Genomic DNA, 115,343 nt, shown 5'->3' with positions numbered 1-115,343 from the left:
TCTCGGGATCGATGACCGAGGTCGACTCCCAGATCGTCGACACGTTCTCGTCGCTCGCCCAGGGACTCGACGGCGAACGCGTCGGGCTCTACCTGTTCGACAGCTCGGCGGTGCAGGCTTTCCCGTTGACGGACGACTACGACTTCGTGCGGGCGCAGCTCGAGCAGTACCGCGACTCGTTCGACACGATGGGCGAGAACGGCACCCGCTACTGGACGGGCACCGACCTCGGCGACGGGGCCTCCCTCATCGGTGACGGCCTCGCGTCGTGCGTGCTCGGGTTCGGCGACGACGACAGCACGCGACCCAAGTCGGTCGTGCTCGCCACCGACAACTACGTCAACGGCAAGGCGCTCCTCACCCTCACCGACGCAGCCGAGCTGGCGGGCGAGCGCGACGTCCGGGTGTACGCCGTGAACCCTGCCGACCACGGCACCGACGCCGTGGCCGACCAGGTCGCCGCCGAACTGCGCACGGCGGCCGAGTCGACGGATGGCGGTTACTACGCCCTCGACGACTCGACGACCGTGCCGCAGATCGTCGACGAGATCGACGCCCGCGAGGCGGGGCTCTTCACCGGCGCCCGACGACTCGTCGTGACCGACCATCCCCAGGCCCTCGCGATCGCCGCGCTGATCGTCGCGATGGGCGGGCTCGTCATGCTCTGGCGGGTACGACTGTGATCGCCGGTGCGCTGGTGTTCCAGCCCGTCCTGCCCTGGTGGCTGCTGATCGTGGCCGCCGTCGCCCTCGTCGGGTTCACCGGCTGGCGCGTCGTCGCCGAGCGGGCCCGACGACGAGCTCTGCTCACGTGGGTGCGTCGGCTGGTGATCGTCGCGCTGCTGCTCGTCGTCGCGGTCCGCCCGAGCCTGCCCGGCGGAACGGCCCAGGCATCGGTGGCCCAGCTCAACGTCTTCTTCGTGGTCGACACGACCTCGAGCATCGCCGCCGAGGACTGGGGTGACGGCCAGCGTCGTCTCGACGGGGTACGGTCCGACATCGCCGAGGTGACCTCGCAGCTGGCGGGCGCGCGGTTCTCGCTACTGTCCTTCGACAGCACCGCCGTGCTGCGGACGCCGCTGACCGACGACGCCTCCGCCGTGGTCGCCGCCGCGGACGCCATGAACCAAGAGGTCACCTACTACTCGAGCGGCAGTTCGATCAGCGAGGCGAACGACCTGCTCGCCGAGCGGCTGACCGAGGCGCGGGAGAGCGCGCCCGAACGGGCCAACGTCGTCTACTACCTCGGCGACGGCGAGCAGACGAGCGGCACCGAGCCCGAGAGCTTCGCCGCGTCCTCCGGCGACGTCGACGGTGGTGCGGTCTTCGGGTACGGCACCGAGCAAGGGGGCAAGATGCGCGTGTTCGACGGCTACGGCGACGAGTACTCGACCCAGGAGTACATCCAGGACCGCACACAGCCCGGCGATCCCGAGGCCGTCTCGACGATCGACGAGGACGCCCTCCGGCGCATCGCCGACCAGCTCGGCGTACCGTACGTGCACCGCACGGCCGACACGTCCGTGGACGCGGCCGTCGAGGACGCCCGCGACGGGGCCGTCGCATCCGACGAGGGGCGGGCCGACAGCCTGATCGACCTGTACTGGATCGCGGCGATCCCGGCGTTCCTGCTGCTGCTCCTCGACGTGGCCCTGGTGGCTCGGGCTTTGGGCGAGATCCGCACGACCCGGCCCGAGAGAGGCGTGCGCCCGTGACCGACACCCTCGTCCCCCCGCCCGTCGACGAGGTCCGTCGCACTCACGAGGCCGAGGCCGGGCCCGTCGTCGAGCAGTACCGCAAGCGCCTCCGGCGTCGGCTCGTGCTCTGGTCCGCACCGGTCGTGCTCGTCGTGTTGCTCGTGGCCCTCAAGCTGCTCAGCCTGCCCACGTTCGCCGCCTTGACGCAGTGGTCGTACGGCGACCGCGAGTTCGAGCGCAGCGCCTCCCTCGCCGAGCCGCTCGGCGTCGCCAACGTGATCGAGCCCTGGGTGCACCACTTCGACCGGGGCACGGCTTACGCGCAGATCGGCGTGCTCGACGTCGCCCGCGGCGAGTTCGTCACGGCCCTCGACCTCGCCCCCGACGACGCGACGATCTCGTGCGTCATCCGGGTCAACCTGGTGCTCACGATCGAGGCGCAGGGCGACGCCGCCCTGCTCGAACTCCGCTATGCCGACGCCCAGGCGTTGTACGAACTCGGGCAGAAGACCGTCGAGGAGGCGCCCGAGGGCTGCTTCCAGCCACCGGACGACCCCCAGCAGCCCGACACCTCCCAGCCGCTCGACGACGCCCAGCAGCGCCTCGACGAGAAGGGGCAGGAGGCCCAGGGGGGTCAGGGCGACGAGCAGCAGCCCGGAGGTGACGACGGCGGTGATCCCGGTGCCGGGGGAGACGAACCCGGTGACGGAGAGGGGCAGGCGGAGTCCGACGACCCCCTCGACCAGCTGCAGCAGCAGGGCGAGCAGAGCCAGCAGCAGCAGCAGCAGGACACCGACCGCGACCGCTACTACGAGCAGAACCCCGGCGACTACGGCGGCAAGCCGTGGTGACCCGGGAGCGCCCCTAAGCTGGACGGGTGTCCACACGTCTCTCCCAGCTCTTCGTCCGCACCCTCCGAGAAGACCCCTCCGACGCCGAGGTGACCAGTCACCGGCTGCTCGTCCGCGCCGGGTACATCCGGCGTCAGGCGCCGGGCGTCTTCGCCTGGCTGCCGCTCGGCCTGCGTGTCAAGGCCAAGATCGAAGCCGTCATCCGCGACGAGATGCACGCCGCAGGCGCTCAAGAGGTGCACTTCCCCGCCCTGCTGCCGCGTGAGCCCTACGAGGCGACGGGTCGCTGGACCGAGTACGGCGACGGCATGTTCCGGCTGAAGGACCGCAAGGACGCCGACTACCTGCTGGCCCCGACGCACGAAGAGGCTTTCACCCTGCTGGTGAAAGACCTCTACTCGTCCTACAAGGACCTCCCCCTGACGCTCTTCCAGATCCAGGACAAGTACCGAGACGAGGCCCGTCCCCGGGCCGGCCTGCTGCGTGGTCGTGAGTTCACCATGAAGGACGCCTACTCGTTCGACGCGTCCGACGCCGGGCTCGACGAGAGCTACCAGAAGCAGCGGGACGCCTACGAGCGCATCTTCACGCGTCTCGGCCTCGACTACATCATCGTCAAGGCCGACGCCGGGGCCATGGGCGGTTCGCGCAGCGAGGAGTTCCTCCACCCCACCGCCATCGGCGAGGACACCTTCGTCCGCTCGGCAGGCGGCTACACCGCCAACGTCGAGGCCTTCACGACGATCGTCCCCGAGACCGTCCCGCTCGAGGGGCTGGCCCCCGCCCGGCGCCTCGCACCGGCCGACACCCCGACCATCGACTCGCTGGTCGCCCAGCTCAACGCCGACGAGGCTCGAGACTCGGGTCCCTGGACTGCCGCCGACACGCTCAAGAACGTCGTCGTCGCGCTCAGTCACCTCGACGGCTCCCGTGAGCTCGTCGTCGTGGGCCTGCCCGGCGACCGCGAGGTCGACATGAAGCGGCTCGAGGTCGCCTTCGCCCCGGCCGAGGTCGAGGCCGCCGGCGACGCCGATTTCGTGAAGAACCCCGTCCTGGTCCGTGGTTACCTCGGCCCCCAGGTGCTCGGCGGCGAGTCCGACTCGGGTATCCGCTACTTCGTCGACCCCCGCGTGGTCGAGGGTTCGGCCTGGGTCACCGGGGCGAACGAGAAGGGCGTGCACGTGGCCGACCTCGTCATGGGCCGCGACTTCACCGCCGACGGCACCATCGAGGCCGCCCAGGTCCGCGAGGGCGACCCCGCCCCCGACGGCTCAGGCCCGATCGAGACGGCCCGCGGCATGGAGATCGGCCACGTCTTCCAGCTGGGTCGCAAGTACGCCGAGGCCCTCGGCCTCAAGGTGCTCGACGAGAACGGCAAGCAGGTCACGGTCACGATGGGTTCGTACGGCATCGGCGTCACGCGCATCCTCGCGGTCATCGCCGAGGCGAACAACGACTCCAAGGGCCTCATCTGGCCCGCCAACGTCGCCCCGTTCGACGTCCACGTCGTGGCGACCGGCAAGGACCCCGTGGTCTACGAGGTCGCCGAGAAGCTCACCGCCGACCTCGAGGCCCACCGGCTCGACGTCCTCTACGACGACCGTCCCAAGGTGTCGCCTGGTGTGAAATTCGGTGACGCCGAACTCCTCGGCGTGCCGCAGATCGTCGTCGTCGGCCGCTCGGCCGGCGACGGCGTCGTCGAGCTCTGGGACCGCCGCACGGGCGAGCGCACCCCGGTCCCCGTGGCCGAGGCCGTCGCGACCCTGACGGCTCCGCGGACGTCCTGACGGCCCGCACCGCGCCTCCTCGACCCGGCCGGGACCACCCCGAGGAGGCGCGGTGCCGCCCCCGGCGGACGGTCCGCCGGGCACCCCGCTCTCGGGTACCGTAGAGGGATGCTGCGCGCGCCATCGTGCGTGCAGCCTGCAGATCTGAATAGTGGAGGCCCTCAGTGGACATCGACCTGAGCGTGCTGCGTCTCATGGAGCGCGAGCGTGAAATCCCCTTCGACGAACTCGTGCGCATCATCGAGCAGGCCATCCTGACGGCCTACCTCAAGCACACGAACCAGCCCGAGAGTCGCATCCCGGTCGCTCGCGTCGAACTCGACCGCAAGACCGGGCACGTCTCGGTGTACGCCATCGAGCGCGACGACGAGGGCGAGGTCGTGGGCGAGTCCGTCGACAGCCCGAGCGACTTCGGCCGCATCGCCGCCTTCGCGGCCAAGCAGGTCATCAACCAGCGGCTGCGCGACATCGGCGACGACAAGGTGCTCGGCCAGTTCAAGGGCCGAGAAGGCGACATCGTCGCGGGCGTCATCCAGCAGGGGCCGAACCCCCGCATGATCCACGTCGATCTCGGCACGGTCGAGGCGATCCTTCCGCCGGAAGAGCAGGTGCCCGGCGAGAAGTACACCCACGGGTCGCGCATCCGTGTGTACGTCACGGGTGTCAGCAAGGGCACCAAGGGGCCGCAGATCACGGTCTCCCGCACCCACCCCTCGCTCGTGCGCAAGCTCTTCGCCCTCGAGGTGCCCGAGATCGCCAGCGGCGTCGTCGAGATCGTCTCGCTGGCCCGTGAGGCCGGGCACCGCACCAAGATGGCCGTCCGAGCCACCGAGCCCGGCGTCAACGCCAAGGGTGCCTGCATCGGCGAGATGGGGCAGCGCGTGCGCGCCGTCACCACCGAGCTGAACGACGAGAAGATCGACATCGTCGACTACTCGAGCGATCTGCCCGCCTTCGTCGCCAGCGCGCTGTCGCCCGCGAAGGTCTCGTCGGCTTTCGTGATCGACGCGTCGACCAAGGCCGTGCGGGCCCTCGTGCCCGACTACCAGCTGTCGCTCGCGATCGGCAAAGAGGGGCAGAACGCCCGTCTCGCGGCCAAGCTCACGGGTGCGCGGATCGACATCCAACCCGACAGCATCCTCGAGGACGACTGATCGCTCGCACGCGACCACGAGACGACCTGGGCGACCGGCGCACCACGCCGTTCGCCCTCGGCGTCTCCCGTCCGACGACCCGAGGGGGTAAGGTGGAACCCGTCAGAACGTGCATCGGTACTCGAGCGCGCGCTCCACGATCCTCACTTGTGCGGGTCGTCGCCCGAAACGGACGGCTCGTGGTCGACCCGACCGCGACCCTTCCCGGGCGGGGTGCGTGGTTGACGCCGTCGATCGACGCGTTCGAGTCGGCAGTGAAGCGCAGGGCCTTCCGCCGTGCACTCCGCCTCGACTCCGAACCCGACGTCGACGAACTCCGCGCCCACCTCGCGCGGATCACGACTTCACGACCCATCGCCACGACAGAACAGGCTGAACGGCACATGGACAACTAATGAGCAACCACTAATGAGCGGCTCGAAATGAGACCCGTCCAGAACTGAAGGCTCTTCCCGTCTCGGGAAGGGCCCGAGACAGGAGAACTGTGGCTAAACCACGCGTACACGAGATCGCCAGCGAGCTGGGGATCGACAGCAAGACAGCACTAGAGAAGCTCAAAGAGATGGGCGAGTTCGTCAAAGGACCGTCGTCCAGCGTCGAGCCTCCCGTCGCCCGCAAGCTGCGCCAGGCATTCGCCGGTGCCGCCAAGCCCGCGACCCCCGCTGCCAAGGCCCCCGCGGCCGGTGGCGCGACGCAGAGCGCGAGCTCCGCACCCAAGCCCGGCGGACCCCGCCCGGCAGCCCCCAAGCCTCCCGTGGCCGAGCCGGCTCCCGCGCCCGTCGCGGCGGCCGAGCCCGACGTCGACGCGGCACCCGCACCCGTCGCACCCCTGACGGTGGCCGAGCGCCAGGCCCAGGCCGAGGCGCAGCGTGCGGCTGCGGCCGCAGCCGCCAAGGACGGTGCAGAGGCTCCGGCCGACGACGCCGCCAAGCCCGGTGCCGCAGGCCCCAAGCCCGGAGGCCCCCGCCCCGGTGCTCCGCGTCCCGGCAACAACCCCTTCGCCAGCAACCAGGGCATGGGCCGCCCCAGTGCGCCCCGTCCCGGTGGGTCCGGCGCCGCCAGCAGCATGCCCCGTCCCGGTGGGGCGGCCGGCCCGCGCCCGCAGGCCCCGCGTCCCGGTGCGCCCCGTCCGGGCGCTCCGCGTCCCGGCGTCGGTGCCGGCCCCCGTCCCAACGGCTTCGGCCAGCGTCCCGCCGGCGGCGGCGCAGGTCGTCCCGGTGGTGCCGGTGGTGGCTTCCAGCGTCCCGGTGCCGGCGCCGGTGCGCCCGGTGCAGCGGGTGGTTTCCGACCTGGCTTCAGCGGCCCCCGCCCCTCCGGCGGTGGCGGTCGCGGCCGTGGACCCGGTGGCGGTACCGCCGGTGCGTTCGGTCGTGGTGGCGGCAAGAGCAAGGCACGCAAGTCGAAGCGGACGAAGAGGGCCGAGTTCGAGATGCGCTCGGCCCCGTCGTTGGGTGGCGTCAGCGTCCCCCGCGGCGACGGCAGCACGATCGTCCGCCTGCGTCGTGGCGCGTCCATCAGCGACTTCGCCGACAAGATCGACGCGAGCCCCGGCAACCTGGTGACCGTCCTCTTCCACCTCGGTGAGATGGCCACGGCGACCGAGTCTCTCGACGAGGCCACGTTCCAGGTGCTCGGCGAAGAGCTGGGCTACAACATCCAGGTCGTCTCGCCCGAGGACGAAGACAAAGAGCTCCTCGAGGGCTTCGACATCGACCTCGAGCAAGAGCTCGAGGACGAGGACGAGTCCGTCCTGCAGATCCGTCCCCCGGTCGTCACGGTCATGGGCCACGTCGACCACGGAAAGACGCGCCTGCTGGACGCGATCCGCAACGCGAACGTCGTCGCCGGCGAGGCCGGTGGCATCACGCAGCACATCGGTGCGTACCAGGTGTGGGCTCCGCACGAGGGTGTCGAACGCGCCATCACCTTCATCGACACGCCCGGTCACGAGGCGTTCACCGCCATGCGTGCCCGTGGTGCGCAGGTGACCGACATCGCGATCCTCGTGGTCGCGGCGGACGACGGCATCATGCCGCAGACGGTCGAGGCGTTGAACCACGCCCAGGCGGCAGGCGTTCCGATCGTGGTCGCGGTCAACAAGATCGACAAAGAGGGTGCGAACCCGGCCAAGGTGCGTCAGCAGCTGACCGAGTACGGCCTCGTCGCCGAGGAATACGGCGGAGACGTCATGTTCGTCGACGTGTCGGCCCGTGACAACAAGAACATCGACGCCCTCCTCGAGGCCGTCCTGCTCACGGCCGACGCCGGTCTCGACCTGCGTGCGAACCCCGACAAGGACGCCCGAGGCGTCGCGATCGAGGCCCGCCTCGACAAGGGTCGCGGTGCCGTCGCGACGGTGCTCATCCAGTCGGGCACGCTGCGCGTCGGAGACGCCATCGTCGCCGGCACGGCCTACGGTCGCGTCCGCGCCATGGTCGACGAGAACGGCGACTCGGTCGACGAGGCCTACCCGAGCCGGCCCGTGCTGGTCCAGGGTCTGTCGAGCGTTCCGCGAGCCGGCGACACCTTCCTCGTCACCGAGGAGGACCGCACGGCGCGTCAGATCGCCGAGAAGCGTGAAGCCGTCGAGCGCAACGCGTCGCTGGCCAAGGCCCGCAAGCGCATCTCGCTCGAGGACTTCACCCGTGCTCTCGAAGAGGGCAAGGTCGAGGCGCTCAACATCATCATCAAGGGTGACGTGTCGGGTGCCGTCGAGGCGCTCGAGGAGTCCCTGCTCAAGATCGAGGTGGACGACAGCGTGCAGCTGCGCATCATCCACCGCGGCGTGGGTGCGGTCACCGAGAGCGACGTCAACCTGGCGACGGTCGACAACGCCGTCATCATCGGGTTCAACGTCCGTCCCGACACGAAGGCTCGGGAGCGCGCAGCTCGCGAGGGTGTCGACGTGCGGTTCTACTCGGTCATCTACGCGGCGCTCGAGGACATCGAGAACTCGCTCAAGGGCATGCTCAAGCCCGAGTTCGAGGAGAAGCAGTCCGGTGTCGCCGAGATCCGCGAGATCTTCCGCTCGTCGAAGGTCGGCAACATCGCCGGTGTCATCGTGCGATCGGGAACGATCACCCGTAACGCCCGGGCCCGTGTCATCCGCGAGGGTGTCGTCGTGGGCGACAACCTGGCGATCGACTCGCTGCGTCGCTTCAAGGACGACGTCACCGAGGTGCGGACGGACTTCGAGGCCGGCATCGGCCTCGGCAAGTTCAACGACATCCAGATCGGCGACGAGATCGAGACCATCGAGATGGTCGAGAAGCCCCGAGGCTGACCCGGCGTCATCGCAGTACACGAGGCCCCGCTCCGACTACGGTCGGGGCGGGGCCTCACCCCTCTCGCCATGGCGGCGAGCAGCACGAACAGGAGTGAACAATGGTTGACGCGCAACGCGCCCGCAAGATGGCCGACCGCATCCACGAGATCGTCGCGCGGCGTCTCGAACGAGGCATCAAGGACCCTCGCCTCGGGTTCGTCACGATCACCGACGTGAAGGTGACCGGCGACCTGCAGCACGCTTCGGTCTTCTACACGGTCTACGGCACCGACGAGGAGCGTCGCGACACGGGCGCCGCCCTCAAGTCGGCGACCGGCATGCTGCGCAGCGAGGTGGGAAAGAACATCACCGCGCGCCTCACCCCGAGCCTCGAGTTCATCCTCGACGCCCTGCCCGAGAACGCGGCCTCGATCGACCGGCTGCTGCAGGAGGCCCGTCAGCGCGACCACGAGAGCCAGACCATGGCCTCGTCGGCCGAGTACGCCGGCGACGCCGACCCGTACGTGAAGCCGCGCGACGCGGACGACGACGTCGACGGCGGTGAGGGCGGCCTCGACGACGACCTCGCGCTGGACGACGAACTCGGGGCACCGGCCGCGGGCGAGCCGACCGAGCCCGACGGCTCGACCCGCTGACCGACCGCCGGTCGTGACACCCCGCCCGCGTCAGTCGGGCAGTCGATAGCCCTCGTCGGGCGATCCCGTGGCGAGGCCGTCACGGAGCAACCCGGCGAGGGCTCTCTCTCGTTGCACGTCGTCCGCCCAGAGGGCCGCGATCTCGGCGGACGTGACGGGCACGTCGCTGGCCCGCAGTTCGGCCATGACGAGTCCACGCACCTGGCGGTCGGAGCCCTCGAAGCGTGCCTGGGTCCGGAGGCGCGGGCCGGCATGCGCAGGGCGGCCCGCCAGCACCCACGCGCACTGCTCGAGCAGCGGGCAGACGTCGCACGCCGGCGTCCGCGCCGTGCAGACCAGCGCACCCAACTCCATGACGCCCGCGTTGGTGACCCGCGCCTCCTCGAGGTCCTCGGGCAGCTGCGACTCCATCAGGGGCAGGTCGCGCGAGGCCTTGGGCGCCCAGGGTTCGGCGAGCCCCTCGACGGCACGGGCGAGGACGCGGCGGACGTTCGTGTCGACGACCGGGTGACGGTGCCCGTACGCGAAGACCGCGACGGCACGTGAGGTGTACTCGCCGACACCGGGCAGGGCGAGCAGCGAGGGGACGTCCTCGGGCACGACCCCGTCGTGCCGCTCGGTGATGGCCACGGCGGCGGCGTGCAGGGCGAGCGCCCGACGCGGGTACCCCAGTCGCTCCCAGGCGCGCACGGCCTCGGACGCCGGAGAGGTGGCGAGGTCGCGCGGGGCGGGCCAGCGGTCGAGCCACTGCTCGAGCCGCGGAACGACCCGCGCCACAGGCGTCTGCTGCAGCATGATCTCGCTGACGAGCGTGCCCCAGGCGGTGAAGCCGGGCCGTCGCCAGGGCAGGTCGCGACCGTTCGCACGGAACCAGGCGTTCACGGCAGGGGAGATGCTCACCGTGAGAGCCTACGGCGCGTCGGGGGCGCACCCGGCGTCGTGTCGGCCGTCGGGCGTACGGTGTCGGCATGACCACCCGATGGGCCCCTGCCAAGAAAGACACGCTGCGCGAGCTGGCGACCGAGATCGTGCACAACTACGGGCGCGGCCGCGTGCTCGTCGCGATCGACAGCGACGGAGGCGCGGGTGCGGCCGGTCTCGCCGACGACCTCGTCGAGGCCTTCCGCGAGCAGGGCCACGCGGCGTTCCGGGCGTCGCTCGACGGCTTCGAGAAGCGCCCGGAGGGGGCGCCTCGTGACTCCGCGCCCGTGCTCGACGAGAGTCTCTTCCGCCGCGTGCTCGTCGAACCGTTCCGGCTCGGCGGCAGCACGGGCTGGGTCGACCGTGCGTGGGACGCCGACGCCGACCGTGCCGTCGAGTCCGCGTGGGTCACCGGGCCCGCGGACGCCGTCCTGCTGGTCGACGGAACCGACCTGGCCCGTCCAAGCCTCGCAGGGCTGTGGCACTACCGGGTCTGGGTGACGGGCGACGACTCTCGGCTCGACGCCCGGGCCAAGGCGTCGGCCGTCGTCGACAACTCCGATCGTGAGCACCCGCGTCGACGCTTCGACGACGCGTGCTGAGCGCGTCCCCGACGTCGTCGCGGTCGGGCTGCGCTAACGTCGTCGGGTGAACAGCGGCATCCTCCTCGTCGACAAGCCGCAGGGCATCACCAGCCACGACGTCGTGTCGCGGGTGCGCAAGGCGGCAGGGACGCGCAAGGTCGGCCACGCCGGCACCCTCGACCCGTTGGCCACCGGACTGCTGGTGCTCGGCCTCAACTCGTCGACGCGCCTCCTGACCTTCCTCGTCGGCCTCGACAAGGGGTACGACGCGACGATCCGGCTCGGCGTCTCGACGTCGAGCGACGACAGCGACGGCGAGGTCGTCGCGACGACCTCGGCGGGCGACGTCACCGACGTGGCCGTCGACTCCGGCGTCGCGCGTCTCACCGGGCCGATCAGCCAGGTTCCCACGACCGTCAGCGCCATCAAGGTGGACGGGCGTCGTGCGTACGACCTCGCCCGCGCCGGGGTCGAGGTCGAGCTCAAGGCACGCGACGTCACGATCTCCGACTTCACGGTGCTCGCACGACGCGACGCGCTGGTCGACGGGGTCGCCGTCCGCGACCTCGACGTGCGGGTGTCCTGTTCGTCGGGAACCTACGTGAGGGCGCTCGCGCGAGACCTCGGGGCCGACCTCGGCGTGGGGGGACACCTGACCGCGCTGCGGCGGACGCGGGTGGGGCCGTTCGACGTGACCCGCGCCTCCGTGCTCGAGGGCATCGACGTCGCCCCGGCGTTGATCCCTCCCGTCGACGTGGCCCGGACGCTCTTCCCGGCGTGGTCGATGACCGCCGCCGAGACCGTCGACCTCGGGCACGGGAAGCGAGTCACCGTCGACCTGGCCGACACCCCGGGGCCGGTCGCCGCCGTGACACCGGCGGGCACGCTCGCCGGCCTCGTGTCGGTGCGTGCCGGTGCCGCGAAGCCCATCGTTAACTTTCCGACCGACGAGGTGCAGGCATGATCGAATGGTTCACCTGGGTGCAGGTCGTGGTGGCCGTGGTGGCGGGCGTCGTCTGCGTCGTCGCCTGCTTCGCGAGACGGCAACCCGACGACATCACCGTCGGCACGGGCGCCGTGGTCCTGCTGCTGTTGCTCGTGCAACTCGTCGTCGCGATCGTGGCGCCGTTCGTCGGGAACGCGCCGACCGGCAACCTCGTCGAGTTCTACATCTACCTCGTCTCGGCGATCCTGCTCCCGCCGCTCGCCACGGTGTGGGCCCTCGTGGACCGCACCCGGTGGAGCAACCTCGTGCTGGCCACATCGTCCTTCGCGATCGCGGTGATGGTCTACCGCATGTTCCAGATCTGGACCGTCCAAGGGCTCTGACCCACCCTGGCGGCGGAGCGCCCGCCGGAGTCCTATCCTTGACGGGATGGTCACTCAGAAGTCAACGCGCGCGGTCGGTCTCGGCCGGGTCCTCATCGCCGTCTACGCCCTCCTCGCCCTCGCCGCCACCGGCCGGTCGGTCTTCCAGATCGCGACCCAGTTCTCCGAGGCTCCGCTGGCCTACACCTTGAGCGCCCTCTCGGCCGTCGTCTACATCGTCGCCACGGTGGCCCTCATCGCCCCCGGTCAGGGCTGGTACGCCGTGGCCTGGGCGACCATCTCGTTCGAGCTCGCCGGTGTGCTGATCATCGGGCTCATGACCGTGCTCGACCCCGGGCTGTTCCCGCACGACACCGTCTGGTCGATCTTCGGACGCGGCTACGGTTTCGTGCCGCTGGTGCTGCCCGTGCTCGGCATCCTGTGGCTGCGTCGGCAGGGCCGCGCCGCCCGAGCCGGCGGGGCGGACGGGACGGGGGCCGTGGGGGTCGCTCGCCGGACCGATCCGGGCACGACGAGGTAGCGCGTGCAGTTCTACGACCGGGTCGCCGACGTGCCGCCCGACTTCGGGCCGAGTGCCGTGACCATCGGCAAGTTCGACGGTGTCCACGTCGGTCATCGCGCGGTGATCGACATGCTCGAGGGTGTCGCGCGCGACGAGGGCCTCGTCTCCACCGTGGTCACCTTCGACCGGCACCCGTTGGCCGTCCTGCGACCCGACGACGTGCCCACGGCGCTCGTCAGCAACCGGCAGAAGCGCGAACTCCTCGACGACGCCGGGGTGGCCGCCACCCTCATGCTCACCTTCGACGCCGAGTTGCGGGCCCTGACGCCCGACGAGTTCGTCGACCGCATCCTGGTCGGTGCCCTGCACGCCCGGGTCGTGTTCGTCGGCGACGACTTCCGCTTCGGGGTACGCGGCAGCGGCACCGTCGACACCCTGCGAGAGCTGGGTGCCTCGCGGGGCTTCCGGGTCGTGTCGATCGACGACGTGCGGCCGAGCGGTGGCCGCCGGGCGTCCTCGACCTGGATCCGCGAACTGATGGACGCCGGCGACGTCCGTGAGGCGGGCGTCCTGCTCGGCCGCGAGCCGTCGGTGCGCGGCATCGTCGTGCACGGCGAGCAGCGTGGCCGCGAACTGGGCTTTCCGACGGCCAACCTGGCGCGCGACAGCGAGGGTTTCGTCCCGGCCGACGGCGTGTACGCCGCACGCGTGCTGGTGGGCCACACGCTCTACCCGGCGGCCGTGTCGGTCGGCAACAACCCGACCTTCGAGGGCGTGCCGGCGAAGCAGGTCGAGGCGCATCTGCTCGACGTCTCGCTCGACCTCTACGGGCTCGAGGTCACCGTGCACTTCGTCGACTGGGTCCGGGGCAACGTGCGGTTCGACGGGCTCGAGGCGCTCGTCGCCCACATCCGGGCCGACGTCGTCCGCACGCGCGAGATCCTGGGGCTGCCGACCGCTTGACGCGTCGACAGGCGGCGCCCCGCGGTGCCGGTCGGGCGTGCGGCAGTGCGCGGCGCTGCGGTGCGCGTGCGGCGGTGCGGTGCACGGCGCGACCCCCACGAGGAGGCGCGGGTCACGTCGTCGACGTCACCCGCGCCTCCTCGGCTCGTCAGTACGACGTCGTGTCGTCGCCCGCGCCCGAGGCGCGACCCGTCTCGAGGCGGTGTGCCAGGTCGGCGAGGATCGTGCCGCTGGCGCTCGTGCCGAAGCGCGTGACGCCGAGGTCGAGCATCTCGAGCACCGTGTCGAGGCCGCGGACCCCGCCCGAGGCCTTGACCTGGACCGAGTCGGAGACGGCGTCGCGCATCAGGCGCAGGTGGGGGAGCGTCGCCCCGCCACCCGCGAAGCCGGTGGACGTCTTGACGAAGGCCGCCCCGGCGCGCTCCGCGGCCTTCGAGCCCGCGACGATCTGGTCGTCGTCGAGGTAGGCCGTCTCGAGGATGACCTTGACGATCGTCTCGCCCGCGGCGTCGACCACGCCCCGCACATCGGCCTCGACCTCGTCGGTCAGGCCGCTGCGCAGCCAGCCGATGTTGACGACCATGTCGAGCTCGGCGGCACCGTCGGCGATCGCCTGACGCGCCTCGGCGGCCTTGGCTGCCGTCGAGGTCGTGCCGTGCGGGAACCCGATGACGGTGCCGACGAGCACGCCGGTGCCCTCGAGTCCCTCGACGGCGTGCGCGATGTCGGACGGGCGGACGCAGACGCTGAAGACGTGGTTCGCGGCGGCGTCGTCAAGGGCGGCGTCGACCTCGGCCCGGGTGAGCTCGGGCTTGAGGATCGCGTGGTCGATCATGCCGGCGACGGCGGAGACGGTGGGGAGCTGCTGGGTAGTCATGATGGGGTCCAGCGTAGCTTGGGCCCATGTCAGCGAACACTCCCGACGGCATGCCGTCGAGCGCCCCCGTCACGAGCGACACCGATCACGCCGTGGCCTCTCGCCGGGTGCTGGTGACCGGTGCGACCGGGTACATCGGCGGTCGGCTCACGCCGCGGCTCGTGGCCGCCGGGGCGGACGTGCGGGTGCTCGTGCGATCGCCCGAGAAGCTGAGCGACGTGCCCTGGTCGGGCGACGTCGAGGTCGTACAGGGCGACCTGACCGACCCCGAGACCGTGCGACCCGCCATGGAAGGCGTAGACGTCGTCTACTACCTGGCCCACGCGATGGGCGGCAAGGGTGACTTCGAACGTGCCGAGGCCGACGCGGCGCACACCGTCGCCGACGCCGCACGCGACGCGGGAGTGCGCCGCATCGTCTACCTCGGCGGACTGCACCCCGAGGGCGACCTCTCGAAGCACCTGCAGTCGCGCAAGGACGTCGGCGACGTGCTGCTCGCGAGCGGCGTTCCGACGGTGGCCCTGCAGGCCGGCGTCGTGATCGGATCGGGCAGCGCCTCGTTCGAGATGGTGCGGCACCTGACGGACGTGCTGCCCTACATGCCGGCGCCCAAGTGGGTCCGCAACGTCATCCAGCCGATCGCCGTGCGCGACGTGCTGCACTACCTGCTCGGCGCGGCCGACGTGCCCGACGACGTCAACCGCACCTTCGACATCGGCGGCCCCGACGTGCTGCGCTACGGGCAGATGATGAACGGCTACGCCCTCGAGGCCGGCCTCAAGCAGCGCCCCATCGCTTCGTTGCCCGTCTTCACGCCGTGGCTCGCCTCGCAGTGGGTCAACCTCGTCACGCCCGTGCCCCGCGCCCTCGCCGTCCCGATCATCGCGTCGTTGCAGTACGACTGCGTCGTGCGCGAGCACGACATCGATGCCGTCGTGCCGCCGCCCGCCGAGGGGCTGCTGCCCTATCGCCGTGCCGTGCGCCTCGCCCTGCAGCGCGAGCAGGACGGCGACGTCGAGACCAGCTGGCAGGACTCCTCGGTCGCGGGGGCGCCCAGCGACCTGCTGCCGAGCGACCCCGACTGGTCGGGTCACACCGTCTACACCGACGACCGGCAGACCGACACGAGCGCACCGCCGGCCGAGCTCTGGAAGGTGCTCGAGAGCATCGGCGGCGAGAACGGGTGGTACTCGTTCCCGCTCGCCTGGTCGGCCCGCGGCTGGATGGACCGGCTCGTCGGGGGAGTGGGCCTGCGGCGCGGCCGCCGCAGTGCGACCACCTTGCGCGTCGGCGACGCCCTCGACTGGTGGCGGGTCGAGAAGCTCGACCGCGGCCACCTGCTGCGGCTGCGGGCCGAGATGAAGGTCCCGGGAGGCGCGTGGCTGGAACTCACCGTCGAGCCTCGTCCCGGAGGCGGCTCGCACTACCGTCAACGTGCGGTGTTCTTCCCGCAGGGGCTCGGCGGCCGTCTCTACTGGTTCGCGATCCTGCCGTTCCACGGCGTCATCTTCTCGGGCATGCTGCGTCGGATCACGGCGACGGCCGAGCGGGAGGCGACTGCCCGGGCCGGTACGAGCCGGGAGGACGCCGCGCACGGGGCCGGCTCGGCGGGCGCGTCGACGAGCGACGCCACGGCCGCGGCGTGACCGAGCCGCGCCTCCTCGTCCTGTTGACGTCGCCGACGCCGCTGTACCCTGCGGGCGACCAGGCGATGTCGCCGGTACCGCTCTGGCTCGGGGTGTCGTTCGGGGTGCTCGTGGTGGTCTCGTCGTTCGTCGTGCTGCTGCCGCGCGTGCGGCGCGGGCTCGATCGCGTGTGGTCCAGACGGCCGCGGCGTTTCCGTCAGTGACGGGACGGACGGCGGGGACGAGCGCGCCGGTTCGCCGCTTCCCAGCGGGTGATGGCACGATGGGGGCACTTCAGCAGACCACCAGGAGGTCGTGATGACACAACGAGAGACCGTCGCCTTCGTCGGCGACAGCTTGACCGAGAGCGGCGACTGGGCGGCCTGGCTGCCCGACGAGCAGGTCGTCAACCTGGGTGTCGGGGGCGACACGGTCGCCGGCCTGACCGATCGGCTCCACGAAGTCGTGGCCGCGAACCCCGACTCGGTGGTGCTGATGATCGGCACGAACGACTTCACCGCGCGACGCTCGGTCGAGCAGGTGGTCCGGGGCATCGAGAACCTCATGGTGGCCATGCGCCGAGAATTGCCGGGCACCCGCCTGCTGCTGCAGTCGATCGCGCCGAGGGGCGCCGAGTTCGCGCCGCGCCTGAAGGACGCCAACAGGCACCTGCGTCAGTTCTCGTCGACCGTGCGAGCCCAGTGGCTCGACCTGTGGCCCGCCCTCGCAGACGAGTCGGGCGACGCTCTGCGGCCCGAGTTCGCCGCTGATCACGTGCACCTCACCGACGCCGGCTACCAGGCCTGGCTGGCCGAACTGCAGCCCGCCCTCGAGCGTCTGCGCGACGAACCGCCGATGAGTCGGCCGATCAGCGTGCTCGACGTCGCCTACGACATCGAGTAGGCGTGCCCACCCCCACCGCCCCGGCGTTCACGCGACCGGCCCTGGCGCCCGGTCTGCTCGCGGCCATCGCCCTGTTGGCCGGCACGGCCCTGCTCGACTCCGACGTCTTCACCGTGTTCCGGTACGTCGTGTCGATCTTCGCCCTGATCGTCCTCGTGTTCGCCTACCGGGGGCGGGCCTGGTGGGCGCTGCCGCTGCTCGCCGCCGTGGCCGTCCTCTGGAACCCGGTGTTCGTCGTCCCCGTCCAACCCGAGCTCTGGCAAGGTCTGCAGTTCGTCGCCGCCGCGATCATGATCGCGGTCGGCGTGCTCGTGAAGGTGCCCACCGAGGCGTCCGCGGCAGCGCGGGTCGCTCCGGTTCGCGGCCGCCGCTGACCGTCGGGGGTACCGGATCCACCGAGGTGCTTCCGACCCCGTAAAATGCCGAGGGTGCGTCCGCCCGCCCGAGGCCCGCACGGAAGGTTGAGTCTGCATGGCCACGGAGATCCCCGGTACGTCAGAGATGGTCGGCACGTCCGAGAGCCCTCTCCTGACCCCTCGTCACCGAGCCGGTGGTCTCGACCGAGAAGACATCGTGGTCCGCAAGGGCCAGTTCACGCTCCTGAACGGTCACCTCACCCCCCAGCAGTCGATGATCGAGGACCTCCTCTACATCCGTCGCGTCCTCGATGCCGCCCAGGTGCCCTTCCTGCTGGTGCGTGGCAACGACGTCCGCCCGGTGATCGCCGTCGACACCGTGCACCGAGACCGCTTCACCGCCGCCATGATCGCGGCCTCGGCCACCGAGCCCTTCTACGCCAAGCCTCGCAAGGGTCCGGCGTCCCTCGTCGTCGAGGGTGGGCTCGAGCTCGAGACCGAGCGGGTCTTTCGCGTCTACCGGCCCCGGGTGGAGCCCATCGGCCGCCTCCGCTACGGTGCCGGCACGGCCGTGCAGGTCGAGTTCTGGATCATCACCGACGACGAGATCCTCGCCCCGACCGAGAACGCGCTGATGCGCACCGAGCTCCCCCGGGCCGAAGCCGTCGAAGAGACGGTCGAGCGGTACGGCATCGAGTGGCCCACCCTCGAGCACATGTTCGACGACCACGCCACCGACATCACCTTCGACATCGACATCGTCTTCTCGTGGGTCGACGGCAACTCGATCGAGTACCAGCGTGCCCGGGCCGCACAGGCCAAGCGTCACGTGGTAGGCGAGGGAGACGACTCGGCGGCCCGCTTCCGTCAGATCGACGAGCTCAAGTACGCCCTGCGGTCCGTCTACATGTTCGCGCCGTGGGTGCGCAACATCTACATCGCGACCGATTCACCCGTGCCCGAGTGGCTGGGCGAGCACCCTCGCGTCCGCGTCGTGCGGAGCGAAGAGTTCTTCAGCGACCTCTCGATGCTCCCGACGCACAACTCGCAGGCCGTCGAGTCGCAGCTGCACCACATCGAGGGTCTCAGCGAACACTTCCTGTACTCGAACGACGACATGTTCTTCGGGCGCCCGGTCGCACCGAGCATGTTCTTCTCACCCGGGTCGGTCACCAAGTTCATCGAGGCCGACACGCGCATCGGCCTCGGCCACAACAACATCGACCGCAGCGGGTTCGAGAACGCCGCCCGGGTCAACCGACGGCTGTTGCAGCAGCGTTTCGGGCGCGTCCTCACCCGCCACCTCGAGCACACCGCCGCGCCGTTGCGCCGTAGCGTCCTCTTCGAGATGGAGCACGAGTTCGCGGACGAGTTCGCGGCGACGGCCGGTAGCCCCTTCCGGGCGAAGGAGAACATCTCGGTCACGAACTCGCTGTACCACTACTACTCGCTCATGACGGGCCGGGCGATCGTGCAAGAGAACGCCAAGGTCAGTTACATCGACACGACGATGGTGTCGGGGCTCGCATCGTTGTCCGAAGTCCTCAAGAAGCGCTCGTTCGACTTCTTCTGCCTCAACGACGGCAGCTTCCCCGAGGTCACCGACGAAGAACGCACCGCCACGGTCACGGACTTCCTCGAGCGGTACTACCCGTTCCCCGCTCCGTGGGAGAAGGACGAGATGCAGCGCGTCGCCCTCGAGAACGCCGAGCAGGACAGGCGGGCCCTGGGGGCCGAGGCAGCGCAGTCGGGCGAGATCGACGGTTCGTCGTCGGATCGAGGGCTCGAGAGCACGGACTGACCCCCTGGGGGCCCGTGCCTCCGTCAGCGAGGAGTCATGCCGAAGCGGGCGGCCTGCTCACCCGAGAGCGCCGCGTCGAGACGTTCGAGCATGTCGGCACCCATCGTCGGCAGGTCGTCCAGCCCGAACCACCGGGCCTCCGTGTTCTCGCCGTCGGCGGGGGAGGGTTCGCCCGAGACGTACCGCATGACGAAGGTGTGATCGAGGTACTGCGCACGGTCACCGTTCGCGTAGACGACCTCGCCGGTGACTCCGATCGATGCCAGCCGTTCCGCGACGACGTGCAGGTCGGCCTCTTCGAGGGTCTCGCGCACGGCGGCGTCGGCGGGCTGCTCGCCCGGGTCGACGATGCCCGTGACCGGAGTCCATGCGCCGTTGTCGGCTCGTCGGACCAGCAGCGTCTCGTCACCGCGGACGACCACCGCGGTCACGCCCGCCAGCCACAACGGCGCCGTCCCGATCTTCTCGCGCAGGGACAGGACGAAGTCGGGGGTGGCCATGTCAGCACCCTATCGACGGCCCGCCGTAGGCTGACCGGATGCGACCGCCCTGGACCCTGAACGGCTCGGACGTGAGGCGCATCTCCGACATGGCGGGCGAGTCGGTGCTGCTCGCCGGCGGGGGCAGGGCGATCCTGCTGCAACTGGCGAATCCCGGTGTCGGACACGGCGTCGCCGAGCACAGCGACTTCGTCGAGCGCCCGCTGTCCCGACTGCACGGCACCATGACGTACCTCTACGCCATCGTCTTCGGCACACCGTCCGAGGTGGCCCACGTCCGCCGGGACGTCGGTCGGGCGCACCGTCCGGTGCGCGACGGCGAGGACTCACCGGTCGGGTACGACGCGTTCGACCCCACGTTGCAGCTGTGGGTCGCGGCGACGCTCTACGACTCGGCCATGCAGGTGTTCGAGCGGGTGCACGGGCCCATCGACCCCGCTCACGCCGAGGCCGTCTACCAGGACTACGCGCTCGTCGGCACCTCGCTCCAGATGCCGCGGGAGCTGTGGCCGGCCGACGTGGCGTCCTTCAGGCGGTACTGGGACGACGCCGTCGAGGGGCTCGTGGTGGACGACGTCACCCGCCAGGTCGCGTACGAGCTGTTGCACCCGACGACGGGGCCGTGGTGGTTGCGGGGCGTGATGCCGCTGGCCCGACTCGTCACGGCCGGGTCGCTTCCGCCCCGCGTCCGAGACGACTTCGAGCTGCCGTGGTCGAGCGCCGCCCGACGTCGCTACGACCGGGTGATGGGCATCACGGCCGCGGTCGTCCCGCGTCTGCCCCCGCGCCTCCGTCACGTGCTCCGCGACGGCTACCTGCGGCGGCTGCGCTCGGCGATGGCGGCCGAGGCCCGCCCGCCCGGCCACGGCTGACCATGACCCGCCCGCGGCCGGCGACGCCTGTCATCACGGGTCGGCAACTCCTGCCTCCCGTCACGAGAGTCGAGGCGACACGTCGTGCCGGCGTCGCCCGCGGGGCAAGAAGCAGGAGTCGCCGACGGCACGCGGGGCGTTCACGGCAGGCGTGAGCCGCGCGACAGTGGTCGGGTGACGGCGGGCAGGACCCGCCGCGTCAGAGGGTGTCGATCGGACCGGTCAGCGCCAGATCGCGCGGCACCACGGGCACCGGGGCCGTGTCGGTCGCCCGATGGCGAGGGGCGGCCGGGGCGATGCGCACGCCCGCGACGGCCAACCGTTCGGCGACGACGTCGGCCGGGACGTATTCTCCCACGGTGTCGTAGGTGCCGATCGGTACGACCGAGTGCACGACGGTGCCCTCGTAGACGTGCACCAGGTTGAACGCCTGGGCGCCGTCGCGGCCGCGGGTGCCGCCCCCGGCGACGTTGAGGTCTTGCGTGTAGCAGGTGGCGGACGCGACCGAGACGGGCACGCCGGCGAAGGTGGCGTTGGTCGAGTAGTGCAGGTGCCCGGCGATGATGGATCGGACGTCACTGCCCTCGATCACCTCGGCCAGTGCCGCCTGGTCGCGCAACTCGACGAGGGCCGTGAGGTCTTGCACGCTCGGCACCGGTGGGTGGTGCATGGCGATGATGGTGCCGTCGGGGGCGTCGGTCGAGAGCTCCTCGGCGAGCCAGTCCAGCTGGTCACCGGACAGCCGGCCGAAGTGGTGGCCCGGCACGGTCGTGTCAAGGGTGATGACGCGCAGGCCGTTGACGCCGTAGACGAGGTCGACCGGTCGCTGCGACGGCAGCTGCCCGAAGAGCTCGGACCGGAACGCGCTGCGGTCGTCGTGGTTGCCCATGGCCCAGATCACCTGGGCGCCGAGCCGCTCGGCGACGGGTTCGATCAGGGCGCGGAGCTTGCGATACGCGTCGGGCTCACCCTTGTCGGCGAGGTCGCCCGTGAAGACGATGGCCTCGGGTCGCCCGTCGGACGCCTCGATCTCGTCCATGATCTGACGCAGTCGGGCCTCGCTGTCGACGGCGCCGTAGAGGTCGCGGTCACCGCCGACGAGGTGCGTGTCGCTGAGGTGCAGGATGAAGTGGTTCGGCCTGGGGTGTTCGGCCGTCCGGAGATCCATGGTTCTCTCATTCGATGTCGCCGACGCGGGCTCGGGACGAGACCCTCGTTGTTGATCCGTCACCAGTCCATCACCCGTTTGCCATGAGCGGGGTGAACGTGCGCGCGCGTTTCGGTGAACGGTCGACGAACGGACCGCATTCCCGAGCGACGACGCTAGCCCGACACCCGGAACGACGCGACCCCCAGGAGGCGGGGGTCGCGTCGTCGGCGGAGCGAACGGTCCGAGGCGTCAGGGCTTGAGGACGACCTTGATGCAGCCGTCCTCCTTGTTCTTGAAGACGTCGTACATGGCGGCGGCCTCGGACAGCGGCACCGGGTGCGTGACGAGGTCCTCGGTGCCGAGCGGGTCGGTCGGGTCCTCGACGAGGGGCATCAGCGTGTCCATCCACTTCTGGACGTTGCACTGGCCCATCTTGATGGTGATCTGCTTGTCGAACAGCGTGAGGAAGGGCGTGGGATCGGCCGTGCCGCCGTAGACCCCGCTGAGCGAGACGGTGCCGCCTCGGCGGACGATCTCGAAGGCGAGGTGCATGGCGCCGAGGCTGTCGATGCCGGCCTTCTGCATGACGGCCTGGCCGATGGTGTCGGGCAGGGCGGCGGCGAACTTCTGCACGAGGCCGATGCCGGCATGCTCGTGGGCCTCCATGCCGACGGCGTCGACGACGGAGTCGGGGCCACGGTCGTCGGTCATTCCCCTGACGACGTCGGCGACGTCCATCGTCAGGTCGAGGACCTCGACGCCGTGGCGTTCGGCCATCGCACGACGCTCGGGCACCGGGTCGATGCCGATGACGCGGTAGCCGCGGTACGTGCCGATGCGCGAGGCGAACTGGCCGACCGGGCCGAGGCCCAGCACGACGAGGGTGCCGCCCTCGGGCACCTGGGCGTACTCGACGCCCTGCCACGCGGTCGGGAGGATGTCGCTGAGGAACAGGTAGCGCTCGTCGGGCAGGTCGGCGCCGACCGTGACGAGGTTGGCGTCGGCACGGGCGATGCGCAGCTGCTCCGCCTGGCCGCCGGGTACCTGGCCGTACAGCTTGCTGAAGCCGTAGAGGGTCGCGCCCGAGCCGTACTCGGTGACCTGGGTGGTCTCGCACTGCGAGAAGAGTCCTCGGTCGCACATGAAGCAGTGGCCGCAGGCGATGACGAAGGGGACGACGACGCGGTCGCCCACCTTGATGCGGCTGACCTCGGAGCCGACCTGGGTGACGATGCCCATCGTCTCGTGGCCGAGCACGTCGCCCTTGTCGAGGAACGCACCGAGCGCGTCGTAGAGGTGGAGGTCGCTTCCGCAGATCGCCGCCGAGGTGACCTTGATGACCGCGTCGCCGGGTTCGATGATCGTGGGGTCGGGGACGTCCTCGACGGAGACGTTGGTGACGGACTGGTACGTGAGTGCCTTCATGTGTCCCGTCTACGCGTCCGGACGCCGTGCCTCCTGAACGAGGGGTACAGCGGGTGCGGAAAAGCCTCGGGGCGGCCGGACCTCGGCCCGACCGCCCCGAGGCGGATGCTGCGTGTGGTGTCGCCTAGGCGACGGCCGTCGCGGAGGCGACGATGTTGACGACCTTGCGGCCGCCCTTGTTGCCGAACTCGACCGAGCCGGGGGCGAGGGCGAAGAGGGTGTCGTCGCCGCCGCGGCCGACGTTGACGCCGGGGTGGAAGTGGGTGCCGCGCTGGCGGACGATGATCTCGCCGGCGAGGACGACCTGGCCGCCGAAGCGCTTCACGCCGAGGCGCTGTGCGTTCGAGTCACGACCGTTGCGGGTGGACGATGCGCCCTTTTTGTGTGCCATGTGTTGTCAGCTCCTGATTTTCGCGAGCACTACTTGGTGGTGATCGAGGTGATCTTGACGCGGGTCAGGTCGGCACGGAAGCCCATGCGACGCTTGTAACCGGTCTTGTTCTTGTAGTTCTGGATGACGATCTTGGGGCCGCGCAGGTCGTTGAGGACCTCGCCCTCGACCGTGACCTTCGCCAGGTCGTCGCCCGAGAGGATGGTGTCGCCGTCGACGTGCAGGACGGGGACGAACGAGACGGTGTCGGCGGTCGCGGCCTTGAGGCGGTCGACGGTCAGGATCGTGCCGACCTCGACCTTCTCCTGACGGCCACCGGCGCGCACGATTGCGAAAGCCATGGGAACTCCAAAAAGTGTGGGGGATGTGACGCCCGGACTGCCGGACGACGTCGTGGTGCCACGAGGGCAACTTGGATAGTCTTTCACAAATGTCACGACCGATCAAACTTCGCCGCCCGCCGCAGTTCACGGCCGAGATCGTCGACGACGCCCGTGAACGCCTGCTCGACCTGCTCGACGACCTGAAGACGCTCACCACCGACCACGCCGACGACATCGAGGTCTGGGGCTCGGCCGTGACGGCGGCCGGCTGGGAGATCGCGAGCCTCGGCCAGTGGCTCGGGCTCGAGGGCGAGGCGGTGTTGCTGCTCGGCGGTGCGTCGTATCCCGAGATCGCCGAACACCAGGGCACCAGCGCCTCGGCCGTCTACGCCCGCGTCGGTCGGTCCCTGACGCTCGCGCCGTACGCGCACGCCTCCGGCGCGGACGGCTCGACCACCCGCGTCTCGGCCGAGGGCCTCGACCAGGCTCGAGCCGAGTACGACCAGGAGGCGCGGGCCGGCGACCCGACGGACGTCGCCCCGACGGCCGCACCCGTCGGCGATTCGCTGGCCGCCCGCGTGCCCGAGGTGCTGCGGGACGGTGCGCGGCGCACCACCGAGATCGTCGCCGCCCTGCCCGACTACCGACGCAGCAGCGTGCTGTCCACGCTGAGTGTCCTGGCCCGGCAGGGAGTGATCGAACGGGTGGGGCACGGCACCTACGCCCTGCCCCACCCGCCGACCGACTGACCCGCTCGTGGGCGTCGACGCCTCAGCTCGTGGTGCGAGTCACCGCCTCGTCGAGTCCGAACGCCCGCAGCTCGTCGTCGTCGAGCATGCGCGACCTGATCAGGAACCGCTTACCCTCGGGGCTCTCGACCGAGAACCCGGCCCCGCGGCCGGGGACGACGTCGATCGTGAGGTGCGTGTACTTCCAGTACTCGAACTGGCTGCGCGACATGTAGACCTCGATCGGGTCGAGACCGTCGACGAGCAGGTCGCCCAGGTGCACGTCGACCGCGCCGACGCGGAAGAACCCGACCGGGTAGCACATCGGCGACGAGCCGTCGCAGCAGCCGCCCGACTGGTGGAACATCAGCGGCCCGTGCTGGGCGGTCAGGTCGACGAGGAACGTCGCGGCCTCCGGTGTCACGTCGACCCGCGAGGGGGTGGGCCGCGTCATCAGAAGAAGCCCATCGGACCGTCCGCGTAGCTGACGAGCAGGTTCTTCGTCTGCTGGTAGTGGTCGAGCATCATCTTGTGGTTCTCACGCCCGATGCCGGACTGCTTGTAGCCGCCGAACGCCGCCCCGGCGGGATACTGGTGATAGGTGTTCGACCAGACGCGTCCGGCCTGGATGTCACGGCCGGCCCGGTAGAGCTGTGCACCGTTGCGGCTCCAGACGCCGGCGCCGAGACCGTAGAGGGTGTCGTTGGCGATCTTGATGGCGTCGTCGTAGTCGTTGAAGCTCGTCAGTGACAGGACGGGGCCGAAGATCTCCTCCTGGAAGATGCGCATCGAGTTGCGGCCTTCGAAGATCGTCGGGTTGACGTAGTACCCCTCGGTCAGGTCGCCGCCCAGGTCGGCCCGGTCGCCGCCGAGCAGCAGTGTCGCGCCCTCCTGCTTGCCGATGTCCATGTAGCTGAGGATCTTCTCGAGCTGGTCGTTCGAGGCCTGGGCGCCGATCATCGTGTCCATCGAGAGCGGGTTGCCCTGCTTGACCTTCTTGACGCGCTCGACGCCGTCGGCGGTGAACTGGTCGTAGATCGACTGCTGCACGAGCGCCCGGCTCGGGCAGGTGCACACCTCGCCCGAGTTGAGGTTGAAGAACGAGAAGCCTTCGAGCGCCTTGTCGTAGAAGTCGTCCCGTTCGTCGGCGACGTCGGCGAAGAAGACGTTCGGGCTCTTGCCGCCGAGCTCGAGCGTCACCGGGATCAGGTTCTCGCTCGCCATCTGCATGATGAGGCGGCCGGTCGTGGTCTCGCCCGTGAACGCGATCTTGCGGATGTTCGGGTGGCTCGCCAGGGGAGCGCCGGCCTCGACGCCGAACCCGTTGACGATGTTGAGGACGCCGGCGGGCAGAAGGTCCTTGATCAGGTCCATGAAGACGTGGATGGACGCGGGAGTCTGCTCGGCCGGCTTGAGGACGACGCAGTTGCCGGCGGCGAGAGCCGGGGCGAGCTTCCACACGGCCATCAGTAGGGGGAAGTTCCAGGGGATGATCTGCCCGACCACGCCGAGCGGCTCGTGGAAGTGGTACGCGACCGTGTCGGCGTCGATCTCTCCCGTCGACCCCTCTTGCGCACGGATCGCGCCGGCGAAGTACCGGAAGTGGTCGATCGCGAGCGGCACGTCGGCGGCGAGGGCCTCACGGATCGGCTTGCCGTTGTCCCAGGTCTCGGCGACCGCGAGCATCTCGAGGTTGGCCTCCATCACGTCGGCGATCTTGTTCAGGATCAGCGCGCGCTGGGCGATCGTGGTCTTCTTCCACGAGTCGAATGCCCGCCAGGCGGCCTCGACCGCCTTGTCGACGTCGGCCGCGTCGCCCCGCGCGACCTCGGTGAAGACCTTGCCGTTGACCGGGCTCGGGTTCTCGAAGTACCGGCCGCTCGACGGGGCGACGTACTCGCCGCCGATGAAGTGGTCGTAGCGGGGCTTGAAGCTCACCTTCGCGTCCGGCTGTCCCGGGGCGGCGTAGGTGTTCGGGGGAGTGGTGACGGTCATGACGGTCCCTTTCGACGACGGTGTCGGGTCGGCGGCGGGGGTCGCCCGCCGATGGCGGCAGGCTACGTCGGGGCAGGTTGCATCGGGTTGCGCGGTCCGGGACCCGGGCGAGGACTAGAGGCACGGAGCGCGGGTCGCGGGTCGCGGAGGCGCGCGGCACGACGGGCGCGTCAGCCCCGGCTCTCGAGGGCCTCGAGGTGCGCGACGAGGTGCGTCCGCCGGGGCGAACCAGGAGGCAGCCGGCGCAACAGCTCGAGCAGGACGCGCACGTCGTCCCGCCCCGTGGCCGACTCGGAGTACGCCAGCAGGGTGTCGATCGAGCCGTCGGTGAGGAGTGCGTCGCGGACGGTCGCGGCGACCTCGGCCCGGAGTGCGACGACGCCGGGCGCGGTGGACGAGGGGAGGGCCGCGCCCGTGCCGGCCCGCACCGCCGCACGGTGGGCGCCGCGGTCGACGAGGCCGACGAGCGTGTCGAGGTCGAGCGTCACGGGACGGGGCAGCCGGTACGGGCGCGACAGGGGGACCAGCGTCGGGTCGAGGGCCTCGACCACGTGCCGCAGCCGGACCATCTCGGGGCGCAGGGTGGACACCGCGTCGACGTCGCCGTAGACGGCGTCGGCCAGTTCGTGCGCCGTGTAGCCCGCGGGGTGGTGGGCGAGCAGGGTCATGATCTCGGAGTGACGGGCACCCAGGGCGATGCGGCCGTCGCCGACCGCGAGGATCGCCTCGTCGCGGCCCAGGGTGGTGAGGGCCGCCGTGACGGTCGTGCGGGGGGACACGACGTGCAGGGGGTGGCGCGTGGAGCGGGCCGAGGCCCGACCGGCCGCGGCGAACCGCAGGAGCGCGAGGTGCGCCTCCACGGCGGCGACGGTGGCGGTGACGAGGGGCAGGGTCATCGAGCCGGCCGCCCGCTCGTCGCCCGTGATGTCGACGACGCCGATCAGGTGGCCGTCGACGGGGTCGTGGACCGGCACGGCCGTGCAGCTCCAGGCCTGGACGCGGTGGTTCCAGTGTTCGTCGCCCCGGATCTGCACGCCCCGGTCGAGCACGAGCGCGGTACCCGGCGCCGAGGTGCCGACCCGTGCCTCCGACCATCCGGCTCCGGCGACGAACAGCATGTCCTCGGCCCGGCGACGGGCCGCGGGATCGCCCTCGACCCAGAGCAGGCGGCCGTGTTCGTCGCCGATCGCGACCAGCAGCCCCGAACCCGCGACGTCGTCCACCAGCAGGCGACGCACGACGGGGAGGGCGAGCGCCAGCGGATGGTCGCGGCGCCAGTCGTCGAGGTCGTCCTCGGGCAGCTCGAGCCGGGGTAGTCCGTCGGGATCGAGGCGCTGTCGCGAGGCTCGGTCCCACGAATCCCGCACCACCCGACGCAGCGGCCCGACGTCGCGGGGCGGGCGGCTCGCGGTGAGGGACATCGGGCACCCATCGTCGTCGATCGGGGCGAGGCGTCCGTGGTGCGGCGTCGTCGCCGTGGTGCTGTCAGCGTACGGCGGCACGTGGCCACGGGGAAGGGCGCCGCATGGGGGTCTGCTGTGACCTCGTGGCCGATCGGCGGGTGCGGGGCCGGAGGCGCGGGTCAGCTCGCGCAGTCGATGCAGAGTCGCGCGGTGGGGCGCGCCTCGAGCCGGGCGTCGCCGATGCGCGCCGAGCAGCGCTCGCAGCGGCCGAACGTGCCGTCGCCGAGCCGGGCCAGGGCTGCCTCGGCGTCGGCGGCCCGCTCGAGTGCGGACCGCCGGACGGCGTCGAGCTGCGAGCGTTCGTAGGCGATCGTGGAGCCCTCGGGATCGTGCTCGTCGTCGACGTTGGCTCCCTCGCGTGCCGCCGCCACCGCCTCCATGTCCCCGAGCAGTCGCGCGGCCAGCGCGTGGGCCTCGTCGCGCGTGACGCGCAGGCGGTCGGTGGGGTCGATCACGAGGTCACGCGCTCGATCGTCACGCCGTCACGAGCGAGGGCACCTCTTCGCCCGCGCGGGGCGGTGCCGGGGGAGTCCCGTCGCCGAACGGGCGGCCGCCGAGCTGTTCACGCCCGTGCTCGGTGAGCCACCCCGAGGCATCGGGACCGGCCGGGACGATGCCCGTCGGGTTGATGTCGGAGTGGACGACGTAGTAGTGCGCCTTGATCTGATCGAAGTCGATCGTGTCGCCGAACCCCGGCGTCTGGAAGAGGTCGCGGGCGTAGGCCCAGAGCACGGGCATCTCGCTCAGTTTGTCGCGGTTGCACTTGAAGTGCCCGTGGTAGACCGCGTCGAAGCGGGCGAGCGTCGTGAACAAGCGGATGTCGGCCTCGGTGATGGTGTCGCCCACGAGGTATCGCTGGCCGGCGAGTCGCTCGGACAACCAGTCGAGACGCTCGAACAGGGTGCGGTAGGCGCGCTCGTAGCTCTTCTGCGAGCCCGCGAAGCCGGCCCGGTACACGCCGTTGTTGACGTCGCGGAAGACGACGGCGTTCACCTCGTCGATCTCGTGGCGCAGGGCCTCGGGGTAGAGGTCGGGGGCGCCGTCGCGGTGGAACGCCGTCCACTCGGTGGCGAAATCGAGGGTGATCTGCGGGAAGTCGTTCGTGACGACCTTGCCGCTCGGCACGTCGACGACCGCCGGTACCGTGATGCCCCGCGGGTAGTCCGGGGTGCGGGCGAAGAAGGCTTCTTGCAGGCGTTCGATGCCGAGCACGGGGTCACGACCGTCGGGGTCGAGGTCGAAGGTCCAACTCCGGGCGTCGTGCGTGGGACCGGGCAGACCGAGCGAGATAGCGTCCTCGAGCCCCAGCAGACGGCGCGAGATGACGCTGCGGTTCGCCCACGGGCACGCCCGGGCGGCGACCAGGCGGTAGCGGCCCGCCTCGACGGGCCAGCCGTCGACGGCGTCGCGCGTGATGCGGTCCTCGATGTAGTTGGTGTCGCGGGTGTACTCGTGGCCGGGCTCGACGTAGCTGCCCTTGACCTGCTGATCGCTCATGTCGCCACCCTACGCACGGGGTGTCGGCGATTCCTGGCTGCTGCGACGCACGTGGGCGATCGGCGGCCCCGGCGGGCGGGGTGGCGGCACGGGTCAGGAATTGTCGACGGCCAGGGACGAGGAGGCGCGGGTCGCGTTCCAGTCGCGCCACATCGCCTTGAGGTCCCACGCGTTCTCAGCCTCGAGCGAGATGCCGCGCTCGCCGGTGCGACGCGTGCGCCCCTGGATCAGCATCAGCTGCGTGCCGAAGAGGAGGGAGCCGGCGCGGGCCTGGGCCTCGTCGAAGAAGGTGGAGTCGGAGCAGCCGCTGCCGTCGTCGAGACTGATGAAGACGACGCGTCTCCCGCTGCGCATCGGCGGGGTCTGGGTCGCGATGCGGATGCCCGCCACGAGCACGGTCGTGCCGTTCCAGTGGTCGCGCAGGTCGGCGGCGCGGACCACGCCCAGATCGTCGAGCATGGGACGGTAGCTCTCGATCACGTGCTCGCTGACCTCCATCGACAAGATGTCGAGCTCGTCGCTGACCCTCTGTCGGACACCGACGTCGGGCGTGCCGGTCGGCACCGAGTCGGAGTCGTCGATCGAGAAGTCGAGCTGGTTCTCGACGTCGGTGGCCCGAGGGCGCGAGGACCGGCCGGTGAGCGCCCGCACCCGGGCCAGGACGTCACCGCGGGTGCGGCCGGGCCCGGCGACCGAGTCGAGCGCCCCGACCTGCGCCAGGCGTTCGAACAACGACCGGGAGGGCGTCGCCCGCTGCCAGAAGTCGGTGATCGAGTCGTAGGGGCGGTTCACGACGACCCGGGCCAGCTCGGCGTCGCTGATGCCGTGCACGTCGGCGAGCGACAGCCTCAGCCCGAGGTCGCCCACCCGGGTCGGCGCGATCGGGGTCGCCGGAGGTCGGAGGCGCTCGACCCGGTAGACGTCGGTCGAGGCGTTGACGTCGAGCGGCAGCACGGGCACGCCCATGCGTCGGGCCTCGGTCAACAGCAGGCGCTTCGGGTACATGCCGGGGTCGTGGGTGAGGATGCCGGCCAGGAACTCGGCCGGGTAGTGGGTCTTGAGCCAGGCGCTCTGGTAGGTGGGCAAGGCGAACGCCGCCCCGTGCGCCTTGCAGAAGCCGAACGACCCGAACCCCTTGAGCGCCGCCCAGATGCGGTCGACGGCGGCGTCGTCGAACCGCCGGCGGCCCGTCTCGGGGTCGAGGTTGCCGCGGGTGCGCTCGCGGAAGGTCGCCTCGAGCGCGTCGTCGTCGCCCTTGCCCATGTGCCGCCGGATCTCGTCGGCCTCGGCGAGCGACACCTGCATGGTCGCTTCGAGGATGCGCAGCACGTGCTCGTGGTAGATGACCACCCCGTAGCTGTCGTCCAGGAACGACGCGAAGCTCGGGTGCAGGTAGTCGGGCTGCTGGAACCCGTGCTTGGTGTCGAGGAACGGCGCGATCATGTTGCCCTTCATCGGACCGGGGCGGAACAGCGAGATGTCGGCGATCAGGTCTTCGTAGCGGTCGGGCTGCATCTTGCCGATCAGCTCGCGTTGCCCGGGACTCTCGATCTGGAACATGCCCAGCGTGTGGGTGGTCCTGATCGCTTCGAAGGTTGGTTCGTCGTCGTGGGGGATCTCGTCGAGCTCGATGCGACCCTGGCGGTTCACGTAGGGCACGTCGACCGGCAGGGCGCCGGCCAGGGCGGCCCGCGGGCCGTTCACGCGTTCGATCTCGTCGAGGGCATAGGCGAGGGAGCTCTGCATGCGGACGCCGAGGACGTCGAGCTTGAGCAGACCGGCGTCGTTCATGTCGTACTTGTCGAACTGGCTCATCGGCAGGCCGATGCCGCTGGGCTGGACGGGGGTCGTGCTGAGCAGGTCGGAGTCACCGAGGATCACCCCGCACGGGTGCATCGAGATGTGCCGGGGCAGCCGGTCGAGTCGTTCGCTGAGGTCGACGAGCAGATCGATCTGGTCGTTGCTGCGGGCCAGTTCGGCGATCTCGCGCAGCTCGGGTTTCTCGACCATCGCGGTGCGGAGGTCCCGGGCGTTCGACCGCCAGACGTTCTTGGCCACGAGGTCGATCTGCTCGTCGTCGAGCCCCAGCGCGAGGCCGGCGTCGCGCACCGCACCCCGCCCGCGGTAGGTGGACTGCATCGACATGAGCGTGACCCGGTTGCTGCCGTACCGGTCGAAGATCGCCCGGTAGACCTCGTGCCGTCGGGCCGCCTCGACGTCGATGTCGATGTCGGGCAGGGTCTCGCGCTTGTTGCCGAGGAAGCGCTCGAACAGCAGGTCGTGCTCGATCGGGTCGACGTTCGAGATGCGCAGCAGGTAGGTGACGAGGCTGCCGGCACCCGAACCCCGCGCCGCGTTGCGCACCCTCAGGTCGCGCATCAACGCCGAGACGTCGGCCACGGTGAGGAAGTACCCCGCGAAGCCGAAGCCGGTGATGATGCCGAGCTCGTACCGCATGCGTTCTTCGACTTTCTGGCGCAGGGACCGGTCGGCGTCGCCGAAGCGTTCGGTGACGCCGGCTTCGGCCCGCTGGAACAGCGCTTGGTCGGGATCGCCGTCGACGCCGATCGCGCTGAGCTCCGGCACCTTCGGGCGGCCCCACCCGAGGTCGGCGACGGGGTCGATCCGGCAGCGGTCGGCCAGGCGTTCGGTCGCGGCGAGCATCTCGTCGCCGGCGCTGCGGGGCAACGACGACGCGTCGCTCACCAGACGGGCCAGTCGGCGCATGTCGACGGGGCTCTTGAGGTACGCCTGGGCGTTCGGCTGGGGCCGGAACGAGCCGAGAGCGGCGAGGTGCCCGGCCGAGTCGAGCACGTCGGCCGTCACGGCCTCGTCGGGGTCGAGGTAGCGCACCGCGTTCGTCAGCACCGCCGGCACCCCGACGTGGTCGGCGAGCTCGAGCATGCGCGCCGCGTGTCGGATGCTGCGGCTCTCGCCCGGCTCGGTCAGGTGGCAGACCACCTCGACCACCACGCCGCCGGGCAGCGTCGCCGCCCAGTCGGCGAGGGATGCCGCGGCCTCGCCGTGTCGTCCGGCCTGCACCAGCCGTCCGACGTCGGAGTCGGGCCCCAACAGCACGGTCGCCGCCGGCTCGGTCTCGCCCTGGACGAAACCGCGCACCCTCGACCGGGCGATCGTCGCCACACTGTTGGCGCTGCCGCTGGCCCGGCGTGTGGCCCGACCGTGAGACGCGCTGATCAGGCGGCACAGTGCCGCCCACCCCGCCTTCGCCGGGCCGCCGCCCCGCGCCCCGTGTGCCAGCACGACGATGCGGTCGACCCCACCGCCACCGACACCGGCACCCCCGCCGCCCACGACCTCGTCGCGGTCGTCCCGGCAGCCCAGCTCGACCCCGACGATCGGGTCGATGCCCGCCGTCCGGCAGGCCCCGACGTGTCGGATCGCCCCGTACAGCCCGTCACGGTCGGTGATCGCCGCCGCGTCGGCCCCCGCCGTGACGGCGGCGTCGACGAGCGCCTTCGGGTGCGCCGTGCCGTGGTGGGCGCTGAACGCCGACGCGACGCGCAAGTGGGTGAAGCTCATGGGTCGGTACCTCGGGCTGCTGAACCCCCGGCCGGGTCGTTCGAACAGATGTTCGACCAGTGTACGTCGCCACGAATACCTCGTCGCGCCCGAGGTCCGTCTGGCGTCCCGCGGCCTGTCATCATCGAGGCATGCCCGATCGACGCCCCACCCCGCCCGATCGACGGACAGCCCTGCGTCGCGATGCCCGCACCGCGACCCACTGGACCCGCGTCCTGCTGGCCCAGCCGCGCCTCCTGCTCGCCGTGAAGACGGCGCTCGCCGCGGCCCTCGCCTACTGGATCGCCCCGCAGGTGCCCGGTGTCGCGGCCGACTACCCGTACTACGCGCCGCTGGGCGCCGTGATCGCGATGTACCCGACCATCAAGAGCTCGCTCCGTCAGGGGTTCCAGGTGCTGCTCGGCGTGATCGTCGGCATCGGTCTCGCCACGGCGGTCTTCGCCCTGCAGGACGGACAGCCCGGCGTCCTCGCCGTCGCGCTCGTCGTCGGGGTGGGTGTGCTCGTGGCGGGCATCCGGTGGCTGGGTGCCGGCCGCGACTGGGTCCTGACGGCCGGGCTGTTCGTCCTGCTGCTCGGCGGGGCGAACGCCGAGGACTATTCGCTGGGCTACATCGTGCAGATCGGCGTCGGCGTCGTCGTCGGCGTCGTGGTCAACCTGGTGCTCGTGCCGCCGCTCTACGCCTCGCGCGCCGAGCGACGACTCACCCGGGTGAAGGACTCCCTCGCCGACCGGGCCGACGAGATCGCCGGCGTCTTCGAGACGCCCTGGCCCCTCGAGGACGACGAGTGGGAGCGTCGCGTGGGCGTCCTGCCGAGCACCCTCCGCCGTGTGCGCGAGGCCGTGCAGTACGCCGACGAGTCCCGGCACCTGAACCCGCGGCGGATGCTCGGTCGCCGCGACCTGGGGCAGGAGTACGCCGACCTCGCCATCTACGAGCGGGTCTCGTTCCACCTCCAGGACGTCGCCGAGGTCTCGGGCATCCTCGGTCGCCGGATCGGCCGACAGATCGGCATGCCCGACGACCTGGCTCCCGACGTCGCCCGCGCCGTGCACGGCGTCGCCACCGTGATCCGCCGCCACGGGGCCGAGGACGTCGACGCGTTCACCGACGCCCGGCGCCGGGTCGCCGACCTCTGGGACGCCGTCGACGGTCACCGCGACCGCCCGACCACCGACACCAGCGGCGGCGTCTCGATCGCCGTCTCGCTGGGCCGTGTCATCGCCGCGCTCGATCCCGACGACACCACGGCGCCCAGCCCCGAGGACGACCCCGCCGAGGAGGCGCGCACGGCCGACGACGGCTCCGGCGGCCGCGTGGGCGGCACCGACAGCACGGGGCCGGTCGACGACGACACCGCGCCCCGCGACACCGCCCCGCACGACACCGTGCAGGACGGCGACGCCGACTCTCCTCGATGACCTCGATACGGCGCTGATCGCCCGGGAGCAGTACGGTTGACCGGGCACCGGCGCCGAGACGCGACCCGTGCCCTCCGCGGCCGGGGCGGTCGACGGGAATGCCCGTCCCCCCTGTGCGTTGACACCCGTGGCCCCGAGAACCCCCGCCGCCTGATCGACCAGCGACGACCCGATCGCCGCCCTCCCATGAAAGCTGCACCGTGACAGACACCACCACCCTCATCATCCTCGGAGCCAGCGGAGACCTCACCGAGCGTCTGCTGCTCCCCGGCCTCGCGAGCCTGCTGAAGAGCGACCGCGGCGTCGACGTCCAGCTCATCGGCACCGGCCGCAGCGAGCGCAGCCCCGACGAGTGGGACGACGTCGTGAAGACCGCCTTCAACGGCGACGCCGGCAGCGACCTCGCCAAGAAGACCCTGGCGTCCAGCCGCTACATCCAGGGCGATCCGACCACGGTCGAGCACCTCAAGGCCCTGTTCGAGGCCAGCGAGGGCACCCCGGTGATGTACTTCGCCCTGCCGCCCGCGATCAGCACGAAGGTGATCCAGGCGCTCGCCGAGATCGACCTGCCCGACGGCCTGCGTCTCGCCCTCGAGAAGCCGTTCGGCTCCGACGAGCAGAGCGCCCGCGAGCTCAACGCCGAGCTGCTCAAGATCGTCCCCGAAGAGCGCATCCACCGCACCGACCACTTCCTCGGTCGTGCCACGGTCCTCAACATGATCGGCCTCCGATTCGCCAACCGCCTGTTCGAGCCGGTCTGGAACAGCGAGAACATCGAGAAGGTCGAGATCTTCTACGACGAGGTCCTCGGCCTCGAAGGTCGCGCCCAGTACTACGACAAGGCCGGCGCGCTGATCGACATGATCCAGAGCCACCTGCTGCAGGTGCTCGCCGTCATCGCGATGGACGCCCCGTCGAGCATCGACTCGGTCGAGCTGCGCAGCGAGATCGCGCGCGTCCTGCGGGCCACCTGGGTCAAGGACGCCGACCCGGTCGCCTCGAGCCGTCGTGCGCAGTACGCGGCCGGCACCATCGACGGCAAGGACGTCCCCGCGTACGCCGACGAGGACGGTGTCGACGACGACCGTCAGACCGAGACCCTGGCCGAGGTCGAGTTCGAGGTGAAGACCCGTCGCTGGGCCGGCGTCCCGTTCATCCTGCGCTCGGGCAAGGGCATGACCAAGATCCGCAAAGAGGTCCTGATCACCTTCAAGCCGGTCCCGGCGCTGCCCGAGGGCCTCAACGGATCGTCGACGCCCGACACGCTGCGCATCGAGATCAGCCCCGAGACGATGGAGCTCGGCGTCACGACCAACGGTTCGGGCAACCCCTTCGACCTCGAGAAGTCGACGATGTCGGTCACCCTGGGCAAGCCGGAGCTCACGCCCTACGGCGAGGTGCTCAGCGGCATCTTCCACGACGACCCGACGCTGTCGATCCGCGGCGACGTGGCCGAGCGGTGCTGGGCGATCGTCGCTCCCGTCATCGAGGCCTGGAAGGCCGACGAGGTGCCTCTCGACACCTACGCCGCCGGGTCGACCGGCCCGAAGGACTGGCCCGCCTGATTCCTCGCGTCGTCCGCAACGGCCGCCCCGCTCGTCAGAGCAGGGCGGCCGTCGCCGTCCCGGTCGCTCAGGCGTTCGTCGTCGTGGACTCCGTGGACTCCGTGGACTTGGCCGACGTGGCGCGTGAGATCGCGTCCGCCGCGCGCACCAACGCCAGGTGCGAGAGCGCCTGCGGGGTGTTCCCGACGTGGCGGCCGGTCGCGACCTCGATCTCCTCCGAGAGCATGCCGACGTCGTTGCAGTAGCCGACCAGACGGTCCATCAGGGTGACGGCGTCGTCGACGCGACCCGAGGCCGCGTACTGCTCGGCGAGCCAGAACGAGCAGGTCAGGAACGGATTCTCGGCCCCGTCGAGTCCGTCGACGCCGCTCTCGGTCCGGTACCGCATCAGCAGGCCGTCCTGCAACAGGTCGTGCTCGATCGCGGCGACGGTGCCGAGCATCCGGGGGTCGTCCGCGGCGACGAAGCCGACCTGGGAGAGCTGCAACAGGGACGCGTCGACCTCGGTCGTGCCGTAGTGCTGGGTGAAGGAGGCGCGGTCGGCGTTCCAGCCGTTGCTCTCGATCTCGGTGCGCACCTCGTCGCGCAGGCCGCGCCACCGGTCGACCGGGCCGTCGAGACCGAACTGCTCGACCCCCTGGATCGCGCGGTCCAGGGCGGCCCAGATCATCACCCGGGAGTGGGTGAAGTGCTGCAGTTCGCCGCGGATCTCCCAGATGCCGTTGTCGGGGCGGGTCCAGTTGTCCTCGACGTACTGCATGAGGGCGCGTTGCAGAGGCCACGAGTACTCGCTCTCCTCCACGCCGAGCAGACGGGCCTCGTGCAGGGCGACCATGACCTCGCCGAAGATGTCGCCCTGGTACTGCTTGTACGCGGCGTTCCCGATGCGCACCGGTGAGGCGCCGTCATAGCCTGGCAGCTGCCCGAGCTCGCTCTCGTGCAGGTACCGTTCGCCGGCCAGGCCGTACATGATCTGCACGTCGGCGGGGTCTCCGGCGATGGCGCGCAGCAGCCAGCCGCGCCACCGGTCGGCCTCCTCTGCGTAGCCGTGCAGGATGAGCGCCTGCAACGTCATCGACGCGTCTCGCAGCCACACGTAGCGGTAGTCCCAGTTGCGCGAGCCACCGAACTGCTCGGGCAGGCTCGTGGTCGCCGCGGCGACGATGCCTCCGGTGTCCTCGTTGGTCAGGGCCCGCAGGATCAGCAGCGACCGGTGCACCTCGTGGGTGTAGGCCTCGGGTGCCGAGCACCGCGACGCCCACTCCTGCCACCAGGCGACGGTCTCGTCGATCCGGGCCGACACGTCGACGGGCGTCGGCGGCTCGCGGTGCGACGGGTACCAGGTGAGGCTCAGGTCGACCGTCTCGTCTGCGGAGACGTCGAACGTCGCCTCGTGCGTGTGGTCGGTGGCCGTCAGTCGGGGTCCGCGGACGACGACGGCGTCGGGCCCGGCCGTGGCGACGAGCGCGGTTCGGTCGCCCTCGGGGATCTGCCGCACCCACGGGACGGCCGTGCCGTAGCCGAAGCGGATCGCGAGGTCGACGTGCATCGAGACGGTGCCCGAGACCCCGGTCACCCGGCGGACGACGTCGGCCCGTCGGTCGCCGTAGGGCATGAGGTCGGTGACCTCGACCACGCCGGTGGGTGTCGTCCAGCGGGTGACGAGCACGAAGGTGTCGTCGACGTAGCGGCGGGTCGAGGTGGCGGCGGCGTCGGCGGGGGCCACGAGCCAGCGACCGGCGTCGTGGTCGCCCAACAGGGCGCCGAAGGTCGAGGCGGAGTCGAAACGGGGGAGGCAGAGCCAGTCGATGCTGCCGTCGGAGCCCACGAGGCATCCGGTGTGCAGGTCGCCGATCAGTGCGTAGTTCTCGATGGGCAGGGGCATGCGCTCATCAAACCAGCGCGCCCGGGGCTCGGGGTCAGCGTTGCAGCGTCGGGTCGGGCCAGAGCGTCTCGACCTTGGGCTTCTGTCGTCGGGTGCGAGCCCAGACGACGAACCCTGCGAGCGTGAAGGCACCGTAGAAGACGTACATGAACGCCGACGCGTAGTAGCCGGCGCTGAACAGCAGGGGAGTGCCGACGAGGTCGACCGCGACCCAGATCAACCAGAACTCGACCCAGCCCTTGGCCATGCCGTAGGTGGCGAGGAGTGACCCCGTGAAGATCCACGCGTCGGCCCACACGGGTTCGTACGACCCCAGGAGGCGGAACAAGGGAGTCAGCAGGGCGGTGCCGCCGACCAGCACGACGACGATCAGCACCCGGTTCTTCCACCCCGCCCAGCGGGGCTCGACGGCCACGCCACCGGTGTCGCCGGCGTGCTTCCAGCGGTACCAGCCGTAGATCGACACGACGATGAACATGACCTGGCGGGCGGCCTGGCCGAGCAGGTTCACCGGGTTCGGGGTGTCGAACACCGCGCCGAGGAAGACGGTGAACAGCAGCGCGTTGCCCACGATGCCGATCGGCCAGGCCCAGACCTTGCGCCGCATGCCGCCGAGGGCGCTGAGCAGGCCGAAGACGTTGCCGACCACCTCTCGCCAGAGGATCGTCTGGTCGCCGATGTGCAACTGGGCGTCGAACAACCACAGCAACGGATTCATCGGGAGGCTCTCTTCGGTCAGGGTGGCGGGTGGTGCGGGACCACGGCGTCCCCGGGGCGCAGAGCGCCTGGTGCTGCAACGAGTGTGACACGAGGGTCATTCCCGAAGGCCGCCGTCGTCGGGCTGACGGCCCGGGCCGGCGGCCCAGGGGTGGCGGCCCCGGGTCAGGCGAACAGCTGCTGCTCGACCCGGTCGTCGAACACCCCGAGCAGCAACCAGGAGTCGCCCCTGCCGTCGAGCGCCAGGTCGAAGGTGCCGTCGACCCGATGGGCACCGTCGGTGAGCGGCACCGCGTCGACCCGCCAGACGGTCATCTCGAGCAGGTGCGCGCTCGCCCCTCGTGGCGCCCTGGTCGCCGATCGCCACCAATCGGTGCGTGTGACCCAGAGCTCGGGCGAGCTGACGACGCCGTACACGACCCCCCGCCACTCGAAGCGCAGGGGGGCCCCGTCGGGCGTCGTCTCGACCGGGACCTTCTCGTCCACCCTCATCTGCCGACCTCTCGTTCGAATATGTGTTCGAACGGAGTCTACGAACCTCCACCGACATCGGCCACCCCGGGTTCGCCCCGGGCCCTGGCCCGGACCCAGCGCCTCGGGGTCGCTCGTGACCTCACCAGCCGGGCAGCGCCTCCTCGACGTGGGTGACCGCCTCTCGGGGCAGGCCGGCCTCGTCCGCGAACGACCGCCACCGCCGCACGGCGTCGCGCACCTCGTCGACGATGCCCGACGCGTCCCGCACCAGGAAGCGATCGGCCAGGCGCATCACGTCGGCCCGTGAGACGTCTCGGAACACCCCGTCCACCCCCATGAGGTGCTGGTACGTCCACCGCCCGGTCGGGTTGTGCGCGAACGTCACGTCGTACGCGGGGGACAACCCCCACGACGCCCCGGGCCCCGCCAACAGGAACGACGAGTTCTTCGTGTGGTCGTCGTTGTTCGCCGCCAGCACGTTGAAGACCATCCGACGGAACGCCTGCGCCATCGCCTCGTCGCCCGCCCCCAGACGACGGATCGCGTCGAACAGCTGCCCGTAGTCGTGCGCCTGTCGTTGCCGGAAGTCGAGGTGCGCCGCCCCGCACAGCGTCAGGACGTGCGCCTTCCCCTCGGCCCGACGGTCGAACCGACGCGTCATGAAGTGCGACCGCCCGTTCTCGTCGAGCAACCGGCACTCGGCCATGTCGATGCCCGCCGCACCCGCCATCAGCGAGTACGCGTACTCGACCCGGCCGGCGAGGCCTCCCGAGCCCAACTCCGAGTCCGGGCCCAACCCGTCCAGCTTGATCAGCCAGTGCTCGAACCCGTCCGGCGCCGCCAGCTGACCCGACCGGATCTCGCCCGTCACGCGGTTCCACGCCACCACCGCCTTCGCCCGCGCCCCACCCGCCGACGTCCCCACCTGGATCAACGACCGGATGGCCGACTCGGTCTCGTGGTCGTCGCTGAAGCTGACGTCCAGCACGCTGCGTGCCCCTTCGACGAGCGCGCTCAGCTCGAGCGCGCTCGTCGTCCGCTGACGCGGCCCCCGCGACGGCCGGAACTCCAGCGCCCCCATGGCCCGGTCTGCCATGTACGCCAACCGGTCCAACGGGCTCACCTGCCCCCGCGAGACCCCCTGGCGCACCAACCAGGCGTCGATCACCGCGTTGCCGAAGTCGTCCGGCATCGCGTCCGCCAACACGGCGGGCAACCGGTGGAACGTGGCTTCGGGCAGCTGGGGGAAGACGTGCCGCCGGATGCGGATCGGCATCGTCAGAGGCGCCAGCTCGATGCCCCGAGCCACCCAGTCCGGGTAATACTCGAAGACGTACGCCCCGAGGCCCGGGTCGAGCGCCACGGCCCCCACCCGCAGACCCCACGCCGTCACCTCGACCGCACGAACCGGGACCCAGCTCACGAGCCCCCTCCCGACGAGCGCCCGCCCCGGGGCCGGTACACCCGACGACGCGGCTCGTCCCCCGACGACCTCAGCACGTCGAGCGGACTGACGGCGCTCGCCGGGGCGATGTTGCCGAGCGCGCCGTCGGCTCCGAGGGCTCGCAGGACGCGGATGAGCGTGCGCAAGGTGCTGCCTCGCCCGGTCTCGAGAGCCTGCACCGTGCTCGGTGACAGGTCGGCCCGTCGAGCGACCTCGAGCTGGTCGAGCCCCTGGTCGAGCCTCAGACGACGGACCTGATCGCCGACCTGGCGTTCGCGGTCGTCGGTCGAGACGAGGGGCGGAGTCCCACCGTACGGATTCTGATCATCACTGAACACGATGCTCCAATCACGGAATAAACCACGATAGCAGCAATATGACCCAGAAAACGTGATTATCCCACTATTGCAGGCTGATCACACGAGCCGATGGTCAGTCCATCACGCCGTTGTCACGGAGCTGCTCCCACAGGCCCGCGCCGTCGGGCGCCGACACCCAGGCCACGTCGCTGGCGCCGGCGTGCTCCGATCGCGACCGGCCGCCTGCCAGCACGGCCTCGCTGGGCGACAGCTGGCGGATGGCCACGGCGGCGACGTTCTCGGGGTGGTCGTGCAGGAACGTCCCGTACAGCTCTTCGTCGTGCTGCCCGTCGTCGCCGACCAGGAGCCACTTGAGGTCGGGGAACTCTTCGGCGAGTCGGCGAAGGGACTCCTGCTTGTGCAGTCGTCCGCTGCGGAAGATCCGGTCGTGGGTGGGGCCCCAGTCGGTCAACAGCAGCGCGCCGCTCGGGTACAGGTTCCGTGACAGGAAACGGGACAACGTCGGCGCCACGTTCCAGGCTCCCGTCGACAGGTAGATGACGGGGCACCCGGGGTTCGCCGCGTTCAGGCGTTCGTACAGTACGGCCATCCCGGGAACCGGGCGCCGGGCGTGCTCGTTCAGCACGAAGGTGTTCCAGGCGGCGAGCAGCGGCCGGGGCAACGAGGTGACCATCACGGTGTCGTCGATGTCCGAGACGATGCCGAACCGCGCCTCCGGGTCGATCACGAAGATCGGTGCCTCGACCGGCGTCGACCCTTCGGTGGTCAGGGTCGCGACGTGCCAACCGGGTTCGAGGTCGACGGCGATGCGTGCGTCCAGCACACCGCCGCGGTCGGTCTGGACGCGCTGGACGCGACCGCCGAGCGAGATCTCGACCAGCGCCTTCTCGACGGGCACGCTCGTGAAGCTGCGCCACCCCCGGACGTTGAGGCGGTCGACGCCCGACAGCGTGCCGGTCCGTGTGAGCAGCACGCGCGACAGCACACGGGCCCATCCTGGACCGCCGTAGCCGCTGTACGGGACGACCGTGGGCAGCAGCCCGCGGCGTCGGGCTCTCTTCTCACGGAAGCGGTGGACCGAGTTCTCGATGCGAGCCGCCCGGTGCAGGAAGGGCTCGACGGCGGCGGGCGGTGCCTTGCGGGTGTCGGGCATCCGGTCAGTCTCGCACGGTGGGTCGTCGCACGGTGGGTCGTCGGGCGGGCGGGTCAGCCCGCAGGGGCGAGCAGGCCGGGATGGTCGACCGACGTCGAGCCGACCTCGGGGCCGACCTCGTGGTGCAGGAGGCGCTCGGCGATCTCGTCGCTGAGGCCCGCGATGCCCTGCACCAGGTCGTCGTCGCCCTCGGTCCCGGGGTCGAGCCAGTCGTCCATGACGTCCGTGCCGACGAGCACCGGCATGCGGTCGTGCACCTGGCAGACCGGCCCCGAGGAGGCGCGGGTCAACACGGTGGTCGACAGCAGCCACCGAGACGGAGCGCCGACCTCGGCCGACGGATCTCGCCACCACTCGTAGAGCGCGCCGAACAGGACCACCTCGTCGTCGGGCAGCCGGACCAGGACGGGCCGCTTCGAGCCGTCGGGCAGGGCCTGCCACTCGTACCAGCCCGTGGCCGGCACGAGCCCGCGGCGCGAGACCACGGCGTCGCGGAACGACGGCTTCTCGGCGACCGACTCGGACCGCGCGTTGACGAGCGGGGGCCCGGCGTCGGGGCCGGCCGAGCCGCCGGGCACGAGACCCCAGCGAGCCGCGGCGAGGCGACGGACCGGTGGGCCGCCCGCGTCGGCTCCTCGCGGTGCCGCGTCGACCAGGAGACTCACCGGCCGAGTCGGAGCGATATTCCAGGAAGGCTCTGGGAGAGTGTCTCCTGATACATCGACGTCGAACAGGGCCACCAGGTCGCTCGAGGCGCGTGCCATCACGAATCGTCCGCACATGCGACCCATTCTGGTGGCAGTCGCCGACATCCGGTGACCGACACCTCGGTCTCCCTCCGACGTCATCGCACCGTGCCCGACCCCGTCGAGGCATCGCCACGAAACGGAGAAACGTTGCTCGTCACCGACGTCAATGACGCACTGCCCGGGGGTTCACCGCTGCTCAGGAACGAGCCCGTCCAGGCCCGTAGTTCCGCGCGGCTCACCGGGTTGCTCGACGCGGCCGCGGCGATCATCGACGAGATCGGCTACGAGCGTCTGACGACGGCGATGGTCGCCGAGCGGGCAGGGGCGTCGATCGGCACCGTCTACCGCTACTTCCCCGACCGCATCGCCGTCGTGGACGCCCTCGCCCTGCGTTCCGTCCAGCGGCTGACCGTCCGGGTCGGCGAGGCCGTGTCCGACGATGCCGTCAGCGACTGGCGTCGCGCCGTCGACCTGTTCGTCGAGGCCAAGGCCGAGATGTACCGCCGCGAGCCCGGATTCCGCGCCATCCGCTTCGGGGACGCCCCCGACGTCCGTACGCCCGAGACGCGCCAGTACACGAGCCCGTTGGCCGAGCAGCTGCTCACGGTCTTCGTCGACGACTGCTCGGTGACCCGTACCGACGAGCTCGAGCTGGGCCTGCAGGTGGCGGTCGAGATCGCCAACGCTCTTCTGGCGCGAGCCTTCATCGACGATGCCGAGGGCGACGACCGTTTCGTCGGCCAGTGCCGGACGGTGCTCACGGGGTATCTCGAGCCTCTCGTCGCCGCGCGCTGATCTCGCGGGCCGTGTGACGGCGTATGTCAGGGGCCTCGGTGAGGTCGGTGACACATCGTCGAGATCTGTGGTTGGGTGAACGCCCTGGCAAGTGTCGATTCGTGCTGCCCACGAGGAATGAGCCACCCATGATCGAGTTCCGTTCCGTGACGAAGCAGTACCCCGACGGCACCCTCGCGGTCGACGACTTCAGCCTCGTCATCCCGTCCCGGAAGACCACGGTCTTCGTCGGGTCGAGCGGGTGCGGCAAGACGACGATCCTGCGGATGATCAACCGCATGGTCGACCCGACGTCCGGCGTGATCGAGATCGACGGCAAGTCGATCGGCGACCTCGAGCCGGTGGGGTTGCGCCGCGGCATCGGCTACGTCATGCAGAACTCCGGTCTGCTGCCGCACCGCAAGGTCGTCGACAACATCGCCACGGTTCCCGTGCTCAAGGGCACGTCGAAGAAGGTCGCCCGTGACCGCGCCCTCGAGCTGATGGACACCGTCGGGCTCGACCGCGACCTCGCCCAGCGCTACCCGAGTCAGTTGTCCGGCGGGCAGCAGCAGCGCGTCGGCGTCGCCCGCGGTCTCGCCGTCGACCCGAACATCCTGCTCATGGACGAGCCGTTCGGCGCCGTCGACCCACTCGTGCGGTCCGACCTGCAGCAAGAACTCATCCGGCTGCAGCGAGAGCTCGACAAGACCGTCGTCTTCGTCACGCACGACATCGACGAGGCCTTCTACCTGGGCGACCAGGTCGTCATCCTCGAGAAGGGCGGTCAGATCGCCCAACAGGGCAGCCCTGCCGAGATCCTCTCGGCCCCCGCGACCGACTTCGTCGCCGAGTTCATCGGCGCCAACCGGGGCAAGCGTGCGTTGCACGTCGAGCAGACCCCGACCGGGCAGGTGGTGGTCGACGGTGACGGACGCACCGCCGGGGTGCTGACCGAGTCCGTCCGAGGTGGGCGGACGTCGTGAACTGGATCTGGTCGAACAGCGACTACATCCTCGACAAGACGATCGTGCATCTCGGTCTGAGCGTGCCGCCGGTCATCCTGGCGTTCGTCATCTCGTTGCCGATCGGGTGGGCTGCCAACCGGTACACCCGCCTCCGGGGCATCGTCCTCGCGGTCGCCGGATTGTTCTACGCCGTGCCGTCGTTCGCCCTGCTCGTCGTGTTGCCCGGCCTCATCGGGTACAGCATCCGCAGCAACACGAACCTCATCATCGGCCTCACCCTGTACGGGGTCGCCCTGATGGTCCGGTCGGTCGCCGACGGCCTCCAGTCGGTCGAGACCGACGTGCGTCAGTCCGCCACGGCGATCGGCTACTCGGGGTGGCAGCGGTTCTGGCGCGTCGAGATCCCGCTGGCCGGCCCCGTCCTGCTCGCAGGCCTCCGCGTCGTCCTGGTCAGCACCATCAGCCTGGCCACCGTGGGGGGCATCCTCGGCATCAACGGGCTCGGACTGCTCTTCAACGACGGGCTGCAGCGCGACATCATGGCCGAGATCGTGGCGGGCATCGTCCTCACGATCGTCATGGCGCTGGTCCTCGACGGTCTGCTGGTGCTGCTCGGTCGAGCACTGATGCCCTGGACGAGGGGTCACGCGCCGACCAAGGCGAGCACGCCGGCCTGGGCTCGTCAGAAGGTCGTGGCGCCGTGAACCTCTTCGTCGACGCCTTCGCCTGGCTGGCCGACCCGACGCACCTCTCCGGGGCCGACGGGGTGCCCACCCGGCTGGGTGAACACCTCTGGTACACGGTCGTCGCGGTGGTCATCGCCTCCGTCCTCGCCATCCCCGCGGGTTACCTCATCGGACACACGGGTCGTGGCCGCACCCTCGCCGTGGCCCTGACCGGTGGTGCGCGCGCGCTGCCCACCGTCGGGCTGGTGTTCCTCCTGGCTCTGCTCGTCGGCATCGGCATCACGGCGCCGATGATCGCCTTCGTCGTCCTGGCGATTCCCTCCGTGCTCGCCGGCGCCTATTCAGGTTTCGAGGCCGTCGACCGCAAGACGGTCGACGCGGCCCGGGCCGTGGGCATGACCGAATGGCAGATCGTCACCAAGGTCGAGGTGCCCCTCGGGCTGCCCCTGCTGATCGGCGGCATCCGATCGGCCACGCTGCAGGTCGTGGCGACCGCGACCATCGCCACCGTGGTCGGGGCCGGCGGCCTCGGCACGTACATCTTCCGGGGCTTGCGGTCGAACGACTACACACAGATGCTGGCCGGCTCCATCGTCGTCATCGCCCTCGCGGTCGTCCTCGAGATCGTCTTCTCGATCGCCCAGCGTCTCGTCGTCCCCGCCGGGGTCACGGCCGGACGCCCCTCCGACACCCGCTCCAAGGCACTCCGGCCCGGGGCGGTCACGACAACACCCCTCACGAAAGGCACACAGTGATCACAGCGAACAAGAAGGGCCGGCTCACCGTTCTCGGCGCAGTCGCGATCGGGGCCGTGGTGGCCCTGGCAGGGTGCTCGTCGAGCGACCCGCTGAGCTCGGGCGACTCGTCCGAGTCGAGCGACGGTGACACGCTCGTCATCGGCTCGCAGCAGTACTACTCGAACGAGATCATCGCCGAGCTCTACGCCCAGGCACTCGAGGCCAAGGGCTACACGGTCGACCGTCAATATCAGATCGGTCAGCGCGAGGTGTACCTGCCCGAGCTCGAGTCGGGCAAGATCGACGTCTTCCCCGAGTACACCGGCAACCTGCTCCAGTACTACGACAAAGAAGAGACCGCGAAGTCGCCCGAAGAGGTCGAGACGGCTCTGGCCGCCGCGCTGCCCTCCGGTCTGACCGCGCTGAAGGCCGCCGCGGCGTCCGACCAGGACAGCTACAACGTGACGAAGAAGTTCTCCGAGGACAACGACATCACGAGCCTGGCCGACCTGAAGGACTACTCCGGCACGCTGGCGCTGGGTGCTCCGCCCGAGAACGCCGAGCGTCCCTACGGCCCTCCCGGTCTGAAGAGCGTCTACGGCGTCGACGTCACCTCGACCCCGATCGACGACGGTGGTGGCCCCCTGACGGTCAAGGCCCTCACGGACGGCAGCGTCCAACTGGCCGACATCTACACCGCCAGCCCCCTCATCGCCGAGAACGACCTGGTCACGCTCGAGGACCCCGAGAACATGATCCTGCCGCAGAACGTGGTCCCGATCGTGTCCGACAAGGTCGACTCGGACGCGCAGGCCGTCATCGAGAGCGTCGACGCGGTCCTCAGCGCGTCCGACCTGCAGAAACTCAACTCGAAGAGCCAGACCGACAAGGAGTCCTCGGCCACCATCGCCAAGGACTACCTGACCGAGAAGGGCCTGCTCGACAGCTAGGCACTCCCTCTCCGAGAGCCCCGTTCCGTCCGCGGAACGGGGCTCTCCGTCGTCCGGGACCCCGCCCGCAGGGCGAGGACGAGGAGGCGCGGGTCAGGACGCGTCGTCGCCCACGCCGTCGTCGGGGTGCGCCATGTGCCGTTCCTCGCGGCGGTGGAGCACTTTCTTGACGACGACGACCAGCAGGGCGAAGACGGCGATGATGCCGGCGAAGACGTAACCGGCCTGGTGCAGCTGGTCGGCGAGCTCGCGATAGCTGCCGGCGGCGGCGGCACCGACCGAGACGTAGGCGAGAGCCCAGAGGATGCACGCGGGCGTCGTCCAGGCGAGAAAGGTCCGGTAGCGCATCGGGCTCGTGCCCACGGTGAGCGGGATCAACGAATGCAGCACCGGCAGGAACCTCGACACGAAGACGGCGATGCCGCCCCGTCGGGCGAGGTAGTTCTCGGCCCGCACCCAGTTCGCTTCGCCGATGCGTCGGCCGAGCACGCTCGCCCTGATCTTCGGCCCGAAGAACCGGCCGAGGGCGAAGCCCACGCTCTCGCCCACGAGGGCCCCGAGCACGAGGGCCGCGACGAGCGCCCCGAACTCGAACGGCGACGCCACCGCCGTCGCCGACACGATGGCCACCGTGTCGCCGGGCACGATCAGCCCGAGCAGTACCGAGGTCTCGAGGACCATGGCGACGCCGGCCAGCACGGTCCTCAGCACGGGGTCGACGGACTGGACCAGGTCGAGCAGCGTCGTCAGCACGTCGTTCACCCGCCCGAGCCTATTCACAGCGAGTGCACGGCGCCCGAGTGCCCAAAACAACAGGTGTCGTCCATCTCACGCTCTAGGCTCATGACGTCCCGACGGTGCGACGCACGACCACACCACCATCCGAGGGAGAAGGCGCATCCCGATGAACGAGCTGCTCGACCCGCTGCTGCTGTCCCGCTGGCAGTTCGGGCTCACCACGATCTACCACTTCTTGTTCGTGCCGCTCACGATCGGCATGGCGTTCACGGTCGCGGTCTTCCAGACGGCGTGGGTGCGCACGGGCCGCATCCACTACCTGCAGCTGACCCAGTTCTTCGGCAAGATCTTCCTGATCAACTTCGCGATGGGCGTCGTGACCGGAATCGTTCAGGAGTTCCAGTTCGGCATGAACTGGTCCGACTACTCGAGATTCGTCGGCGACGTGTTCGGTGCCCCGCTCGCGCTCGAGGGCCTGCTCGCGTTCTTCCTCGAGGCGACCTTCATCGGCATCTGGATCTTCGGCTGGGACAAGGTGCCGAAGAAGCTGCACCTGGCCAGCATCTGGGGTGCGACCGTCGGCAGCATCCTCTCGGCGTACTTCATCATCGCCGCGAACGCCTTCATGCAGAACCCGGTCGGCTACGACATCAACGAGGAGAAGGGCCGTGCCGAGCTCACCAGCATCTGGGAGGTCCTGACCAACAAGATCGCCCTGGCGGCGTTTCCCCACACGATCTTCGCGTGCTTCATGGTGTCCGCCGCGGTCATCGTCGCGGTCGCCGCCTGGCACCTGTCCCGGAACCAACACCTCGAGACCATGAGGCCGGCCCTGCGCTTCGGCCTCTGGACGATGGTGGCGGCGGGTGCGCTCACCTTCGTCACGGGCGATCAGCTCGGCCTCGCCATGGTCGAGACCCAGCCCATGAAGATGGCCGCCGCGGAGGCGCTCTACACGACCAGCACCGGAGCGGACGCCTCGTTCTCGATCTTGACGCTCGGCACGCCCGACGGTGTGCACGAGCTCTTCAGCATCCGGGTGCCCTACCTGCTGTCGTTCCTGTCGACCCACACGTTCGACGGCACGGTCGAGGGGATCAACGACCTCCAGGCCCAGTACGTGCAGCTCTACGGTCCGGGTGACTACACCCCGATCATCTGGGTCACCTACTGGTCCTTCCGCTGGATGATGGGCCTCGGGATGGTCAGTGTCCTCGTATCGCTCGTCGGCCTCTGGATCACCCGGAAAGGGCGTCTGCCGCAGAACACGTGGGTGTGGCGGGCCGCGGTCTTCAGCTACCCGATGCCTCTGCTGGCGATGATCGTCGGGTGGGTCTTCACCGAGATGGGCCGGCAGCCCTGGCTCGTCTTCGGGCTGCTCAAGACCGAGGACGGCGTCTCGCCCGGGGTCACCGGCCTGACGGTGCTCATCTCCCTCGTCGCCTTCACCCTGATCTACGGGACGCTCGCCGTCGTCGAGTTCAGGCTCATCGTCAAGGCGGCCCAGAAGGGGCCGGCCGACGCCCCGGAACCCGATCCCGTGTCGGGCGAGATCCGACACGAGGCGACGGTCTACTGATGCCCGCGACCCTCGTCGTCCCGACGCGAGAAAGGCTATGACCATGGACCTCCCCACCCTCTGGTTCGTCATCCTCGGCTTCTTCTTCGTCGGCTACTTCGTGCTCGACGGCTTCGACTTCGGGGTCGGCATGTCGCTGCCCTTCCTCGGGCGGGACGACACGGACCGGCGCGTGCTGATCAACACCATCGGTCCCGTCTGGGATCTCAACGAGACCTGGGTCATCGTCGCGGGCGCCTTCCTGTTCGCGGCCTTCCCCGAGTGGTACGCCACGTTGTTCAGCGGGTTCTACCTCCTCATGTTGCTGATCCTGCTGGCCCTGATCGTGCGTGGCGTCTCGTTCGAATACCGGCATCAGCGCCCCGAGGCGTCGTGGAAGCGCCGTTTCGACGCGATGATCGTCGTCGGCTCGGCCGTCCCGGCGTTCGTCTGGGGGCTGGTCTTCGCCAACGTCGTCCGGGGTGTACCGCTGGACGAGGGGCACGACTACACAGGCACGCTGCTCGACCTGCTCAACCCGTACGCCGTCCTGGGCGGCCTCACGACCCTCCTGCTCTTCTTCACGCATGGCGCGGTTTTCGTGACGCTCAAGACCGAGGGCGAGATCCGGAGGCGAGCCCGCCGCCTGGCCGTCCGCGCCGGACTCGTCACGATCGTCGTCGCGGCGGCCTTCCTGGCCCTGACCTCGCTGATGCACGGGACCCTCGTGTCGGTCGTCCTCTCGGTCGTGGCGGCCGTCACCCTGATCGCGTCGTTCGTCGCCAACCTCCGCGGCCGCGAGGGGCGGTCCTTCGGCCTGATGGCCGTCACGATCGCCCTGGCGGTCTCCAGCCTGTTCGCCGCGCTCTTCCCCGGAGTGATGCCGGCGAGCAACGATCCGGCGAACAGCCTGACGATCGCCAACGCGTCGAGCTCGACCTACACCCTGACGATCATGAGCTGGGTCGCCCTCGTCTTCGTCCCGCTCATCCTCGGCTACCAGGGCTTCACCTACTGGATCTTCCGCAAACGGATCAGCCGTGCGGCGATCCCGGCCGCCCACTGAGCCGGCGTCCGTGAGACCGCTCGACCCGCGCCTCCTGCGCTACGCCTCCGCCGCCCGGGTGTTCCTCGGGCTCGGGGCCGTGCTCGGTCTCGTGCAGACCGTCTCGATCGTCGCCGTGGCCTGGTTCACGACGACGGCCGTGGTCCGGGTCGTGGAGGGGCCTGCCACCGACGGACTCGCGACCGCCCTGGTCGGACTCGGCGTCTCGGTGGCGGTGCGGTCGCTCGTGGCGTGGGCGCTCGAGGTGACGTCCGCGCGGGCCGCGGCCCGGGTGAAGAGCCAGCTGCGGGCCCGGGTCGTCCGCGCGGTCGCCGACCGCGGGAGGGCCTGGGTCGACCGGCATTCGTCGGCCCGGGTCGCGACCCTCGTCGGCCCCGGACTCGACGCCCTCGACGAGTACTTCGCCCGGTACCTGCCCCAGCTCGTGCTCACGGCCCTGGCGACGCCGTCGCTGGTCGTCGTCATGGCCCTGCACGACTGGGTCTCGGCCCTGATCGTCGTGCTGACGCTGCCCGTGATCCCCGTCTTCATGGTGCTGATCGGATGGACCACCCGTGCCGCCCAGACGCGCCAGTGGGACCGCCTCACGCACCTCGCCTCGTCGTTCGCCGACGCCGTCGGCGGGGCGTCGACCCTCAAGGCGTTCGGTCGTGAGCGGCGCCAGGTCGAGCGGATCGGTAGCATCACCGACGACTACCGGGTCGAGACGGTGAAGGTGCTGCGCGTGTCGTTCCTCAGCGGCTTCGTGCTCGAGCTGGCGGCGTCGTTGTCGGTCGCGCTCGTCGCCGTCTCGATCGGCATCCGGCTCGTCGACGGCTCGATGGGGCTCACCGCCGGACTGTTCGTGCTGCTGCTCACACCCGAGGCCTACCTGCCCCTGCGCCAGGTCGGCGCGAACTACCACGCCGCAGCCGACGGGGTCGCGGCGGCGGACGACGTCTTCGAGCTGTTGGAAGACGAGAAGGGCGACGTCGCACCTCGGCCGACCGGGTCGGCCGTGGCCGCCGGTCACCACGAGCCCCGCGCCGAGGGCGACGCGCTCGTCGTCGACCGCGTCTCGGTGAGCCGAGGAGGCGCGGTGCGGCTGCCCGAGACCTCGCTCGTCGCCGAGACGGGTCGCGTCACGGCGGTCGTCGGCCCGAGCGGTGCCGGCAAGTCCACCCTGCTCGACGCCGTGCTGGGGCTCGAACCGTGCGAGGGTCGAGTCGTCTGGCGGTCGTCGGGGCGGGCCCCGACGCGCCACGAGATCGCCTGGTCCGGGCAGTCCCCGCTGTTGTCGTCCGGCACCGTGGCCGAGAACGTCGCTCTCGGCGACACGCGCGAGCCCGACACCGAGGCCGTCGTGCGGGCCCTCGACCTGGCCGGTGCGGCGGGCCTCGACCCGGCGCTCGTGCTCGGGGCCGGCGGCCAGGGCCTGTCCGGTGGACAGGCGCAACGGGTGTCGGTGGCCCGGGCGCTGTACCGACTCGATCGGGTGGGGTCGCGCCTCCTGCTGGTCGACGAGCCCTCGTCGGCGCTCGACCCGGTCACCGAGGCCCGGGTCGTGGCGGGGCTCCGACGCATCGCGGCCACGGGCGTCGCGGTGGTCGTCGTCACGCACCGCCGTGCCGTCAGGAACGCCGCCGACGTCGTCGTCGCGATCGGAGGGGCCTCGTGAACCGTTCGTTGCTCCGCGCGGCTCAGCCCGACGCACGCCGGGCCGCCCCCGGCCTGGTGTTCGGCTCGCTCAGCGCACTGTCGGCCGTCGCATTGCTCGCGGCGTCCGCGTACCTGATCACGCGGGCGGCCGAGCAGCCGCCGATCCTCTATCTCTCGCTCGCCGTCGTCGGCGTCCGCGCGTTCGCCCTGACCCGGGCGGTCTTCCGATACCTCGAGCGTTTGTCCAGCCACGATGCCGCCTTCCGTCAGCTGGCCGTGGTCCGCACCGAGCTGTACCGGCGACTGGTCCGCGTGGCCCCGGCGGGTCTCGGTCGCACGGATCGTGGTGACCTGCTCGCGCGCGTCGTCGGCGACGTCGACGCGTTGCAGGACCTTCCCCTGCGGGTGGTGCAGCCCCTCGTGGTGTCGGGCCTGACCTCCGTCGTCGCCGTGGTCGGCGTCGCTCTCGTGTCCCCGCAGGCCGCCGTCGTCCTGGCGGGCGCGCTCGTCCTGGCGTTCGGCGTCGGCTGCGTGGCCGCCGACCGCCTCGCGCGCCGCAGCGAGCACGTCCTCGCCGAGAAGCGTGGTGCGCTCTCGGCCGCGGTGGTCGACCTCGTCCAGAACCTCGACGTGCTGGTCGCGTTCGAGGCCGTGGACCGGCAGCTCGGCCGGGTCGCGGGGCTCGACGACGACCTGCGCCGCGCCTCCTCGCGCCGGGCCCTGACCGGAGGCGTCGTCGCGGCCGTCCTCTCGGCGCTGTCCGGTGCCGCAGCGCTCGCCACGATCCCCGTCGTCGCGCCCGACGCCGCCGCGGGGGGACTGACCGGCCCGGCCGTCGCACTGGTGGTCCTCGTGCCGCTCGCCGTCTTCGAGGTCGTCGGCGCCGTGCCGACGGCCGTGCTGGCCTGGCGGCGGGTCCGCGCGAGCGGGGACCGCGTCGAGTCCGCGGTGCCCGCCGTCGTTCCCGCGGGGGTCGTCGACGACGAGGCCGTCGGCGGGTCGGCGGCCGACGGGGCCGAGATGACGCGGACACTCGTCGGCGCGTCGCGGACGCCCGTGTCGGCCCTGCGTCTGCGGGGCCTCTCGGCGACGTGGCCCGGTGCGGCGGGCCCGGCCCTCCGTGGCGTCGACCTCGACGTCGCCGTCGGCGACCGCGTCGTGGTCGAGGGGCCGAGCGGCGCCGGCAAGACCACGCTGGCCTCGGTGCTCGCCCGGTTCGTCGAACACACCGGACGCTACGAGGTCGGGGGAGTCGACACGGCGACCCTCGCCCCGGCCGCCGTCCGGGCCGCGGTGGGCCTGATCGAGCAGACCCCGTACCTCTTCGACGAGTCACTGCGACAGAACCTCCTCTTCGCCCGCGACACGGCCACCGACGACGATCTCCTGGCCGTGCTCGACCGCGTCGGGCTGGGCGACTGGGCCGCAGGGCGCGGCGGGCTCGACGCTCCCTTGGGCGAGCGGGGAGTCCTCGTCTCGGGCGGTCAGGCCCAGCGCATCTCGTTGGCCCGAGCCCTCCTGCGGGGCTTCCCGGTGCTGATCCTCGACGAGCCCACGGCGGGCCTCGACCCCGAGACCGCCCGCCGGCTCGTCCTCGACGTCCTGACGACGGCCCGGGACGACGGGTCCACGGTGGTCGTCATCTCGCACGTCGAGGTGCCGGCCGAGCTGGTCACACGGCGCGTGCGCGTCGAGTCCGGCCGACTGCGCGACGTCGAGGTCGCCCTCGACGAGGCAGCCGACTCCGACGACTGACGACCCGACGTCCCGGTCGTCGCCGAGGCGCGGTCAGGCGTCGATCGGTCGACGCAGACGATCGAGTCGCGCACGCCAGAGGGCGAGTCGTCCGGGCTCCTCGGCCGGAGCCGGGCCGTCGATCCAGCCGGTGGCGATGCGGATGCCGTGCAACGCGCCGAGGCTCCAGACCTCGAACCCGTCGAGCTCGTCCGGCCGGGTGCGGTCGTGCAACACGTCGACGCCGAGGACGGCGGCCAAGGTCGTCAGGCTGCGGACCGTGACGCCCGGCAGGCGGGGCAGGTCGTCCGCGGGCAGGCAGAGGGCGTCGCCACGCCACCAGACGATCGAGCTCCAGGCGCCCTCGACGACGTGGCCCTCGGGCGAGAGCAGCACGGCCTCGTCGGCCCCCCGGGCCCTGGCCTCGGCGACGAGCGAACCGAGGGTCGCGAGGTCGGGGCCCTTGACCGTGGGCTGCGTGCGGGGATCACGTGCGGCCGTGGCGAGGACGGCCGAGCGACGGCGCGGGGGAGCGGGGCGGAGGCGCAGCTGCAGCCGTGCGCGCCCGGGCCGGTCGCCCGCGTCGCCGGCGACGAGCTCGACCCGGGGGAACCATGCTCCCGTCCGGGGCAGCGTCGCGACGGTGGCGGCCCAGAACGCCGAGACCTCGTCCGCGTCGGGCCCGGCGGGCACCCCGGCGACCGAGCCGGCGAACCGATCGCGGTGCACGTCGAGCGCGAGCACCGAGCCGTCGTCGACCAGCCACGAGTCGGCGACCAGGAGGCGCGGGTCGGCCTCGACCCCCGCCTCGCTCCCACCCGTCGACAGCTCGTCGCCCTGCCAGACGTGCAGCACGTCGCCTCGCGGCCGCTCGGCACTCATCGGGTGGGGGGTCCGCTCATAGGATCAAGGGTATGCGCCCCGCGGTCGTCCGATCCTCCCTGCCGTGGCGCGACCCCGAATCCGTCGTCCGGCACCTGGCCGCGACGGGTGACGTGGTCTGGCGAGACGCCGGCGTGGACGCCGTCGGCGGGCGTTCGATCGTCGGGTGGGGTCGGGCCGCGACGGGTGACTTCCGCGACGGCGGCGCCGACAGGCTATGGCAAGCGGTGCGCGACGACCTGGTCGACGTCGAACCCGACAGCCACCCGCTCGGCTGGGCCGGCTGGCTCGGCTACGGATTCGGCTGCCGGCTGCTGGACCGCGACGCCACCGAGGGACATCGCCCGGCGGCCACCGCCTCCACCGTCGCCGCCGCCGGAGACGCCCCCGACCTCGCTCTGCTCGACGTCGACCGGGCCCTGGTCTTCGACCACGCCGCACGGTCCGTCGAGGCCGTGGCCCGTGCCGGCGACCCGTGGGCCCCCTCGCTGGCCGAGGCCTGGGCCGACGTGCCGCTCGAGCCCCCGGCGCCCGGGCCGATCCGCGCCTCCTCGTCCAAGTCCTCTCCGGCCGACGTGCGTTGGCGGCACCGTCCCGACGAGTACCTCGACCTGATCGAGCGCTGCCGCCGCGCCATCGCGGCCGGCGAGGCGTACCAGCTCTGCCTGACCACGGCGGTCGACGTCGTCGGGCCGGTGGACGCGCTCGAGGCCTTCGCGCGCCTCCGGCGCTCCTCGCCGGCACCGTACGCGTCGTTCGTACGCCTCGGCGACGTCGCCGTCGTCGGGGCGTCGCCCGAGTCGTTCGTCGAGGTGACGACCGACGGTCTGGTGTCGTCGTCGCCGATCAAGGGCACGCGACGCCGCGGGTCGGGCGCCGACGACCCCGCGCTCGCGCGAGAACTCGTCGAGAGCGAGAAGGAGCGCGCCGAGAACGTCATGATCGTCGACCTGGTCCGCAACGATCTCGCCCGGGTGGCCCGACTCGGCACGGTCGAGGTGTCCGAGCTGCTCGCCGTGCACTCGTACGAGCACGTCCATCAGCTCGTCAGCACGGTCAGGGCCCGGCTCGCGGCGGGGCGCACGGCGGCCGACGTCGTCGAGGCGGCGTTCCCGGCCGGGTCGATGACCGGCGCCCCGAAACGTCGCGCCGTCGAGCTGCTCGCCGACCTCGAGGGGGCGCCGCGGGGCGTGTACTCGGGCGCCGTCGGCTGGCTCGGTCGGGACGGCTCGGCCAGCCTGGCCATGACCATCAGGACGATCGTCGTGCAAGGTGCCCGGTCGGCGACCGGGGGACGGCCCGCGCGACCGGCCGGGGCGCGCGTCGGGGTGGGCGGCGGCATCACGATCTCGTCGACGCCGGTCGACGAGCGGGACGAGGTCGAGCTCAAAGCGGCGGCCCTCCTCGCCGTGCTCGGCGTCCGGGCCGCCGACGGGGCCCCGGTGCGCATGTCGTGACCGGGCGCGCCGTTCGGTAGCCTTGGCGAGGATCGCTGAGCCCAGCGCACGTCGCCGTGCCCTCGCGCGGGCGGTCCGCGCCCACCGCACCGACTGCCAGCAGTGAATGAGAGCCCCGTGGCACACGAGCACGACACGACCGCGACCGACGCCTCCCCGGCCACCCCGCCCCACGACGGCCTGCCCGAACGCGAGTACGACGTCGCCCGCCTGCAAGAGAAGTGGCAGGCCCGGTGGGACGCCGAGCAGCCGTTCGTCGTCGACCCCGACGACAAGCGCCCGCGCAAGTACATCCTCGACATGTTCCCGTACCCCTCGGGCGACCTGCACATGGGTCACGCCGAGCAGTATGCGCTCGGCGACATGGTGACGCGGTACTGGCGCCAGCAGGGCTTCAACGTGCTGCACCCGATCGGCTGGGACAGCTTCGGGCTGCCCGCCGAGAACGCGGCCATCAAGCGCGGCGTCGACCCCCGCGAGTGGACCTACGCCAACATCGCGCAGCAGAAGCAGAGCATGAAGCTCTACGCCCCGTCGTTCGACTGGAGCCGGGTGCTGCACACGAGCGATCCCGAGTACTACAAGTGGAACCAGTGGCTGTTCCTCGAGATGTACAAGAAGGGTCTGGCCTACCGGAAAGACAGCTGGGTCAACTGGGACCCGGTCGACCAGACCGTGCTCGCCAACGAGCAGGTGCTGCCCGACGGCACCAGCGACCGGTCGGGTGCCGTCGTGGTCAAGAAGAAGCTGACGCAGTGGTACTTCAAGATCACCGACTACGCCGACCGCCTGCTCGACGACCTCAACCAGCTCGAGGGTCGCTGGCCGACCAAGGTGCTCAACATGCAGCGCAACTGGATCGGCCGCTCGATCGGTGCCGACGTGCACTTCACGGTCGAGGGCCGCGACGAGAGGGTCACGGTGTTCACCACGCGGCCCGACACCCTGTACGGGGCGACCTTCATGGTCGTCGCCCCCGACTCCGACCTGGCCGCCGAGCTCGTCGCCGACGCGACGGACGACGTCAAGGCGACCTTCGCCGAGTACCTCGTCGAGGTGCAGAAGGCCACCGAGATCGAGCGCCAGTCGAGCGAGCGCCCCAAGACCGGCGTGCCGCTCGGCCGGGTGGCGGTCAACCCGCTCACCGGCGACCCGATGCCGGTCTGGGCCGCCGACTACGTGCTGGCCGACTACGGCCACGGGGCGGTCATGGCCGTGCCCGCGCACGACCAGCGCGACCTCGACTTCGCCCGCAAGTACGACCTGCCCGTGCGCGTCGTGGTCGACACGAACGCACCCGTCACGGGTGTCATCCCCAAGCTCGAGCTCGACGAGGACGGCCAGGCGATCCTGCCCGACGACCTGCCCGACCTGAACCCCCGCGAGACGGGCGTGGCCCTGACCGGCGACGGCCGACTGATGAACTCGGGCGCCCTGACCGGCCTCAGCAAGTCGAACGCGATCAAGCGCGTCGTCGAGCTGCTCGAGGCCTCCGGCGACGGCAAGGCGGCCAAGACGTACCGCCTCCGCGACTGGCTGATCTCGCGCCAGCGATTCTGGGGCACGCCCATCCCGATCGTGCACGGCGCCGACGGCGTCGAGGTGCCGGTGCCCTACGACGAGCTGCCGGTCCGGCTGCCGTCCACCGAGGGGCTCGACCTCAAGCCCAAGGGCAGCTCGCCGCTCGGTGCCGCCGAGGACTGGGTGAACGTGCCCGACCCGCGCGACGGGTCGCCGGCGCGCCGCGACGCCGACACGATGGACACCTTCGTCGACAGCTCGTGGTACTTCCTGCGGTTCCTCGACCCGACCGACTCCGACCGGGCCTTCGACCCGGCCCAGGCCAGCAAGTGGGCCCCGGTCGACCAGTACGTCGGAGGCGTCGAGCACGCCATCCTGCACCTGCTCTACGCGCGCTTCATCACCAAGGTGCTCTTCGACCTCGGCCACGTCGACTTCACCGAGCCCTTCAGCGCGCTGCTGAACCAGGGCATGGTGCTGCAGGACGGTGCGAAGATGAGCAAGAGCAAGGGCAACGTCGTCAGCCTCTCGGACGAGATCGACAAGCACGGCGTCGACGCCATCCGCCTGACCATGGCCTTCGCCGGCCCGCCCGAGGACGACATCGACTGGGCCGACGTCTCGCCCGCCGGCTCGGCCAAGTTCCTGGCCCGGGCCTTCCGTCTCGCGAGCGACGTCGACAGCTCGCCGGACGTGGTCTGGGCCGACGGAGACCAGGCCCTGCGCCGCGTGACGCACCGATTCCTCGCCGAGGCCCCGGGGCTCAGCGAGGCGTTCAAGTACAACGTCGTCGTCGCCCGCCTGATGGAGCTCACGAACGCCGTGCGCAAGGCGATCGACTCGGGGCCCGGCGCGTCCGACCCGGCCGTGCGCGAGGCGACCGAGACCGTCGCTCTCGGTCTGTCGCTGTTCGCTCCCTACACGGCCTCCGAGATGTGGGAGAAGCTCGGCTACGACGGCGGTGCGATCGCCACCTACGGCTGGCGCAAGGCCGACCCGACGCTGCTCGTCGAGACGAGCGTCACCGCGGTCGTCCAGGTCAACGGCAAGGTGCGCGACCGGCTCGAGGTGTCGCCCAAGATCACCTCGGACGAGCTCGAGGCGCTGGCCCGCGACTCCGGTGCCGTGCAGCGCGCGATCGGCGACAAGCAGATCGTCAACGTCATCGTGCGGGCGCCCCGTCTGGTGAACATCGCGGTGAAGTAGCCGCCCCGGGGCGCGTCTCGTCCCCACCCGTCGTCGGCCGTCCTGGTTCCCCAGGGCGGCCGACGTCGTCTCCGTGGGCCCGACCGTGTCCGTACGGTGACGGGTCATGACCGTCAGCTTCCGCACCGCCGTCGACCCGTCCGAGCCGGGCGGTCCGAGGTGGCGCGTGGGGCTCGGCGCGGTCGTCGTCCTGCTCTTCGTCGTGCTGGCGGTGAGCGTCGCCGTGTCGGCGTTCGCCACCCGAGGAGGCGCGGCGGACGAGCTCGTGTCCGTCGAGTCGGGCACCGGGGCCGATGCCGGGGCGGGGGCCGGCACCGCGCCTCCCGGGGGTGACCCGGTCGTCTTCGTGCACGTGCACGGTCAGGTCGCTTCACCCGGGCTGTTCGAGCTGCCCCTCGGCGCGCGCGTGATCGACGTGGTCTCCGCGGCCGGCGGGTTCACGGCGGATGCCGACCAGGCGGCGGTGAACCTGGCGCGGGTGCTGGTCGACGGCGAGCAACTGCGGGTGCCGGCCGTGGGGGAGGCCGTGGACGACGGGGTCACGGCTGGCGGAGGCGCGGCCACGGACGGCACGGCGACCGGGGGTGGAGCCGGCGACGGCGGGACGGTCGACCTGAACCTCGCGGACGACGCGGCGTTGCGGACGCTGCCCGGCGTGGGGCCGGCGACCGCGGCGGCGATCTTGTCCTGGCGCGACGACAACGGGCGCTTCCGGAGCGTCGACGACCTCCTCGGGGTGCCGGGCATCGGACCGAAGACGCTCGAGAAGCTCCGCGATCGGGTGCGGGTGTGACGCCGGGTCGCGTCCTCGACCTGCGGCTCGGCGTACCCGTGGCCGTGGCCTGGACCGGTCTCGCCGCGGGTTCGATCCGGCCGGGGCTGCTGCCCGTCGTGGCTGGGGCGGCCCTCGTGGTGTGCGTCGTCGCGGTCGGACTGGTGGTCGGGGCGCGGGTGGGCGTCCTGGCCGCGGGGCGGATACTGCTGGTCGTCGCCCTCAGCGCCGGTGCCTGCGCCGGGCTCACCGCTCAGGCGGCGGTGCGCGACGACCGCCGTCACCCTGCGGGTCTGACATCGTCGGTCGGGCACGCGATCACCGTCGAGGGGCGCCTGCTCGACCGGGTCGAGGGGCGGGCCGACGTGACGACGGTGTCCGTCGACCGGGTCGATGTCGGCCAGGGGGCCGTGGCACTCGGGTCCCGGGTGCCGGTGCGGGTGTTCGGTGCCCGACTCGAGGGGCGCGACCCGGTCGAGATCGGCGCCCGGGTCTCGGCCCGGCTCGTGTTGGGCCCCGTGAGGTACGGCGAGTCGGTCGCGTTCGAGGGGGGTGCGGTCGGGCCGCTCGGCGTCCGGGCCGAGCCCCGGGGGACGTCGGCGTGGTCGAACGGATTGCGGTCGTCCTTCCGCACCGTCGCCGCGCGCCTGCCGGGGGACGGCGGGGCCCTGCTGCCGGGCCTCGCGATCGGCGACACCTCGGGCGTGCCCGACGATCTCGACATCGACATGAAAGCAGCGTCGCTCAGCCATCTGACGGCCGTGTCCGGCTCCAACTGCGCCGTCCTCGTCGCGCTCGTCATGTTCGTCGGGTCGCTGCTGAGGCTGCCTCGCCTGATGCGACTCGCGCTGGCCGTCGCCGTCCTCGTCGCGTTCGTCGTGCTCGTCACGCCCGAGCCGAGCATCGTCCGGGCCACCGTCATGGCCGTGCTCGTGCTCGTGCACCTCGCCGTCGCCCGGCCGATCGGGGGCGTGCCCGTCGTCGCGCTGGCGGTCGCCGGGCTGTTGTTCGTCGACCCCTGGCTGGCGCGCGACCTCGCCTTCGTCCTGTCCGTCCTCGCGACGGCGGGTCTGGTGGTGATCGGTGGTCCGCTGACCACCCTGCTGTCGCGCCTCGTGCCCGAACCGGTGGCGGCGGGCCTCGCCGTGCCGGCGGCAGCGCAGCTCGCCTGTCAACCCGTGCTGCTCGCGCTCGAACCGAGCATCGCCCTGCACGGCGTCGTGGCGAACGTGCTCGCCGGCCCCGCGGCTCCGGGGGCCACCCTGGGCGGGCTCGTCGCCTGCGTTCTCGCGCCCTCGGTGCCCGGGGCGGCGGCGGTGGCCGCCTGGGTCTCGTGGCTGCCCTCGTCCTGGGTGGCCGCCGTGGCCCGATCCGCGGCCACGTGGCCGGGTACCCGACTCCATTGGGACGCCTCGGTGCCGGGCGTCGCCTCCCTGGTGTGCCTGACGGCGCTGGTCGTCGTCGCGGTGGTCGCGCGGGCCCGGGGTCGCACGCGGGCGGTCACGACGACGCTGCTCGTCAGCGTCCTGGTGGTGACCGTCGGGGTCGTGAGCGGGCGCACCCTGGCGACCCGCGCCTCCGTGCCCGACGGCTGGGTCGTCGCCCAGTGCGACGTGGGGCAGGGCGACGCCGTGCTCGTCCGAAGCGGTCCGGCGGTCGCCCTGATCGACGTGGGCGACGACGAGGCCGCCCTCGACCGATGCCTCTCGACGTTCGGCGTGCGCCACGTCGACCTGCTCGTGCTCACCCACTTCGATCGTGACCACGTCGGGGCGGTCGGCTCCGTCGTCGGCCGGGTCGGCACGGCCCTCGTCGGGCCCGTGGGGCGTTCGGACGACACCGAGGTCGTGACGGCGCTGCGCGACGGCGGTGCCCAGATCCAGGAGGCGCAGGGCGGCATCCGGGGACGCCTCGGTGACCTCACGTGGCGGCTGCTCTGGCCGCCTCCCGAGACCCCGGCGGGCAACGACGCCAGCGTTGTGCTGCGCGTCGACCCCGGCGAGACCTGCCGGGTCGGATGCCTCTCGCTGCTCGACCTCGGGGATCTCGGCGAGACCGCGCAGCGTCGTCTGCTCTCGTCGACCGACGGCGGCGACGGGCTCGGACCGGTCGACGTCGTCAAGGTCTCACACCACGGGTCCGCGGACCAGCACGCCGAGTTGTACGAGCGCGTGTCGGCTCGCGTCGGCCTGATCGGCGTGGGTGCCGACAACTCGTACGGGCACCCGTCCGACGTCGCGCTCGACCTGGTCCGGCACGGCGGGGGAGTCGTGGTCCGCAGCGACCAGGCCGGTCAGACCGCGGTCACGCCCGTCGCTCGTGGGGACGGCGACGTCGGCCTGCGGATCTGGCGGGAGCACGCGGCGCCGGGGCCGTGACGACACGTCGGGCACGTCGGTGGCGTCCTCTAGCATCGGAGGTGGCGCGGCGGGCCCCGTGCGCGTGGGACGACGTCCGAGAGGCAGCATGGCAGCGCGAGCGAGTGGCAAGACGACGAAGAAGGCCTCGGTCGCGATCGACCAGGTGGGGTGGGACAAAATCCGGCCCGCGGCCGTCGTGCTGGTGAGCGGGCCCGAGCAGTTCCTCGCGGATCGTGCGTCGCGCCAGTTGCGCGATCAGCTCGCCGCCGAAGACCCCAGCCTCGAGGTGCACGACCTCGAGGCCGACCACTACCAGCCCGGCGAGCTCGTGACCCTGGCGAGCCCGTCGCTCTTCGCCGAGCCGCGTCTCATCCGCGTCTCGAACGTCGAGAAGTGCACCGACGCCTTCCTCACCGAGACGCTCCGGTACCTCGACACGCCGGCCGACGACACGACCCTGGTGTTGCGTCACGGTGGCGGGGTCCGGGGCAAGAAACTCCTCGACGCCGTCCGGGGCGGCACCGGGGGCGGCCTCGAGGTCGTGTGCGCCGAACTCAAGAAAGACACCGAGAAGCTCGAGTTCGCGGCGGCCGAGTTCGCCGCCGAGCGTCGACGCATCTCGCAAGGGGCCCTGCGGGCCCTCGTCACGGCCTTCAACGACGACCTGGCCGAACTGGCCAGCGCCTGTCAGCAGCTGATCAGCGACGCGGCGGCCGAGATCACCGAGGCGACCGTCGAGAAGTACTACTCGGGCCGGGTCGAGACCAACGCCTTCAAGGTGGCCGACGCGGCCATCGCCGGGCACCAGGGCGAAGCCCTCGTCCTGCTGCGTCACGCGCTGTCGACCGGAGCCGATCCCGTCCCCGTGGTGGCGGCGTTCGCGATGAAGATCCGCACGATGGCCAAGCTGCAGGGCTCGTACGGCGGCTCGGGCCAGCTCGCCTCTCGCTTCGGCCTCGCCCCGTGGCAGGTCGAGCGGGCACAGCGTGACCTGCGCGGGTGGTCCGAGGACGGGTTGGGGCGGTGCATCGAGTTGCTCGCCGAGACGGATGCGGCCGTCAAGGGCGCCGAGCGCGATCCGGTGTACGCGCTCGAGCGCATGGTGACCATGATCTCGACGCGCGGTGCGCTTTTGTCGTGAGCCGCGCCTCCTGACCCTCTGGTCGCCGCCGCGACCGTCGCCGGGTACGACGAAGGCCCCGTCTCGATCGAGACGGGGCCTTCGTCGTCGAGCCAGGGGGCTCGGTGGGGGAGCCTAGAGGGCGCCGACCTGCTTCGCGATGGACGACTTGCGGTTCGCGGCCTGGTTCTGGTGGATGACGCCCTTGCTGGCGGCCTTGTCGAGCTTCTTCGACGCGAGGAGCAGAGCCGAGGTGGCCTTGTCCTTGTCGCCGGCGGCGATGGCCTCGCGGGTGGCGCGGACGGCGGTCTTGAGCTCGCTCTTGACGGCGCGGTTGCGGTCCTGGGCCTTCTTGTTGGTGCCGATGCGCTTGATCTGCGACTTGATGTTTGCCACGTGAACTACTTTCTGGATTCTGTGTCTCGGACGGATGTGCGCCAGCCGAGCGTCCGACCGACGTGAATCGATCGACCCGGTGCTGCCGCCGGTGATGGCCACCGGAGCGGCTCTCGGCTGCGATCGCGTTCCGCCACTGCAGACGTAACGCGCAAGCCAACAGGCAACGTTACCAGCAGCAGGCCCGACTCTCAACGAGCGCCGGTCCGTCGGCGTGCCGTGTCGTCCGGGGTACCGTGCCATCATGCCTCAGCTCGCGCCCCACATGACCACCGTGCCCGCGTCCGGAATCCGTCGGGTGTTCGAGCTCGCGGCCCAGCTGGACGACGTCGACATGCTCGTGGTGGGCGAGCCCGACGTGCCCGTGGCCCGCCACATCGCCGACGCGGCCCGCCGCGCCTGGGCCGACGACCGGACGGGCTACACGCCGAACGGCGGCATCCCCGCCCTGCGCGAGGCGCTCGTGGCCAAACTGGCCCGCGAGAACGACGTGCACGTCGACCTCGAGCAGGTCTGGGTCACCGTCGGCGGCACGCAGGCCCTGCACCAGGCCATGGGGCTCCTGCTCGCGGCGGGTGACGAGGTCCTCGTCCCCGACCCCGGCTACACGACCTTCACGATGAACGCGCGCATGCTCGACGCCGTGCCCGTCCCGTACACGCTGACACCTGACCTCGACTTCCACCCCGACCTCGACGAGCTCGAGAACCTCGTCGGCGACCGCACCCGCGTCATCGTGGTCAACAGCCCGTCGAACCCCCTCGGCGTCGTCTACCCCGAAGAGACGCTGCGGCGCCTGCTCGACTTCGCCCGGAGGCACGACCTGTGGGTGCTCAGCGACGAGGTCTACGAGTACTTCACCTACGGGCCGAGACACGTCAGCCTCGCGTCGCTCGACACCGACGACCGGGTGTTCAGCGTCTTCTCGTTGAGCAAGACCTACGCCATGACGGGGGTGCGGGTCGGCTACCTCGTGACGCCCAAGGGGCTCGCCGAGACCATGCGCACCGTCCAGGAGGCGGCGATCAGTTGCGTCGCGGAGCCCGACCAGCACGCCGCCCTCGCCGCCATCGTGGGGGACCACCAGTCCGTGGCCGACGCCCGCGAGCATTATCGGAGCAACCTCGTCCTCGCCACGACCCTGCTGGCCGACCGGGGCATCCGGTACCTCGAACCCACGGGCGCCTTCTACCTCTGGATCGACATGGGCCACGCCTCGCGGGGCGACGTCGCGGGGTGGGCCGAGCGGTTCCTGCTGACGGAGCGGGTCGCGGTCGCGCCCGGCAGCGCCTTCGGGCGGAGCGGTGAGGGGTGGATCAGGGTCTGTCTCGCGTCGGCGCCCGAGGTGATCACTCGGGGACTCGGCAAGCTGCCCGCGCCGGGTGACCCCCGCTGACATCCGGGGGTCAACCCCCTGGGGTCGACGCGGAGGGCTTCCTAGGCTCGAACCATGACGAACCAACCCCTGAACACCCCCGTCTCCGTCCCGACCACGGGCATCCGCTCTCCCCTCGCGGTCTGGAGCCTCGTGCTCGGCCTCGCCTCGATCGGCTTCGGCTTCACCTTCGTCGTCCCGATCGCGGGTCTCGTCCTCGGCATCCTGTCCCGCCGGCGTGAGCCCGAGGGCCGCACGATGGCGCTCATCGGCATCGTCTCGTCCGTCGTCATGCTCGTGGGCACGGTGATCGCGCTCGCGATCGGTCTCGCCGTCGTCGGGGGAGCGGGCGTCCTCGCACTCCTCCCCGGCACCGCCGGCTGAGCGGCGACCCCGCCGGAGCGGCTCGACGCCCGAACCGGCGCCCCGGCGTGGGAGAATCGTGGGGTACCCCCGCCCACCACCCCCAGAGGATCGTGTGAGTCCCCAAGCAACCCGCGCACTCGAGCCGGCGTCGACCGAGCCCGAGTCCCTCCGCAACTTCTGCATCATCGCGCACATCGACCACGGCAAGTCGACCCTCGCCGACCGCATGCTCGGCATCACCGGCGTGGTCGAGTCGCGGGCGATGCGTGCCCAGTACCTCGACCGCATGGACATCGAGCGCGAGCGCGGCATCACCATCAAGAGCCAGGCCGTGCGCATGCCGTGGGAGCGCAACGGCGAGACGTTCGCGCTCAACATGATCGACACCCCCGGCCACGTCGACTTCAGCTACGAGGTCTCTCGCTCGCTGGCCGCCTGCGAGGGCGCGATCCTGCTGGTCGACGCGGCGCAGGGCATCGAGGCGCAGACCCTTGCGAATCTCTACCTGGCGCTCGAGAACGACCTCGAGATCATCCCGGTGCTCAACAAGATCGACCTCCCCGCGGCCGACCCCGACAAGTACGCCGCCGAGCTGGCGGGCCTGATCGGCGGCGACCCCGCCGACGTGCTGCGCGTCAGCGGCAAGACGGGCATGGGCGTCGAAGAGCTCCTCGACCGCGTGGTCGACCGCATCCCCTCGCCCGTCGGCGTCAAGGACGCACCGCCCCGCGCGATGATCTTCGACTCGGTCTACGACAGCTACCGCGGCGTCGTCACCTACATCCGCATGATCGACGGCACCCTGCACCCGCGCGAGAAGGTGCAGATGATGTCGACGAAGTCGACGCACGACATCCTCGAGATCGGCGTCTCGTCGCCCGAGCCCGTCCCCAGCCAGGGGCTCTCGGTCGGCGAGGTCGGCTATCTGATCACCGGCGTGAAAGACGTCCGACTCTCGAAGGTGGGCGACACCGTCACGACGTCGGCCAAGCCCGCGACCGAGGCACTCAGCGGCTACACCGAGCCGCTGCCGATGGTGTTCTCGGGGCTCTACCCGATCGACGGCAGCGACTACCCCCTCCTGCGTGAGGCACTCGACAAGCTCAAGTTGTCCGACGCCGCGCTGGTCTACGAGCCCGAGACGTCCGTCGCCCTGGGCTTCGGCTTCCGCTGCGGGTTCCTCGGCCTGCTCCACCTCGAGATCGTCACCGAGCGCCTCGATCGCGAGTTCGGCCTCGACCTCATCACGACGGCGCCGAGCGTCATCTACGAGGTCACCACCGAAGACAAGAAGACCGTCACGGTCACCAACCCGAGCGAGTTCCCGGGCGGCAAGATCGCCAGCGTCAGCGAGCCCATGGTCAAGGCGGGCATCCTCGCGCCCAAGGACTACGTCGGCGTCATCATGGAGCTCTGCCAACAGCGCCGAGGCACCCTGCTCGGCATGGAGTACCTCGGAGAGGACAGGGTCGAGATCCGCTATGCGATGCCCCTGGGTGAGATCGTGTTCGACTTCTTCGACAGCCTCAAGTCGAAGACGGCGGGCTACGCCAGCCTCGACTACGAACCCATCGGCGACCAAGAGGCCGACCTGGTCAAGGTCGACATCCTGCTGCAGGGTGAACAGGTCGACGCGTTCAGCGCGATCGTGCACCGCGACAAGGCCTACGCCTACGGCGTGCTCATGACGGGCCGACTGCGCGAACTCATCCCGCGTCAGCAGTTCGAGGTGCCCATCCAGGCCGCGATCGGCGCCCGCATCATCGCCCGTGAGAGCATTCGCGCCATGCGCAAGGACGTCCTCGCGAAGTGCTACGGCGGCGACATCTCGCGCAAGCGCAAGCTGCTCGAGAAGCAGAAAGAGGGCAAGAAGCGCATGAAGACCATCGGCCGGGTCGACGTGCCGCAAGAGGCCTTCATCGCCGCCCTGAGCGGCGACGTCGAGAAGAAAGACAAGAAGTAGGGCCCATGCGTCGAGCCACCCACACCGAGACCCGCACGACCTACGGCGAGGTCGGGGCGACGCAGGCCCCCGACCTGATGCAGTACCCGCCGAAGGGCTTCAAGCCGGCCGAGTACCGGGCCCGTGTCGGCCACGGCGACGCCCGTTTCGCTGCGGCGTGGATCGCCACCATGACCTGGCAGATCCAAGAGCGCAGCGGCATCCGCGTCCGGGTCGACAGCGTACCGCCGGCCGACGAGGGCGAGTACACGCCGGTCCAGTTCGACGAGCACGGGCAACCGGTCGACGCGGCCGAGTGGGCGACCGCCCGCGACGAGTCGCGGTACTCGCCCGACGGCACGCCCCTGCTCACGGCGGGCACGACCGCCACGCTCAGCATCGAGGCCTACGGGCGCACGGTCGAGGCCCCGGTGCGGGTCGTCTACGTGATCGACGAACCGAAGCGCAAGGGCTTCGCGTACGGAACCCTCGACGGCCACCCCGAGAGCGGCGAGGAGTCCTGGATCGTCGACCAGACCGACGACGGTTCGGTCTGGCTCTCCATCCGGTCGTTCTCGAAGCCGTCGAGTGCGAAGTGGCGCCTCGTGGCACCGTTCCTGCGACGCACGCAGGCGCAGTACACGAAGCGGTACCTTCGAGCCCTCAGCCTGAACGACAAGGGCGAGCAGACCGACGAGGTCGTCGTCGTGGAAGACACCGAGGCCGGGGTGGGCGACCCCCGCGGCGACGAACGTCCCCCGACCGGCCCGCGCGGCGACGCTGCAGGAACCGGCGCCTGACGGTGCCCGGAGCCCTTCCCCTCGGCGATCCCGCCCCCGTCGACGGACGCCTGCCCGAGACCGTCGCGATCGACGCCGACAGGCGCAACTTCGGGGTCTACCTCCACGTGCCGTTCTGCCGGGTCCGCTGCGGTTACTGCGACTTCAACACCTACACGGGCGACGAGCTGCGGGGCGCGCGCCGCGACGACTACGCCGGGCAGGCCGTCGCCGAGATCGAGCTCGGCGGCCGGGTGCTGCGCGAGGCGGGCCTGCCGCCGCGCCGCGCCTCCTCGGTGTTCTTCGGTGGGGGCACCCCGACGATGCTGCCCTCGGGCGATCTCACCTCGATGCTGCACGCGATGGTCGACACCTGGGGTCTCGAGCCCGGTGCCGAGGTGACGACCGAGGCGAACCCCGACTCGGTGGACGCCGCCTACCTGCAGCAGCTCGCCGACGCCGGCTTCACGCGTGTCAGCTTCGGCATGCAGTCGGCCGTCCCGAGCGTGCTCGCCACCCTCGAGCGCACGCACGACCCCGAGCGCATCCCGTTCGTCGTCCGCTGGGCGCGCGACGCCGGGCTCGACGTCAGCCTCGACCTCATCTACGGCACGCCCGGTGAGACCCTCGACGACTGGAGGCGTTCGCTCGACGTCGCCCTCGAGCAGCGACCGGACCACCTCTCGGCCTACTCGCTGATCGTCGAAGAGGGCACCAAGCTCGCCCGCCAGATCAAGCGCGGCGAGGTCCCGACGCCCGACGACGACACCGCGGCCGACATGTACGAGATCGCCGACGACCGGCTCGCCGAGGCCGGATACGACTGGTACGAGGTCAGCAACTGGTCGCGTGGCCTCGAGCACCGGTCGCGACACAACCTGGCCTACTGGCAGGGCCACGACTGGTGGGGCGTCGGACCGGGCGCGCACAGCCACGTCGGCGGCGTCCGCTGGTGGAACGTCAAGCACCCGGCCGCGTATCAACAGCGCATGGCCGCGGGCGAGTCACCGGCCGCCGGGCGCGAGACCCTCGACGACGAGACGCGTCGGGTCGAGCGCGTGCTGCTCGGGGTGCGCATCCGTGAAGGGCTGCCGACCTCCGAACTCGACGACGACGGTCGCCAGGCGGTCGCCGGCCTCATCGCCGACGGATGGGTCGAGGGGCGTCCGGCCCTGCAAGGGCGGGTCGTCCTCACGCGCGAGGGCCGCCTCATGGCCGATGCCGTCGTGCGGCGCCTCCTGCCCGACTGATCCGCCGCCCGGCCGACGGTGCCGTGCCCTCGGCCGCCGGCGCACCCGGGAGGCACGGGCCCAGAACGCAGGAGGCGCGGCTCCCGGGGGGGAGTCGCGCCTCGCGTCGTGCCCGTGCGGGCGGGTCGAGCGTCTACTTCACGAACTCGAAGGTCAGCGGGTACTTGTACCACTGCCCCTTGTTGGCCGCGACGGCGGCGATGATCGAGAAGATGATGACGAGCACGCCGGCGACCAGTGCCAGCACGCCCCCGATGACGATGACCGCCAGGATCGCCGAGATCACGTAGACGATCGCCATGGTGATCTGGAAGTTCAACGCCGACCGGGTGTGCTCGCGGATGAACGGCCCGCGGTCCTTGAGCACGAGGTAGCCGACGAGGGCCGGGACGAAGGCGAAGATGATGCCGCCGAGGTGGATGAGGGTCGCCCAGAGCTTCTCGTCCTCGGGACGCATCGGCTGGACGGGCTGTGCCTGGTAGCCGGGCTGCTGGCCGTAGCCGGGGCCGGGCTGGCCGGGGCCGGGCCGGCCGTGCCCGTGAGGCTGGCCGTTCTGGCCGGGCCGACCGCTCTGCGGGTCGTTCGGCTGGGCGGGAGGGGTCTCGGTCATGGCTGCACCTGTTCGTGAGTGTCCTGCGGATGTCCCCGCCACCCTAGGGCAGCCGGGCGCGGCGCGAGTAGGCCCCGAGACGGAGGTGACGTACGATTGGCAGTCCGGCACGTCGAGTGCCAGGCCCGGTCGCCCGGCGTGCGGACGACCTGGGGGGCGGTCGAGCGAAGAGAGGTGCGTCATGGTCTCCGAACGCGGTCTCGAAGTGCTGCGGGTCATCGTCCACGACTACGTCGCGTCCCGCGAGCCGGTGGGGTCGAAGTCCATCGTCGAGCGACACCAGTTCGGCGTCTCGGCCGCGACGATCCGTAACGACATGGCCCTGCTCGAAGAAGAAGAGCTCATCGCGGCACCGCACACCTCGTCGGGCCGCGTGCCGACCGACAAGGGCTACCGGCTCTTCGTCAACCAGCTCGCCGACCTGCGGCCCCTCAGCGCGGCCCAACGTCAGGCCATCGAGACCTTCCTCGGCGACTCGACCGACCTCGACGAGGTGCTCGGGCGGACGGTCCGACTACTGTCCCAGCTCACCAACCAGGTCGCCCTGGTCCAGTACCCCACCTTCTCGCGGGCCCGCGTGCGTCACGTCGAGCTGGTGAGCCTGGGCGACGGTCGCGTCATGACGGTGCTCATCACCGACAGCGGCCAGGTCGAGCAGCGGGTCGTCGACATCCGCACCACCGTCGACGAGGCCTTCCTGTCCGAACTGCGGGCCGCCGTCAACGCCGCGGTCGGCGGACGTCCCCTCGCCGAGGCCTCCACGGCCCTCGCCGACCTGCCGGCTCGTTTCCGCCCCGACCTCGCGGCGGTCGTCGGCATCGTGGTCGCCAGCCTCACCGAGCAGATCGCGGCCGGTCGCCAGGACCGCCTCGTCATGGCCGGTGCGGCTAACCTCGTGCGGACGGGCGACGACTTCAGCGGCGACCTCTACCCGGTGCTCGAGGCGATAGAAGAGCAGGTCGCCCTGCTCCGACTGTTCGGCGAGATGCAACTCGACGCCGTCGACGTGGCCGCGAGCATCGGACGCGAGAACGCCTCCTTCGGGCTGTCCCAGGCGTCCGTCTTGGCCAGCGGGTACTCGACGCAGGGCAGCGAGATCGCACGACTCGGCGTCCTCGGTCCCATGCGCATGGACTACTCGACCAACATGGCGGCGGTGCGTGCCGTCGCCCGTTACCTGTCGTCGCTGCTCGCCGAGCGGTAGCCGACACCTGCGGCCCCGGCCGTCACGCGACCCCCACCCCCGTCCCGGTCCGCCGGGCCCGGCCCCGCCGGGAAGACCACCACACCACACCAGAGGCAGACGAGAACCAGTGGCAGATCATTACGACGTCCTCGGAGTCGACCGTCAGGCGACCCCGGAAGAGATCAAGAAGGCGTACCGCAAGCTCGCTCGCGAGCTGCACCCCGACGTCAACCCCAGCCCCGAGGCGTCCGAGCGGTTCAAGGACGTGACGCACGCCTACGACGTGCTCAGCGACCCGCAGCAGCGCGAGCGCTACGACCTCGGTCCGCAGCCCGGCTTCGGCGGGGGCGGGGGAGGCGGGGCCGCCGGCTTCGGCGACATCTTCGACGCCTTCTTCGGCGGCGGCGGCCAGGGCCAGCGCCAGGGGCCCCGGAGCCGGCGAGAGCGGGGGCAGGACGCGCTGCTGCGCCTCGAGGTCGACCTCGACGACATCGTCTTCGGCACCCAGCGCGACATCGAGGTCGACACGGCCGTCCTCTGCGACACGTGCAGCGGCTCGTGCTGCGCCCCCGGCACCTCGCCGCAGACCTGCGACATCTGCGGAGGCTCTGGCCAGATCCAGCGCACCGTGCGGTCGTTGCTCGGCAACGTCATGACGTCGAGCCCGTGCGGCACCTGCCGCGGCTACGGCACCGTCATCCCGAACCCCTGCCCCACCTGTCAAGGGCAGGGCCGCGTACGGGCCCGCCGATCGATCCCCATCGACATCCCCGCGGGCGTGGACACGGGTCTCAGGCTCCAGCTGCCGGGTCAGGGCGAGGTCGGTCAGGCCGGCGGCCCGAACGGCGACCTCTACCTCGAGGTCAAGGTGCGGCACCACGACACGTACAGCCGCAACGGCGACGACCTGCTCGCGACGCTCGAGGTGCAGATGGCCGACGCCGTCCTGGGCACGTCGACGACGCTCACCGGGCTCGACGGCGAGATCGAGGTCGAGATCAAGCCCGGCACGCAGAGCGCCGACATCATCACCGTGAAAGATCGAGGCATCACGCGATTGCGCGGCACGGGACGAGGTGACCTCAAGATCGGTGTGCAGGTGGTCACCCCGACCAAGCTCAGCCACAAAGAGCGAGAGCTGATCGAGAAGTTCGCCGCGGGTCGACGCTCGCAGGCGCCCGAGCTGTCGCACTTCCAGCAGGGTCTCTTCGGCAAGTTGCGCGACCGCTTCCTGAACTTCTGATCGTGGCGCACTTCTACCTGGTCGACGACCTGTCCGGCGCCGAGGTCGGTTCGTCGGTCGAGCTGACCGGTTCCGAGGCTCGGCACGCGGTCACGGTCAGCCGTGTCCGGGTGGGCGAGGCGCTGACGCTCGGCAACGCCCGCGGGCTCGTGGTCCAGGGCGAGGTGACCGAGGCGGCGCCCGAGCGGCTGGTGCTGCTCGCGACGCGGGTGGTGCAGCACGAGCCGCCGACGACGCGGCTGGTCCTCGCCCAGGCCCTCGCCAAGGGCGACCGCGACGAGCTCGCGGTGCAGGCCGCGACCGAGCTCGGCGTCGACGAGATCGTCCCGTGGGCCGCGGCCCGCAGCATCTCCCGCTGGGAGGGCCCCAAGGTCGCCAAGGGGCTCACCCGCTGGTCGTCGATCGTCCGCGAGGCGACCAAGCAGTCCATCCGTCCCTGGGCACCCGAGGTGTCCGGGCTCGCGACGACGAGGCAGCTGGCCGAGCGCGCCTCCCGCGATCTCGTGCTCGTGCTCGAACCGTCGGCCGAGCAGGCGCTCACGACGGTCGACCTGACCTCAGGAGGCGCGGTGCCCGACCGCGTCGTCGTCGTCGTCGGTCCCGAGGGCGGAGTGTCGCCCGCCGAGCTGCGGCAGCTCACCGAGGCGGGTGCTCGCGCCGTGCGCCTCGGGGACGCCGTGCTGCGCACCTCCACGGCCGGTCCCGCCGCCCTGTCCGTCCTGAGCGCGCGGCTCGGCCGCTGGTGAGCGCGCGGCCACCGAGGACGCCGTCGGCGGCCGTCGCTACGATGGGCAGCATGTCCGAGACCTCCGACGAGCCCACCGTCTTCAGCCGAATCGTCGCGCGCGAGATCCCCGCCGACATCGTGTTCGAGAGCGAGACCGTCCTCGCGTTCCGCGACATCGCGCCGCAGGCACCCGTCCACCTGCTCGTGGTGCCCAAGACCCAGGCCTACCGCGACGTCGTCGAGCTCGCCGCGGGCGATCCGGCCCTGCTCGCCGAGATGGTCGCGACCGCCGCGCGACTCGCCGCCGATCCGGTGGCCTTCGGGGAACACTCCGGGGCCGAGTTCCGTTTGATCTTCAACACCGGCGCATCCGCCGGGCAGACCGTGTTCCACGTGCACGCCCATGTGCTCGGTGGTCCCCTGGAGGAAGGCACCCTTGCCCACTAGCGACACGAACGCCACCGGCCCCACGACACCCACGACACCCACGACGAGCGACGACGTCCGGCGTGTCGACGTCACCGTCGACGGCGTCGCCATGGTCCAGCTGCTGGGCCCGCAGGACCGCCTGCTCCGTGCGGTCGAGAAGCAGTACCCCGAGGTCCGCGTGCTCGTGCGGGGCAACGAGGTCACCCTCGAGGGGCCCGCGGCCGCCGTCGGTCGGGCCGAGGGGCTCGTCGCCGAACTCGTCTCGATGGTCCGTGGCGGGCACGACCTCGGTCCGGCCGAGGTCGTGACGTCGGCCCGTCTGCTCGACTCGGGGCAGGGCAGCCCGTCCGAGGTCTTCGGCCAACCCATCGTCACCAGCCGTGGCAAAGGCGTGCGGGCGAAGACACCGGGTCAGAAAGAGTACGTCGACGCGATCGACCAGCACACCATCACGTTCGGCATCGGCCCGGCCGGCACCGGCAAGACGTACCTCGCCATGGCGAAGGCCGTCCAGGCGCTGCAGCGTCGCGAGGTCCAGCGCATCATCCTGACGCGCCCGGCCGTCGAGGCGGGCGAGCGACTGGGATTCCTGCCGGGCACACTGACTGACAAGATCGACCCGTACCTCCGTCCGCTCTACGACGCGCTCAACGAGATGATGGACCCCGAGATCGTCCCGAAGCTGCTCGCGGCCGGCACCGTCGAGGTGGCCCCCCTGGCCTACATGCGCGGTCGCACCCTGAACGACGCGTTCGTCGTCCTCGACGAGGCTCAGAACACGACGCCCGAGCAGATGAAGATGTTCCTCACCCGTCTCGGCTTCGGCTCGCGCATGGTCGTGACGGGCGACGTCACCCAGGTCGACCTGCCCACCGGGGCCAGCGGCCTCCAGCTCGTCACGACGGTGCTCGACGGCATCGACGACATCCACTTCGCCCGTCTCACCAGCGACGACGTCGTGCGGCACACGCTCGTCGGTCGCATCGTCGACGCGTACACGACCTACGACGCCGAGCGTCAGGCCCAGCAGCACCGCCGTCACGAGGCGGCACATGACCAGGCCGAGTCGGGCAACCGCGCCGAGCGGCGGGCCGACGCCCGCGACCGCCTGCCGAAGAGAGGAACCCGGTGAGCATCGAGGTCGCCAACGAATCCGCCGTCGAGGTCGACGAGGCCACGATCCAGCGTCTGGCCACCTTCGCGCTCGATCAGATGCACGTGCACCCCGAGGCCGAGCTCGCGATCGTCTTCGTCGACGAGGCCGCGATGGAGCAACTCCACGTCCAGTGGATGGACGAACCCGGCCCGACCGACGTGCTGAGCTTCCCCATGGACGAGCTGCGTCCGGGCACCGAGGACGAGCCGACCCCGGCCGGCCTCCTCGGCGACATCGTCGTGTGCCCGCAGGTGGCCGTCGCACAGGCCGCCACGGCGGGGCATGCCCCTCTCGACGAGATGCTGCTCCTCACCTGTCACGGCATCCTGCACCTCCTCGGGTTCGACCACGCCGAGCCCGACGACGAGCGCGAGATGTTCGGTCTGCAGCGCGAGATCCTCGCGGCCTTCGCCGCGGCCGACACGAGTCGGTGACGCCGTGATGGTCACGGTCTTCGTCGTCGTGGCGGTCTTCCTGGTGGTCTTCGGCGGCCTGCTGGCCGCGGCCGACTCGGCACTGGGCGTGCTCAGCCGCCAAGACCTCCTCGACGAGGCCGACGACGATCCGCGCCACGCCACGCCGTTGACCGCGATCGCGGCCGACGTCGGGGCGCACGTGAACGCCGTCAACTTCGTCCGCATCCTGGCCGAGACGTCGGCGGCGGTCCTCGTGTCGTTGTCGTTCGCGTTCTCGGTCGAGCCCTGGTGGTTGGCCCTGTTGCTCTCGGCGCTCATCATGACGGTCGTGTCCTTCGTGCTCGTGGGTTCCAGCCCGCGCAGCGTCGGTCGTGCCCACGCCCGCGGCCTCGTCCGGCTCACCTCGGGTCTCGTACGGTTCGTCCGGGTCGTCCTGGGCCCACTCGCCGACGCCCTGGTGGCGATCGGCAACCGGGTCACCCCCGGTCGTCCACGCAGTGCGTCGTTCTCCTCCGAAGAACAGCTGCTCAGCATGGTCGACGAGGCGACAGAGCTCGACGTCCTCGAAGAGGACGACCGAGAACTGATCCACTCGATCTTCGAGTTCAGCGACACCGTCGTCCGCGAGGTGATGGTGCCCCGCACCGACATGGTCACCCTCGACGCCACCGCGTCGGTCGGCTCGGCGATGAGCCTCTTCCTCGGCAGGGGGGTCTCCCGCGTGCCCGTCGTCGGCCGGGACTCCGACGACGTCATCGGCATCGTGTACCTGCGCGACCTCGCCCGACGGCTGCACGAGCACAGCGGCGACGACTCGGCTCCCGTCACGACCCTCGCGCGTCCGGCCGTCTTCGTGCCCGAGTCCAAGAAGGCGGACGACGCCCTGCGGCAGATGCAGCTCGACAAGAACCACCTGGCCATGGTCGTCGACGAGTACGGCGGCATCGCCGGCCTCGTGACGCTCGAGGACCTGATCGAAGAGCTCGTCGGCGACATCAGCGACGAGTACGACCGTGAGGTCGCCCCGCACCGCGAGGTCTCGACGGGGGTCTTCCGCGTCAGCGCCCGGCTCCCCGTCGACGAGCTCGGCGACCTCTTCGGCCTCGAACTCGACGACGACGACGTGGACTCGGTGGGCGGCCTGCTCACCAAGGTCCTGGGGCGCCTGCCCGAGCAGGGGTCGGTCGTCCGCGTCTCGGGTCTCGTCCTCACCGCCGACCGCACCGAGGGGCGTCGGCACGACCTGCAGACCGTCCTGGTCGAGCGCGATCCCGAGCTCGCCGACGCGCAGGCGGCGTTCGCCGACACCGCTCGCGACGACTGATCGTCGGGTCGACGCGACCCACCACCTCCCATCCGTTCCACCACGTCCACGAAAGGCCCCCATGTCGACCACCGGAGACGACCTCACCCCCTCGGCCGCGCCTCCTCGGGGGGCGACCTACCGAGCCGGGTTCGTCTCGTTCGTCGGGCGACCCAACGTCGGCAAGTCGACGCTGACCAACGCTCTCGTGGGCGAGAAGGTCGCGATCACCTCGTCCAAGCCGCAGACGACCCGTCGTGCGATCCGCGGCATCGTGCACCAGGCGACCGGTCAGCTCGTCCTGGTCGACACTCCGGGCATGCACCGCCCGCGCACGCTGCTCGGAGAGCGGCTCAACGACATCGTCCAGACCACGCTCGGTGACGTCGACGTCATCGGGTTCTGCGTGCCCGCCGACGAGAAGCTCGGCCCGGGCGACCGGTTCATCAACGAGCAGCTCGACGCCTACCCGAGGGCGAAGAAGGTCGCGATCGTGACCAAGACCGACGCCACGTCGCGGCCCGCGGTCGCCGAGCAACTGCTCGCCGTCAGCCGGTTGCGCGACTGGGAGGCGATCATCCCGTTGTCGGCCGTCAGCGACGTGCAGCTCGACGTCCTCACCGCCGAGCTGATCAAGCTCATGCCGCTGTCGCAGCCGTTGTACCCGTCCGACGCGGTCACGGAAGAGGGGTTGACCGACCGGGTGGCCGAGTACGTCCGCGAGGCCGCGCTCGAGGGTGTGCAGGACGAACTGCCGCACTCGCTCGCCGTGACGATCGACGACATGGTCGAGCGCGACGACAAAGACCTCCTCGAGATCTACGCCAACCTCTTCGTCGAGCGTGACAGCCAGAAGGCCATCGTGATCGGCAAGGGCGGTCAACGCCTGCGCGAGGTGGGTGAGCGTGCGCGGGCACAGATCGAGCCGCTCGTCGGCAAGCAGGTGTTCCTGTCGATCCGCGTCAAGGTCGCGAAGGACTGGCAGCGCGACCCGAAGCAGCTCGGTCGACTCGGCTTCTGACCCGCGTCGGGGGTCGACCTGCCCGTCGCTCGCGGTCTGGCCGCCCTCGTTCCTCCGGATGATCGACATGGTCCCGAGGTCGTTCGTGCGGGACGCACGGCCCGCGCGGGTCGTCGGAGGTCGTACGGTGGTCGGGTGATCTTCCGCCGCCTCGCGCCCTACCAGGTCGCCGTCGACCTGACGGCGGCGGCGCTCCTCGGCGTGATCGGCCTGGTGCTGTCCGACGGCGCCGTGACGACCCCGTTCGTCGTTCTCGGCATGACGGTCACGTTCGCGTTGCGGCGGCTGTCGCCCGGGCTCGCCCTGACCCTCGCCTGGCTGGTCGCGGCCTCGCAGATGGCGACGGGCAGCACGCCCGGCTTCACGAACCTTGCGATCTGCGCGGTGCTCTATTCGACGGCCGCCTACGGTACCGACCGGGTCAAGTGGTCCGGTCTGGTCTCGGTCGGTGCGGGTGCCCTCGTGGGCACGTTCTACCTCTCGTTCGTGCAAGGGACCCTGTTCGGGGTCGACTACGACGTCTACGCGGTGACCGACGTCGTCCGCATCCTCCTCCAGCTGGGGATCGCCCTCCTCGGGTTCCTCGCCCTGCTCGGTCTGCCGTGGGCCGGGGGACTGCTGGCCCGGGCACGTTGGTCGGAGCGGCTCAGCCGCGAGGCGCGGCTCATCGCCGAGCGTGAGACCGCCCGTGCCGAGAACGACGCCGCCCGGGCCGAACGTGAGGCAGCCCGAGCCGAGCGCGACATCGCGGTCGAGCAAGAACGCAACCGCATCGCGCGGGACATGCACGACGTCGTCGCCCACTCGCTGGCCGTCGTGATCGCCCAGGCCGACGGGGCCCGCTACGCCGCCCGGGTCGACCCGACCTCGGTGGACGGTGCCCTGACCACCATCGCCACGACGGCGCGCGAAGCCCTGGGCGACGTGCGCGTCCTGCTCGGCCAGCTGCGGCACAGCCAGGGCGAGGCGCCCCAGCCCGCTCTCGGCGATCTCGACCGGCTGCTCGAGCAGATGCGTGGTTCGGGTCTCACCGTCGACCTCCGCGTGACGGGCGAGCCCCAGGTGCTCGGGACGAATCGGCAGCTGGCCGTGTTCCGCATCGTGCAGGAGAGCCTGACCAACGTGCTCCGCCACGGGGCCGCCGACCAGCCCGTCGACCTGCGCTTCGACTGGCGGTACGAGGCGCTGCACCTGGTCATCTCGAACGTCGTCCGACCGCCGACGCGTCCGATCGACACCACCGGCGACGAACGGCGAGGCGGCCACGGGCTCGACGGCATGCGCGAACGCGCGACCCTGGCGGGCGGCTCGCTCACCACCCAGAACGCCGACGGACGCTTCGTCGTCCACGCCATCGTGCCGACCCTGGCACTGACCCAAGAGGTACGCATCCGATGATCGACATGCCCGGCCGTTCGACGGCACCCATCCGTGTCGCCCTGGTCGACGACCAAGCCCTGTTCCGCGCCGGCATCAAGATGCTGGTCGGCTCGCAGCCCGACCTCGAGTTCGTGGGCGAGGCCAGCAACGGCGACGAGGGTGTCTCGATGGTCGCGCGCACCGCCCCCGACGTCGTCCTGATGGACATCCGCATGCCCGTCATGGACGGCATCGCCGCCACCACCGCCGTCCTGGCGCAGGCCGAGGCGGCGTCCCGCCGTCCGCCGCGCATCATCGTGCTGACGACCTTCGACCTCGACGAGGCAGCGACCCGTGCGATCCGAGGAGGCGCGAGCGGCTTCGTCCTCAAGGACGCCGACCCCGAGTTCCTGCTGGCCGCCATCCGGACCGTGCACTCCGGCAACGCCGTCATCGCGGCGTCCGCCACGCGGGAGCTCTTCGAGCACTTCGACGGTCGGGCCTCACGTGCCCGCGCCGTCCCCGAGTCGTTCGGGACCCTCACCACGCGTGAGCGGGACATCTTCGACCTCGCGGCGCGGGGGCTCAGCAATTCCGAGATCGCGTCGCAGGAGTTCCTCAGCGAGGCGACCGTCAAGACCCACATCAGTCGTGTGCTCTCGAAGTTGTCGCTCCGCGACCGGGTGCAGCTCGTGGTCTACGCGTACGAACACGGGCTCGCCCGGTAGACGCGGCGGGTGGGTGACGTCCCGCCCGCGGCGGGATCGGAGTGCTGACCGTGCGGACGCTGACCGCTGGTGATGAGCCTGCTGTGATCGCGTCGAACACCGCGTGTCCTCGTCGTCGGGAGCGGCAGAGTGACCCCTGGGTGGTCGCCACCCCGCTCCTCCGCCGAAAGAAGCTCTCGCATGAACTGGTTGCTGTCGGTCCCGTTGCTGTCGTCGACGGTGCTGGTCGTGGTCGACGTCGTCGTCGCACTGGTCGCGATCGGACTCCTCGTCCGTCCGCGGACCCGCCGGACGTGGTGGAGGTGGGTCGCCCTCGCGGTCCTCGTCGGTGCCGGACTGGGGGCCGTCGCCACATGGTGGCTCGGCGACGTGCGCGACGTGCTGGGCCTGTCGCCGACCTGGGTGGACCGCCTCTGGGTCGCCGCGGTGCTCGCCGGCCTCGGGATCGTCGTCGTCAACCTGTTCCGCACCCGGTGGTGGCGGAAGCTCGTGGCCGTGCTGGCCGTCCTGGTGTTCGCCCTGGCGGGTGGCCTCGCCCTCAACCGGGACGGCAGCGTGTACCAGGACCTGTCGCAGGCGCTCGGCCAGGACGAGGTGCCGGCCCTCTCGGTCACCACCACCGCGCCTCCGTCCGCGGACACTGCCTCGACGGAGTTCGACCCGACGCTCTGGTCGATCTGGAAGGCTCCCGCCGACCTGCCCGCCACCGGTCGGTACGGCAGCGTGTCCATCCCCGGGACCGTCTCGCACTTTCCGGCACGTGACGCCATCGTCTACCTGCCTCCGGCGGCCCTCGTGGCGAATGCTCCGGCCCTCCCGGTGATGATCATGATGTCGGGACAACCGGCCGAACCGAGCTCGGTGGTCACGGCCGGGCACCTCGTCGAGACGCTGGACGGCTTCGCGGCGAAGAACCACGGTCTCGCGCCGATCGTCGTCGTCCCCGACCAGCTGAGTGCCGACGCGCACAACCCGATGTGCGTGGACGGGGCCCTGGGCAACAGCGCCACCTACATCACCACCGACGTGGTCGACTACATGACGAGCCACTTCCACGTCGCCTCGGGCTCGAGGGCGTGGACGGTCGGCGGGTTCTCGCAGGGCGGCACCTGCTCGATCCAGTTCGCCGCGGGTCGACCCGACCTGTTCTCGACCTTCATCGACGTGTCGGGTGAGCTCGGCCCCTCGATCGGCGACGAGAAGACCACGATCGCCGAGGGCTTCGCCGGGAACCGAGCCGCCTACGAGGCCGCCCGACCCCAGGCGATCATGACGCAGCACGGGCCCTACGCGGACACCGCGGCGTTCTTCGCCGTCGGCGCCACCGACGGTCGGTACGGTCAGATCATGACGGTGAACTCCGCGGCCGCGGCGAAGGCGGGCATGGCGGTGACGCGCTACGTGTCACCGGGCAGCGGACACGACTGGACGACCGCGAGCAACGGATTCGCCCACGGCATCGGGCAGTTCTACCCTCGCCTCGGCCTCAGCGAGTCGGTGCAGACCCCGTGAGCGTCGAGGTGGCCGAGGCCGGTCCGGGCGCGTCGACACCGCCCACCCCCCACGATCCGGGGCGTGCACGGCGGGTCATGGCCGGCCTGGCGACCCGCATCGTGACGTTCGTCAGTGCCCGCCCCGTGAGCCTCACCGTCGCGCTGTCGCTCATCGTGCTGGCATTCGCTTCCGGCAGTGTGACGCACGCCCCGAGCGAACGCTTGCGCGATCTCGTCGGAGCAGGACTCGATCCCTTCGAGGACCGCAGGTCATGGTTGCTCGTCTTCGGCTCGGTCTTCGTCGCCGGCGGCCCCACCCAACTCGTCCTCGCCGTGATCGGCGTGCTCGTGCTCGTCGGCGCGGCCGAGCGCCGGATGGGCTGGGTCCGCACGGTCGTGGCCTACCTGGTGACGGCCGTCGTGGCGACCGGTGTCGGCGTCACGGTGCAGGCCCTCGGGCAGGCGGTCGGCGAGACCTGGGCCCTCGAGGTGGCCGCCGAGTCCACCTTGCACCCGTTCACACCCGCCCTCGGCACGATCATGGCCGCCAGTGCGTTCTTCGGGCCGCTCTGGCGACGCCGCATCCGGTTGGTCGGGTTCTCGGTCGTGCTCGCCTTCGTGCTCTACGACGGACACCCCTCGGGTCTCTACGCCCTCCTCGGCGCCCTCGTGGGGCTCGCGCTCGGGGTGGTGCTGGCCGATCGCCGGGCCGAGCGCGGATGGCTGCGCAGCTCCCACCACGAGGTGCGGCGTCTCGCGTCGACCATCGTCGCGGTGACGGCGGTGGGCCCCGTCCTGACCCTGCTCGCCCGCAGCCCGATCGGTGCCCTCTCGCCCCTCGGCATGCTCTTCCGAGACGTCCTGCCGGGCCGGTCGCTCTCGGCCGCCTGCGCCGCCGCGGGACGAGGTGCTCCCGACCGGCACGTGCCCCCGGTCGGGGCGTGCGCGCGCGCCGCCGCCCTGGCGGGCATCGACACCCTGCCGACCGTCCTGCTCAGCCTGTTGCCGCTGGTCGTGCTGCTCGTCAGCGCCTGGTACCTGCGGCGGGGCCGGCGTCTCGCCCTCGACGTGGCCGTCGCGGTCAACGGGCTGCTCGCCGTCTTCGCCGGTCTCTACTACGTGGTCCTGCCCGTCACCACCGATCCGGTCGTCGACCGACCCCGTCACGTGGTCGAGAGGGTGGTGCTGGCGGCCCTGGCGGTCGCCGTGCCGGCAGCCGTCGCCGTCGGGCTGTTCCTCCTCCGCCGTCACTTCGGCATCGGGGCCGAAGGAGCGCGACGCCCCCGGTACGCCTTCGTCGTCGTGGTGTCGGGGCTCGTGCTGGCGGCGACCTTCGCGGCCGCCGGGTGGGCGGGGCGCGCCTCCTTCGTCCCGGCGATCGGGCCGCGGACCTTGCTGCTCGACGTACCGGAGCGCTTCGTGCCGGTCGGGTTCGTCGGGCTGACGCGCATCGGGCCGGTACCCGACGGCGGGGTCGTCCGGGCCGCGTTCGAATGGGTGGGTCCGCTCTGGTGGCTCGTCGTGCTGGTGGGGCTCGTGGTGGCGGCGGCCCGGCCGGGCGACGTCCGTCCCGATGCGGCACGCGCGCAGGTGCGAGAGATCGTGCACCGCGGGACGCCGGGAACGCTGTCGCACATGGCGCTCTGGGAGGGCAACCAGTACTGGTTCTCGGCCGATGGTCGCGCGGTCGTCGCCCATCGCGTCGTCGCGGGCATCGCCATCACCACGGGCGAGCCCCTGTGCCCTGCCGACCGTATCCCCGAGGTCACCCGCGAGTTCGCCCGCTGGTGCGACGACCAGGGTCTCACCCCGGTCTTCTACAGCGTGAGGGGCGAGCTCACGCCCCTCTACGACGAGATGGGCTGGGCGACCCTGCCCGTCGGCGAAGAGACGGTACTGCACCCGGCCACCTTCGCCATGACGGGCAAGAAGTGGCAGGACGTCAGGTCGAGCATCAATCGCGCGACGAAGAACGGCATCCGTGCCGAGTGGACCCGGTACGCCGACCTCCGTCCCGCCGTGGCCCGGCAGATCGGCGAGATCAGCGAGCAATGGGTCGCCGAGAAGAACCTGCCCGAGATGGGCTTCACCCTCGGCGGGGTCGACGAGTTGAAGGACCCGGACGTGGCCCTGGTGCTCGCCCTCGACGAGGACGACTCGGTCCAGGCCGTGACGAGCTGGCTGCCCTCGTGGAGCGATGGCGAGGTCGTCGGCTGGACGCTCGACTTCATGCGACGCCGACCCGACAGCATGAACGGCGTCATGGAGTTCGTCATCGCCTCGTCGGCCCTCGCCATGAAAGAACAGGGCGTCGAGTTCCTCAGCCTGTCGGCGGCACCGCTCGCGACCAGCGGATCGCCCGAGGGCCCGGCGACGCAGACCGAGCGCGTGCTGACCTTCCTCGGACGCGTGCTCGAGCCGGCCTACGGGTTCCAGACCTTGCTCACGTTCAAGAAGAAGTTCCAACCCGAGTTCGTGCCGCTCGTCATGGCCTTCCCCGATCCGGTGCAGTTGCCGGCCATCGGCACGGCGCTCGGCCGCGCGTACCTGCCCGACCTGTCGGTCGGTGCGGTCGTGCGGCTCGTCCGCACGGTCGTCTGACCCGGTGGCCTTCCGAGGAGCGCGGTGCCGGAAGCCGACGACCCGCGCCTCCTCGGTCGGTGCTAGCCTCGTCACGTGTCCACCGGCCTGCTCCTCCTTAGCTGCCGCGGCGAGTCCTGACCCAGGCCCCCCTCGTCGCGGAGTTCGTCGTCGGCCGACACCCCCGCGAAGAGCAGCCCCTCGAGGGCGAGAGAGACCACAGGACATGAAGAACGCACAACAGCCGTCGGCCATGCCGATCCACAAGTACCGGCCCTTCCACGAGCAGATCGCCGTCGACCTGCCCGACCGGACCTGGCCTTCGAAGCGCATCACCGAGGCTCCGCGCTGGTGTGCCGTCGACCTGCGAGACGGCAACCAGGCGCTGATCGACCCGATGAGCCCCGAGCGCAAGCGCATCATGTTCGACCTGCTGGTCGGCATGGGCTACAAAGAGATCGAGGTCGGCTTCCCGAGCGCCTCGCAGACCGACTTCGACTTCGTGCGCAGCCTCATCGACGAGGGTGCCATCCCGGACGACGTGACGATCCAGGTGCTGACCCAGGCGCGCGAGCACCTGATCGCCCGCACCTACGAGTCGATCGCCGGCGCCAAGCAGGCCATCGTCCACCTGTACAACTCGACGAGCGTGCTGCAACGCGACGTCGTGTTCCGCACCGACCGCCAGGGCATCGTCGACATCGCGCTCGAGGGCGTGCGCCTCTGCCTCGAGGCCGAGAAGACCGTCCCCGAGACGGCCGTCTACTACGAGTACTCGCCCGAGAGCTACACCGGCACCGAGCTCGACTTCGCGCTCGACATCTGCAACCAGGTGATCGAGGCGTTCGACGCGACGCCCGCGCGTCCCGTGATCATCAACCTGCCGGCGACCGTCGAGATGGCGACCCCCAACGTCTACGCCGACTCGATCGAGTGGATGCACCGGCACCTGGCCCGTCGCGACAGCGTCATCCTGTCGCTGCACCCCCACAACGACCGGGGCACCGGCATCGCCGCTGCCGAGTTGGGCTACCTGGCCGGCGCCGACCGCATCGAGGGCTGCCTCTTCGGCAACGGCGAGCGGACCGGCAACGTCGACCTCGTCGCCCTGGGCATCAACCTGTTCACCCAGGGCATCGACCCGCAGATCGACTTCAGCGACCTCGACATGGTCAAACGCACGGCCGAGCACTGCAACCAGCTGCCCGTGCACGAACGCAGCCCCTGGGCCGGCGACCTCGTCTACACGGCGTTCTCGGGCTCGCATCAGGACGCCATCAAGAAAGGCTTCGAGGCCATGGCCGCCACCGCGGCGTCGCGGGGCGTCGAGGTCGACGAGCTCGAGTGGGCCGTGCCGTACCTGCCGGTCGACCCGAAAGACCTGGGTCGCAGCTACGAGGCGGTCATCCGGGTCAACTCGCAGTCGGGCAAGGGCGGCGTGGCCTACCTGCTCAAGGCCGACCACGCCATCGACCTGCCGCGCAAGCTGCAGATCGAGTTCAGCGGGGTCGTCCAGTCCCGCACCGACAGCGAGGGCGGCGAGATGACGAGCGCCCACATCTGGTCGATCTTCCAGGACGAGTACCTGCCCGCCGACGCCGCCGACGACAAGTGGGGTCGCTTCGAGCTGACTCGCACGAGCACCTCGAGCGACATGTCGGGTCAGACCACGCTCGACGTCGACCTGCGGGTCGGCGAGACGGTCGAGTCGACCTCGGCCCGCGGTACCGGACCGATCGCGGCGTTCATCGCCGTGCTCGCCGAACAGGGTGTCCAGGTGAAGCTGTACGACTACGTCGAGCACACGTTGAGCGCCTCGGGCGACGCGCAGGCCGCCGCCTACGTCGAGCTCGACGTCGACGGCACCCGGCTCTGGGGCGTCGGCATCGACGCCGACATCTCGACGGCCTCGCTCAAGGCGGTCGTCTCGGCGGTGAACCGTGCCATCCGCACGACGACCGACGTGAGGCAGCTCGCCTCCGTCTGACCGACCCGTTCCGATCCGCCCCCGGTGCCCTCGGCGCCGGGGGCGTCGTCGTGCCGCCGGGTGCGGGCAACTCCTGCCTGGTGTCGCACGGGGGCGCGGGTGCACGGCCTGGCGGTGTGCGCCGGCGCAGAATGCAGGAGTTGTCGACGCGGGCGCCGGAGGTCGTCACGGGTGGCGAGCCTCAGCGGCGGGGACGAGCCCCGGAGGCCGAGGTCAGCGGGGCCGGCGCCAGCGGGGGAGCCGGCTGAGGGCGCGCTGCTCGGGCAGGGTCCACCCGAATCGCACCGCCAGCATGCGGATCACGAGCGTGATCGACGTCCCGGCGATCGCCGACACGGCCACGGGTGCCCCGAGCGTCACGGCCACCACGAGCACGATGGTGCCCCCGGCCGCGGCCACGGCGTAGAGCGACCCCACGTGCATCATCGCGATGGTCAGGTTCATCAGCAGGTCGCGCAGCACCGATCCGCCGACGGCCGCGATGACGCCGACGAACACGGCGGGGATCTCGGGAAGTCCGAGCGAGAGCGCCTTGGTCGACCCGATCGCGCCGAGCAACCCGATCGTCAGGGCGTCCAGCACGGTGATGACCCCGGCGAGTCGGGTGAAGACCCGTTGCAACGCCATGCCGACGATCGCGGCGGCGACGGCGACCAGCAGGTACCAGTTGCTCGTCATCGCGCGCGGCACCTCGCCCAGCAACACGTCGCGCAGCACGCCGCCGCCGAGCCCGGTGGCGATGCCGATGATGGCGATGCCCAGCAGGTCGAGACGACGGTCCTTGTACTCGGACGCGAACATGGCGCCCTGCAGGCTGCCGATGCCGACGGCGAGGAGGTCCACCCACAGGGGTACGGCGAAGGCTGTGGCGTGCACCTGACGTTTGTACCACGCGTGGGATGCTTGGCAGGTGCCCGTCTACCGTGATGAATGCGTCGTGCTGCGCACCCACAAGCTGGGTGAGGCCGACCGCATCCTCACGATGCTCAGTCGCAACCACGGCAAGATCCGGGCCGTCGCCAAGGGGGTCCGGCGAACGGCGTCGAAGTTCGGCGCGCGGCTCGAGCCGATGATGGTCGCCGACCTGCAGCTCTACGAGGGCCGCTCGCTCGACATCGTGCAGCAGGCCGAGTCCCTGGGCTCGTACGGTGCCGTGATCGCCGGCGACTACGAGAGCTACACCGCCGGCAGCGTCATGGTCGAGACGGCCGACAAGCTGACCGAGGCCGAGGCGGGACTGCAGCAGTACCTCCTGCTCGTCGGGGCTCTCCGCTCCTTGTCGAGGCACGAACACGAGCCCCAGCTCACGCTCGACTCGTACCTCCTGCGCGCGCTCAGCATCGCGGGTTGGTCACCCAGCTTCGGCGAGTGCGCCGTCACCGGCGCACCCGGGCCGCACTCGGCCTTCGTCGTCCAACTGGGTGGGGTGGTGGCCGACTCGCACGCCCCTCCCGGCGCGCCGCGGTTGACGCAGGAGGCGCTGGCCCTGTTGGGCGCGCTCCTCACGGGGGACTGGGATCACGCCGAGGAAGCCCCCGACGCGACCCGCAACCAGGCGAGCGGCGTGGTCGCCGCGTACACGCAATGGCATCTCGAACGCGGACTGCGATCGCTGCAGCACGTCGACCGGGTGCCCGGAAGAGAGAGACCGTGAAGAAGACCCATCGCGACGCCGTCGATTTCCGCCCGCTCGACTGGACCGGTGTCCATCCGCCGACGATGCCGAGGGGCGCCGTGCCCGAGCACGTCGCGATCGTGATGGACGGCAACGGCCGCTGGGCCAACGGGCGGGGGCTCACCCGCGTCGAGGGGCACAAAGCGGGCGAGATGTCGCTGCTCGACGTGGTCGCCGGAGCGATCCAGATCGGCGTGAAGCACCTCAGCGTCTACGCGTTCTCGACCGAGAACTGGAAACGCTCGCCCGACGAGGTGCGCTTCCTGATGGGCTTCAACCGCGACGTGCTGCACCGCCGGCGCGATCAGTTGAACGCCTGGGGCGTGCGGGTCAGGTGGGCCGGGCGGAAGCCCCGGCTGTGGGGGTCGGTCATCAAAGAGCTGCAGTTCGCCGAGGAGCTGACGAAGGGCAACGACGTCCTGACCCTGACGATGTGCGTCAACTACGGCGGGCGGACCGAGATCGCCGACGCGGTGCGGTCCATCGCGGACGACGTCGCCGCCGGTCGGCTCAAGCCCTCGGCCGTCGGCGAGAAGCTGATCCAGAAGCGGTTGTACGCGCCCGACCTGCCCGACGTCGACCTCTTCGTGCGCAGCTCGGGCGAGCAGCGCACCAGCAACTTCATGCTCTGGCAGTCCGCCTACGCCGAGATGGTGTTCCTCGACCAGCTGTGGCCCGACTTCACACGTACCGACCTGTGGCAGGCCGTCGAGACGTACGCCTCGCGCACGCGCCGGTTCGGGGGAGCGGTGGACGCCCCGACCCCGGCCTGACGGGAAGCCCGTCAGAACTGGATGTTCGCGCCCAGGAAGATGCGCTCGGCGGGCCACAGGAACTGCAGGGTCAACGGCCCGTCACCCGCCCGGTGGAACCATGCGTTGGCGAAGACGGTCGACTCGCCCGGCAGCAGGTACCACGTGGCGCTGTCGGCCGGGAACTTCGAGTCGAGAGACGTCTCGTAGCCGAGCTGGGTCAAGAGGTCCTGTCCGGCGAAGACGTCCTGCGTGGCCAGGTCGTTGCCGTAGGACGAGTAGTCGGCGCTGAGGTCGGTGAGGTCGAGGCGGCGCTGCGAGTTGTTCGTCAACACGTACGCCGTGACCTCGACGTCGGTGCCGGCGGGGTAGGGGTCGGTGCCGTCGGGGCGCGCGTAGATCGAGGGGGCCGTGGTGGTGAGCTCGCCGACGCCGTAGACGTAGATGGTGAGGTCTTTGTAGTTGACCTGGTTGAGCAGCGTGCCGCCCGGTGCGAGCGCGTCGGGCTGCGAGCCCGTGCCCCCGCCCGTGCCGGGCGCGCCCGTCACCTGGGGCTGGGGGGCGCCGGTGCCGCCGGTGCCCGGAGTCGACGCCGATCCGCCCGCACCCACCGGCGTCAGGTCGTCGAGGCTCGGGAAACACCCGGTGAGCCCGACGAGGGCCAGCACCGAGACGGCGACGCCGACGGTCAGTCTTCTGCGCACGACCTGCACCCCTCCCGATTCGTCGTCCAAGCCTAACCCGCTGTCGTGGACGGCTCGGCGTGCCGGACCGGCACGAGCCCCAGCGCGTCGCCGTCCACCTGCCCGAAGGCGTCCAGGACGGCACGCACGCTCGGCACACGGTCACCACCGCGCCCGTGGACGACGTGCACCACGCGGGCGAGCCCTTCGTCGAGCTCGACCACACGTACCCCGGGAGGCACGGCAGCGGACACGAGGGAGAGCCCTGGCAGCAGGGCGACGCCGAGCCCCGCCGCGACGAGCCCGAGCACGGCCAGCGCGTTGTCGGTCTCGAGCACGATCTCGGGTTCGAACCCGGACGCGGCGCAGGTGGCGAGCAGGTGACCCCGGCAACGGGGGCACCCGCCGATCCAGCGCTCGTGCGCCAGGCCCGCGAAGTCGTCGCCCCGGGTGAAGGCGTGCGCCGAGGGCACGGCGAGCACCGTGCGGTCGACGAAGGAGGCGCGGTGCAGCAGCCCGTCCAGGTCGCGTTCGCCCCCGGGGCCGCCCCCGTGGTGGAAGGTGACCGCCACGTCGGCCGAGCCGTCCCGTAGTCGTGCCAGCGCCTCCGGCGGTTCCGCCTCGACGTAGTCGACCGTCAGGCCGGGGTGCCGGTCGCGCAGACGGGACAGCACGTCGGGGACGATCGTCGACGACGCGCTCGGGAACCCGGCCACCGTGACGCGGCCCATGGCGACGCCGCCCAGGTCGTCGAGGTCCTGCCGCGCGGCGTCGAGGGCGGCCTGCACGTGGACGGCGTGCGCGGCGAGTCTCTGCCCGGCCTCGGTCAGGGCCACGCCGCGGCCGGCGCGCAGCACGAGCGGCTGGCCGACCTGGCGTTCGGCACGACGCAGTTGCTGGCTGACGGCGGGCTGGCTGTAGCCGAGCAGGACGGCCGCCGCGGTGATGGTGCCGGCGTCGGCGACGGCGCGGACGACGCGCAGAGACGCGAGGTCGAGTTCGTCGGTCATGCTCGAATCATAAGCAGAGGTGATGCTCGACCTCAGACACTGGCGGTTGTCCCAGGGTCCCGTCGGGTCGAGCCTGGGACCATGACCACGCCGCGTACCGACCTCTTCGTCCCCGTCCCGGGCTACCTCGCGGCCTGCACCATGGGCCTGCCGCTCCGTTCCACGCTCGACGCGATGCGCACCGACCTCGACCGCTGGGAGTCCGGGCGGGCCGGGCCCGTCACTTACGGCGCCGTCGTCGAGGAGGCGCGCGCGGCCTTCGCCCGCCTGGCCCGGGTCGACGTCGGCCGCGTCGCCATCGCGTCCCAGACCTCCTCGATGGTCGCCGTGATCGCCGCCTCCGTACCCGACGGTGCCGAGGTGCTCGTGCCCACCGGCGACTTCAGCTCGATCGTCTACCCCTTCGTGGTGCAGGAGGCGCGGGGCGTCCGGGTGCGGAGCGTCCCGCTCGACGAGGTGGCCGGTTCCGTCGGGCCCGACACGCACCTGGTGGCCTGGTCGGCCGTCCAGTCCGCCACCGGCGAGGTCGCCGACGACGCGGACATCGTCGCCGCGGCGGCCCGCCACGGAGCGCTGACGCTCTGCGACCTCACGCAGGCCGCGGGTGTGCGGCCCGTCGACGCCTCGCGCTACGACGCCAGCGTCACGCACGCGTACAAGTGGTTGTGCTGCCCGCGCGGGGTGGCGTTCCTGACCCTGGGAGACCGGCTGCGCCGTCACATGGTGCCGTCCCAGGCGGGGTGGTACGCCGGCGCCGACGTGTGGGCGTCGTGTTACGGCCCCGAGATGAACCTCGCCACGGATGCCCGGGCGTTCGACGTGTCACCCGCCTGGCAGGCCTGGGCCGGGGCGCTGCCCGCCCTCGAGACGTTCGCCGGGCTCGACGCCGACGAGACCTGGGCGCACGCGACCGGGACGGGCGACGCGCTCTGCTCGCGGCTCGGGCTCGAGGCGCAGGGCCGCGCGATCGTGACCTGGGCCGATCCCGACGGACGCGACCAGCGCCTCCTCGGCGACGCCGGCCTGACCGTCTCGGGGCGCGCCGGTCGCGTCCGCGTCGCGTTCCACCTCTGGAACGACGAGAGCGACGTCGAGGCGGTCGTGGCCGCGCTCGGCCGGTGACGCTCCGCCGCTAGAGTTGCCGGGTACCTCGACCGACCGGGCATCCAGCTCGGGCCTCAACACATCGGAGCATCACACGTGGCAGCACCCAACCGTCTCGATTCCGTCATCGCCCTGGCCAAACGCCGCGGCTTCGTCTTCCAGTCGGGAGAGATCTACGGCGGTTCGCGCTCGGCCTGGGACTACGGGCCCCTCGGAGTCGCTCTGAAGGAGAACATCAAGCGCCAGTGGTGGCAGACCATGGTGCAGGGCCGCGACGACGTCGTCGGTCTGGACTCCGCGGTGATCCTGCCGCGTCAGGTGTGGGAGGCCTCGGGCCACGTCGAGGTCTTCAGCGACCCGCTGGTCGAGTCGTTGCACACCCACAAGCGGTACCGCGCCGACCACCTCCTCGAGGCGTACGAGGCGAAGCACGGCCACCCGCCCGAGAACGGCCTCGCCGACGTCCGCGACCCCGACACGGGCCAGCCCGGCTCGTGGACCGAACCGCAGAACTTCTCGGGCCTGCTCAAGACCTTCCTCGGTCCCGTCGACAACGAGCAGGGCATGGCCTACCTGCGACCCGAGACGGCGCAGGGCATCTTCACCAACTTCGACAACATCCTGCAGTCGTCGCGCATCAAGCCGCCGTTCGGCATCGGGCAGATCGGCAAGAGCTTCCGCAACGAGATCACGCCCGGCAACTTCATCTTCCGCACGCGCGAGTTCGAGCAGATGGAGATGGAGTTCTTCGTCGAGCCAGGCAGCGACGAAGAATGGCACCAGTACTGGATCGACCAGCGGTTCCAGTGGTACGTGGACCTCGGCATCGACCCAGAGAACCTGCGTCTCTACGAGCACGCCGCCGAGAAGCTCTCGCACTACTCGAAGCGCACCGTCGACATCGAGTACCGCTTCCGCTTCGCCGGTGGCGAGTTCGGCGAGCTCGAGGGCATCGCGAACCGCACCGACTACGACCTCAAGACCCACGCCGCCGCCTCGGGCAAAGACCTCACCTACTTCGATCAGGCGAAGAACGAGCGTTGGACCCCGTACGTCATCGAGCCCGCGGCCGGCCTGACCCGCTCGCTCATGGCGTTCCTGGTCGACGCGTACACCGAGGACGAGGCGCCCAACGCCAAGGGCGGCGTCGACAAGCGCACGGTGCTGAAGCTCGACCGCCGTCTGGCACCGATCAAGGTCGCCGTGCTGCCGCTCAGCCGCAACGAGCAGCTGTCGCCCATGGCTCGCGGGCTCGCGGCCGACCTCCGCAAGTACTGGAACATCGACTTCGACGACGCCGGTGCCATCGGCCGTCGCTATCGCCGGCAGGACGAGATCGGCACGCCGTTCTGCGTCACCGTCGACTTCGACTCGCTCGAGGACGACGCCGTCACCGTCCGCGAGCGCGACACCATGGCCCAGCAGCGCATCCCGCTGGCGGGGCTACGGGCGTACCTGGCCGAGCAGCTGCTCGGCGCGTAACCGCCACCGGGGCGGGGCCGAACCCGGCCCCGCACCGCGCGGTCCGGCGCCGGCGCCGCTCCGGCACCGGCACCGGCGTCGGCGCCGCTCCGGCACCGGCGTCGGCGCCGCTCCGGTCCCCCTCCGCCGCGCCGACCCGTGCCGTGCCTTCCGGTGTCTTTCGTGGCACCCGCGCCGTGTCGGCAACTCCTGCCTCGTGCAGCGGCGGAGGCCGAGCGACCGGCGTCTCGTCCGGTCGCCAGACGGGATGCAGGAGTTGCCGACCTCGGCGGCCGGGGTCGCGAGTCGGTGCTCGCCCCCAGGCTCTCGCGCGGCCGGGTCATCCCCAGTGGCGCGGTGGTGCCCCGTTCTCGTCGGCGTCGCTCGGCACGCTGTGGGGCATGACCACGATCGCCGAACTCGTCTCCGCCGCCGGCGGCCTGCTGCACAAGCGTGACCTCGTCGCGCTCGGTGCGTCGGACCGCCATCTGACCGTCGCCGTAAGGTCCCGCACGGTGCGTCGACCCCGCCGTGGCTGGTACTCGACCTGGCCCCGAGACGACCCTCGGTTCGTCGCCGTCGCGGTGGGCGGCCGACTCACCGGGGCAGCGGCGCTCCATCAGCTCGGTGCCTGGTCGTGGCGGCGCCCGACCATCACCGTCTCCGTGCCCGAGACCGCGTCACGGCTCCGGCGGCGTCCGGGTGTCCGCGTCGTGTGGGACCCGGTCGAGCTCGAGGGCCGAGGCACGACCTGGTCCGTGGACCCGCGAGACGCCCTGGCCCGGGCGGTGGTCGAGGCGGGGTCGCTCGAGGACGCGGTCATCCTGGTCGACTGGGCCCGCGCCGCCGGCATCGTGACCGACGACTCGGACGCCGCCGAGGTCCTCGCACGGAAGCGTGCCGACGCCGCGGGACTGGTGGCCTGGAGCGACGGGGGAGCCGAGAGCATCCTCGAGTCGGCGGCCGGAACGCGTCTGCGACGCGCCGGGCACCACGTCGTGCGGCAGGTCCCGGTCGGTGACACGGGCAAGATCCTGGACATGCTCGTCGACGGGGTCGTGGGCCTCGAGACCGACGGTCGTGCGCACCACGAGAACCGGTTCGACCAGGATCGTCTCAAGGACGCCGACATCGCCCTCGTCGGACATGTTCCGTTCCGGGCGGGCACCATCATGGTCCGTGACCTGTGGGCCCGTACCTCGGCTGCCGTCGAGGCCCTCGTCACCACGGCGGGCGGACCGAGACCGGCGTCACGTGTCGGCAACTCCTGCCTGCCGCGCGTGCTCGGGCCGCGGGGTCGTCGGACGTGGCGGCTCGCCGTCCCCGGGCGCCGCACGGGGCAGGAGTTGCCGACACGGGGGACGCGGGTGAGCGATGCGGGCGAGGCACGGGGAATGACGGTGGTCGGGCGCACGTTGGGAGTGCCGTGACCGTAGACTCCGCCTCCCCGTCCGCGACCGTCAAGGTCGACATCTGGTCCGACATCGCCTGCCCGTGGTGCTTCATCGGCAAGCGTAAGTTCGAGGAGGCCGTGCGACGCTTCGGCGGCCCCGTCGAGGTCGAGTACCACTCGTTCGAGCTGTCGCCCGACACCCCGGTCGACTTCGAGGGCGACGAGGTCGACTTCCTCTCGAAGCACAAAGGAATGCCCGCCGACCAGGTCCGAGGGATGCTCGGCACCGTCGCGGGGATCGCGGCCGAGGTCGGTCTCGCCTACGACTTCGACCGTCTCCAGCACACGAACACCGTCAAGGCGCACGAGCTGCTGCACTTCGCCAAGGCGAACGGCCGTCAGGTCGAGATGAAAGAACGACTCCTCCACGCGTACTTCGAGGAGGGTCGCCACGTGGGCCGCGTCGACGACCTCGTCGTGCTGGCCGGTGAGGTCGGTCTCGACGAGAAGGAGGCGCGCGCGGCCCTCGAAACGGGGCGTCACCTCGACGACGTGCGCGCCGACCAGGCCCAGGCGCAGGCGTTCGGCATCACCGGCGTCCCCTTCTTCGTCCTCGACGGCAAGTACGGCATCTCGGGAGCCCAGGCCCCCGAGGCCTTCGTGCAGGCCCTCGAGCAGGTCGCCGCCGAGGTGGCGCGGTGAGTGGGGCCGTCGGGTTCGGGGCGACATCGCCCTCCACTCCGTTCACCATGCTCGGCTCGTCCGACGCAGTCGCATGCGTGGGGGACTCCTGCCTCGTCGCCCCGCCGGGCATTCTCGGTGCGTCGACCGACGGGTCCCCGGACGACGAGCCCGGGAGGCGCGGCGTCAGTCGCTGATGTCGCCCACGGTCGCGTCGTACCCGGCGATCAGGGCGTCGGCCTCGACGAAGGCGCTGAAGCCGTGGGCTCCGGCCCCCAGGGCGACGCGCCTCCCGACGATGCGGGAGTCCGCGACGACCGGCCAGGCGGTCGAACTGCCCAGGGGGGTGATCGTGCCCCGCTCGTACCCGGTGGCCTCGAGGGCCACCTCGGCGCTCGGCATCGACAGCTTGTTGACGCCGACGACAGCCCGGAGCCTCGCCCACGAGATCTGTCGGTCACCCGGGACCAGCGCGAACAAGAACGACCCGTCGTGTCTCTTGACGACGAGGCTCTTCACGATGTCCGACGGCTGCAGTCCGAGCGAGGTAGCCGCCGCCTCGAGCGAGTCGGCCGCCGGACGGGCCACGATCTCGACCTCGAGGCCTCGCGCGGCGGCGTCCGTGCGCACCCGTCCCGTGCCGTCCAGCGGCTCTGGACCGCCCCCGGCCTCCGCGTCGTCCACACCACTCGTCAGCCCGCCGTCGCTCATGGGAGAATCGTAACGATGTCCACCACCACCCTGCCCTCGCGCGGTCTCTCGATCGGTCCGATCGACGTGGCCTCTCCGGTCGTGCTCGCCCCCATGGCGGGCATCACCAACACGGCCTACCGCCGCCTCTGTCGCGAATACGGCGCGGGGCTCTACGTGAGCGAGATGATCACGAGTCGCGCGCTGGTCGAGCGCACGCCCGAGTCGATGCGTCTGATCCAGCACCACGAGTCCGAGACCCCGCGCAGCATCCAGCTCTACGGCGTCGAGCCCAACACGGTGGCCGAGGCGGTCACCATGCTGGTCGCCGAGGACCGTGCCGACCACATCGACCTCAACTTCGGCTGCCCGGTCCCCAAGGTCACCCGCAAGGGCGGCGGTTCGGCCCTGCCCTGGAAGATCGGCCTCTTCCGCGAGATCGTCGAGGGCGCGGTCAAGGCCGCCGGAGACATCCCGGTCACCGTCAAGATGCGCAAGGGCATCGACGACGACCACCTCACCTACCTCGAGGCCGGTCGCGCCGCGCAGGGCGCCGGGGTGGCGAGCATCGCGTTGCACGCCCGCACGGCGGCCGACTTCTACTCGGGCACCGCCGACTGGTCGGCGATCGCGACCCTGAAGCAGACGATCACCGACGTGCCGGTCCTCGGCAACGGCGACATCTGGTCGGCGGCCGACGCCCTCCGCATGGTCGACGAGACCGGCTGCGACGGCGTGGTCGTCGGCCGGGGCTGCCTCGGTCGCCCGTGGTTGTTCGGCGATCTCGCCGCGGCTTTCCGTGGTGAAAACCTCAAGGCCGAGCCGACCCTCGGCGAGGTGGGTCGGGCCTTCCGGCGCCACGCCGAGCTCATGGTCGAGTTCTGGTCGGGCGACGAGGGTCGGGCCTGCCGCGACATGCGCAAGCACGTCGCCTGGTACTTCAAGGGCTACCCCGTGGGCGGAGAGGTGCGTGCCGCTCTCGCCCTCGCCGACTCGCTGCAGCAGATCGACGACCTGCTCGCCACGATGGACCCCGACGAGCAGTACCCCGGCGAGGCCGCCGAGGGGCCGCGAGGTCGCGCCGGCAGCCCCAAGCGTCCGGCCCTGCCCGACCGGTGGCTCGAGAGCCGCGACCTCGACGAGGCCTTCAAGGCCGAGCTCGCCGCCGCCGAACTGCACCACAGCGGCGGCTAGGCACGCCCGTCCGCGAGATCCCTTCCCTTCCCGACCGAGAGGCCCCGGTGTCCACCGAAGCCCTGCCGAGTGCCGCCCCCGGGTACGACCCCGCCGACTCCGAGCGATGGTTGCCCGAGCAGCACTCCAATCGCCGCAGCGACTTCGCCCGTGACCGGGCGCGCCTCCTGCATTCCAGTGCGCTGCGTCGTCTCGCGGCGAAGACCCAGGTGCTGAGCCCGACCGCCGGCCTCGACTTCGCCCGCAACCGGTTGACGCACTCGCTCGAGGTCGCGCAGGTCGGTCGAGAGCTCGCCACGAGCCTGGGTCTCGACCCCGACGTCGTCGACACGGCCTGCCTGGCGCACGACCTCGGGCACCCGCCGTTCGGGCACAATGGCGAGCGAGCGCTCAACGAGTGGTCGACCGACATCGGTGGTTTCGAGGGCAACGCGCAGACCCTCCGGCTGTTGACCCGCATCGAGCCCAAGGTGATCGACGCGACGGGTCGCAGTTTCGGCTTGAACCTGACGCGGGCCAGCCTCGACGCCAGCTGCAAGTACCCGTGGCCCACGGCTCAGGGCATCCCCGATCCGGGCGGCCGCATGAAGTTCGGTTTCTACGACGACGACACGGCCGCGTTCGAGTGGCTGCGCCGGGGCGCTCCGCGTCGACGGCGGTGCGTCGAGGCCCAGGTGATGGACCTCAGCGACGACATCGCGTACTCGGTCCACGACTTCGAGGACGCCGTGGTCAACGGCTACGTCGACGTCGCCGCGTTGGGGGCCCGGGTCGACCACGACTCGTTGGTCACGGCCATGCACGAGTGGGTCGGTGGCGAGTTGAGCCGCGACGAGCTGACCGAGGCCTTCGACCGATTGCAGGCGCTGCCCTTCTGGCTCGAGTCGTACGACGGGAGCCGGTTCGCCCAGGCCCGCCTCAAGAACCTCACGAGCCAGCTGATCGGCCGTTTCGCCGGGTCGGCCACCCAGGCCACGCGCGAGTCCTATCCCGGCGACGCCTTGATGCGGTTCGGCGCCTCGGTGGTCGTCGCCCCCGACGTGATCGGCGAGATCGCCGTGCTGAAGGGCATCGTCGCCGCGTTCGTCATGACCCGCGACAACCGGCAGCCCATCTACCTGCGTCAGCGCGAAGTGCTGACCGGCCTCGCCGACGCGCTCTGGCAGTCGGGCCCGTCCGAGCTCGACCGGGGTTTCGCGGCCGACTGGGCTTCGGCGGACGACGATGCCGCGAGGCGTCGCGTCGTCGTCGACCAGGTCGCCTCCCTGACCGACCAGAGCGCCATGGCCTGGCACGATCGGCTGACCGCCGGCCGGTAGGGCCGACCGGCCGCCGTCAGGGCACGACGCCTCGAGGAGGCGCGGGTCCTCCCCAGCGCGGGCGCGCCTCCTCGTCGTCCCGCGGTCGGCGCCTCGGATGGGACTCCTCGGTGGCGCGACCTACAATCGACACGTGCCCGGCCTGATCAAACGCAACGACATCGACGAGGTCCGGTCGCGCACCAACATCGCCGACATCGTCGGCGACCACGTCACGCTCAAGGGCGCCGGCGTGGGCTCGCTGAAGGGACTCTGCCCGTTCCACGACGAGCGCAGTCCGAGCTTCCACGTCCGACCCCAGGTGGGCCGCTACCACTGCTTCGGTTGCGGCGAGGACGGCGACGTCTTCAGCTTCGTGATGAAGACCGACCACACGACGTTCCAAGAGGCCGTCGAGCGCATGGCCGCGCGCATCGGCTTCGAGTTGCATTACGAAGACGGCGGGCAGGCCAGTGACCACGGCAACCGGGCGCGACTCATCTCGGCGAACGAGGCGGCTCGCGAATTCTTCGTGGGCCACCTGACGGCCGCCGACGCCGAGCCCGGGCGACGGTTCCTCGGCGAGCGGGGCTTCGACCCGGCCGCGGCCGAGCGCTTCGGCGTCGGTTTCGCCCCCAAGTCGTTCGATGCTCTGCGGTCGCACCTCAAGGGGCTCGGCTACCGCGACGACGAACTCGTCTCCGCGGGGTTGCTGAGTCAGGGCGACCGCAGCCCCTACGACCGCTTCCGGGGGCGGTTGGTCTGGCCGATCCGCAGCCCCTACGACCGCTTCCGGGGGCGGTTGGTCTGGCCGATCCGCGACGTCACGGGGTCGACCATCGGGTTCGGTGCGCGACGCCTGCTCGAGGACGACAAGGGGCCGAAGTACCTCAACACCCCCGAGACGCCGATCTACCACAAGTCGCAGGTGCTCTACGGGCTCGACCTGGCCCGTCGGGACATCTCGAAGGGCAAGCAGGTCGTCATCGTCGAGGGCTACACCGATGTCATGGCCTGCCACCTTGCCGGCGTCACGACGGCCGTGGCGACCTGTGGCACGTCGTTCGGGGTCGACCACATCAAGGTGCTTCGTCCCATGCTCGGCGACGTCGGCGGTGCCGACACGTCGACGGGTGGCGAGGTCGTGTTCACCTTCGACCCCGACGAGGCGGGTCAGCGCGCCGCGTCCCGCGCGTTCGCCGAAGAGCAGCGGTTCGCCGCGCAGACGTTCGTCGCAGTGGCACCCGACGGGCTCGATCCGTGCGACCTGAGGCTGAACCGCGGCGACGACGCCGTGCGCCGTCTCATCTCGACCAAGCGGCCGATGTTCGAGTTCATGATCCGTCGGCTGATCGACGGGCACGATCTCGAGACCGTCGAGGGGCGCGTGTCGGCGCTCCGGGCGGCCTCCCCGGTGGTGGCCGGCATCCGTGACCGCTCGATGACGCAAGGCTACGTGCGGTCGCTGGCGGGCTGGCTGGGGCTCGACCCGGCCGACGTGGCGCGGTCCGTCGACGACGCGGGTCGCGCCTCCTCGGCCCAGAACGCGCTCGAGCGGTCGCAGCCGAAGAGCGTCTCCGACGGCCGGCAGTCGATCACGAGCCTGCCCCCGGTGCCCGACGAGCCGGCCGGCCCGAGCCTGTTGACGCTGCCGGGTGACCTGACCACCCGCACCGAGCGCGACGCGCTCATGGCGATGCTCCAACACCCGGCGACGGTCGGCTTCGACCTCATGCAGCGGGCGGCCCGGGCACGCATCGAGAACAGCGCCCTGGCCGTCGTCCGCGATGCGATCGGGGCGAGCCTCGACCGGTTCGACTCGGCCGACTGGCTCGACGTCGTCCTCGGCCAGACCCCGTCGCCGTTCGACGCCCTGGCGAAAGAGCTCGCGGTGGCCCCGATCCCCGAGCGCGAGGGGCGCGAGATCACGACGTATTGTCGCGGCATCGTCGTCTCGATCGTCGAACGCGACCTGATCCGCGAGAAGTCCGAGTTACTCGGGCAGTCGTTCCGCACCGACGTGAAGACCGAGCCCGAACGCTGGCGCGAGATCCAGGTGCGCATCGCCGCGGTCGAGGCCGAGCGCCGGTCCGTCCGCCAAGAGTGAGGTCGCGGCCGTGTCTCGGCTCCCAGGTCTGAACGCGCATACATCGCGGGAGTCCGTCGTCGCGGACGACCGGACCAGCTGGCAAGGGTTCGTTGCGGGCCTGTAAACAGTTGCGAGATGAGCCGGTCTCGGACTCACGGGTGTGTTACCAATGGACGTTCCCCGAAACGGCCGCGTCCACAGCACGGCCCGGGGCCCCTTGCACACAGAGAAAGAGGTAACCGGATATGACATCCGACTCCACGCTCGCCCGACGCGCCCTCGCCGTCGTCGGTGGCGCCGCTGCCACCGCGCTCGTCCTCTCGGGCTGCGCCTCCGGTGGTGACGCGACCGACGCCCTCGACGGTCTCAGCATCGGCACGACCGACGTCATCACGTCGCTCGACCCCGCCGGTTCGTACGACAACGGGTCGTTCGCCGTCCAGAACCAGGTGTTCGGGTTCCTGACGAACGCCCCGTACGGCAGCCCCGACGTCGAGCCCGACCTGGCCGCGTCCGCGGACTTCACCAGCCCGACCGAGTACACGGTCACGCTGAAGGACGGACTGACCTTCGCCAACGGCAACGCGCTCACCTCGAGCGACGTCAAGTTCAGCTTCGACCGTCAGCTGGCCATCGCCGACCCCAACGGCCCGTCGTCGTTGCTCGGCAACCTGGCCAGCACCGACGCACCGGACGACACCACCGTCGTCTTCACCCTCAAGTCGGCCGACCAGACCTGGCCGCAGGTGCTCTCGAGCCCCGCCGGCCCGATCGTCGACGAGGACGTCTTCTCGGCGACCGCGCTGACCGACGCCGACGACATCGTCAAGGGCGACGCCTTCTCGGGCCAGTACACCATCACCGACTACTCGCAGAACGAGACGATCGCCTACGAGGCGAACGCCGCGTACGACGGCGTGCTCGGTGCTCCGAAGACCGACTCGGTCACGGCGACGTATTACACCGAAGAGACCGACCTCAAGCTCGCGGTCCAGAACGGCGACGTCGACGTCGCGAACCGCAGCCTGAGCCCCACCGACCTGGCCGACCTGGCGAAGGACGACTCGCTCACGGTGCACAACGGCCCCGGCGGCGAGATCCGCTACCTCGTCTTCAACTTCAACACCATGCCCTTCGGTGCGACGCAGCCCGACGCCGACCCGGCCAAGGCCTTGGCCGTTCGTCAGTCGGTGGCCGGCACGATCGACCGTGCCGCCCTCGCGAAGGACGTCTACAACGACACCTACACGCCGCTCTACTCGGTCGTCCCCGACGGCCTGACCGGCGCGACCAAGCCCCTCGAGAGCCTCTACGGCGACGGCAAGGGCGGCCCCGACGTCGACAAGGCCGCCGCGGCCCTGTCGGCTGCCGGCGTCAGCACCCCGGTGTCGATCGACCTGCAGTACAGCCCCGACCACTACGGTGCGTCGAGCGACGAGGAGTACGCGCTGATCAAGTCGCAGCTCGAGGCGAGCGGCCTGTTCACCGTCAACCTGCAGTCGACCCTGTGGGACACCTACAGCACCGAGCGCCGTGAGGACGCCTACCCCGTGTACCAGCTGGGTTGGTTCCCCGACTTCTCGGACGCCGACAACTACCTGACCCCGTTCTTCAGCGCGGACAACTTCGTCGGCAACCACTACGACAGCCCGACCGTCCAGGGTCTGCTGACGCAGGAGATCGGCGAGCAGGACGCTTCGGCGCGCGAGGCGACCATCGGTCAGATCCAGGACGCCGTCGCGGCCGACCTGCCCACGCTGCCGTTGCTGCAGGGCACGCAGGTCGTCGTCTCGCAGTCCGACGTGAAGGGCGTGGACGACACGCTCGACGCGTCGTTCAAGTTCCGTTACGGTGCGCTGAGCCGCTGACGCGCCTCCTCGGCCCCTGAGCCCCGCCGGCGCGCCGGCAGGGCTCGCGGGCCGGGGGACTCCGCACCACGGCCGTCCGCCGAGGGGGCGACTCGCGATCCCGCGGGGCGCCCCCTCCGGTCTGCGACCGGCACCACACCATCGAAAGGCCCAACGACGTGACCCTGATCACCGACGGCTCCCTCACGGCGCCGCCCACCTCCAGCCCCGGGAAGTCCCGCGGTTCCGGCGGTGGCGGCCTCGGACGCTACATCGTGGTCCGCGCGATCCTCATCGTGCCGACCGTGTTCATCCTCGTCACGCTCGTGTTCTTCCTGATGCGCGTGGTCGGAAACCCGATCACCGCCTCCGTCGGCGGTCGCCTCACCGAGGCGCAGCTGCAAGAGCGTCTCGCGGCCGCCGGCTACGACCGCCCGGTGATCGTCCAGTACCTCGAGTACCTGGGCCAGATCGTGCGCGGCGACTTCGGCACCACCGCGACCGACAACCGCGAGATCAGCGGCATCCTGTTGCAGTACGGGAGCGCCACGATCGAGCTGGTCTTCTACGCGCTGATCGTCGCCCTCGTGCTGGGCATCCCTCTCGGCATGCTCGCCGCCTACGTGCGCGACCGCTGGCCCGACGCGATCCTGCGCGTCCTCGCGATCCTCGCCTACGCCACCCCGGTCTTCTTCGCCGGCCTGCTGCTCAAGCTGACCTTCTCGGTCTGGCTCGGCTGGCTGCCCCTGGGCGGTCGTGCGAGCACCCGCGTCGCCATCGCGCTGGGTCGGATCGACAATCCGACGGGCATCTACATCGTCGACGCCCTGCGCACCGGCAACTCGACGATCATCGTCGACGTGCTGTCGCACGCCGTCCTGCCCGCCTTGGCGCTCGGCGTCCTGACCGCCGGCATCTTCCTGCGCCTCGTGCGCACCAACGTGATCGGCACGCTCGGTTCCGAGTACGTCGACGCGGCCCGGTCGCGGGGTGTCAGCGAGTTCCGGCTCGTCCGGGCCCACGCGCTCAAGCCCGCGCTGATCCCGATTATCACCGTCATGGGACTGCAGATCGCCATGCTGCTCGGCGGCTCGGTGCTGACCGAGACCACCTTCGGCTGGCGCGGGTTGGGCTTCCAGCTGCAGCAGTACCTGTCGGCCCGGGACTTCATCGCCGTGCAGGGCATCGTGGCCGTGCTCGCCGTCATCGTCGCCGTGACCAACTTCGTGGTCGACGTGATCGCCGCCCTGATCGACCCCCGCGTGAGGTACTGACCATGACCGATGCAGCCGTCGCGGCCGACCGCCGCGAGCCCCTCTACAAGCGCCTCCCCGTCGTCGCGCAGATCCGTCGTTCGGTCGGCCTGCAGCGCGGCATGCTGCTGACCGGAGTCGTCATCGTCGCCGTCTTCGTGGTGCTGGCGATCTTCGCCCCGCTCATCGCCCCGTACGGCTTCGGCCAGCTGCGCGGGGCCACCGAGGCCTTTCCCCGCCAGGCGCCGCCCTCGGCCGAGCACCTGTGGGGCACCACGGTCGGCGGCTACGACGTCTTCAGCCGTGTCATGTGGGGCACCCGCACCGCCGTCGCGGTCGTCATCGTGGCCGTCGTGCTGTCGATCACGATCGGCGTGACGCTCGGTCTGATCTCGGGCTACCTCGGCGGGTGGCTCGACCGGGTGCTCGTGGTCGTCGCCGACGCGGTCTACGCCTTCCCGTCGCTGTTGCTCGCGATCGTCGTGTCGATCGTCATCAGCGGTGGCCAGTCGAGCCTCTGGGGCGGCATCATCTCGGCGGGCATCTCGATCACCGTGGTCTACGTGCCGCAGTACTTCCGGGTCGTCCGCGCCGAGGCCACCAGGCTGAAGGCCGAGGCCTTCGTCGAGTCGGCCAAGGTGAACGGCAGCAGCACGGGCCGCATCATGTTCAAGCACGTCCTGCGGAACGCCACGCGCAGCCTGCCCCTGATCCTCACGCTGAACGCGTCCGAGGCGATCCTCACCCTCGCGGCCCTCGGCTTCCTGGGCTTCGGCATCGGCCCGACCGCTGCGGCGGAGTGGGGCTACGACCTGAATCGCGCCCTGTCCGACACGGCCAGCGGCATCTGGTGGACCGGCGTCTTCCCGGGAGCGGCGATCGTGCTGATGGTTCTCGGCATCACGCTGATGGGCGAGAGCCTGAACGACCTGGCCGACCCGCGCCTCCGGACCCGACGTCGCGCGAAGCGCAAGACGAAGGGCACCCGCGGCACCGAGCAGGCCACGACCACGACGAACGACGAGGTGACCGCATGAACGCCGACACGACCACGACCGGCCGACCGACGGCGCCTCGCGACGAGCGTCCCGTCGCCGTCGGCATCACCGACCTCGAGGTGACATTCGCGACCGACGGCGGTGACGTGGCCGCCGTGCAGGGCGTGACCCTCGACGTCCGCGCCGGCGAGGTGCTCGCCATCGTCGGCGAATCCGGCAGCGGCAAGACCGTGACCGCCAAGACGATCCTCGGCCTGCTGCCCGAGACGGCGGTCGCCACCGGTGCGGTGCTGCTCTCGGGGCAGAACGTCCTCGAGATCGGCCCGAAGAAGGTGCGCGAGCTGCGCGGCACCGACGTCGCCATGGTCTTCCAAGAGCCTTCCACCGCGCTGAACCCCGTCTACACGGTGGGCTGGCAGATCGCCGAGGGCTTGCGGGCGCACGGCAAGGTCGGACGCAAGGAGGCGCGGGCAAAGGCGATCGACATCCTGCGTCGCGTGGGCATCCCCGACCCCGAGACCCGCGTCGACTACTACCCGCACCAGTTCTCGGGCGGCCAGAAGCAGCGTGTGGTCATCGCCATGGCGCTGGTGCTCGATCCGTCCGTGATCGTCGCGGACGAGCCGACGACGGCCCTCGACGTGACCGTGCAGGCCGAGATCCTCGACCTGTTGCGCCGCTGCCGTGACGAGTTCGGCACGGCCATCGTGCTGATCACGCACAACATGGGCGTGGTCGCCGACCTCGCCGACCGCGTCGCCGTCATGTACCTCGGCAAGGTCGTCGAACAGGCGCCCGCCGTCGAGTTGTTCGCGAACCCGCAGGACGACTACACCAAGCGTCTGCTCGGCTCGGTGCCCAAGCTCGAGGCCCGGGGTCACACGCAGCAGGAGCAACCGGCCGACAGCGAGGTCGTCGTGCGCGCCAGCGGGCTCGAGATCGAGTACCCGGGACGCCTCGGCCGCGGCGGCTTCCGGGCCGTCAAGGGCGTCGACTTCACGATCGCCCGCGGCGAGGTCCTGGGCCTGGTCGGCGAGAGCGGTTCGGGCAAGACCACGATCGGGCGGGCCATCGCCGGGTTGACGAAGGTCACCGGCGGGTCGCTCGAGGTGCTGGGCATCGAGATGAACGGGGTGCACGAGCGCGACTTCAAGCCGAAGCGCGCCGACATCGGTTTCGTCTTCCAGGACCCCGCGTCGAGCTTCAACCCCCTGCTCACGATCGCCGAGTGCGTGGCGGAGCCCTTGATCGTGCACGGCCGCGCGAAGGACGCCCGCGCCGCTCGCCCCCGCGTCGACGAACTGCTCGAGGCGGTGCAGCTGCCGAAGTCGTTCGCCGACCGCTACCCGCACGAGCTCAGCGGCGGACAACGCCAGCGGGCCAGCCTCGCCCGGTCGCTCGCCCTCGACCCGACGTTGCTGATCGCCGACGAGCCCACGAGCGCCCTCGACGTGTCGGTGCAGGCACGCGTGCTCGAGTTGTTCACCGAACTGCAGTCGCAGCTGGGCTTCGCCGCCCTGTTCATCAGCCACGACCTCGCCGTCGTGAACATGCTGGCCGACCGGATCGGCGTGCTGTTCCACGGCGACCTGATCGAGAGCGGTCCGAACGACCAGGTCCTCGGCGCACCCGAGCACCCCTACACGCAGCGCCTGCTGGCGTCGTTGCCGGTGCCCGATCCGATCGAGCAGGCGTCTCGTCGCGAGCGGTTGGCAGCCCTGGACCGCCGGGCGGCGGACGACGCCGCCCCCGGACGCGCCACGGGCGGGGTGGCCTGAGGGTGCCGGGTCGCGAGCTCGACCTCGATCAGCCGGTCGTCACCGACGACCTCTCGCTGCTCTACCCGGCGCGCGCCGGCCACCCGGCCGTGCGCGCCGTCGACGGCGTCACGTTGCGGGTCGAGCCGGGCGAGATCGTCGCCGTGCTCGGCGAGAGCGGTTCGGGCAAGTCGACCCTCGCCATGGCCCTGGCGGGGCTGACCGGCACGGGCCGCGTCGACGAGGGGCGGCCGCGCCTCGTCGGCGGCACGGCCCGGGTGTTCGGTCAGGACGTCGGCAAGCTGTCGAGCCGGCGTCGCGATCGGCTGTCGACCATGGTCGGCTACCTGGCCCAGGACGACGGCGAACGCCTCAGTCCCGACCTGACCGTGGGCGAGGCCATCGCCGAGCCCATCTACCTGCGCGACCGCAAGTTCGACCGGACCGAGGCCGGGCGCATCGTCGCCACGCTCGTCGACGGTGTCCACCTGCCGCTCGGCACGATGCTCAAGCAGACCTGGGAGCTCAGCTCGGGTCAGCGGCAGCGTGTCGCCCTGGCCCGCAGCCTCGTCCTCGAACCGCCGCTGCTGATCGCGGACGAGCCCGCCCGTGGCGTCGACGTGCTCGTCCGCCAGGCCGTCCTCGACGTGATCAAGAACCTGCACGAGGGTCGTCAGTTCTCCGCCCTCGTCGTCACCTCGTCGGTGGCCGAGGCCCGGGCGATCACCGACCGGGTCGCCGTCATGCGGGCCGGCCGCCTGGTGGGGCTGGGCGACATCGACGAGGTCCTCAGGACCGGTATCGACCCGTACGTCAAGGTGCTCTCGCAGACCACCCCGATCGACATCATCCGGCCCGAGGAGCGCGAGGCCGGGCGCCCGCTCGAACCCGACCCCGACGCCGGGGCCACGGGCGACCAGGCACCGTGAGCGCCGAGCCGGCCTCGGGCCCCGCACCAGCGACGAGCCCAGGAGGCGCGCGCGGCCACCGCGCGGTCGTCACCGCGGGTCCCGTCCTCACGCCGGAGCGACGCCCGACCCCGGGCGCCGTCTCGGTGGCTCCCCGATCGACCCCGGTCTTCGTCGAGGCCGTGCGTGCCGGGGGAGCGGACGTCGTCCCGCTCGGCCCGGAGACCCGCGGTCTGGTCTGGCTCTCGTACCGCGATCCGGCGGGCCTCGCGCGAGCCCTGGACGAGAATCCGGCCATCGAGTGGGTGCAGCTGCCGTACGCCGGGGTCGACGCCTTCGCCGACGTGATCTCGGCCCGTGCCGACCGAGCGCTGCCGCTCTGGACCAGTGCCAAGGGGGCGTTCGCCGAACCCGTGGCCGAACACGCCCTCATGCTCGTGCTCTCGCTGCTGCGGGTCGTGCCCCAGCGCGTCCGCGCGACGGCCTGGGCCACCGAACAGCAGGGCCGCTCGCTCTACGGGCGGCACGTCGTGATCGTCGGCGCCGGTGGCATCGCGATCGAGCTGATGCGGCTCCTGGCCCCGTTCGACGTCCGGGTGACGATCGTGCGCCGTTCGGGCGACCCCGTGCCCGGAGCCGATCTGACGGTGCCCGTCGAACGCCTCGACGGGGTGCTGCCGGCCGCCGACGTCCTCGTCCTCGCCGCAGCCGCCACGCCCGGCACGGCGGGCCTGTTGGACGCGCGCCGGCTGGCTCTGCTGCCACCGACGGCCGTGTTCGTGAACGTCGCGCGGGGCAGCCTGGTCGACACGGACGCCCTCGTCACCGCGGTCCGGTCGGAACGTCTCTGGGGAGCAGGCGTGGACGTCACCACGCCCGAACCACTCCCCGACGGTCACCCGCTCTTCCACGAGCCGCGCGTCATCGTGACCCCCCATCAGGCGGACACGCCGGAGATGACCGCCCCGTTGTTGGCCGAGCGCATCCGCCACAACGTCCGGGCGTTCCTCGGTGACGGCGAGTTCGTCGGCGTCGTCGACCCGCACGACGGGTACTGACGCAGCGGTCGGGGCGTGCGACGCGCCGCGCCGACGGCGTGGTCCGTCGGGGCCTCAGATCTTTGCTAGTGTTGTCTCCGCTGTCACGGACGAAAGTCCGGGGCGGTTGCCATTCCTCGATAGCTCAATTGGCAGAGCAGCCGGCTGTTAACCGGCAGGTTGTTGGTTCGAGTCCAACTCGGGGAGCGAAGGCCCAGAGGCTCCACCCTCTGGGCCTTTTCTCTTGCCCGGTCCGCCTCAGGCGGTGGACGAGAAGGAGGCGCGTCCTGCGGTTCGCAGGACGCGCCTCCTTCGTCTCGGGTCGGCCCGGTCCGAGGTCAGTCCTCGAGGTGGTCGACTCCCGGCAGCCACGTGCTGCCCGGCTGGCCCCAGCCCTTCTTGCGGACCGCTTTGGCGGCCGCCTTGTGGAACGGGTGCTCGAGCCGGTCCGCGTAGAGGATGCCGTCGAGGTGGTCGTACTCGTGCTGGAAGATGCGGGCGAGCCAGCCCCAGACCTCGATCTCGAACTCGTCGCCCTCGAGGTCGGTGGCCCGCAGCACGACGCCGTCGGCGCGGCGCAGCGGGAACCTCTCGCCCGGCACCGACAGGCACCCCTCGGACTCGGAGTCGTCGTCGTCGAGTGATTCGATCGAGAGCGGGCTCTGCCAGAGCGTCGGGTTGATCGCGACGCCGCGCCACAGTTCGCCGTCGTCGTCGGTCCACGAGTAGACGAACAAGCGCTTGCCGACGCCCACCTGAGGGCCGGCGAGGCCGACGCCGGGGGCGGCGTCCATCGTCTCGAACATGTCGGCGACCAGCGTGCGCAACTCGTCGTCGACGACGGTCACCTCGGAGGCGGGGGAGTGGAGCACGGGGTCACCCGTGATGGAAATGGGTCGAACGGCCATTCGTCCAGACTATCCAGCGCCACGGCGCTAGCGTGGACGCCGTGACGACGGACATCGGGGAGCTCACCCAGCAGGTATCCCTGACCCCCTACCAGGCGCTCGGCATCCCCATCGCCCTGATCGGTGCGGTGTTCCTCTCGATCGGCGCGCAGCTGCAGCACCAGGGCGTCGCCAAGGTCGAGCGGCGGATCGGCGCGGCGAAGAGCGGCATGAACGTCCGCCAGGTGCTCGCCCTCGTGGGCCGCCCCTCGTGGGTGCTGGGCACGCTGATGCTCGGCCTCGCGATCCTGTTCCAGCTGACCAGCCTCCGCATCGCACCGTTGCTCGTGGTGCAACCGCTCGGGGCGGTCGCGCTCGTGATCACGGCGATCCTCAACTCGCGTTCCACCGGACGACGGCTCGACCGGCGTGCCAAGCGGGCGATCCTCTTCTGCGTCGGCGGGGTCGGTCTGTTCGTCACCGTGGCGGCCTTCACGGCCATCGAGCCCGAGATCACGACCCGGCAGCTCGTCACCGTGCTCGTGATCCTCGCCGTCGTCGGAGCCGTGCTGGGCGTCGCCTTCGCGCTGCTGCGCCGCCGCCGCAGCGCCCTGTTCTACATCATCGCGGCGGGCGTGCTGTACGGCTTCGTCGCGACTCTCGCCAAGGTCGTGCTGAACCGCGTCTTCGCCGGCAATTTTGACTGGCTGACGATCGTCTGCATCGTCTTCCTGCTCGCGGCCGGTCTGCTCGGAGGGTACTTCGTGCAGAACGCCTACTCGTCCGGGCCGCCCGACCTCGTCATCGCCGGCCTCACCGTCGTCGACCCGCTCATCGCGGTCGGCATCGGCATCGTCGTGCTCGGCGAGGCGCAGAACGCGCCCGCGATCGCGGGCGTCTTCTTCGTCGTCGCGGCCGCCATCGCGGTCTACGGCGTGTTCCAACTCGCCAAATACCATCCCCAGACCCGAGCCTGAGCTAGCGTGGGTTCGTCGCGTCCGCCGGTCCCACGACCATCCGGCCGCACGACGCGCCGCACACTCCACCGAGCACGAGAAGGACGCCACGACCCGTGACACCTGCCCCGACGCCCTCGGAACCCGGCCGACCCGACGACGCGACGTCGGCTGCTGTCGACCGCCGCGCCTCCTCGGGGTCGTCCGACCGCCTCACCGTGCTGATCGCGGGCGACACCTTCCCGCCCGACGTCAACGGCGCCGCCAACTTCACCGAGCGGCTCGCCGTGGGCCTCGCACAGCGCGGCCATGACGTGCACCTCATGGTGCCGGCTGCGAGCCGCCACCACGGCACCTTCCTCGAACAGCACGGCGGCGTGACGCTGACGGTGCACCGGCTCTACTCGACCCGCTGGCCGTTGCACGACTGGCTGCGTTTCGCGACACCGTGGCGGGTGCAAGAACACGCCGAGAAGATCTTCGACGAGATCCACCCCGACGTGGTGCACATCCAGTCGCACATCGTCATGGGCCGGGGTGTGGCGCAGGTCGCCGAACGCCGTGGCGTCCGCATCGTCGCGACGAACCACTTCATGCCCGAGAACCTGCTCGAGCACACCGGGCTGCCGAAGGGTCTCCGCGCCAAGGCGACCCAGATGGCGTGGAACGACGCGAGCAAGACGTTCCGCAAGGCCGCCGCGATCACGACACCCACGCAGAAGGCGGCGACGTTCCTCGAGAAGTCGGTCGCCGTCACCGGTGTGCTCGCCGTCTCGTGCGGCATCGAGGCCGGCCACTACACGGCCCTCGACACCCGCCCCGAGTCGAATCGCATCGTGTTCGTCGGTCGGGTCACGGCCGAGAAGCAGATCGACGTGTTGCTCAAGGCCATGACGTTGCTCGACCCCGCCCTCGGCGCCACGCTGACGATCGTGGGCGGGGGAGACCTGTTCAAGCAGCTCCAGACGACCAGTCGCGACCTGGGGCTCGCCGACGTGGTCACCTTCGCGGGCTACCTGTCCGACGACGAGTTGCGTCGCACGCTCACTGAGTCGACCGTGTTCGCCATGCCGTCGATCGCCGAGCTGCAGAGCATCGCCAGCCTCGAGGCGATGGCCTCGGGCCTGCCGATCGTCGTGGCCGACGCGATGGCCCTGCCGCACCTGGTCGACGAGGGCGAGAACGGCTACCTCTTCCGCCCGGGCGACAGCCGCGACCTCGCCGACAAGCTCACGACGGTGTTGACCGCACCCGACGACGAGTACCTCGCCATGCGCCGGGCCAGCCTGAAGGTGATCGAGGGGCACGACATCGAGCGCACGCTCAGCGTGTTCGAGAGCCTGTATCGTGGTCAGCCGGTGGTCCCCTCCACCGACGCGGCGTCCGACCGCGCGCACTGACGGTCGACCGCGGCACCGCCCCGGCCGACCGCAATACGCGCCGGTGGGCCGACGCGGGGGGCGGTAGCTCAGCCGGTTAGAGCAGTCGACTCATAATCGATCGGTCACGGGTTCAAGTCCCGTCCGCCCTACTCGTCGTGTTCGGACGCGGTTCGTCGCCGGCCCGGCCGCCGGGCCGGCCGCCGGGCCGGGTGAGTCGTGTCCGGCACCCCGCGAGCACGGCCTCCGGGCCTGCTGTGAGCGCGGCCGCGTCGTCGCGCGGTGACGTCCGCGCGTGGCACGATGTCGACCATGTTCACCAAGCGGCCCCGACGGCCGGAGCCCGACCCCGACGCCTGGGGCGGCGACTCCTCCGACGACGACAGGCGTTCGGGCCCGGCCCGCATGGGCGTGGGGGCGCAGGTGTACGTGCTCGATTCGGACGAAGATCCGGCGACGCCGTTTCCGTACGGCCCGACCGGCATCGTGGTCCGCGCCGGGGGGAGCGCCTGGCAGGGGGTGTCGGCCATCGGTGGGTCGGCCCGCACCTGGTGGGTCGAGTTCGACTCGCCCCAGATCGATCGTGACGGCGACGGGCCCGTCTCGCAGGCGCAGGTCGCCGAGCGCTGGCTGCGCCTCGCCCCTCTCGCCTGAACCTCGCCGGCCGCCCGGTCCGCCCCGACGGCGCGCCCGCCTGGCAGCGCGCCTGACTGCCGCGTCGACCACCCCGCCGCGTGGTCGGCAACTCCTGCCTCCTGCTGCGCTGATCCGTGCGGGCGCCGTGTTCCGGCGCCCGAGCATTCGCGGCGCAGCACCGGCCCGGAGTTGCCGACACGCGATTCGAGGCGGCCCTCGGGAATGCCGGATGCGACTCCTCGGTTCACCGAAGTGCATGCAAACGCATGCAGATGTTCTAAGGTGGAGCAATGCAGTTCGGAATCTTCAGCGTCGGCGACATCACGACCGACCCGACCACCGGTGCCACCCCGACCGAGGGGGAGCGTCTCCAGGCGATGGTCACCATCGCCAAGAAGGCCGAGGAGGTGGGTCTCGACGTCTACGCGGCTGGCGAGCACCACAACCCGCCCTTCGTGAACTCGAGCCCGACCACCCTCCTCGCGTTCATCGCCGCTCAGACCGAGCGCATCGTGCTCAGCACCGCCACCACCCTGATCACGACGAACGACCCGGTGAAGATCGCCGAGGACTTCGCCCTGCTGCAACACCTGGCGGGCGGCCGCGTCGACCTCACGCTCGGTCGCGGCAACACGGGCCCGGTGTACCCGTGGTTCGGTAAGGACATCCGCCAGGGGATCAACCTCGCCATCGAGAACTACGCCCTGCTGCACCGGCTCTGGAGCGAGGACGTCGTCGACTGGAAGGGCCACTTCCGCACGCCGCTGCAGGGCTTCACGGCGACCCCGCGTCCCCTCGACGGTGTCGCACCGTTCGTCTGGCACGGTTCGATCCGCAGTCCCGAGATCGCCGAGCAGGCCGCCTACTACGGTGACGGCTTCTTCGCCAACCACATCTTCTGGCCCGCCTCCCACACGAAGCAGATGGTCGAGCTCTACCGCACCCGCTTCGAACACCACGGGCACGGCCGGGCCGACCAGGCGATCGTCGGCCTCGGTGGTCAGGTCTTCCTGGCCAAGAACTCGCAGGACGCCAAACGCACCTTCCGCCCCTACTTCGACAACGCGCCCGTCTACGGTCACGGCCCGTCGATGGAGGACTTCACGAGCCAGACGCCGCTCACCGTCGGCAGCCCTCAGGAGGTCATCGACCGCACCCTCGGTTTCCGCGACTACGTGGGCGACTACCAGCGTCAGCTGTTCCTGATGGACCACGCCGGTCTGCCCCTGAAGACCGTCCTCGAGCAGCTCGACATCCTGGGCAGCGAGGTCGTGCCGGTCCTGCGTCGCGAGTTCGCCGCGAACCGTCCGGCCCACGTGCCCGACGCCCCCACGCATGCCTCGCTCGTCGAGGCCGCGACCCGGGTGTCGCAGTCCACCGCCGCACCCACCGTGCACGACGCGCTCACCGCGTCGTCCGCCCGCTGAGAAGCCGAGGAGGCGCTGCCATGAGCACCAAGAAGATCGTCGCCCTGTCCGCGGGGCTGAGCCAGCCCTCGTCCACTCGTCTCCTGGCCGACCGTCTCGTCGAGGCGACGACGCGCGACCTCGTGGGCCGCGGCTCGTTCGTCGAGGTCGAGGTCGTCGAGCTGCGCGACCTCGCGCACGAGGTGACGGACGCGATGCTGACCGGTTTCGCGCCTCCCGCCCTCGCCGAGGCGCTCGAGAAGGTGACGAGCGCCGATGGCGTGATCGCGGTCACACCCGTCTTCTCGTCGTCGTACAGCGGGTTGTTCAAGTCGTTCGTCGACGTCATGGACCACAAGGCCCTGACCGGGACGCCGGTGCTCATCGCGGCGACGGGTGGCACGGCCCGTCACTCGCTCGCTCTCGAGTACGCCGTGCGACCGCTGTTCGCCTACTTCCAGGCCGTCGTCGTGCCCACCTCGGTGTTCGCGGCGTCCGAGGACTGGGGCGAGGGCGACGGCACCGCGACGACGCTGCCCGAGCGCGTGACGCGTGCCGCGGGGGAGTTCTCCGAGCTCGTCGCACGGCACGAGGGGTCGCTCGACGATCCGTTCGCCGCGATCGTCCCGTTCGACGAGCAGCTGCGTCGCCTCGCCGTGGGTCGCGACGACACCCAGCCCTGAGGGGTGGGACGAGGAGGCGCGGTGCCGGTCTCGACCACGTCCCGTACCCCGGGGCATGAACCGCGCCTCCTCGGCGTTGCCCTCCGTCAGACCCAGGAGGACCGATGACCGACAGCATCCCCGAGACCGACGGCGCGCCCGAGAACGACGGCACGCCCGAGACCGATCTCGCGCAGGCCGAGCTCGACCGTTTCCAAGCGCTGCGCCGCGCCCGCGCCGTGTCGTCGCAGGGCCCTCTCGCCCTGATCGGCACCCAGTGGGTCGACCTCGAGCAGACGGTGTGGGGCGCTCCCGGCCGCTGGGCCCCGACGCCGCGGGGGGTGTCGGGCCTGATGCTGACGGCGACCGCCGCGGACGGCATCCGCGTCGACGGCGACCTGGTCGACGGCACCGTGGTCGTGGCGGGTGACGACGCCCTGGCGCCGAGCGGCATCCGGTTCTCGGACACGACGACCGGCACGGTGATCGCGAACGACGACCACTCGAGCTACGCGCTCCGTGTCTGGGACTCCGCGTCGGACGCGGTCACGGGGTTCGGCTCGATCGATGCCTTCCCGTTCGACCCCGCCTGGGTCGTCACGGCCGACTTCGTGCCGACCTCGCCCGACGCGACGATCGACATCCGCCACCAGAAGGATCTCGAGCTCAGCCGCCCGAAGCCGCTGTCCGGGCTGATCCGGTTCACGCGCGACGGGATCGACCACGAGCTCGCGGCGTTCCCGGCGGGGGACGGCGACCGACTGCAGCTCGTCTTCGGCGACGCGACCAACGGCGACAGCACCTACTCGGTCGGACGGTTCCTCTTCCCGACACCGAACGGCGACGGCACGATCACGCTCGACTTCAATCGTGCCGTCCTGCCGCCGTGCGCGTTCTCGTACGCGTTCAACTGCCCGATCCCGCCCGCTCGGAACCGCTTCGCCGTGGCGATCGAGGCGGGCGAGAAGAACGTGCTCGACTCCGCGGGCCGGCCGCTGCACTAGGTCGGGGTCGGCGGGGTCGGTCGGTGGTGGGATGATCGACCCGTGTTCTTCCTGCTGCGTCGACTGCCCGACGGCGACGTCGAGCTGACGCGGTACGGGCGCGGTGGGGCCGGCCGGCTCGAGGCGACGGGCGTCGAGACGATCGCCGCCGCCGGGCTGCCGACTCGCGTGGCCGAGCTCGAGGGCGAGGCCTCGCCCCGCTGGGTCTGGGACGACACCCCTCGGTGGTACCCGCGCCTCCTCGACGCCGGGGTCACGGTCGCACGCTGTGTCGACCTCCGGCTCGTGCACGCGATCCTGCGTCGCTCGACGGCCGCGCCCGGCTTTCCGCGCGGTGGCTCGGCGCCTGGCCCGTGGGACGTCGGCCAGGCCGTGCCCGGCGAGTCGGACGGCCTGTTCGAGGTCGTGCCCGAATCGCTGCCCGACCCGGCGGGCGAGTTCCACGCCCAGCGCGAGGCGGTCGAGTCCTCGCCGACCCGGGGACGACTCGAACTGCTGGTCACCGCCGAGTCCACCGGCGCCCTGATCGCGGCCGAGATGCGACACCGGGGCATCCCGTGGTCCGCCCGGGTGCACGACGAGCTGCTGACCTCGGCGCTCGGGCCGCGGCCCACCCCGGGTGAGCGCCCGGCCCGCATGCGCGCGGCCCTCGACGAGGTGCGACGGGCCCTCGACGCCCCCGACCTCAACCCCGATTCGCCGGCAGAACTGATCAAGGCCTTGAACCGCTCGGGCGTGCTCGTGCAGTCGACGCGTCAGTGGGAGCTCCAGCGGCACGACCACCCCTCGATCGGCCCCCTGCTCGCCTACAAGAAGATGCAACGGCTGCTCGTGGCCAACGGGTGGACGTGGCTCGACGCGTGGGTGTGTGGCGGCCGCTTCCGACCCGACTACGTACCGGGTGGTGTCGTGACCGGTCGCTGGGCCACCAGCGGAGGAGGCGCGCTGCAGCTCCCGAGGGCGGTGCGCGGCGCCGTCGTGGCCGACCCGGGCTGGAAACTCGTGGTCGCCGACGCCTCGCAACTCGAGCCGCGCATCCTGACCGGGCTGTCCGGTGACCGGGCGATGGCGCGGGCGGGGTCGGGTGACCTCTACGAGGGCATCGTCGCGAGCGGGGCCGTCGCGACCCGCGCCGAGGCCAAGGTCGCCATGCTCGGCGCGATGTACGGGGCAACCCAGGGGGAC

General features: G+C 70.9%; 105 protein-coding genes and 2 tRNA genes (2 of these 107 running past the window's edge). 78 read left to right on the top strand and 29 right to left on the bottom strand.

What is annotated here, in order from left to right:
• The 8 genes from EDF50_RS03490 to rbfA all read left to right on the top strand — a co-directional run.
• Positions 1–683: the 3' portion of a VWA domain-containing protein gene (locus EDF50_RS03490; RefSeq protein ID WP_123518119.1), read on the top strand. Its footprint begins 316 nt before the window's first position; the window shows 683 of its 999 coding nt (coding positions 317–999); its start codon lies beyond the left edge, outside the window; the stop codon is at positions 681–683.
• Positions 680–1,714 (top strand): VWA domain-containing protein, encoded by a 1,035-nt coding sequence (locus EDF50_RS03485; RefSeq protein ID WP_233570287.1) that lies wholly within the window; start codon positions 680–682, stop codon positions 1,712–1,714. The genes EDF50_RS03490 and EDF50_RS03485 overlap by 4 nt, the downstream gene beginning before the upstream one ends.
• Positions 1,711–2,547 (top strand): hypothetical protein, encoded by an 837-nt coding sequence (locus EDF50_RS03480; RefSeq protein WP_123518116.1) that lies wholly within the window; start codon positions 1,711–1,713, stop codon positions 2,545–2,547. The genes EDF50_RS03485 and EDF50_RS03480 overlap by 4 nt, the downstream gene beginning before the upstream one ends.
• Before the next feature lie 26 nt (positions 2,548–2,573).
• Entirely contained in the window at positions 2,574–4,334 is a 1,761-nt protein-coding gene (locus EDF50_RS03475) for a proline--tRNA ligase (protein ID WP_123518115.1), read from the top strand.
• Positions 4,335–4,498: 164 nt separating this feature from the next.
• On the top strand, positions 4,499–5,488 hold the full coding sequence (gene nusA / locus EDF50_RS03470) for a transcription termination factor NusA (RefSeq protein WP_123518113.1): 990 nt from the start codon (positions 4,499–4,501) through the stop codon (positions 5,486–5,488).
• A 92-nt stretch (positions 5,489–5,580) separates the two neighbouring features.
• A complete protein-coding gene (locus EDF50_RS03465) occupies positions 5,581–5,883 on the top strand; it encodes a YlxR family protein (protein WP_123518111.1) in 303 nt (100 codons plus the stop codon).
• An 89-nt stretch (positions 5,884–5,972) separates the two neighbouring features.
• A complete protein-coding gene (gene infB / locus EDF50_RS03460) occupies positions 5,973–8,771 on the top strand; it encodes a translation initiation factor IF-2 (RefSeq protein WP_123518110.1) in 2,799 nt (932 codons plus the stop codon).
• 101 nt (positions 8,772–8,872) lie between these two features.
• A complete protein-coding gene (rbfA, locus tag EDF50_RS03455; RefSeq protein WP_123518108.1) occupies positions 8,873–9,409 on the top strand; it encodes a 30S ribosome-binding factor RbfA in 537 nt (178 codons plus the stop codon).
• A gap of 30 nt (positions 9,410–9,439) precedes the next feature.
• Here the strand turns inward: rbfA and EDF50_RS03450 are convergent, their stop codons facing one another.
• Entirely contained in the window at positions 9,440–10,309 is an 870-nt protein-coding gene (locus tag EDF50_RS03450; protein WP_233570285.1) for an A/G-specific adenine glycosylase, read from the bottom strand.
• A 68-nt stretch (positions 10,310–10,377) separates the two neighbouring features.
• Here EDF50_RS03450 and EDF50_RS03445 point away from each other — a divergent pair, with 68 nt between their 5' ends.
• Genes EDF50_RS03445 through EDF50_RS03425 form a run of 5 tightly spaced genes read left to right on the top strand, consistent with a single transcriptional unit; the run spans position 10,378 to position 13,708 of the window.
• Positions 10,378–10,932 carry a hypothetical protein gene (locus EDF50_RS03445; RefSeq protein ID WP_123518106.1) on the top strand — a complete coding sequence of 185 codons (555 nt, stop codon included), beginning with the start codon at positions 10,378–10,380 and terminating at the stop codon, positions 10,930–10,932.
• 46 nt (positions 10,933–10,978) lie between these two features.
• Positions 10,979–11,878: a tRNA pseudouridine(55) synthase TruB gene (truB, locus tag EDF50_RS03440; RefSeq protein ID WP_123518105.1), complete on the top strand. Its 900-nt coding sequence runs from the start codon at positions 10,979–10,981 to the stop codon at positions 11,876–11,878.
• The gene (locus EDF50_RS03435; RefSeq protein WP_123518103.1) at positions 11,875–12,243 is read left to right on the top strand and encodes a hypothetical protein; all 369 of its coding nucleotides are present in this window, start codon (positions 11,875–11,877) and stop codon (positions 12,241–12,243) included. The genes truB and EDF50_RS03435 overlap by 4 nt, the downstream gene beginning before the upstream one ends.
• Positions 12,244–12,289: 46 nt before the next feature.
• Positions 12,290–12,763: a hypothetical protein gene (locus EDF50_RS03430; protein WP_233570284.1), complete on the top strand. Its 474-nt coding sequence runs from the start codon at positions 12,290–12,292 to the stop codon at positions 12,761–12,763.
• Between the two features lie 3 nt (positions 12,764–12,766).
• Positions 12,767–13,708 (top strand): bifunctional riboflavin kinase/FAD synthetase, encoded by a 942-nt coding sequence (locus EDF50_RS03425; RefSeq protein WP_123518102.1) that lies wholly within the window; start codon positions 12,767–12,769, stop codon positions 13,706–13,708.
• Between the two features lie 148 nt (positions 13,709–13,856).
• On the opposite strand, the gene deoC is transcribed toward EDF50_RS03425, so the two are convergent.
• Positions 13,857–14,585, bottom strand: a complete 729-nt coding sequence (gene deoC / locus EDF50_RS03420; protein WP_123518100.1) for a deoxyribose-phosphate aldolase — start codon at positions 14,583–14,585, stop codon at positions 13,857–13,859.
• 50 nt (positions 14,586–14,635) lie between these two features.
• On the opposite strand from deoC, the gene EDF50_RS03415 reads away from it, so the two are divergent.
• From EDF50_RS03415 to EDF50_RS03395, 5 genes are all read left to right on the top strand, one after another.
• Positions 14,636–16,231: an SDR family oxidoreductase gene (locus EDF50_RS03415; RefSeq protein WP_123518099.1), complete on the top strand. Its 1,596-nt coding sequence runs from the start codon at positions 14,636–14,638 to the stop codon at positions 16,229–16,231.
• Positions 16,228–16,434 carry a hypothetical protein gene (locus tag EDF50_RS03410; protein ID WP_123518097.1) on the top strand — a complete coding sequence of 69 codons (207 nt, stop codon included), beginning with the start codon at positions 16,228–16,230 and terminating at the stop codon, positions 16,432–16,434. Before EDF50_RS03415 ends, EDF50_RS03410 begins: the two co-directional genes overlap by 4 nt.
• A 94-nt stretch (positions 16,435–16,528) precedes the next feature.
• Positions 16,529–17,113, top strand: coding sequence for a GDSL-type esterase/lipase family protein (locus tag EDF50_RS03405; RefSeq protein WP_123518095.1), 585 nt, complete (start codon positions 16,529–16,531; stop codon positions 17,111–17,113).
• Between the two features lie 2 nt (positions 17,114–17,115).
• The gene (locus EDF50_RS03400) at positions 17,116–17,487 is read left to right on the top strand and encodes a DUF6804 family protein (RefSeq protein ID WP_123518094.1); all 372 of its coding nucleotides are present in this window, start codon (positions 17,116–17,118) and stop codon (positions 17,485–17,487) included.
• Positions 17,488–17,614: 127 nt separating this feature from the next.
• The gene (locus EDF50_RS03395; RefSeq protein WP_233570324.1) at positions 17,615–19,270 is read left to right on the top strand and encodes a stealth conserved region 3 domain-containing protein; all 1,656 of its coding nucleotides are present in this window, start codon (positions 17,615–17,617) and stop codon (positions 19,268–19,270) included.
• A gap of 23 nt (positions 19,271–19,293) precedes the next feature.
• Here the strand turns inward: EDF50_RS03395 and EDF50_RS03390 are convergent, their stop codons facing one another.
• Positions 19,294–19,770: an NUDIX domain-containing protein gene (locus EDF50_RS03390; protein WP_123518091.1), complete on the bottom strand. Its 477-nt coding sequence runs from the start codon at positions 19,768–19,770 to the stop codon at positions 19,294–19,296.
• Between the two features lie 38 nt (positions 19,771–19,808).
• On the opposite strand from EDF50_RS03390, the gene EDF50_RS03385 reads away from it, so the two are divergent.
• Complete coding sequence (locus EDF50_RS03385; protein WP_123518089.1) at positions 19,809–20,642, top strand: oxygenase MpaB family protein; 834 nt, start codon at positions 19,809–19,811, stop codon at positions 20,640–20,642.
• 199 nt (positions 20,643–20,841) lie between these two features.
• Here EDF50_RS03385 and EDF50_RS03380 read toward each other — a convergent pair whose 3' ends face one another.
• The 4 genes from EDF50_RS03380 to rplU all read right to left on the bottom strand — a co-directional run bounded on the left by EDF50_RS03380 (position 20,842) and on the right by rplU (position 23,949).
• On the bottom strand, positions 20,842–21,810 hold the full coding sequence (locus EDF50_RS03380) for a phosphodiesterase (protein ID WP_123518087.1): 969 nt from the start codon (positions 21,808–21,810) through the stop codon (positions 20,842–20,844).
• A gap of 231 nt (positions 21,811–22,041) precedes the next feature.
• Complete coding sequence (locus EDF50_RS03375) at positions 22,042–23,217, bottom strand: alcohol dehydrogenase catalytic domain-containing protein (protein ID WP_123518085.1); 1,176 nt, start codon at positions 23,215–23,217, stop codon at positions 22,042–22,044.
• 124 nt (positions 23,218–23,341) lie between these two features.
• Entirely contained in the window at positions 23,342–23,608 is a 267-nt protein-coding gene (gene rpmA / locus EDF50_RS03370) for a 50S ribosomal protein L27 (protein WP_043596143.1), read from the bottom strand.
• Positions 23,609–23,637: 29 nt separating this feature from the next.
• Positions 23,638–23,949 carry a 50S ribosomal protein L21 gene (rplU, locus tag EDF50_RS03365; RefSeq protein WP_123518083.1) on the bottom strand — a complete coding sequence of 104 codons (312 nt, stop codon included), beginning with the start codon at positions 23,947–23,949 and terminating at the stop codon, positions 23,638–23,640.
• 89 nt (positions 23,950–24,038) lie between these two features.
• On the opposite strand from rplU, the gene EDF50_RS03360 reads away from it, so the two are divergent.
• Entirely contained in the window at positions 24,039–24,680 is a 642-nt protein-coding gene (locus EDF50_RS03360) for a hypothetical protein (protein ID WP_123518081.1), read from the top strand.
• A gap of 22 nt (positions 24,681–24,702) precedes the next feature.
• Here EDF50_RS03360 and EDF50_RS03355 read toward each other — a convergent pair whose 3' ends face one another.
• The 6 genes from EDF50_RS03355 to EDF50_RS03330 all read right to left on the bottom strand — a co-directional run bounded on the left by EDF50_RS03355 (position 24,703) and on the right by EDF50_RS03330 (position 33,157).
• Positions 24,703–25,113: a DUF779 domain-containing protein gene (locus tag EDF50_RS03355; protein WP_123518080.1), complete on the bottom strand. Its 411-nt coding sequence runs from the start codon at positions 25,111–25,113 to the stop codon at positions 24,703–24,705.
• A complete protein-coding gene (locus EDF50_RS03350; RefSeq protein WP_123518079.1) occupies positions 25,113–26,654 on the bottom strand; it encodes an aldehyde dehydrogenase family protein in 1,542 nt (513 codons plus the stop codon). The genes EDF50_RS03355 and EDF50_RS03350 overlap by 1 nt, the downstream gene beginning before the upstream one ends.
• Positions 26,655–26,824: 170 nt before the next feature.
• Positions 26,825–28,075: a GAF domain-containing protein gene (locus EDF50_RS03345; RefSeq protein ID WP_123518077.1), complete on the bottom strand. Its 1,251-nt coding sequence runs from the start codon at positions 28,073–28,075 to the stop codon at positions 26,825–26,827.
• Positions 28,076–28,236: 161 nt separating this feature from the next.
• Positions 28,237–28,572 (bottom strand): TraR/DksA C4-type zinc finger protein, encoded by a 336-nt coding sequence (locus EDF50_RS03340; protein ID WP_233570283.1) that lies wholly within the window; start codon positions 28,570–28,572, stop codon positions 28,237–28,239.
• A 19-nt stretch (positions 28,573–28,591) separates the two neighbouring features.
• Positions 28,592–29,614: a glutathione S-transferase family protein gene (locus tag EDF50_RS03335; protein ID WP_123518076.1), complete on the bottom strand. Its 1,023-nt coding sequence runs from the start codon at positions 29,612–29,614 to the stop codon at positions 28,592–28,594.
• Positions 29,615–29,707: 93 nt separating this feature from the next.
• The gene (locus EDF50_RS03330) at positions 29,708–33,157 is read right to left on the bottom strand and encodes a DNA polymerase III subunit alpha (RefSeq protein WP_123518074.1); all 3,450 of its coding nucleotides are present in this window, start codon (positions 33,155–33,157) and stop codon (positions 29,708–29,710) included.
• A 131-nt stretch (positions 33,158–33,288) separates the two neighbouring features.
• On the opposite strand from EDF50_RS03330, the gene EDF50_RS03325 reads away from it, so the two are divergent.
• Positions 33,289–34,578: an aromatic acid exporter family protein gene (locus EDF50_RS03325; RefSeq protein ID WP_123518072.1), complete on the top strand. Its 1,290-nt coding sequence runs from the start codon at positions 33,289–33,291 to the stop codon at positions 34,576–34,578.
• Between the two features lie 200 nt (positions 34,579–34,778).
• A complete protein-coding gene (locus EDF50_RS03320; protein WP_123518070.1) occupies positions 34,779–36,143 on the top strand; it encodes a glucose-6-phosphate dehydrogenase in 1,365 nt (454 codons plus the stop codon).
• 67 nt (positions 36,144–36,210) lie between these two features.
• On the opposite strand, the gene EDF50_RS03315 is transcribed toward EDF50_RS03320, so the two are convergent.
• The 7 genes from EDF50_RS03315 to EDF50_RS03285 form a co-directional block, all read right to left on the bottom strand.
• Complete coding sequence (locus EDF50_RS03315) at positions 36,211–38,160, bottom strand: glycoside hydrolase family 15 protein (RefSeq protein WP_255410027.1); 1,950 nt, start codon at positions 38,158–38,160, stop codon at positions 36,211–36,213.
• Positions 38,063–38,746: a nicotinamide riboside transporter PnuC gene (pnuC, locus tag EDF50_RS03310; RefSeq protein ID WP_123518067.1), complete on the bottom strand. Its 684-nt coding sequence runs from the start codon at positions 38,744–38,746 to the stop codon at positions 38,063–38,065. The genes EDF50_RS03315 and pnuC overlap by 98 nt, the downstream gene beginning before the upstream one ends.
• A gap of 164 nt (positions 38,747–38,910) precedes the next feature.
• Entirely contained in the window at positions 38,911–39,237 is a 327-nt protein-coding gene (locus tag EDF50_RS03305) for a DUF6504 family protein (protein ID WP_123518065.1), read from the bottom strand.
• Between the two features lie 121 nt (positions 39,238–39,358).
• Complete coding sequence (locus EDF50_RS03300) at positions 39,359–40,642, bottom strand: type II toxin-antitoxin system HipA family toxin (RefSeq protein ID WP_123518063.1); 1,284 nt, start codon at positions 40,640–40,642, stop codon at positions 39,359–39,361.
• On the bottom strand, positions 40,639–41,001 hold the full coding sequence (locus EDF50_RS03295; RefSeq protein WP_158612613.1) for a helix-turn-helix domain-containing protein: 363 nt from the start codon (positions 40,999–41,001) through the stop codon (positions 40,639–40,641). Before EDF50_RS03295 ends, EDF50_RS03300 begins: the two co-directional genes overlap by 4 nt.
• A 94-nt stretch (positions 41,002–41,095) precedes the next feature.
• Positions 41,096–42,136, bottom strand: a complete 1,041-nt coding sequence (locus EDF50_RS03290) for an App1 family protein (protein WP_123518060.1) — start codon at positions 42,134–42,136, stop codon at positions 41,096–41,098.
• Positions 42,137–42,189: 53 nt separating this feature from the next.
• Positions 42,190–42,918 (bottom strand): SOS response-associated peptidase, encoded by a 729-nt coding sequence (locus EDF50_RS03285; RefSeq protein WP_158612612.1) that lies wholly within the window; start codon positions 42,916–42,918, stop codon positions 42,190–42,192.
• Positions 42,919–43,032: 114 nt separating this feature from the next.
• Between EDF50_RS03285 and EDF50_RS03280 the strand changes: the two genes are divergently transcribed.
• The 5 genes from EDF50_RS03280 (at position 43,033) to EDF50_RS03260 (ending at position 47,000) form a co-directional block, all read left to right on the top strand.
• Positions 43,033–43,680, top strand: a complete 648-nt coding sequence (locus EDF50_RS03280) for a TetR/AcrR family transcriptional regulator (protein ID WP_123518424.1) — start codon at positions 43,033–43,035, stop codon at positions 43,678–43,680.
• Between the two features lie 128 nt (positions 43,681–43,808).
• Positions 43,809–44,645: an ABC transporter ATP-binding protein gene (locus tag EDF50_RS03275; RefSeq protein ID WP_123518056.1), complete on the top strand. Its 837-nt coding sequence runs from the start codon at positions 43,809–43,811 to the stop codon at positions 44,643–44,645.
• Positions 44,642–45,331 (top strand): ABC transporter permease, encoded by a 690-nt coding sequence (locus EDF50_RS03270; RefSeq protein WP_123518054.1) that lies wholly within the window; start codon positions 44,642–44,644, stop codon positions 45,329–45,331. Before EDF50_RS03275 ends, EDF50_RS03270 begins: the two co-directional genes overlap by 4 nt.
• Positions 45,328–46,068: an ABC transporter permease gene (locus EDF50_RS03265; RefSeq protein WP_123518053.1), complete on the top strand. Its 741-nt coding sequence runs from the start codon at positions 45,328–45,330 to the stop codon at positions 46,066–46,068. The genes EDF50_RS03270 and EDF50_RS03265 overlap by 4 nt, the downstream gene beginning before the upstream one ends.
• The gene (locus EDF50_RS03260) at positions 46,065–47,000 is read left to right on the top strand and encodes an ABC transporter substrate-binding protein (RefSeq protein ID WP_123518051.1); all 936 of its coding nucleotides are present in this window, start codon (positions 46,065–46,067) and stop codon (positions 46,998–47,000) included. The genes EDF50_RS03265 and EDF50_RS03260 overlap by 4 nt, the downstream gene beginning before the upstream one ends.
• 93 nt (positions 47,001–47,093) lie before the next feature.
• Here EDF50_RS03260 and EDF50_RS03255 read toward each other — a convergent pair whose 3' ends face one another.
• Entirely contained in the window at positions 47,094–47,762 is a 669-nt protein-coding gene (locus tag EDF50_RS03255; RefSeq protein ID WP_123518049.1) for a DedA family protein, read from the bottom strand.
• Between the two features lie 142 nt (positions 47,763–47,904).
• Between EDF50_RS03255 and EDF50_RS03250 the strand changes: the two genes are divergently transcribed.
• Genes EDF50_RS03250 through cydC form a run of 4 tightly spaced genes read left to right on the top strand, consistent with a single transcriptional unit; the run spans position 47,905 to position 53,755 of the window.
• Entirely contained in the window at positions 47,905–49,317 is a 1,413-nt protein-coding gene (locus EDF50_RS03250) for a cytochrome ubiquinol oxidase subunit I (RefSeq protein ID WP_123518047.1), read from the top strand.
• A 43-nt stretch (positions 49,318–49,360) separates the two neighbouring features.
• The gene (gene cydB / locus EDF50_RS03245) at positions 49,361–50,362 is read left to right on the top strand and encodes a cytochrome d ubiquinol oxidase subunit II (protein ID WP_123518046.1); all 1,002 of its coding nucleotides are present in this window, start codon (positions 49,361–49,363) and stop codon (positions 50,360–50,362) included.
• A 10-nt stretch (positions 50,363–50,372) separates the two neighbouring features.
• Positions 50,373–52,019 carry a thiol reductant ABC exporter subunit CydD gene (gene cydD / locus EDF50_RS03240; protein ID WP_123518044.1) on the top strand — a complete coding sequence of 549 codons (1,647 nt, stop codon included), beginning with the start codon at positions 50,373–50,375 and terminating at the stop codon, positions 52,017–52,019.
• Positions 52,016–53,755 carry a thiol reductant ABC exporter subunit CydC gene (cydC, locus tag EDF50_RS03235; protein WP_123518043.1) on the top strand — a complete coding sequence of 580 codons (1,740 nt, stop codon included), beginning with the start codon at positions 52,016–52,018 and terminating at the stop codon, positions 53,753–53,755. The genes cydD and cydC overlap by 4 nt, the downstream gene beginning before the upstream one ends.
• A 33-nt stretch (positions 53,756–53,788) precedes the next feature.
• Here the strand turns inward: cydC and EDF50_RS03230 are convergent, their stop codons facing one another.
• Positions 53,789–54,616, bottom strand: a complete 828-nt coding sequence (locus tag EDF50_RS03230) for an aminotransferase class IV (protein ID WP_123518041.1) — start codon at positions 54,614–54,616, stop codon at positions 53,789–53,791.
• A 32-nt stretch (positions 54,617–54,648) separates the two neighbouring features.
• Between EDF50_RS03230 and EDF50_RS03225 the strand changes: the two genes are divergently transcribed.
• The 5 genes from EDF50_RS03225 to holA all read left to right on the top strand — a co-directional run bounded on the left by EDF50_RS03225 (position 54,649) and on the right by holA (position 63,073).
• Complete coding sequence (locus tag EDF50_RS03225) at positions 54,649–56,073, top strand: anthranilate synthase component I family protein (protein WP_123518039.1); 1,425 nt, start codon at positions 54,649–54,651, stop codon at positions 56,071–56,073.
• 180 nt (positions 56,074–56,253) lie between these two features.
• The gene (gene leuS, locus EDF50_RS03220) at positions 56,254–58,800 is read left to right on the top strand and encodes a leucine--tRNA ligase (RefSeq protein ID WP_233570322.1); all 2,547 of its coding nucleotides are present in this window, start codon (positions 56,254–56,256) and stop codon (positions 58,798–58,800) included.
• Positions 58,801–58,906: 106 nt separating this feature from the next.
• A complete protein-coding gene (locus tag EDF50_RS03215) occupies positions 58,907–59,593 on the top strand; it encodes a ComEA family DNA-binding protein (RefSeq protein ID WP_123518036.1) in 687 nt (228 codons plus the stop codon).
• Positions 59,590–61,950 carry a ComEC/Rec2 family competence protein gene (locus EDF50_RS03210; RefSeq protein ID WP_123518034.1) on the top strand — a complete coding sequence of 787 codons (2,361 nt, stop codon included), beginning with the start codon at positions 59,590–59,592 and terminating at the stop codon, positions 61,948–61,950. The genes EDF50_RS03215 and EDF50_RS03210 overlap by 4 nt, the downstream gene beginning before the upstream one ends.
• An 88-nt stretch (positions 61,951–62,038) precedes the next feature.
• Positions 62,039–63,073, top strand: a complete 1,035-nt coding sequence (gene holA / locus EDF50_RS03205; protein ID WP_123518032.1) for a DNA polymerase III subunit delta — start codon at positions 62,039–62,041, stop codon at positions 63,071–63,073.
• Positions 63,074–63,187: 114 nt separating this feature from the next.
• Here the strand turns inward: holA and rpsT are convergent, their stop codons facing one another.
• On the bottom strand, positions 63,188–63,448 hold the full coding sequence (gene rpsT / locus EDF50_RS03200) for a 30S ribosomal protein S20 (RefSeq protein WP_043596189.1): 261 nt from the start codon (positions 63,446–63,448) through the stop codon (positions 63,188–63,190).
• 244 nt (positions 63,449–63,692) lie between these two features.
• Between rpsT and EDF50_RS03195 the strand changes: the two genes are divergently transcribed.
• The 5 genes from EDF50_RS03195 to hemW all read left to right on the top strand — a co-directional run bounded on the left by EDF50_RS03195 (position 63,693) and on the right by hemW (position 69,160).
• The gene (locus EDF50_RS03195; RefSeq protein WP_123518030.1) at positions 63,693–64,844 is read left to right on the top strand and encodes a pyridoxal phosphate-dependent aminotransferase; all 1,152 of its coding nucleotides are present in this window, start codon (positions 63,693–63,695) and stop codon (positions 64,842–64,844) included.
• 54 nt (positions 64,845–64,898) lie between these two features.
• Positions 64,899–65,207: a DUF4190 domain-containing protein gene (locus EDF50_RS03190; protein WP_123518029.1), complete on the top strand. Its 309-nt coding sequence runs from the start codon at positions 64,899–64,901 to the stop codon at positions 65,205–65,207.
• A 94-nt stretch (positions 65,208–65,301) separates the two neighbouring features.
• Complete coding sequence (gene lepA, locus EDF50_RS03185; RefSeq protein WP_056045691.1) at positions 65,302–67,152, top strand: translation elongation factor 4; 1,851 nt, start codon at positions 65,302–65,304, stop codon at positions 67,150–67,152.
• A 5-nt stretch (positions 67,153–67,157) separates the two neighbouring features.
• On the top strand, positions 67,158–67,931 hold the full coding sequence (locus tag EDF50_RS03180; protein WP_123518027.1) for a DUF1990 family protein: 774 nt from the start codon (positions 67,158–67,160) through the stop codon (positions 67,929–67,931).
• Between the two features lie 2 nt (positions 67,932–67,933).
• Positions 67,934–69,160: a radical SAM family heme chaperone HemW gene (hemW, locus tag EDF50_RS03175; RefSeq protein ID WP_123518025.1), complete on the top strand. Its 1,227-nt coding sequence runs from the start codon at positions 67,934–67,936 to the stop codon at positions 69,158–69,160.
• A gap of 133 nt (positions 69,161–69,293) precedes the next feature.
• Here the strand turns inward: hemW and EDF50_RS03170 are convergent, their stop codons facing one another.
• Positions 69,294–69,770 (bottom strand): DUF4870 domain-containing protein, encoded by a 477-nt coding sequence (locus EDF50_RS03170; RefSeq protein WP_233570282.1) that lies wholly within the window; start codon positions 69,768–69,770, stop codon positions 69,294–69,296.
• Positions 69,771–69,951: 181 nt separating this feature from the next.
• Here EDF50_RS03170 and hrcA point away from each other — a divergent pair, with 181 nt between their 5' ends.
• From hrcA to leuA, 13 genes are all read left to right on the top strand, one after another.
• A complete protein-coding gene (hrcA, locus tag EDF50_RS03165; RefSeq protein ID WP_123518023.1) occupies positions 69,952–70,974 on the top strand; it encodes a heat-inducible transcriptional repressor HrcA in 1,023 nt (340 codons plus the stop codon).
• Between the two features lie 109 nt (positions 70,975–71,083).
• On the top strand, positions 71,084–72,199 hold the full coding sequence (gene dnaJ, locus EDF50_RS03160; RefSeq protein WP_123518022.1) for a molecular chaperone DnaJ: 1,116 nt from the start codon (positions 71,084–71,086) through the stop codon (positions 72,197–72,199).
• Between the two features lie 2 nt (positions 72,200–72,201).
• Positions 72,202–72,945: a 16S rRNA (uracil(1498)-N(3))-methyltransferase gene (locus EDF50_RS03155; RefSeq protein ID WP_123518020.1), complete on the top strand. Its 744-nt coding sequence runs from the start codon at positions 72,202–72,204 to the stop codon at positions 72,943–72,945.
• Positions 72,946–72,995: 50 nt separating this feature from the next.
• Positions 72,996–73,373 (top strand): histidine triad nucleotide-binding protein, encoded by a 378-nt coding sequence (locus EDF50_RS03150; protein ID WP_123518422.1) that lies wholly within the window; start codon positions 72,996–72,998, stop codon positions 73,371–73,373.
• Entirely contained in the window at positions 73,363–74,487 is a 1,125-nt protein-coding gene (locus tag EDF50_RS03145; RefSeq protein ID WP_370453957.1) for a PhoH family protein, read from the top strand. The genes EDF50_RS03150 and EDF50_RS03145 overlap by 11 nt, the downstream gene beginning before the upstream one ends.
• Positions 74,484–74,945 carry an rRNA maturation RNase YbeY gene (ybeY, locus tag EDF50_RS03140; RefSeq protein ID WP_123518016.1) on the top strand — a complete coding sequence of 154 codons (462 nt, stop codon included), beginning with the start codon at positions 74,484–74,486 and terminating at the stop codon, positions 74,943–74,945. Before EDF50_RS03145 ends, ybeY begins: the two co-directional genes overlap by 4 nt.
• 7 nt (positions 74,946–74,952) lie before the next feature.
• A complete protein-coding gene (locus EDF50_RS03135; RefSeq protein WP_199738621.1) occupies positions 74,953–76,251 on the top strand; it encodes a hemolysin family protein in 1,299 nt (432 codons plus the stop codon).
• A gap of 61 nt (positions 76,252–76,312) precedes the next feature.
• Positions 76,313–77,251, top strand: coding sequence for a GTPase Era (era, locus tag EDF50_RS03130; protein WP_123518012.1), 939 nt, complete (start codon positions 76,313–76,315; stop codon positions 77,249–77,251).
• 135 nt (positions 77,252–77,386) lie between these two features.
• Entirely contained in the window at positions 77,387–78,649 is a 1,263-nt protein-coding gene (locus tag EDF50_RS03125) for a sensor histidine kinase (RefSeq protein ID WP_123518011.1), read from the top strand.
• On the top strand, positions 78,646–79,338 hold the full coding sequence (locus tag EDF50_RS03120; protein WP_370453956.1) for a response regulator: 693 nt from the start codon (positions 78,646–78,648) through the stop codon (positions 79,336–79,338). The genes EDF50_RS03125 and EDF50_RS03120 overlap by 4 nt, the downstream gene beginning before the upstream one ends.
• A gap of 180 nt (positions 79,339–79,518) precedes the next feature.
• Positions 79,519–80,850, top strand: coding sequence for an esterase family protein (locus tag EDF50_RS03115; protein WP_123518009.1), 1,332 nt, complete (start codon positions 79,519–79,521; stop codon positions 80,848–80,850).
• On the top strand, positions 80,847–83,432 hold the full coding sequence (locus EDF50_RS03110) for a bifunctional lysylphosphatidylglycerol flippase/synthetase MprF (protein WP_148076745.1): 2,586 nt from the start codon (positions 80,847–80,849) through the stop codon (positions 83,430–83,432). The genes EDF50_RS03115 and EDF50_RS03110 overlap by 4 nt, the downstream gene beginning before the upstream one ends.
• A 205-nt stretch (positions 83,433–83,637) precedes the next feature.
• A complete protein-coding gene (leuA, locus tag EDF50_RS03105; RefSeq protein WP_123518006.1) occupies positions 83,638–85,398 on the top strand; it encodes a 2-isopropylmalate synthase in 1,761 nt (586 codons plus the stop codon).
• 213 nt (positions 85,399–85,611) lie between these two features.
• Here leuA and EDF50_RS03100 read toward each other — a convergent pair whose 3' ends face one another.
• Positions 85,612–86,274 (bottom strand): trimeric intracellular cation channel family protein, encoded by a 663-nt coding sequence (locus EDF50_RS03100; RefSeq protein ID WP_233570281.1) that lies wholly within the window; start codon positions 86,272–86,274, stop codon positions 85,612–85,614.
• Positions 86,275–86,308: 34 nt separating this feature from the next.
• Here EDF50_RS03100 and recO point away from each other — a divergent pair, with 34 nt between their 5' ends.
• Positions 86,309–87,052 carry a DNA repair protein RecO gene (gene recO / locus EDF50_RS03095; protein ID WP_123518004.1) on the top strand — a complete coding sequence of 248 codons (744 nt, stop codon included), beginning with the start codon at positions 86,309–86,311 and terminating at the stop codon, positions 87,050–87,052.
• Positions 87,049–87,846, top strand: a complete 798-nt coding sequence (locus EDF50_RS03090) for an isoprenyl transferase (RefSeq protein ID WP_233570280.1) — start codon at positions 87,049–87,051, stop codon at positions 87,844–87,846. Before recO ends, EDF50_RS03090 begins: the two co-directional genes overlap by 4 nt.
• A gap of 11 nt (positions 87,847–87,857) precedes the next feature.
• On the opposite strand, the gene EDF50_RS03085 is transcribed toward EDF50_RS03090, so the two are convergent.
• Complete coding sequence (locus EDF50_RS03085) at positions 87,858–88,529, bottom strand: hypothetical protein (RefSeq protein WP_148076744.1); 672 nt, start codon at positions 88,527–88,529, stop codon at positions 87,858–87,860.
• 32 nt (positions 88,530–88,561) lie between these two features.
• Positions 88,562–89,518, bottom strand: coding sequence for a LysR family transcriptional regulator (locus EDF50_RS03080; RefSeq protein WP_123517999.1), 957 nt, complete (start codon positions 89,516–89,518; stop codon positions 88,562–88,564).
• Between the two features lie 81 nt (positions 89,519–89,599).
• Here EDF50_RS03080 and EDF50_RS03075 point away from each other — a divergent pair, with 81 nt between their 5' ends.
• The 4 genes from EDF50_RS03075 to EDF50_RS03060 all read left to right on the top strand — a co-directional run bounded on the left by EDF50_RS03075 (position 89,600) and on the right by EDF50_RS03060 (position 94,178).
• The gene (locus EDF50_RS03075; protein WP_123517997.1) at positions 89,600–90,640 is read left to right on the top strand and encodes an aminotransferase class V-fold PLP-dependent enzyme; all 1,041 of its coding nucleotides are present in this window, start codon (positions 89,600–89,602) and stop codon (positions 90,638–90,640) included.
• Positions 90,641–90,718: 78 nt separating this feature from the next.
• Positions 90,719–92,104 carry a glycine--tRNA ligase gene (locus tag EDF50_RS03070; protein WP_056045637.1) on the top strand — a complete coding sequence of 462 codons (1,386 nt, stop codon included), beginning with the start codon at positions 90,719–90,721 and terminating at the stop codon, positions 92,102–92,104.
• A gap of 380 nt (positions 92,105–92,484) precedes the next feature.
• Complete coding sequence (locus EDF50_RS03065) at positions 92,485–93,513, top strand: glycyl-tRNA synthetase (RefSeq protein WP_123517995.1); 1,029 nt, start codon at positions 92,485–92,487, stop codon at positions 93,511–93,513.
• Entirely contained in the window at positions 93,510–94,178 is a 669-nt protein-coding gene (locus tag EDF50_RS03060) for a DsbA family protein (protein WP_123517994.1), read from the top strand. The genes EDF50_RS03065 and EDF50_RS03060 overlap by 4 nt, the downstream gene beginning before the upstream one ends.
• 165 nt (positions 94,179–94,343) lie before the next feature.
• On the opposite strand, the gene EDF50_RS03055 is transcribed toward EDF50_RS03060, so the two are convergent.
• The gene (locus EDF50_RS03055; RefSeq protein ID WP_123517992.1) at positions 94,344–94,868 is read right to left on the bottom strand and encodes an aminoacyl-tRNA deacylase; all 525 of its coding nucleotides are present in this window, start codon (positions 94,866–94,868) and stop codon (positions 94,344–94,346) included.
• Between the two features lie 15 nt (positions 94,869–94,883).
• Here EDF50_RS03055 and dusB point away from each other — a divergent pair, with 15 nt between their 5' ends.
• From dusB to EDF50_RS03005, 10 genes are all read left to right on the top strand, one after another.
• Positions 94,884–96,041: a tRNA dihydrouridine synthase DusB gene (gene dusB, locus EDF50_RS03050; protein ID WP_123517990.1), complete on the top strand. Its 1,158-nt coding sequence runs from the start codon at positions 94,884–94,886 to the stop codon at positions 96,039–96,041.
• 47 nt (positions 96,042–96,088) lie between these two features.
• Positions 96,089–97,360, top strand: coding sequence for a deoxyguanosinetriphosphate triphosphohydrolase (locus tag EDF50_RS03045; RefSeq protein ID WP_123517989.1), 1,272 nt, complete (start codon positions 96,089–96,091; stop codon positions 97,358–97,360).
• Positions 97,361–97,493: 133 nt separating this feature from the next.
• Positions 97,494–99,446: a CHC2 zinc finger domain-containing protein gene (locus EDF50_RS03040; RefSeq protein ID WP_199738555.1), complete on the top strand. Its 1,953-nt coding sequence runs from the start codon at positions 97,494–97,496 to the stop codon at positions 99,444–99,446.
• A 227-nt stretch (positions 99,447–99,673) separates the two neighbouring features.
• Complete coding sequence (locus EDF50_RS03035; protein WP_123517985.1) at positions 99,674–101,296, top strand: ABC transporter substrate-binding protein; 1,623 nt, start codon at positions 99,674–99,676, stop codon at positions 101,294–101,296.
• Positions 101,297–101,463: 167 nt separating this feature from the next.
• Positions 101,464–102,549, top strand: coding sequence for an ABC transporter permease (locus EDF50_RS03030; protein ID WP_370453965.1), 1,086 nt, complete (start codon positions 101,464–101,466; stop codon positions 102,547–102,549).
• Between the two features lie 2 nt (positions 102,550–102,551).
• Positions 102,552–103,565, top strand: coding sequence for an ABC transporter permease (locus EDF50_RS03025; RefSeq protein WP_123517982.1), 1,014 nt, complete (start codon positions 102,552–102,554; stop codon positions 103,563–103,565).
• Complete coding sequence (locus tag EDF50_RS03020) at positions 103,562–105,304, top strand: ABC transporter ATP-binding protein (RefSeq protein WP_123517981.1); 1,743 nt, start codon at positions 103,562–103,564, stop codon at positions 105,302–105,304. Before EDF50_RS03025 ends, EDF50_RS03020 begins: the two co-directional genes overlap by 4 nt.
• 2 nt (positions 105,305–105,306) lie before the next feature.
• A complete protein-coding gene (locus tag EDF50_RS03015) occupies positions 105,307–106,212 on the top strand; it encodes a dipeptide/oligopeptide/nickel ABC transporter ATP-binding protein (RefSeq protein ID WP_233570279.1) in 906 nt (301 codons plus the stop codon).
• Positions 106,209–107,249 (top strand): NAD(P)-dependent oxidoreductase, encoded by a 1,041-nt coding sequence (locus EDF50_RS03010; RefSeq protein WP_233570278.1) that lies wholly within the window; start codon positions 106,209–106,211, stop codon positions 107,247–107,249. The genes EDF50_RS03015 and EDF50_RS03010 overlap by 4 nt, the downstream gene beginning before the upstream one ends.
• Before the next feature lie 113 nt (positions 107,250–107,362).
• Positions 107,363–107,435, top strand: a tRNA-Asn gene (locus EDF50_RS03005).
• 131 nt (positions 107,436–107,566) lie between these two features.
• Here the strand turns inward: EDF50_RS03005 and def are convergent.
• Positions 107,567–108,136: a peptide deformylase gene (gene def / locus EDF50_RS03000; RefSeq protein WP_123517979.1), complete on the bottom strand. Its 570-nt coding sequence runs from the start codon at positions 108,134–108,136 to the stop codon at positions 107,567–107,569.
• Positions 108,137–108,177: 41 nt separating this feature from the next.
• On the opposite strand from def, the gene EDF50_RS02995 reads away from it, so the two are divergent.
• The 8 genes from EDF50_RS02995 to EDF50_RS02960 form a co-directional block, all read left to right on the top strand.
• Positions 108,178–109,092, top strand: coding sequence for a DMT family transporter (locus EDF50_RS02995; RefSeq protein ID WP_123518417.1), 915 nt, complete (start codon positions 108,178–108,180; stop codon positions 109,090–109,092).
• A 95-nt stretch (positions 109,093–109,187) separates the two neighbouring features.
• Complete coding sequence (locus EDF50_RS02990) at positions 109,188–110,471, top strand: glycosyltransferase (protein WP_370453955.1); 1,284 nt, start codon at positions 109,188–109,190, stop codon at positions 110,469–110,471.
• A gap of 57 nt (positions 110,472–110,528) precedes the next feature.
• A tRNA-Ile gene (locus EDF50_RS02985) sits at positions 110,529–110,602 on the top strand.
• A gap of 160 nt (positions 110,603–110,762) precedes the next feature.
• A complete protein-coding gene (locus tag EDF50_RS02980; protein ID WP_148076743.1) occupies positions 110,763–111,104 on the top strand; it encodes a hypothetical protein in 342 nt (113 codons plus the stop codon).
• A gap of 272 nt (positions 111,105–111,376) precedes the next feature.
• Positions 111,377–112,513 (top strand): LLM class flavin-dependent oxidoreductase, encoded by a 1,137-nt coding sequence (locus EDF50_RS02975; RefSeq protein ID WP_123517976.1) that lies wholly within the window; start codon positions 111,377–111,379, stop codon positions 112,511–112,513.
• Positions 112,514–112,533: 20 nt separating this feature from the next.
• A complete protein-coding gene (locus EDF50_RS02970) occupies positions 112,534–113,175 on the top strand; it encodes an FMN reductase (RefSeq protein ID WP_123517974.1) in 642 nt (213 codons plus the stop codon).
• Positions 113,176–113,279: 104 nt separating this feature from the next.
• Complete coding sequence (locus tag EDF50_RS02965) at positions 113,280–114,158, top strand: DUF1684 domain-containing protein (RefSeq protein ID WP_123517972.1); 879 nt, start codon at positions 113,280–113,282, stop codon at positions 114,156–114,158.
• 42 nt (positions 114,159–114,200) lie between these two features.
• Positions 114,201–115,343 carry the 5' portion of a bifunctional 3'-5' exonuclease/DNA polymerase gene (locus tag EDF50_RS02960; protein WP_123517971.1) on the top strand. 531 nt of this gene lie beyond the right edge of the window, so the window shows 1,143 of its 1,674 coding nt (coding positions 1–1,143); the start codon lies at positions 114,201–114,203; the stop codon falls past the right edge of the window.

This window comes from Frigoribacterium sp. PhB24, from assembly GCF_003755185.1.
GTDB lineage: Bacteria > Actinomycetota > Actinomycetes > Actinomycetales > Microbacteriaceae > Frigoribacterium.
This window is presented reverse-complemented; position numbering and strand designations above follow the sequence as displayed.

Bases quoted from the DNA above. Each gene is read 5' to 3' on its own strand.
- rbfA (WP_123518108.1), top strand. From the start codon at position 8,873: ATGGTTGACGCGCAACGCGCCCGCAAGATGGCCGACCGCATCCACGAG.
- EDF50_RS03445 (WP_123518106.1), top strand. From the start codon at position 10,378: ATGACCACCCGATGGGCCCCTGCCAAGAAAGACACGCTGCGCGAGCTG.
- EDF50_RS03435 (WP_123518103.1), top strand. From the start codon at position 11,875: ATGATCGAATGGTTCACCTGGGTGCAGGTCGTGGTGGCCGTGGTGGCG.
- EDF50_RS03430 (WP_233570284.1), top strand. From the start codon at position 12,290: ATGGTCACTCAGAAGTCAACGCGCGCGGTCGGTCTCGGCCGGGTCCTC.
- deoC (WP_123518100.1), bottom strand. From the start codon at position 14,585: ATGACTACCCAGCAGCTCCCCACCGTCTCCGCCGTCGCCGGCATGATC.
- EDF50_RS03415 (WP_123518099.1), top strand. From the start codon at position 14,636: ATGCCGTCGAGCGCCCCCGTCACGAGCGACACCGATCACGCCGTGGCC.
- EDF50_RS03405 (WP_123518095.1), top strand. From the start codon at position 16,529: ATGACACAACGAGAGACCGTCGCCTTCGTCGGCGACAGCTTGACCGAG.
- EDF50_RS03395 (WP_233570324.1), top strand. From the start codon at position 17,615: ATGGTCGGCACGTCCGAGAGCCCTCTCCTGACCCCTCGTCACCGAGCC.
- EDF50_RS03390 (WP_123518091.1), bottom strand. From the start codon at position 19,770: ATGGCCACCCCCGACTTCGTCCTGTCCCTGCGCGAGAAGATCGGGACG.
- EDF50_RS03385 (WP_123518089.1), top strand. From the start codon at position 19,809: ATGCGACCGCCCTGGACCCTGAACGGCTCGGACGTGAGGCGCATCTCC.
- EDF50_RS03380 (WP_123518087.1), bottom strand. From the start codon at position 21,810: ATGGATCTCCGGACGGCCGAACACCCCAGGCCGAACCACTTCATCCTG.
- EDF50_RS03375 (WP_123518085.1), bottom strand. From the start codon at position 23,217: ATGAAGGCACTCACGTACCAGTCCGTCACCAACGTCTCCGTCGAGGAC.
- rpmA (WP_043596143.1), bottom strand. From the start codon at position 23,608: ATGGCACACAAAAAGGGCGCATCGTCCACCCGCAACGGTCGTGACTCG.
- rplU (WP_123518083.1), bottom strand. From the start codon at position 23,949: ATGGCTTTCGCAATCGTGCGCGCCGGTGGCCGTCAGGAGAAGGTCGAG.
- EDF50_RS03360 (WP_123518081.1), top strand. From the start codon at position 24,039: ATGTCACGACCGATCAAACTTCGCCGCCCGCCGCAGTTCACGGCCGAG.
- EDF50_RS03355 (WP_123518080.1), bottom strand. From the start codon at position 25,113: ATGACGCGGCCCACCCCCTCGCGGGTCGACGTGACACCGGAGGCCGCG.
- EDF50_RS03350 (WP_123518079.1), bottom strand. From the start codon at position 26,654: ATGACCGTCACCACTCCCCCGAACACCTACGCCGCCCCGGGACAGCCG.
- EDF50_RS03345 (WP_123518077.1), bottom strand. From the start codon at position 28,075: ATGTCCCTCACCGCGAGCCGCCCGCCCCGCGACGTCGGGCCGCTGCGT.
- EDF50_RS03335 (WP_123518076.1), bottom strand. From the start codon at position 29,614: ATGAGCGATCAGCAGGTCAAGGGCAGCTACGTCGAGCCCGGCCACGAG.
- EDF50_RS03330 (WP_123518074.1), bottom strand. From the start codon at position 33,157: ATGAGCTTCACCCACTTGCGCGTCGCGTCGGCGTTCAGCGCCCACCAC.
- EDF50_RS03325 (WP_123518072.1), top strand. From the start codon at position 33,289: ATGCCCGATCGACGCCCCACCCCGCCCGATCGACGGACAGCCCTGCGT.
- pnuC (WP_123518067.1), bottom strand. From the start codon at position 38,746: ATGAATCCGTTGCTGTGGTTGTTCGACGCCCAGTTGCACATCGGCGAC.
- EDF50_RS03305 (WP_123518065.1), bottom strand. From the start codon at position 39,237: ATGAGGGTGGACGAGAAGGTCCCGGTCGAGACGACGCCCGACGGGGCC.
- EDF50_RS03290 (WP_123518060.1), bottom strand. From the start codon at position 42,136: ATGCCCGACACCCGCAAGGCACCGCCCGCCGCCGTCGAGCCCTTCCTG.
- EDF50_RS03285 (WP_158612612.1), bottom strand. From the start codon at position 42,918: ATGTGCGGACGATTCGTGATGGCACGCGCCTCGAGCGACCTGGTGGCC.
- EDF50_RS03275 (WP_123518056.1), top strand. From the start codon at position 43,809: ATGATCGAGTTCCGTTCCGTGACGAAGCAGTACCCCGACGGCACCCTC.
- EDF50_RS03250 (WP_123518047.1), top strand. From the start codon at position 47,905: ATGAACGAGCTGCTCGACCCGCTGCTGCTGTCCCGCTGGCAGTTCGGG.
- cydB (WP_123518046.1), top strand. From the start codon at position 49,361: ATGGACCTCCCCACCCTCTGGTTCGTCATCCTCGGCTTCTTCTTCGTC.
- EDF50_RS03230 (WP_123518041.1), bottom strand. From the start codon at position 54,616: ATGAGTGCCGAGCGGCCGCGAGGCGACGTGCTGCACGTCTGGCAGGGC.
- EDF50_RS03225 (WP_123518039.1), top strand. From the start codon at position 54,649: ATGCGCCCCGCGGTCGTCCGATCCTCCCTGCCGTGGCGCGACCCCGAA.
- EDF50_RS03215 (WP_123518036.1), top strand. From the start codon at position 58,907: ATGACCGTCAGCTTCCGCACCGCCGTCGACCCGTCCGAGCCGGGCGGT.
- holA (WP_123518032.1), top strand. From the start codon at position 62,039: ATGGCAGCGCGAGCGAGTGGCAAGACGACGAAGAAGGCCTCGGTCGCG.
- EDF50_RS03195 (WP_123518030.1), top strand. From the start codon at position 63,693: ATGCCTCAGCTCGCGCCCCACATGACCACCGTGCCCGCGTCCGGAATC.
- EDF50_RS03190 (WP_123518029.1), top strand. From the start codon at position 64,899: ATGACGAACCAACCCCTGAACACCCCCGTCTCCGTCCCGACCACGGGC.
- EDF50_RS03180 (WP_123518027.1), top strand. From the start codon at position 67,158: ATGCGTCGAGCCACCCACACCGAGACCCGCACGACCTACGGCGAGGTC.
- EDF50_RS03170 (WP_233570282.1), bottom strand. From the start codon at position 69,770: ATGACCGAGACCCCTCCCGCCCAGCCGAACGACCCGCAGAGCGGTCGG.
- hrcA (WP_123518023.1), top strand. From the start codon at position 69,952: ATGGTCTCCGAACGCGGTCTCGAAGTGCTGCGGGTCATCGTCCACGAC.
- EDF50_RS03150 (WP_123518422.1), top strand. From the start codon at position 72,996: ATGTCCGAGACCTCCGACGAGCCCACCGTCTTCAGCCGAATCGTCGCG.
- EDF50_RS03135 (WP_199738621.1), top strand. From the start codon at position 74,953: ATGGTCACGGTCTTCGTCGTCGTGGCGGTCTTCCTGGTGGTCTTCGGC.
- era (WP_123518012.1), top strand. From the start codon at position 76,313: ATGTCGACCACCGGAGACGACCTCACCCCCTCGGCCGCGCCTCCTCGG.
- EDF50_RS03120 (WP_370453956.1), top strand. From the start codon at position 78,646: ATGATCGACATGCCCGGCCGTTCGACGGCACCCATCCGTGTCGCCCTG.
- EDF50_RS03115 (WP_123518009.1), top strand. From the start codon at position 79,519: ATGAACTGGTTGCTGTCGGTCCCGTTGCTGTCGTCGACGGTGCTGGTC.
- leuA (WP_123518006.1), top strand. From the start codon at position 83,638: ATGAAGAACGCACAACAGCCGTCGGCCATGCCGATCCACAAGTACCGG.
- EDF50_RS03080 (WP_123517999.1), bottom strand. From the start codon at position 89,518: ATGACCGACGAACTCGACCTCGCGTCTCTGCGCGTCGTCCGCGCCGTC.
- EDF50_RS03075 (WP_123517997.1), top strand. From the start codon at position 89,600: ATGACCACGCCGCGTACCGACCTCTTCGTCCCCGTCCCGGGCTACCTC.
- EDF50_RS03065 (WP_123517995.1), top strand. From the start codon at position 92,485: ATGACCACGATCGCCGAACTCGTCTCCGCCGCCGGCGGCCTGCTGCAC.
- EDF50_RS03055 (WP_123517992.1), bottom strand. From the start codon at position 94,868: ATGAGCGACGGCGGGCTGACGAGTGGTGTGGACGACGCGGAGGCCGGG.
- dusB (WP_123517990.1), top strand. From the start codon at position 94,884: ATGTCCACCACCACCCTGCCCTCGCGCGGTCTCTCGATCGGTCCGATC.
- EDF50_RS03035 (WP_123517985.1), top strand. From the start codon at position 99,674: ATGACATCCGACTCCACGCTCGCCCGACGCGCCCTCGCCGTCGTCGGT.
- EDF50_RS03025 (WP_123517982.1), top strand. From the start codon at position 102,552: ATGACCGATGCAGCCGTCGCGGCCGACCGCCGCGAGCCCCTCTACAAG.
- EDF50_RS03020 (WP_123517981.1), top strand. From the start codon at position 103,562: ATGAACGCCGACACGACCACGACCGGCCGACCGACGGCGCCTCGCGAC.
- def (WP_123517979.1), bottom strand. From the start codon at position 108,136: ATGGCCGTTCGACCCATTTCCATCACGGGTGACCCCGTGCTCCACTCC.
- EDF50_RS02980 (WP_148076743.1), top strand. From the start codon at position 110,763: ATGTTCACCAAGCGGCCCCGACGGCCGGAGCCCGACCCCGACGCCTGG.
- EDF50_RS02975 (WP_123517976.1), top strand. From the start codon at position 111,377: ATGCAGTTCGGAATCTTCAGCGTCGGCGACATCACGACCGACCCGACC.
- EDF50_RS02970 (WP_123517974.1), top strand. From the start codon at position 112,534: ATGAGCACCAAGAAGATCGTCGCCCTGTCCGCGGGGCTGAGCCAGCCC.
- EDF50_RS02965 (WP_123517972.1), top strand. From the start codon at position 113,280: ATGACCGACAGCATCCCCGAGACCGACGGCGCGCCCGAGAACGACGGC.